The 82517-nt window shown below is 37.7% G+C and carries 78 protein-coding genes, 2 tRNA genes and 1 other annotated feature; of the genes, 16 read left to right on the top strand and 64 right to left on the bottom strand.

What is annotated here, in order from left to right:
* Positions 1-197, top strand: a 197-nt coding sequence (locus ACEN36_RS08400; RefSeq protein ID WP_407126355.1) for a transposase domain-containing protein, incomplete at its 5' end; no start/stop codon positions are given.
* Between the two features lie 234 nt (positions 198-431).
* Here ACEN36_RS08400 and clpX read toward each other — a convergent pair.
* The 20 genes from clpX to ACEN36_RS08300 all read right to left on the bottom strand — a co-directional run bounded on the left by clpX (position 432) and on the right by ACEN36_RS08300 (position 18465).
* Positions 432-1685, bottom strand: a complete 1254-nt coding sequence (gene clpX / locus ACEN36_RS08395; RefSeq protein WP_407097227.1) for an ATP-dependent Clp protease ATP-binding subunit ClpX — start codon at positions 1683-1685, stop codon at positions 432-434.
* 244 nt (positions 1686-1929) lie between these two features.
* Positions 1930-3210, bottom strand: coding sequence for a trigger factor (gene tig / locus ACEN36_RS08390; RefSeq protein ID WP_407097208.1), 1281 nt, complete (start codon positions 3208-3210; stop codon positions 1930-1932).
* Positions 3211-3373: 163 nt separating this feature from the next.
* The gene (locus ACEN36_RS08385; RefSeq protein ID WP_407097207.1) at positions 3374-4336 is read right to left on the bottom strand and encodes a hydrolase; all 963 of its coding nucleotides are present in this window, start codon (positions 4334-4336) and stop codon (positions 3374-3376) included.
* A gap of 222 nt (positions 4337-4558) precedes the next feature.
* Positions 4559-5341 (bottom strand): acetyl-CoA carboxylase carboxyltransferase subunit alpha, encoded by a 783-nt coding sequence (locus ACEN36_RS08380; protein ID WP_407097206.1) that lies wholly within the window; start codon positions 5339-5341, stop codon positions 4559-4561.
* A gap of 40 nt (positions 5342-5381) precedes the next feature.
* Positions 5382-6233, bottom strand: a complete 852-nt coding sequence (accD, locus tag ACEN36_RS08375; RefSeq protein WP_407097205.1) for an acetyl-CoA carboxylase, carboxyltransferase subunit beta — start codon at positions 6231-6233, stop codon at positions 5382-5384.
* Positions 6234-6274: 41 nt separating this feature from the next.
* On the bottom strand, positions 6275-7642 hold the full coding sequence (locus ACEN36_RS08370; RefSeq protein ID WP_407097204.1) for an acetyl-CoA carboxylase biotin carboxylase subunit: 1368 nt from the start codon (positions 7640-7642) through the stop codon (positions 6275-6277).
* Positions 7643-7646: 4 nt separating this feature from the next.
* Positions 7647-8069 (bottom strand): 3-hydroxyacyl-ACP dehydratase FabZ, encoded by a 423-nt coding sequence (gene fabZ / locus ACEN36_RS08365; RefSeq protein ID WP_204211168.1) that lies wholly within the window; start codon positions 8067-8069, stop codon positions 7647-7649.
* A 55-nt stretch (positions 8070-8124) separates the two neighbouring features.
* Positions 8125-8601, bottom strand: coding sequence for an acetyl-CoA carboxylase biotin carboxyl carrier protein (gene accB / locus ACEN36_RS08360; protein WP_407097203.1), 477 nt, complete (start codon positions 8599-8601; stop codon positions 8125-8127).
* On the bottom strand, positions 8602-9840 hold the full coding sequence (fabF, locus tag ACEN36_RS08355) for a beta-ketoacyl-ACP synthase II (protein ID WP_407097202.1): 1239 nt from the start codon (positions 9838-9840) through the stop codon (positions 8602-8604).
* Positions 9841-9861: 21 nt separating this feature from the next.
* Positions 9862-10599: a 3-oxoacyl-[acyl-carrier-protein] reductase gene (gene fabG / locus ACEN36_RS08350; RefSeq protein WP_407097201.1), complete on the bottom strand. Its 738-nt coding sequence runs from the start codon at positions 10597-10599 to the stop codon at positions 9862-9864.
* A gap of 31 nt (positions 10600-10630) precedes the next feature.
* Positions 10631-11560, bottom strand: coding sequence for an ACP S-malonyltransferase (gene fabD, locus ACEN36_RS08345; protein WP_407126354.1), 930 nt, complete (start codon positions 11558-11560; stop codon positions 10631-10633).
* A gap of 100 nt (positions 11561-11660) precedes the next feature.
* Positions 11661-12620 carry an enoyl-[acyl-carrier-protein] reductase FabK gene (gene fabK, locus ACEN36_RS08340; protein WP_407097199.1) on the bottom strand — a complete coding sequence of 320 codons (960 nt, stop codon included), beginning with the start codon at positions 12618-12620 and terminating at the stop codon, positions 11661-11663.
* A gap of 30 nt (positions 12621-12650) precedes the next feature.
* Positions 12651-12881, bottom strand: coding sequence for an acyl carrier protein (locus ACEN36_RS08335; RefSeq protein WP_407097198.1), 231 nt, complete (start codon positions 12879-12881; stop codon positions 12651-12653).
* Positions 12882-12914: 33 nt separating this feature from the next.
* The gene (locus tag ACEN36_RS08330; protein WP_407097197.1) at positions 12915-13892 is read right to left on the bottom strand and encodes a beta-ketoacyl-ACP synthase III; all 978 of its coding nucleotides are present in this window, start codon (positions 13890-13892) and stop codon (positions 12915-12917) included.
* 18 nt (positions 13893-13910) lie between these two features.
* A complete protein-coding gene (locus ACEN36_RS08325; RefSeq protein ID WP_407097196.1) occupies positions 13911-14360 on the bottom strand; it encodes a MarR family winged helix-turn-helix transcriptional regulator in 450 nt (149 codons plus the stop codon).
* A gap of 280 nt (positions 14361-14640) precedes the next feature.
* Positions 14641-14973 carry a DUF2187 family protein gene (locus tag ACEN36_RS08320; protein ID WP_407097195.1) on the bottom strand — a complete coding sequence of 111 codons (333 nt, stop codon included), beginning with the start codon at positions 14971-14973 and terminating at the stop codon, positions 14641-14643.
* A 230-nt stretch (positions 14974-15203) separates the two neighbouring features.
* Complete coding sequence (locus ACEN36_RS08315) at positions 15204-15812, bottom strand: alpha/beta hydrolase (protein WP_407097194.1); 609 nt, start codon at positions 15810-15812, stop codon at positions 15204-15206.
* A gap of 578 nt (positions 15813-16390) precedes the next feature.
* Positions 16391-16840: a MarR family winged helix-turn-helix transcriptional regulator gene (locus ACEN36_RS08310; protein WP_407097193.1), complete on the bottom strand. Its 450-nt coding sequence runs from the start codon at positions 16838-16840 to the stop codon at positions 16391-16393.
* 308 nt (positions 16841-17148) lie between these two features.
* Positions 17149-17826: a CBS domain-containing protein gene (locus tag ACEN36_RS08305; protein WP_407097192.1), complete on the bottom strand. Its 678-nt coding sequence runs from the start codon at positions 17824-17826 to the stop codon at positions 17149-17151.
* Between the two features lie 42 nt (positions 17827-17868).
* The gene (locus tag ACEN36_RS08300) at positions 17869-18465 is read right to left on the bottom strand and encodes a TVP38/TMEM64 family protein (protein ID WP_407097191.1); all 597 of its coding nucleotides are present in this window, start codon (positions 18463-18465) and stop codon (positions 17869-17871) included.
* A 262-nt stretch (positions 18466-18727) separates the two neighbouring features.
* On the opposite strand from ACEN36_RS08300, the gene ACEN36_RS08295 reads away from it, so the two are divergent.
* On the top strand, positions 18728-19375 hold the full coding sequence (locus ACEN36_RS08295; RefSeq protein ID WP_407126353.1) for a PepSY domain-containing protein: 648 nt from the start codon (positions 18728-18730) through the stop codon (positions 19373-19375).
* Positions 19376-19431: 56 nt separating this feature from the next.
* Here the strand turns inward: ACEN36_RS08295 and ACEN36_RS08290 are convergent, their stop codons facing one another.
* Positions 19432-19992, bottom strand: a complete 561-nt coding sequence (locus tag ACEN36_RS08290; RefSeq protein WP_407126352.1) for a CDP-alcohol phosphatidyltransferase family protein — start codon at positions 19990-19992, stop codon at positions 19432-19434.
* 172 nt (positions 19993-20164) lie between these two features.
* Positions 20165-20839 (bottom strand): hypothetical protein, encoded by a 675-nt coding sequence (locus ACEN36_RS08285; protein WP_407097188.1) that lies wholly within the window; start codon positions 20837-20839, stop codon positions 20165-20167.
* A gap of 185 nt (positions 20840-21024) precedes the next feature.
* Here ACEN36_RS08285 and ACEN36_RS08280 point away from each other — a divergent pair.
* A tRNA-Ser gene (locus tag ACEN36_RS08280) sits at positions 21025-21114 on the top strand.
* Between the two features lie 101 nt (positions 21115-21215).
* Here ACEN36_RS08280 and ACEN36_RS08275 read toward each other — a convergent pair.
* Together ACEN36_RS08275 and ACEN36_RS08270 are read right to left on the bottom strand one after the other, a co-directional pair.
* Positions 21216-22160, bottom strand: a complete 945-nt coding sequence (locus tag ACEN36_RS08275; RefSeq protein WP_407097187.1) for a DUF975 family protein — start codon at positions 22158-22160, stop codon at positions 21216-21218.
* Positions 22161-22472: 312 nt separating this feature from the next.
* A complete protein-coding gene (locus ACEN36_RS08270) occupies positions 22473-23249 on the bottom strand; it encodes a general stress protein (protein ID WP_407097186.1) in 777 nt (258 codons plus the stop codon).
* Between the two features lie 269 nt (positions 23250-23518).
* On the opposite strand from ACEN36_RS08270, the gene ACEN36_RS08265 reads away from it, so the two are divergent.
* Positions 23519-23592: transfer RNA gene (locus ACEN36_RS08265), tRNA-Arg, on the top strand.
* A 165-nt stretch (positions 23593-23757) separates the two neighbouring features.
* Here the strand turns inward: ACEN36_RS08265 and ACEN36_RS08260 are convergent.
* Positions 23758-24741: a diguanylate cyclase domain-containing protein gene (locus ACEN36_RS08260; RefSeq protein WP_407097185.1), complete on the bottom strand. Its 984-nt coding sequence runs from the start codon at positions 24739-24741 to the stop codon at positions 23758-23760.
* Between the two features lie 201 nt (positions 24742-24942).
* Here ACEN36_RS08260 and ACEN36_RS08255 point away from each other — a divergent pair, with 201 nt between their 5' ends.
* On the top strand, positions 24943-25326 hold the full coding sequence (locus ACEN36_RS08255; RefSeq protein WP_407097184.1) for a PH domain-containing protein: 384 nt from the start codon (positions 24943-24945) through the stop codon (positions 25324-25326).
* Positions 25327-25396: 70 nt separating this feature from the next.
* On the opposite strand, the gene glnA (ACEN36_RS08250) is transcribed toward ACEN36_RS08255, so the two are convergent.
* The 14 genes from glnA (ACEN36_RS08250) to ACEN36_RS08185 form a co-directional block, all read right to left on the bottom strand.
* Positions 25397-26737, bottom strand: a complete 1341-nt coding sequence (gene glnA, locus ACEN36_RS08250; protein WP_407097183.1) for a type I glutamate--ammonia ligase — start codon at positions 26735-26737, stop codon at positions 25397-25399.
* Positions 26738-26782: 45 nt separating this feature from the next.
* Positions 26783-27175 carry a MerR family transcriptional regulator gene (locus ACEN36_RS08245; protein ID WP_407097182.1) on the bottom strand — a complete coding sequence of 131 codons (393 nt, stop codon included), beginning with the start codon at positions 27173-27175 and terminating at the stop codon, positions 26783-26785.
* A gap of 597 nt (positions 27176-27772) precedes the next feature.
* On the bottom strand, positions 27773-29104 hold the full coding sequence (glnA, locus tag ACEN36_RS08240) for a type I glutamate--ammonia ligase (protein WP_407097636.1): 1332 nt from the start codon (positions 29102-29104) through the stop codon (positions 27773-27775).
* Between the two features lie 169 nt (positions 29105-29273).
* Positions 29274-30539 (bottom strand): aminotransferase class I/II-fold pyridoxal phosphate-dependent enzyme, encoded by a 1266-nt coding sequence (locus ACEN36_RS08235; protein WP_407097635.1) that lies wholly within the window; start codon positions 30537-30539, stop codon positions 29274-29276.
* The gene (gene hflX, locus ACEN36_RS08230) at positions 30536-31783 is read right to left on the bottom strand and encodes a GTPase HflX (protein ID WP_407097634.1); all 1248 of its coding nucleotides are present in this window, start codon (positions 31781-31783) and stop codon (positions 30536-30538) included. Before hflX ends, ACEN36_RS08235 begins: the two co-directional genes overlap by 4 nt.
* Positions 31784-31822: 39 nt before the next feature.
* The gene (miaA, locus tag ACEN36_RS08225; RefSeq protein WP_407097633.1) at positions 31823-32755 is read right to left on the bottom strand and encodes a tRNA (adenosine(37)-N6)-dimethylallyltransferase MiaA; all 933 of its coding nucleotides are present in this window, start codon (positions 32753-32755) and stop codon (positions 31823-31825) included.
* Positions 32756-33244: 489 nt separating this feature from the next.
* Entirely contained in the window at positions 33245-33643 is a 399-nt protein-coding gene (locus ACEN36_RS08220) for a rhodanese-like domain-containing protein (RefSeq protein ID WP_407097632.1), read from the bottom strand.
* Between the two features lie 105 nt (positions 33644-33748).
* On the bottom strand, positions 33749-34843 hold the full coding sequence (locus ACEN36_RS08215) for a hypothetical protein (protein WP_407097631.1): 1095 nt from the start codon (positions 34841-34843) through the stop codon (positions 33749-33751).
* Between the two features lie 192 nt (positions 34844-35035).
* Positions 35036-36004 carry an ROK family glucokinase gene (locus ACEN36_RS08210; RefSeq protein WP_407126351.1) on the bottom strand — a complete coding sequence of 323 codons (969 nt, stop codon included), beginning with the start codon at positions 36002-36004 and terminating at the stop codon, positions 35036-35038.
* 19 nt (positions 36005-36023) lie between these two features.
* Positions 36024-36251, bottom strand: a complete 228-nt coding sequence (locus tag ACEN36_RS08205) for a YqgQ family protein (protein WP_407097629.1) — start codon at positions 36249-36251, stop codon at positions 36024-36026.
* Positions 36252-36253: 2 nt separating this feature from the next.
* Positions 36254-36955: a rhomboid family intramembrane serine protease gene (locus ACEN36_RS08200; RefSeq protein ID WP_407097628.1), complete on the bottom strand. Its 702-nt coding sequence runs from the start codon at positions 36953-36955 to the stop codon at positions 36254-36256.
* Positions 36956-37052: 97 nt separating this feature from the next.
* Positions 37053-37637, bottom strand: coding sequence for a 5-formyltetrahydrofolate cyclo-ligase (locus ACEN36_RS08195; RefSeq protein ID WP_407126350.1), 585 nt, complete (start codon positions 37635-37637; stop codon positions 37053-37055).
* A 255-nt stretch (positions 37638-37892) separates the two neighbouring features.
* Positions 37893-38042 (bottom strand): 50S ribosomal protein L33, encoded by a 150-nt coding sequence (rpmG, locus tag ACEN36_RS08190; protein ID WP_204211082.1) that lies wholly within the window; start codon positions 38040-38042, stop codon positions 37893-37895.
* A 122-nt stretch (positions 38043-38164) separates the two neighbouring features.
* A complete protein-coding gene (locus ACEN36_RS08185; RefSeq protein ID WP_407126349.1) occupies positions 38165-39811 on the bottom strand; it encodes a glycoside hydrolase family 13 protein in 1647 nt (548 codons plus the stop codon).
* 188 nt (positions 39812-39999) lie between these two features.
* Between ACEN36_RS08185 and ACEN36_RS08180 the strand changes: the two genes are divergently transcribed.
* Both ACEN36_RS08180 and ACEN36_RS08175 read left to right on the top strand, forming a co-directional pair.
* On the top strand, positions 40000-40350 hold the full coding sequence (locus ACEN36_RS08180; RefSeq protein WP_407101826.1) for a hypothetical protein: 351 nt from the start codon (positions 40000-40002) through the stop codon (positions 40348-40350).
* Positions 40351-40371: 21 nt separating this feature from the next.
* Positions 40372-40899: a hypothetical protein gene (locus ACEN36_RS08175; protein ID WP_407097624.1), complete on the top strand. Its 528-nt coding sequence runs from the start codon at positions 40372-40374 to the stop codon at positions 40897-40899.
* 75 nt (positions 40900-40974) lie between these two features.
* Here the strand turns inward: ACEN36_RS08175 and ACEN36_RS08170 are convergent, their stop codons facing one another.
* A complete protein-coding gene (locus ACEN36_RS08170; protein WP_407126348.1) occupies positions 40975-43071 on the bottom strand; it encodes a peptidoglycan D,D-transpeptidase FtsI family protein in 2097 nt (698 codons plus the stop codon).
* A 203-nt stretch (positions 43072-43274) separates the two neighbouring features.
* Between ACEN36_RS08170 and ACEN36_RS08165 the strand changes: the two genes are divergently transcribed.
* Positions 43275-46034 (top strand): YfhO family protein, encoded by a 2760-nt coding sequence (locus ACEN36_RS08165; protein WP_407126347.1) that lies wholly within the window; start codon positions 43275-43277, stop codon positions 46032-46034.
* Positions 46035-46097: 63 nt separating this feature from the next.
* Here ACEN36_RS08165 and ACEN36_RS08160 read toward each other — a convergent pair whose 3' ends face one another.
* Positions 46098-46706 (bottom strand): superoxide dismutase, encoded by a 609-nt coding sequence (locus tag ACEN36_RS08160; protein WP_407097384.1) that lies wholly within the window; start codon positions 46704-46706, stop codon positions 46098-46100.
* A 961-nt stretch (positions 46707-47667) separates the two neighbouring features.
* On the opposite strand from ACEN36_RS08160, the gene ACEN36_RS08155 reads away from it, so the two are divergent.
* Positions 47668-48450, top strand: coding sequence for a DUF1189 domain-containing protein (locus ACEN36_RS08155; RefSeq protein WP_407101927.1), 783 nt, complete (start codon positions 47668-47670; stop codon positions 48448-48450).
* Positions 48451-49120: 670 nt separating this feature from the next.
* On the opposite strand, the gene ACEN36_RS08150 is transcribed toward ACEN36_RS08155, so the two are convergent.
* Both ACEN36_RS08150 and ACEN36_RS08145 read right to left on the bottom strand, forming a co-directional pair.
* Positions 49121-50446 (bottom strand): DEAD/DEAH box helicase, encoded by a 1326-nt coding sequence (locus ACEN36_RS08150; protein ID WP_407097385.1) that lies wholly within the window; start codon positions 50444-50446, stop codon positions 49121-49123.
* A 221-nt stretch (positions 50447-50667) separates the two neighbouring features.
* Entirely contained in the window at positions 50668-50973 is a 306-nt protein-coding gene (locus ACEN36_RS08145; protein WP_407126346.1) for a hypothetical protein, read from the bottom strand.
* 402 nt (positions 50974-51375) lie between these two features.
* On the opposite strand from ACEN36_RS08145, the gene zwf reads away from it, so the two are divergent.
* Positions 51376-52884, top strand: coding sequence for a glucose-6-phosphate dehydrogenase (gene zwf / locus ACEN36_RS08140; RefSeq protein WP_407126345.1), 1509 nt, complete (start codon positions 51376-51378; stop codon positions 52882-52884).
* A 126-nt stretch (positions 52885-53010) separates the two neighbouring features.
* On the opposite strand, the gene proS is transcribed toward zwf, so the two are convergent.
* The 4 genes from proS to ACEN36_RS08120 form a co-directional block, all read right to left on the bottom strand.
* Positions 53011-54450 carry a proline--tRNA ligase gene (gene proS / locus ACEN36_RS08135; RefSeq protein WP_407097388.1) on the bottom strand — a complete coding sequence of 480 codons (1440 nt, stop codon included), beginning with the start codon at positions 54448-54450 and terminating at the stop codon, positions 53011-53013.
* A gap of 713 nt (positions 54451-55163) precedes the next feature.
* Positions 55164-56033, bottom strand: coding sequence for an aldo/keto reductase (locus tag ACEN36_RS08130; RefSeq protein ID WP_407097389.1), 870 nt, complete (start codon positions 56031-56033; stop codon positions 55164-55166).
* A gap of 29 nt (positions 56034-56062) precedes the next feature.
* The gene (locus tag ACEN36_RS08125) at positions 56063-57598 is read right to left on the bottom strand and encodes a phosphomannomutase/phosphoglucomutase (RefSeq protein ID WP_407097390.1); all 1536 of its coding nucleotides are present in this window, start codon (positions 57596-57598) and stop codon (positions 56063-56065) included.
* A gap of 55 nt (positions 57599-57653) precedes the next feature.
* Complete coding sequence (locus ACEN36_RS08120) at positions 57654-58109, bottom strand: arginine repressor (protein ID WP_407101815.1); 456 nt, start codon at positions 58107-58109, stop codon at positions 57654-57656.
* A 173-nt stretch (positions 58110-58282) separates the two neighbouring features.
* Positions 58283-58507 (top strand) — a binding site (T-box leader).
* A gap of 150 nt (positions 58508-58657) precedes the next feature.
* Between ACEN36_RS08120 and argS the strand changes: the two genes are divergently transcribed.
* Positions 58658-60352 carry an arginine--tRNA ligase gene (gene argS, locus ACEN36_RS08115; RefSeq protein ID WP_407097392.1) on the top strand — a complete coding sequence of 565 codons (1695 nt, stop codon included), beginning with the start codon at positions 58658-58660 and terminating at the stop codon, positions 60350-60352.
* A 36-nt stretch (positions 60353-60388) separates the two neighbouring features.
* Here the strand turns inward: argS and yidD are convergent, their stop codons facing one another.
* The 7 genes from yidD to ACEN36_RS08080 form a co-directional block, all read right to left on the bottom strand.
* The gene (gene yidD, locus ACEN36_RS08110) at positions 60389-60640 is read right to left on the bottom strand and encodes a membrane protein insertion efficiency factor YidD (RefSeq protein WP_407097393.1); all 252 of its coding nucleotides are present in this window, start codon (positions 60638-60640) and stop codon (positions 60389-60391) included.
* A gap of 77 nt (positions 60641-60717) precedes the next feature.
* Positions 60718-62463 (bottom strand): ABC transporter ATP-binding protein, encoded by a 1746-nt coding sequence (locus ACEN36_RS08105; protein WP_407126344.1) that lies wholly within the window; start codon positions 62461-62463, stop codon positions 60718-60720.
* Complete coding sequence (locus ACEN36_RS08100; protein WP_407097395.1) at positions 62460-64127, bottom strand: ABC transporter ATP-binding protein; 1668 nt, start codon at positions 64125-64127, stop codon at positions 62460-62462. Before ACEN36_RS08100 ends, ACEN36_RS08105 begins: the two co-directional genes overlap by 4 nt.
* 422 nt (positions 64128-64549) lie before the next feature.
* Positions 64550-65059: a tRNA (uridine(34)/cytosine(34)/5-carboxymethylaminomethyluridine(34)-2'-O)-methyltransferase TrmL gene (gene trmL / locus ACEN36_RS08095; protein WP_407097396.1), complete on the bottom strand. Its 510-nt coding sequence runs from the start codon at positions 65057-65059 to the stop codon at positions 64550-64552.
* A 25-nt stretch (positions 65060-65084) separates the two neighbouring features.
* Entirely contained in the window at positions 65085-66245 is a 1161-nt protein-coding gene (gene queG / locus ACEN36_RS08090) for a tRNA epoxyqueuosine(34) reductase QueG (protein ID WP_407126343.1), read from the bottom strand.
* A gap of 519 nt (positions 66246-66764) precedes the next feature.
* On the bottom strand, positions 66765-67616 hold the full coding sequence (locus ACEN36_RS08085; RefSeq protein ID WP_407126342.1) for a putative RNA methyltransferase: 852 nt from the start codon (positions 67614-67616) through the stop codon (positions 66765-66767).
* 33 nt (positions 67617-67649) lie between these two features.
* Complete coding sequence (locus ACEN36_RS08080) at positions 67650-68540, bottom strand: NAD-dependent dehydratase (protein ID WP_407097399.1); 891 nt, start codon at positions 68538-68540, stop codon at positions 67650-67652.
* A gap of 181 nt (positions 68541-68721) precedes the next feature.
* Here ACEN36_RS08080 and ACEN36_RS08075 point away from each other — a divergent pair, with 181 nt between their 5' ends.
* Positions 68722-69159 (top strand): DUF2188 domain-containing protein, encoded by a 438-nt coding sequence (locus ACEN36_RS08075; protein ID WP_407126341.1) that lies wholly within the window; start codon positions 68722-68724, stop codon positions 69157-69159.
* Positions 69160-69256: 97 nt separating this feature from the next.
* Here the strand turns inward: ACEN36_RS08075 and ACEN36_RS08070 are convergent, their stop codons facing one another.
* Positions 69257-69823: a YtxH domain-containing protein gene (locus ACEN36_RS08070; RefSeq protein ID WP_407097401.1), complete on the bottom strand. Its 567-nt coding sequence runs from the start codon at positions 69821-69823 to the stop codon at positions 69257-69259.
* A 90-nt stretch (positions 69824-69913) separates the two neighbouring features.
* On the bottom strand, positions 69914-71191 hold the full coding sequence (locus tag ACEN36_RS08065; protein WP_407126340.1) for an aminotransferase class I/II-fold pyridoxal phosphate-dependent enzyme: 1278 nt from the start codon (positions 71189-71191) through the stop codon (positions 69914-69916).
* Between the two features lie 257 nt (positions 71192-71448).
* Here ACEN36_RS08065 and ACEN36_RS08060 point away from each other — a divergent pair, with 257 nt between their 5' ends.
* The 4 genes from ACEN36_RS08060 (at position 71449) to ACEN36_RS08045 (ending at position 75400) form a co-directional block, all read left to right on the top strand.
* Positions 71449-72786, top strand: coding sequence for an ABC transporter substrate-binding protein (locus ACEN36_RS08060; RefSeq protein WP_407097403.1), 1338 nt, complete (start codon positions 71449-71451; stop codon positions 72784-72786).
* A 205-nt stretch (positions 72787-72991) separates the two neighbouring features.
* A complete protein-coding gene (locus ACEN36_RS08055; RefSeq protein ID WP_407097413.1) occupies positions 72992-73816 on the top strand; it encodes a carbohydrate ABC transporter permease in 825 nt (274 codons plus the stop codon).
* Positions 73817-73977: 161 nt separating this feature from the next.
* The gene (locus ACEN36_RS08050) at positions 73978-74724 is read left to right on the top strand and encodes a carbohydrate ABC transporter permease (protein WP_407097414.1); all 747 of its coding nucleotides are present in this window, start codon (positions 73978-73980) and stop codon (positions 74722-74724) included.
* Between the two features lie 43 nt (positions 74725-74767).
* Positions 74768-75400: a YesL family protein gene (locus ACEN36_RS08045; RefSeq protein ID WP_407097404.1), complete on the top strand. Its 633-nt coding sequence runs from the start codon at positions 74768-74770 to the stop codon at positions 75398-75400.
* A 62-nt stretch (positions 75401-75462) separates the two neighbouring features.
* On the opposite strand, the gene ACEN36_RS08040 is transcribed toward ACEN36_RS08045, so the two are convergent.
* From ACEN36_RS08040 to ACEN36_RS08005, 8 genes are all read right to left on the bottom strand, one after another.
* Entirely contained in the window at positions 75463-75621 is a 159-nt protein-coding gene (locus ACEN36_RS08040; protein ID WP_407097405.1) for an OadG-related small transporter subunit, read from the bottom strand.
* A gap of 40 nt (positions 75622-75661) precedes the next feature.
* Entirely contained in the window at positions 75662-76732 is a 1071-nt protein-coding gene (locus ACEN36_RS08035) for a sodium ion-translocating decarboxylase subunit beta (protein ID WP_407126356.1), read from the bottom strand.
* Positions 76733-76828: 96 nt separating this feature from the next.
* Positions 76829-77959, bottom strand: a complete 1131-nt coding sequence (locus tag ACEN36_RS08030) for a sodium ion-translocating decarboxylase subunit beta (protein ID WP_407097406.1) — start codon at positions 77957-77959, stop codon at positions 76829-76831.
* 17 nt (positions 77960-77976) lie between these two features.
* Positions 77977-78339 (bottom strand): biotin/lipoyl-containing protein, encoded by a 363-nt coding sequence (locus tag ACEN36_RS08025; protein WP_407097407.1) that lies wholly within the window; start codon positions 78337-78339, stop codon positions 77977-77979.
* A gap of 15 nt (positions 78340-78354) precedes the next feature.
* A complete protein-coding gene (locus ACEN36_RS08020) occupies positions 78355-78618 on the bottom strand; it encodes an OadG family protein (RefSeq protein ID WP_407097408.1) in 264 nt (87 codons plus the stop codon).
* A gap of 15 nt (positions 78619-78633) precedes the next feature.
* Complete coding sequence (locus ACEN36_RS08015) at positions 78634-80055, bottom strand: oxaloacetate decarboxylase subunit alpha (RefSeq protein ID WP_407097409.1); 1422 nt, start codon at positions 80053-80055, stop codon at positions 78634-78636.
* Between the two features lie 111 nt (positions 80056-80166).
* Positions 80167-81813, bottom strand: coding sequence for a phosphoenolpyruvate carboxykinase (ATP) (locus tag ACEN36_RS08010; RefSeq protein ID WP_407097410.1), 1647 nt, complete (start codon positions 81811-81813; stop codon positions 80167-80169).
* Positions 81814-82071: 258 nt separating this feature from the next.
* Positions 82072-82260, bottom strand: coding sequence for a hypothetical protein (locus ACEN36_RS08005; protein ID WP_407097411.1), 189 nt, complete (start codon positions 82258-82260; stop codon positions 82072-82074).
* Between the last annotated feature and the right edge of the window lie 257 nt (positions 82261-82517).

Here is an 82517-nt window from a genome sequence, read left to right as displayed (position 1 = left end):
GGGGCGGAAAAGCGAATGCCATCTATCTTAGTTTGGTTGAAACCTGCAAAGCAAACAAGATCGATTTTAGGCAATATCTAGAAAAGCTGATTACGGAACTTCCTGGTTTGGATTTGATCCAAAATCCAAATCTTATCAGAGACTATCTCCCATGGTCTGAGAAAATCGTTCAATCCTGCCAACCTTTAAAAATATAGACCAAAAAGCCTGATTTCAAAATTGAAAGTAAATCAGGCTCTTTGTCGTGTCTTCCTTTTTTTCTGCAGCGTCCATTATAACGGGCTTACCTTCTTCTTACACTAAACCTATTAGAAATACAGTTCTTTACCAGCGTTAGAAGATGATGAGCCATAAAGAATAAAGCAAAAAAACTACAGAAGATCAGCCTTTTTACCGGTTGATCTTCTGTAGTAACAGGTTTAATTAAACTATTAAACGACTTTTTTGCCTTCATTATTATAGAAAATGGCTTCAGTGGTACCTGCGACCGCTTCTTTCGTGATCACACATTTAGATACTTCTGGGCGACTTGGTAAATCAAACATAATTTCCAACATCAAGTTTTCGATAATCGAACGCAAACCACGAGCTCCAGTGTTTCTCTCGATAGCTTGTTTGGCAATTTCGCGTAAAGCATCTTCTTCGAATTCCAATTCTACGTTATCTAATTCCATCAATTTTTTGTATTGTTTTACCAAAGCATTCTTCGGCTCAGTTAAAATATGGATCAAATCATCTTCTGTTAATTTTTCCAGAGCAGCCATAATTGGCAAACGTCCAATAAATTCAGGAATCAATCCGAATTTCAATAGGTCTTCTGGAATAATTTGCTGCATTACAGATTTAGATTCGTCGATTTTTTTCTTCGATGAACCAGAACCAAAACCGATCACTTTTTCTCCTAAGCGGTTTTTAACGATCGTATCGATTCCATCAAAGGCCCCGCCAACAATGAACAGAATATTCGTTGTATCTAATTGAATAAATTCTTGTTGTGGGTGTTTTCTTCCGCCTTGAGGAGGAATACTGGCAACCGTACCTTCTAAGATTTTGAGTAAAGCTTGCTGTACGCCTTCACCTGATACATCACGAGTAATCGATACATTTTCACTCTTACGAGCAATTTTATCGATTTCATCAATATAAATAATCCCTTTTTCAGCACGTTCAACATCAAAGTCAGCTGATTGCAATAATTTCAAGAGAATGTTCTCAACATCTTCCCCAACGTAACCCGCTTCTGTAAGGCTGGTTGCATCTGCAATCGCAAATGGAACGTTTAGAATACGCGCTAGAGTTTGAGCAAGGAATGTTTTCCCAGAACCAGTTGGTCCGATCAAAGAGATGTTGCTTTTTTGCAGTTCAATTCCATCTTCTTCTTTTTCACCCATATGATTCACACGCTTGTAGTGATTGTACACCGCAACAGACAAGGATTTCTTAGCCTGTTCTTGACCAATCACGTATTCATTTAAAATTTGTTGAATTTCTTGAGGTTTTGGTACTTCTAAGAATTCACCATAACCTACTTCACTAAATTCTTCATCTATGATTTCTTTGCATAAGTCGATACATTCGTTACAGATGTAAACACCAGGACCGGCAACGATTTTCTTCACTTGATCTTGTGTTTTTCCACAGAATGAACAACTTACGACTCCACTTGTTTCTTCATCATTAAACATGTTCCCATACACCTCAATTCTGTTTCCTGTTTCAATCATTGACACCACCTCTACAGTAGCACAATGTTCAAACTTTTTAAATAATAGCATAAAAAAAGGGATAATGCTACTCATGGTGATCTTCATTGAGTAAGAAAGGGACCAGACCAAAAAACCTATGGCCCAGTCCCTATACATACCAAGAGTATACCTCTTAAAACTGTTCTAACTGACGTGCTTCATCAAAACAGCACTTGATATAGAATTATTTTTCTACTGCAGAAGAAGTGATTAAATCAATAGCTTTTTTCAATGAAATGTCGTGTTTCAACATATCAGGAGTCAAAGCATTTCTTACAGCATCCACTTCCATACCGTATTCTTCAGAAAGATTTTTGATTTCTTCTTCAACTTCTTCATCAGAAGGCTCAAAGTTTTCTTTTTCAACAATAGCTTCTAATACTAAGTTTGTTTTCGTTCTGAATTCTGCATCAGTTTCCATTTGTTTGTGCAAGTCTTGTTCTGTAGTACCAGTGATTTGGTAGTACATTTCAGGAGATACACCTTGTTGTTGCATGTTGTTTAAGAAGGATTCCATTTGACGGTGAACTTCGTCATGTACCATTGAATGTGGAATTTCTTCGATTGTTGCATTTTCTACTGCTTGACGAATAGCTGCATCTTCAACAGCTTCTTCAGCTGAAGCTGTTTTAGCTTCTGTTAATTGTTTTTTCACTTTTTCTTTTAATTCGTCAAGAGTTTCAACATCTTCGTCTACATCTTTAGCGAATTCATCATCTAATTCAGGAAGTTCTTTTGCTTTAACTTCGTGAACTTTAACGTTAAATACTGCTTTTTGACCTTTCAAGTCTTCAGCTTGGTAGTCTTCTGGGAAAGTTACGTTAACTTCCACTTCATCTTCAGCTTTTTTACCAACTAATTGGTCTTCGAATCCTGGAATAAATGAGTTTGAACCTAATTCAAGTGAGAAGTTTTCGCCTTTTCCACCTTCAAAAGCTTCGCCGTCCTTAAATCCTTCAAAATCGATCACAACAGTATCGCCATTTTCAGCTGCTTCTTCTTTTAAAACTAATTCAGCTTGAGCGCTGCGTTTGCTTTCTAAGTTTTGAACTACATCTTCGTCAGTTACTTCACGGTCTTGTTTTGGAACTTCAAGACCTTTATAATCACCAAGTTCAACTTCTGGTTTTACAGTGATTTTAGCTTCAATTTCCCAAGCTTTTCCAGTTTCCATGCTTTTCACATCGATTTGTGGTTGGTCAACTGGTTCAACGCCTGTTTCTGCTAAAGCAGCTTCATAAGCGTCTGGTAAGACAGCGTTCAATGCATCTTCATATAACGCTTCTTCCCCATACATTTTGTTAAATACTTTACGAGGAACTTTCCCTTTACGGAAACCTGGTACTGATAACGTACCTTTAACTTTGTTAAAAGCTGTATCGATTCCTTGTGTTATTTGTTCTTGTGAAATTTCAAATGATAGAACACCATCATTTTTTCCTGTTTTTTCCCATTTTGCAGTCATGTAAATTACCCTCCGAAATATTCTATTTTCATAGTCTTTTGAAGACTTGCATACTTTTTCATATTACACTACTTATGCGGTTTTGTAAATAAAAATTGCTTTTGAATCCCTGACAAATAAGAAATTTTTCTCTGTAATAGACGTTCTTTGATCTATAGACAGCTTAAGATAACATCTGTTCAATTTCTAAATTCAATCGATTGATCCAATCAGCCATTTTTTGAATTTCCTTATCATCTTCAGACTCATTTTTAGATTCTATGTCGTACCGTCTAAAGCTCAAGGAAATCCATTCGTCAGCATCGGTAATCACTTCTTCAATATAAGGATGCAGCAATAAAAAATACAAATTCATTTCTTGAAGCAAAGCGTGATACAACGAGGGATTATCATCTTCAAACTTTTCTTTTAATCCTTCAATGACAGCTTCAACGACTCTTTCATCTTCTAATGAAGTTAATTTTGCAGGAGTGACCAATCTTCTTTGCTCAAACCAATACAATTCAAATTCTTCGTCTACTTGATGATCAATTAAGATTTCCAGCACCGTACTTTTTACGATTTCATTGACAAAAGGGTTCCTTAAAATGCTTCTTGCTCCTAATGCATACCACTCTTTGTCCATTTCTTTCATGTCTTTGACCAAAGCGGCTTGGTGCTCAAAAGATTTATCCCCCATTGCTAATATCTCTTTCAACAATTCTTGATTGTGTTTCTTTTTCTCTTGCTGTTGTTTGTTTTTTTCGTGCTCCAAAGCAATTTTAGTAGCTTTCCACATTTCTTTCGTCGATGTGCTCAGATTGTGTTGTGCTGTTTTCTTTTGGATAATTCGCTCAGCTTCAACGAACAACTGATTTTTGATTAAAAGTGTAGTGTATAAACTATACAAACTTTCTTCATTTTCATAAAGTTCTTTTTTATCATCTGCGATCTCTTTTGCAGTTTCATAGTCTTCCAGTTGATACAGTGCTGATACATACATGGCATTCACACTTGGTTCTTGACGAATAGCGTATGCTTCTTTAAAAAAACGACAAGCTTCTTCTATATTGCCTACTTGAAACATTTTGACAGCTTTTTTTAGATACAGCTCATAATTATTTGGAAAATCGATCCGTTCTCCCATGGTTCACCTTCTTTGCACCATTTTGCTTGCGCTAGCAAAAGTTTTTTTAGCTTCCTCAATTTTAGAGAGCAGCTGGTTGATTATTCACACCAGCAACTTTGCTGCAACGTATGTTTTCAGTTTAACACACCACACGAAGTTCTGTGAATAAAATCCTTGCTGCACGAAAAAACTTATCTTTCTACTATAAAATAGAAAGATAAGTTTTTTTGTCTAGTTATTTTAAAACGCTCTAAATTTTTTATACCGTTCATTAACTAATTCTGTAGCTGTTTTCTTGGACGCAACAGATAAAAAGTCGGCTATCTCTGTTTTTAAGGTAGCGAGAATTTGTTCTTGGGCCAGACGCTCACCTTCGATAGATTCAGAAATAATTTTGTCTATCACAGACAAATCCATTAAGTCATCTGGTGTCAGCTTCATTACTTCTGCTGCTTCCTTAGCTCGTGAAGCATCTTTCCAAAGAATAGACGAAAATCCTTCAGGCGATAATACAGAATACATTGAATTCTCCATCATCCATACTTCATTTCCCATAGCCAAAGCTAAAGCTCCGCCACTTCCACCTTCTCCAAGAATAATCGAAAGAATAGGAACTTTTAATTGACTCATTTCGAGAAGATTTCGTGCAATAGCTTCTCCTTGACCTCTATCTTCTGCCTCAACGCCACAATAAGCTCCGGCAGTATTCACAAAATTGATGACAGGACGGTTGAATTTTTCTGCTTGTTTCATCAAACGCAATGATTTTCGATAGCCTTCAGGATGAGGAGAACCAAAATTGCGACGAATATTTTCTTTGAGTTCGTGTTCTTTTTGGTTTCCGATCACCGTAACTGCTGTACCATTTAAAGTAGCAATTCCGCCAACGATAGCTTTATCATCACGAAATAAACGATCACCGTGTAATTCTATAAAATCTTCAAAAATTTCTGATACGATATCCAGCGTGTTTAAACGGGATATTTTTCGCGCGCGTTCTACGATTTCAATGGCTTTTTCCATTTAGGGCACCTTCTTTGTCAACGCTGTTTAAAAAGCTGTTTTATTCATGTAATTTAAGTATTGATCCCAACATTTGTTTCAATTCGCTTCTTGGGACGATTTGGTCGATAAATCCATTTTCCATAACCGATTCAGCTAACTGAAAATCATCAGGCAATTTTTCTTTAATGGTTTGTTCGATCACACGTTTCCCAGCAAATCCAACTAATGCTCTAGGTTCAGATAAAATAATGTCTCCTTGCATAGCAAAACTAGCTGTTACGCCGCCTGTGGTAGGGTCTGTCAACACAGTGATATACAGAAGACCGGCTTCGCTATGTCGCGCAATAGCTCCGCTTATTTTAGCCATCTGCATTAAAGAAATAATCCCTTCTTGCATTCTGGCACCACCAGAAGCAGTAAAAATAATCACAGGCAATTTTTCTTCTGTAGCTCGTTCAACTGCACGCGTAATTTTCTCTCCGACGATGTGACCCATACTTCCCATCATAAACGTCGAATCCATTACGCAGATGACTGTATGATGGCTATTTATTGCAGCTTTACCCGTGACAACTGCTTCATTCGAGCCGGACTTATTTTGTGCTTGTTGCCATTTATCTTCGTATCCGGGAAATTCTAACGGATTTGACTGCTCCATCACTTTATCCCATTCCTCAAAGCTGCCTTCATCGGCAATCAATTGAATCCGCTCGGTTGCACAAATTCTAAATGAATATCCGCATTCTGGACAGATTTTATCATGACCTAAATCTTTGGTATAAATTGATTTATGACACTGAGGACATTTGGTAAACATTCCGTCTGGTACAACGGGAATCGCTGTATCTTCGGTTTGTGTTCGATCCACATGAATGGGAATGTACACTCGTTTCTTCTTAAACAGTTTCAATTTATCACCTCTGTAAAAAGTTCTTACTTTCTTCGATTTAATTAATCAATACGAGGCACCCAATTTTTAAGAAAATCCGTTTCTAAATAACTAGTGTCGTATTCTCCACTAATAAAAGTGGCATCATTTAATAAATCTTCCTGAAAGAATTGATTGGTTATGATTCCTTCTATAACAAGTTCACCTAATGCACGTTTCATTTTAGCTATGGCTTCCGGACGATCCGCACCTTTAGTGATGATTTTTGCAATCATCGCATCATAATAAGGAGGGATTTCAGCACCTTGGTACATGGCGCTTTCCACCCGCAAACCGAGCCCGCCTGAAGGAACTAGTAAATAGTTTAATGTTCCAGGGGAAGGAGCAAAATTAAACGCTGGATTTTCAGCATTGATACGACACTCGATCGTATGTCCTGTTAGTCTAACATCTTCTTGTTTCAAAGACAATTCTTGACCAGAAGCAATTAAAATTTGCTGTTTGACAATATCTACTTCAGTCGCCATTTCCGTAACGGGATGTTCTACTTGTATACGGGTATTCATTTCCATAAAGTAATAGTTGCTATCTACATCTAACAAAAATTCAATCGTTCCCGCATTTTGATAATGTACATATTTAGCTGCTTTTACAGCAGTTTCTCCTAGCAACTGTCTTTGTTCTTCATCGATCGCTACAGAAGGAGATTCTTCGATAACTTTTTGATTTTTACGTTGTAAAGAACAATCACGTTCTCCAAGATGGATCACATTCCCATGATTATCCGCCAGAATTTGAACTTCTATATGACGCGCATGTTCAATGATTTTTTCCATATACATATCATCATTTCCAAAAGCAGCTTTTGCTTCAGATTTAGCGTTCACATAAGCAGTTTCTAGTTCTTCTTCATTCGCTACACGACGCATCCCTTTACCGCCACCGCCAGCACTGGCTTTCAGCATCACAGGATACCCAAGACTTTTAGCTGCAGTTTTAGCTTCATCCATAGAATGAATGAATCCTTCACTACCTGGAATAACAGGTACACCAGCTTCGATCATTAGTTCTCTGGCATTTGCTTTATCTCCCATTTGATGAATGGTTATCGGTTTTGGACCAATAAAAACAATATTCATTTCTTCACACATAGTCGCGAACGTACTGTTCTCAGATAAGAATCCAAAACCAGGATGAATCGCTTGAGCGTTTGTGACTACTGCTGCACTTAATATAGATTGCATATCCAAATACGAATCGGTTGCTTTTGCAGGTCCAATACAAATAGCTTCGTCTGCTAATTGCATGTGTAAAGCGTCTCGATCTGCTTCGGAATAGACGGCGACTGTTTTAATCCCCAGTTCTTGACACGCACGTATCACACGTACGGCAATTTCGCCTCTATTTGCAATAAGAATTTTATTTAACATAGGCTTAACGTCCGATAATAAATGTCAATTCGACTTCGCAGACTTTTTTCCCGTCAACGTAAGCGACACCTTTACCGATTCCTGCATAATCTTTTAATTTCACGATGTCTACATGTAACATCAACTGGTCGCCTGGTTGAACTTTTTTACGGAATTTAACTTTGTTCATTCCACCTAAATAAGCTGTTTGTCCTTTAAATCTGTCTAGTGACAATAGAGGAATCGATCCAGCTTGAGCCAATGCTTCTAAGATGTAAACTCCAGGCAATACAGGCTCGCCAGGGAAATGCCCTTGGAAAACTTCTTCATTGATGGTGACATTTTTTAATGCTACCACATGTTCACCAGGTGTCATTTCTTCCACACGGTCGATAAAGTAAATTGGGAAACGATTGGGGATTAATTTTTGGATCTCTGCTATATTCATTTTAGTCATTTCTAAAATTCCTCCTTAAATAATGTAAAAAGCGGTTAAATCAGCCCTAATCAACTCTGAATAACGCTTGGTTGTATTCTACAACTTGACTGTCTTCAATCAGAATTTCAGTAATCGTTCCATCTACTTCACTCTTGATTTCATTCATTACTTTCATAGCTTCTACAATACAAAGTGTTTCGCCAACTTTTACAGTATCTCCTACTTTTTTAAACTCAGGTTTTCCTGGTTCTGGAGATAAATAAACCACTCCTACAATCGGAGATAAAATCTCTTCCCCTGCGGCAGCCGGAGTGCTTTCCGTTTCCCTCACAGTGACGGATTGATAGCTGCTTTCGTTGTTGTAAGCTGTTTCGTTTACAACAGGGCTAATTGTTTCAATTTTTGTGTCTTTAGTCATTGATTGAGAAGTAGCAGAATTTTTGCTCATTTGAACGGTTACGTTGTCCATTTGCAATTGAAATTCTTTTAGAGAAGACTGATCAACCAAATGCAGCAACTCTTTTACTTGGTTAAAGTCCATCTATTTTCCCTCCCATTTTTTAAATAAGGTTACGGCATTGTGTCCACCAAAACCTAATGAATTGTTTAGAGCGTATTGAATCTCTTTTGCTCTACCTTCATTTGGAATGTAGTCTAAATCACATTCTTCATCCGCTACTTGTAAACCGATGGTTGGAGGAAGGAAGCCTTCTTGTAAAGCTTTCACACAAGCTACTGCTTCGATACCACCAGCAGCACCCAATAAGTGACCCGTCATACTCTTAGTACTTGAGATAGCTACTTGCTCAGCTGCATCCCCTAAAGCGTATTTAATGGCTTTCGATTCTGATGAATCATTGGCTTGAGTACTTGTTCCATGAGCGTTGATGTATCCGATATCCGCTGGTTGAATATTTGCTTCATCCATAGCTAATTTCATCGCTCTACCTGCTCCGCTGCCATCTGGTGATGGAGCTGTCATGTGATAACCATCTCCGGTTGCACCATATCCAACGATTTCTGCATAAATAGTAGCACCGCGTTCAATAGCATGGTCAAGACTTTCCAACATCAATACGCCGGCGCCTTCACCCATAACAAAACCATGACGCTCTTTGTCAAATGGAATCGACGCACGATCAGGATCAGTACTAGTTGATAGAGCATTCAATGCTGCAAAACCAGAGATTCCGATTTCATTTACCGTTCCTTCTGCACCGCCAGCAATAATAATATCTGAATAACCATGTTTGATATTACGGAAAGCTTCTCCGATAGAGTTGTTTCCTGATGCACATGCTGTAACGATAGACGTATTGATTCCACGTGCACCAATGGCAATGGAAATATTTCCAGCTACCATGTTTCCAATTGCTAAAGGTACGAACAATGGAGCAACGCGTTGTGGACCTTTAGTGTGCATTTTAATGATTTGCTGTTCCATAGCGTTCAATCCGCCAATACCAGAACCTACAATGACTCCAAAACGATCCATGTCTGTTTTTTCTACATCAATACCGCTCATTTCAACAGCTTGAACAGCAGCTGCAACCCCATATTGTGAGAATTCATCCATACGTTTAGCAACTTTACGGTCCATATAATTTTTTGGATCAAAATCTTTTAATTCTCCAGCAACTGAGATCCCAGTTTCGCTAGCATCAAATTTAGTGATTTCTTTAATTCCGTTCTTTCCTGCTTTTAAGCCTTCCCAAAAGGTTTCAGCTGAGTTACCCAATGGAGTAACTGCACCCATACTTGTAATGACTACACGATTCATTTGTGTTCGTCCTCCTTATTATTAACCGTTCATGACCATTCCACCGTCAACATTGATGACTTGGCCTGTAATATAGCGGTTTTCGCTTAAAAAGACTGCTAATCTGGCTACATCTTCCACGTTTCCAAAACGTTTCAATGGAATTTGACCAACAGCTTGTTCTTTCATTTTATCTGACAATACATCTGTCATTTCTGTTTCAATAAAACCTGGAGCAATCGCATTAACAGTGATTCCTCTAGCTGCTAATTCTCGTGCTGCTGATTTAGTTAAACCCACAACACCAGCTTTACTGGCTGCATAGTTGGCTTGGCCAACGTTTCCTACTAAGCCCACAACACTGGACATATTAATAATTGTGCCGCTTTTTTGTTTCAGCATCACTTTTGAAGCATGACGAATCGTATTGAATGTCCCTTTTAAATTGATATTGATGGCTTGGTCAAAATCCTCTTCTGCCATTCTCATCAACAACATATCTTTTGTGATACCGGCATTGTTCACAAGCACGTCTACACTACCAAAAACTTCTTTCGTTTCTTCAATCAACTTTTGAGCAAAATCAAAGTCGCTTACATCGCCTAAGATTGTATGCGTTTTAGCTCCTAAACTTTCCAATTCATTCAACAAACTTTCTGCTATCGGCTTCCGACCGTTCAAAACGATGTTTGCGCCAGTTTTCGCAAATTCTACAGCAATAGCTTTTCCAATTCCTCTAGAACTTCCAGTTACAATAACAGTTTGATTTTTTAGATTCATATCCTCATCCTTTTTCTGCTATCTTCATGTTTTACGCAAGTTTTTGCAGCGTTTTTTCAAGCGATTTTATGTTTTCAACATTCATGATTTGTACTGTTTTATCGATTTTTTTGATAAAACTGCTTAATGTTTTACCTGGACCGATTTCAATAAAGGTATCTACACCCATATCGATCATTTTTTGTATGCTATCTTCCCAATAGACTGGAGACATCACTTGTTTGACCATTAATTCTTGAATAGCTTCAGCGTCTTCAATGGGTTTAACAGTGGTATTACTGATAATGGGAATACTAGGATTCATTATCTTGACCGTTTTGATTTCTTCTTTTAATTGTCTAGCTGCTGGTTCCAATAGACTGGTATGAAAAGGTCCACTGACTGTCAGCGGCACTACACGTTTAGCTCCAGCTTCCGACAATCGCTTGCTCGCTATTTCAACAGACTCTTTTAATCCTGCAATAGCAATTTGTCCAGGCATATTGTAATTTGCTGGAGAGACAACCCCATATTCCTCAGCAGCTTCTTGGCAAATTTGTTCAATAATCAAGCGGTCTAATCCCATAACAGCAGCCATCGCACCTTCTCCAAGTGGAACTGCCTCAGTCATGTATTGGCCTCTTTTTTTCACTAATTGAAGAGCCTCCGGGAACGACAATACTCCTGCTTTCACAAATGCACTGTATTCTCCTAAGCTCAGACCAGCGACTACATCAGGTTGTAGTCCTTTTTCGGTCAATAAAGCATCAATGGCCATACTGACGGTTAAAATAGCCGGCTGTGTATACATCGTTTGATTTAATAGATCATTTTCTTCAAAACAAAGAGACTGCATATCTAATTGCAATGCTTCACTTGCTTGTTGGAAAATATCTTTTACGCTGTCATACTCTTCGTAAAGTTCTTTTCCCATACCTGCATATTGAGCACCTTGACCACTATATACAAATGCTGTTTTCATCAGTTTCACTTCCTAAAAAAAGAACTAGAAAACTATCGGAAGCAAAAAGAACTTCTTTTAGCTTTCTAGCTAATATAATGTGGCTGGTTGTTGTAAGAGTCTATGCCTCTAACGAACTAGCTTGTTTACGAATAATATCTTGGTATTCAGTCATTAATTCTTGAATGATTTCATGACAACTTTGTTCTTTTTTCACTAAACCGGCACTTTGACCAGACATGAATGAACCAGTGTCTTTATCTCCATCAATAACCGCTCTTTTCAATGCGCCTTTCCCCATTGCTTCTAAACGATCGAAATCTGGATTTTCATCACTCGTGATCTCTTTTTCTACTTTTAAGTATTGACGAGTCAATTTATTACGCAACACACGAACAGGATGTCCGGTAATTTGTCCTGTAATAACCGTGTCAATATCTTTTGCTTTGATAATAGCGTCTTTGAAATTTTGATGAACGGTACTTTCATTCGCCACAACAAAACGAGTTCCTAACTGTGCAGCTGAAGCTCCCAACATAAACACGGCTGCAACACCACGGCCGTCAGCAATACCTCCAGCAGCAATAACAGGAATGTTTACCGCATCTACAACCTGAGGCACTAAGTTCATCGTAGTTGTTTTCCCGATGTGTCCCCCAGCTTCCATTCCTTCACAAATAATGGCATCTGCGCCTTCATTTTCCATACGTCGCGCTAAAGCAACTGAAGCCACTACTGGAATAACTACTGTACCGACTGCTTTGAATTGAGCCATATACCGACCAGGAGAACCTGCTCCTGTAGTTACCACTTTTATGCCTTCTTCACAAACTACTTTGACAACATCTTCTACATATGGTGAAAGGAGTAATACGTTAATCCCGAAAGGTTTGTCGGTTAAAGCTTTTGTTTCATGAATCAATTCACGAACTGTTTCTCCTGTCGCATGTCCACACGCCAGAATCCCTAACCCTCCAGCATTTGATACAGCACTTACAAGACTAGGATTCGCTACCCAAGACATCGCACCTTGAATGATTGGGTATTTTATTCCAAGTTTTTTTATTAAATCTGTCTGCATACAGATATTTCCTTCTTTCTATATGTAGAATTATTTTTTCGCGATTTCAGCTTCTACAAAGTTTACGATATCTTGTACGGTGTTCAATCCTTCTTCTGATTCAATTTTAATATCAAATTCGTCTTCGATATCATTGATGATTTGGAATAAGTCTAAACTATCTGCTTCTAAATCTTCACGGAAGTTGGTAGTTAATTGTACTTCTTCCTCGTCTTTATCTAATTGGTCCATAATAATTTCTTGAATTTTTGAAAATGTCATTGTTGTTTCCTCCATTAATGTATAATATATTTTTTATAGTTGGATGAGCATGGATCCCCATGTCAATCCCCCTCCAAAACCTGTTAACACAATCTTTTCGTTGCTTCCCAAAACCAATTTCTTTTCAGCAACCAATTCATGTAAGAGCAGCGGGATACTTGCTGCTGATGTATTCCCATATTTGCTGATGTTGACAGCAAACAACTCTGGTGAAATTTTTAATTTTTTTGCGATAGCTTTTAAGATCCGCTCATTCGCTTGGTGAGCCACTATACATTCTACATCCTCGAAGGGAGTATTGGTGTCGCTTAACAGCTTTTGAATGCTTTGTGGAACGCTGCGTATAGCAAAATCAAAAATGCTTCTGCCTTCCATTTGTAATGAATACTGATGCTCAGCTTTTTGCGAACTCCATTTTTCAGAAAGAGACAAGGTTCCTGCAGTAAGCGCGTTTCCGCGGCTTCCATCAGCATGAATGTCTTCTCCTAAAACAAACGATTCGCCTGGAGTATGTTTTAATAACACACCGCCAGCTCCATCACCAAAAAGAACAGCAGTACTTCGATCATTCCAGTCGATAATCTTCGACATGACTTCTCCGCCCAGAACTAAACCGTAACGGTAACTGCCTGACTGCATCAACTTATCGGCTATCGATAAAGCATATACAAACCCTGAACAAGCAGCGTTGACGTCAAACGACATGATTGAATGAGCACCTATTTTATCTTGCACTAGGCTGGCTGTAGAAGGACTCAAGTAGTCAGGAGTCATTGTTGCAACAACAATGAAATCCACTTCTTCAGCTTGTACACCTGCATTTGATAAAATATGCTGAGCGGCTTTGGCACATAAATCTGACGTATTTTCAGTTTCGCTGATATGACGTTCTTTAATACCTGTGCGGCTTGTTATCCATTCATCAGAGGTCTCTAAAAATGTTTCTAACTGTTCATTGGAAATAATTCTTTCTGGTACGTAACTTCCTGTACCGACTATTTTAGTTCCCATTCCATTCAACTCTGTTCTCTATAAAGAATTTTTTGTGCGATCTAGGAATAGATGTAAGTTTCTCAAACCTTTTACTAAAATTTCTGCTTCTTCGTCGCTTAAATCACTAAGCGTTTCTTTGACCATGTCACGATGAAATTTATCGTGCAGGCGGTAGAGCAGACGTCCTTTTTTAGTCAGTCCAAGTTTTACCACTCGTCTATCTTCTTCGCTTCTAATACGTTCGACATACCCTTTTTTCACTAAATTGTTTATTGATACAGTTAGTGTACCTACAGTTACATAGGTTCTCTTAGCTACTTCTGTGGTGGTGTTTTCTCCGTACATTCCAATGGCTTCGATTGTGTGCATCTCTTTAATAGATAAATCATTAAATCTACTGCCTTTTAAAGCATTTTCTTCAATAATTAAGACTTCATTGAATATCTTAACTAAATAAGGATTTATCTCATTGACAATTTTATCCACATCTCTCCTCCCATCTGATGAATATCCAAAACAGAATTTAGTTTGAACATCAAATTGTTTGACAATCAAAATACTAATTCATTTTAGTTTGACTGTCAATAAAAATTCGCAACTTTTTTTGACAAGAACTCAAAACAAGCTATATATCAGCATTTTAAGAGAAACTATTTTGAAACCCAAAGTAACGTAGAACCTGAAAAATATCTCTTTTACTATTTTTTCTAAAAAAACAAAAAAAGCTGGATCTGATTTAAGATCCAACTTCTTAACGTGTATTTTTTTAGAGAACAGTTTGTTCAATATCTTTAAAATTAACAATAGTTCTATCTTCCATTAAATCTTTCATTTTTTCAGAAGATAAGTCCCAGGAGATATCTACAACAGCACTATTTTTCAATAGTTTTGTAATGACACCTGCCATTTTTTCATCGCGGAAAGTAAAAATAATTTTATCTCCCACATCTGGTTTAAAAGACAACTTAATCTCTTCAATCATCTCAACAGCTTCATTATAGGGTACTCCTAGAAGAGTTGCAATTCTCGAATTGCTTGCTCCTTTTCTAAGTTCCACTTCAACTAACGATTGAATCTCTTTGGTAATTTTATTACCCATTTAATCCCCTCATTTCTTCAACTCTACAAAGAATGTAACTTAAAAAAATAATCTTTTACTCTCAAACTCCTCTTTCATTATAACACAATTATAATTTTTCGCAAAATAACTAACGTTTCTTTAATTTTCCTTTATTTTTAGTCCAGAAAACAGAAAAACTACGACTAAAAAGTTTTACCTTTTCCATCATAGTTATAGAAGGGACAAAAAATTTATACACTGTACCTTTTTTAAGAGAAGTTTTTAATATACCATTGAGCAGCAGCAACCACTTCTTTTTGAGTCAAAGAATGTCCATGCTGTCCCCAGTCAATTTCCACTGTGGAACCAGCTTCTTCAAGAAGGTGTTTTAAGTCTTTGCTTTCTTGAGGAGCACAAATCGGATCATTTTCTCCAGCCCCAATAAAGACTGGGACTTGGTTTAAATTAGGCAGATCCATTCCTCTAAGTGGAACCATTGGGTGGTGAAGAATTGCACCTTTTAACACATCTTGGTAATGGAATAGTAAGCTTCCAGCGATATTTGCCCCATTTGAATAACCTATCGCTACGACATTGTCTCGATCAAAGCCATATTTTTTGGCGGCTTCATCAATAAAATCTGCTAGATTTTTCGTTTCTTCTTTTAAATTTTCAATATCGAAAACACCTTCAGCTAATCGTTTAAAATAACGTGGCATTCCATTCTCAACTATATTTCCACGTACACTCAATACTGATGCTTCTGCATCGACCATCTCTGCTAGCGGCAGTAAATCATTTTCCGTTCCACCCGTTCCATGCAACAATAGTAACGTTGGTTTTGTTGGATTAGTGCCTTCTTTAAATAAATGTTTCATCAACCTCAACCTCTCTGATTTAGTTTGGTTTAATTTCTCTTATTTCTATTGGAGTCAGCAATAGCTCCGCGCTCTCAGTAATAGAGAACGCTAAAGTAATTGGGGTCCTTCACTTCTGTCGGATAAAAATCTTTAATTGCCACTCCAGCTGTCACACCATAAAACGTATACGGATTTTCTTTTCCGTCTGTTCTGGCTACTAATTCTAACTGCAGGTCGGGAGGATCTTGGAAGTTAAATAATCTTCTCTAAAACAAGCAGATTTTTCAACGGGTATACCAAAAGAAAGCACTCATTATTCCTATAAGGGCAGTGATCTTTCTGGAACCACATAAAATGTGACACCAGTTTGGCCGTCTCCAATTGTTCCTTGACGAGCATTTCCAAAGGAACAAACGTCATGATCGTACCTGGTTGACCTTTTTCATTTTCAAAATATAAATGATAGATACCTGGATCATCAAAATCCACCTTTTTTAATGTGTCGAAACCCAAGTACAAAACCTTAAAAATCAACGTTTTATTGGGAATTCCCAAAGTTTGTTTCTCAGTTCCTGTTCCCCTAGCCGTTATACAGATTATTTATTTTTTGTACTTTGCTCTGCTGCAGTCAAGCCAACTTTTTTTACTAACGGGATCAGCGTTTCTATTTCTTCACTAGATAATACAGAAAACAATTCTGTAATCATTTTTTCATGAAGAGGGAAAGCTTCTTCCATGAAGGATTTACCTTTATCTGTTATGTGCGCGAAAATAACTCTGCGGTCGGTCGCACACGGTTTCCTTTCGATATGTCCTTTTTGCTCTAATTTATCAATGACATACGTCATACTGCTGCTGGAAAGCAGTATTTTTTTTCCAATGTTTTGGATCTTTTGTTCTCCTTTAGCATAAAGCAACTCTAAAACTGCAAATTCCGTGGGGTTTAACCCATACTTCACCATGTCTTGTTTCATCACATCTTGCAGGCTTTGAGACGCTCGCAACATCACTGTTAGCGCTTTTAAAGAATCTTCATTTTTCGCCATTAAAAAAACTCCTTCCATGTATACATCGCTTATTATATATATCAAAATAATTTATCTTCAATTCGAGATAAACATACCATAGATTTTTCTGCCCGTCAAACAAATCGCTGGGAAGCTTTTAGTCTACAAAAGAGTGATCCATGCCTTTTACATCTATAAATGATCAAAAAAAAGCTGTGATAGAAATATCGCAACCTTTAGTTCTAGTTCTATTTAAATGTCATTATCTTTCTGTACGCAAGAGCTTTAAAGCTCTTGACCAACTCAGTATACATAACATAAAACAGAACAGATTTTTTTGAATTCTTCTATAAATCAGAAGGCGTAATAATCCCCATAGGACTCTCAGTTTTTTTACCGTTTTCAGTAATCAGCAAAGCATCGATTTTCCGATCCTTTTTTAACAGTTCTGCAGCTACATCGATACTCATATCTTTTCGTACGAATAAATAATTGTTGCTTTTAGAGTCTTCTCTCAAGATTTCTTCTGTTGTAACTTGTTTTAAATCCACTACAGCGGACTTTAAATGATTGGCTAACCAGTACGTAATGCCATTTTCTGTCAACAAACCAATCAAATCTCCTTTTTGATAGACAGGAAAATGAGTGATCTGTTTATTTTTAATGGTTTCCAATACGGTAAGAAATAAGTCCTCAGCTTGGAAATGAACCACATCTCGTTTAAAAGCAGGATAAACTTTTGGCGGGCTTTTGATTACAGATTCAATCAATTCGATCCTATCTACAACTTTATCCGTAGGTACAGCTAAGTAACGGCTTGTCTCCAGTTTTTTATGCACTAACACATTTCTTAGATCGGCAAAAATTTGCAAATCATTCTTATATTCTTTGACTCCGCTATTGCGGTATTCATTTTCATCTAGCAAATGATAAAAAGGTTTTTTGTGTGCTTTTTCATTGCTCATAAAACTCAAATGATTGTGAATGCGGTTAAAACTAGCTAAAAATCGTTCTGCATTATCCACTTTCTCATCCTTTCTTTGATTTTCTTACGATCCAAAAGAACTTTAGAAAATATTCAACCAGTTCACTATCGTAGTCCATCCCAGGCTGTACAATATAATTGGAATCGGCTTTCCAAGAATAATAATCACAGCAAATTTTTTCCAAGACATTGTTGTTAATCCAGCTAAATAACACAACGCGTCATCAGGTGCTATAGGACCAAAAATACCGATAGCAAAAATGCGATCAAACATTTTACCATCATTTAACCATTTGGAATACTTGTTGAACACTCTCTTGCTTAGCATCTTTTCTACTAATGGCTGGCCATAACGTTTAGAAATCAAAAATGCTCCAAAAGAACCTATACAAATCCCAATATAATTGTACACGATTCCCCATACCGGACCAAATAAGATCACTCCAGCCACACATGTAACGGCTGCTGGAAGAATAGGCAACACGACTTGTAAAAACTGAATAAAAATAAATACCAATATAGCTTGTGCCCCGTAACTTTCAACATATTGAATCAAACTCTCTCTCGAGTCGAAAACGTCATTGCTGTAACCAAGATAAAGAAAAAAAACAGTCATCACCAATCCCGCCAGTGTCAGCAAATCAAACCAATTGAAGCGGAACTTTTTTACGTATTTCATATCTAAACCCCAATTTCTATATCCATTCTTAATTTCCCTACAATGATTGTACGATAATTATTTGATGTATGCACTCCTTCTTTCGTTGTATTTTTCCTTCTTCTGTCAAAAATACTTTGAGCAGATGAATGTTAGCCATTATTTTTTCTTGTTATACTGCAGGTATAAGTAAGAAATTTCGCTATGTATCCTCTTTTTATTTTTTTATAAACAGATGCCACTTAGCGAATTAGCTGAAAAACAAAAAGAAAGGAAGATCAAAATGACAAACAAAAGAAAACTAGCCTTTTTAGCTTTAATTAGTACAGGGATTTTAGGGGCTTGCGGAACGGACTCCTCAACGGATACCGGTTCAGAGGAACAGAGCAGTTCTGCTCAAGAAAGCTCAATGAGCAGCCCATCAGAAGACATGAGTTCAGAATCATCTGAATCAGAAACTACTGGCGACTCTTCTTCTAGTAGCTCAGAATCTGCTCAAGGAATTCATGAACAGGAATTTGATATCAGTTTAGATGATGCCATCCAAATTTATAACGAAACCCATCCTAATTCTTCTATTGAATCCATTGAATTTGATGATGACGATGGAAAATACGAATATGACTTTAATGGGTTTGATGAGTCTGCTGAATATGAATTGAGCATTGATGCTTCTACAGGAGAAGCCATCGATAGAGATACTGACAATAATGATGATGACAACAATGATGCTTTGAACTTAGACAACATCGTTTCTCCTCAAGAAGCTATGACAACTGCTATGGAAGAAGTCGGCTCTGGATATGTGGATAGTTGGCATTTAGATACCGAAAACGGCTCAACCGTTTATGAGATCAGTATTGAGAATACTCAAGATGATGACGATGTTATTATTAATGCTGAAACAGGAGCATTCATGCACAGAGATTAAACCATTTAACGACACACAAAAAAGCTGGTCTAGGCCAGCTTTTTCTGTACTTTTATTTAGTTGTTTGATTGATACATATACACAAAAATTTTTGTGTACAACATGAACGACAACAATAAAAAGAATCCCGTGATCAACATTAATCCATTAGCAATAGCATCACTGATCATTGGAAAAGCCACCATTATCGTCATGCACGTATAAAATACCGCTGTTGACACTTTTCCATACCACAAAGCACCGTCTAATTTTTTGTTTTTCTTGATCAAAACAATATTCCAAAAGAGCATGGACAGTTCTTTCACTAAAAATAAAATCACGATGATCCACATATACTGAAAACGAACCATTAAACAAAACAGAATCGCCGCTTGTGTTACTTTATCTGCTACCGGATCCAACAACTTTCCGATATCCGTAATTTGATTGAATTTTCGAGCAATAATGCCATCCACTAAATCTGTGATTCCAGAAAAAAGGATGATGAGGCCCGCAATTCTATAATCTTGGATACTGTCAGCATTTACATAAAATGAAACAAATACCGGTACCAGAATTAACCGAATAATAGAAAGTATATTGGGGATCGTGAAAATCTCTTTTCCCTTATGTGCCATTCTCTCTCCTCCACTAATCTTTTACTGTTTTATCCTTATGTAGGACACTTATCTTTTTTATCATACCATTTGATAAAGCTTTTTACATCACTTTTCATCTTGAAAAAATATCCTGTGACACAAAAAAAGAACCTGAAAGTAATCTCTCAGGATCCAGACTGTATCATTAAAATTATCTTTCATCGTATTCAAATGAATCGATTGAATAAGTAACATTTTCTAGATCACTCACACTAAAGAATGCTTCTTGACTGTCCATTGGAATTTTGAAATACGCTGGCATTGTAGTATCTGTTTCCAGAATCCCAAAATCATCTTCAGATAAAACAAATGGAGCGCTATCTAATATAACTTCCCCATCAACAGTACTCATGCTGACAGTTAAGTTAATATTTGTCATTGCCATATCTGTCCGGTTCACTATAATGAACACCGCTTTAACATTATCTTGGCCTTGCTCCCCTAAAAATAGACCTGTGAAATGAATAGCCACATCATTATCAATACCTAATTCTTCCGTTTGGGACATTCTGGTTTGGATTTCTTGGAGCAATGGATCACTTTCTAATGTATAGCCTTGATCGATCTCAGACTTTTGAGGAACTAACGGGAATTCTGAAGTGGCTACTTCTCCGCCAGTACTCTCAGACTCACTTGAACTTGCTTCTGAAGAAGCTGCTGAAGATGATGCTGAACTCTCTTCTACACTTGATTCAGAAGTTTCTGCACTCGATTCAACACTAGACTCTGAAGATTCGCTTACTTGTGACTCTTCCGTAGTACCTCCCATTAAATCGCAACCCGCTAACAAAGCAGCAACTCCCAGTAACGTTACCAATTTTTTCATATTCTTCTCCTCCTAAGTTTTTGCCCCTTTCCAGATAAGTGATTATCAATTAAGAAACATAAGGTGTTTTACTTCTACAATTCTATTATACCTTAGAAGAGATAGTGTTCAAAATGAAATACTCAATTTGGTTATTGTCATCCTAAAAAAACAGGTTTATACTAAAGAAAGTGGCCAATAACAATGGAAGATTACCCAAGTTCGGCTGAAGGGGACGGTCTCGAAAATCGTTAGGCGAATTTATTCGTGCAAGGGTTCAAATCCCTTATCTTCCATACAAAAAAGGCTGCTGGCCTATAATTTACAGACTTCTTCGGTCTGGTGTTAGCGTTTAGGCCTGCAGTCTTTTTTTATTTTGTACAGTTAGTATTGAACACTAGAACCTATCTTGGTTATTTTCTGAATCATCAAAATCATCGGATTCATCATATGGATCGATGTAGTCAGTAGAATAACTAGAATTCTCTTCATATTCCACTTCATCCATTTCCATCTCTGGGAAACCCACTAAATCACGGTAAAAAACTTGATTAGCTGTTTTTCTATAAGGTTCAACATAAAGCGACAGAATGAGGATCACTAAAATGAACGCCAGGACTACAAAAATCATTCCAAAGAAGAATCCCCAGAATTCATTTGGTGCATATGTGCTGGCATATTCGAATTGGTAGCTGATCGTATTGATACTGCCGAAAATAAACGCTAAAAATAGAATAACGGGTATTAAGTACCATAAAATAAATGAAAATTGCAGTTTAAAATAGTCCCATTTTCTACCTTCCATGATTTCTTTACTGCGTTGAATCGCACCCATGATATCCAAATTTGGATCGTCTTTGTAGACATTAAACGATTGACTGTAACTATAAGATTTAATGATTCCTGGTATGATCAGCAATAAACTCCACAAGATAATAAATAAATTAGTTACTACTGAGATCCCTAAAACTTTAAAAAATCGATTGGTTTTTAAGGACTGAAACATCGCTTCTACAGTTAATTTTTCCCCGTCAACCATATCTAGTAAAGACCAGTCATAACCGACTGCGAAGACAGCCGTAATAAAGCTGACTACTATAGTCACCAATGAAGAAAGAATCGTTTCTCTTGTACTTGCAGCTATCATATCCGAGGTAACCAGTGCTGGATCTTGTGAAAATGTTGATGTTAAGCTCTCAAAGCTGCCCGCTCCTACGAGACCCAATAACACCTCACTGATAATGGAAGTTAAAATAGTCATAATCACTAAGTTTAATATCGCTATTTTCCAATTTCCTGAAAGCCTTGCTTTGGCTTCTTTCTTTAGTTCTCTTGTTCTCATACATACTCCTCCACTCTTTCCCTACATTTTTCTGGTGGGCTACGCTCATTATACCAAATAAAGAGAATTCTTTAAGAATAATTCAAAAGAATTCTCTTTTATTTTTTATGAAGTATTGACAACAAATCCATGACTATAAGTTACTTTTTTTTCTTTGGTCTCAAGAAATAAATCAAAGACAGCAGCAACGAAAAATACACTCCGACATACCCTAAAGCAAAATAGGTGATGATTCTCAGCATTGATCTCACCAACTTTCTTTTAAAGCAACGTCCTCTCGTTTAACAGACTCAACAGCTCGTATGATGTCTACTATCTTCTCTTCTCATCATCTGGACCTTCTCCTTGTATATTAGGACTGTTCGAATCTAAAGGTTCTATACCTTGCGGTGGAATTTTAGGGTCAATTCCAAATCCTGGTATAGTCGGATCAGTTGGCTCATCTGTTAAAGGTTGATTGTTCAATTCTTGATTAACTTGGGTAACCTCATGATCTTCAACGTACTGAGTTTCTTCGTCTGCATTTCTATTTCTCTCCTTAGACGTGTAAGTGAATTTATCTTGTACATCTGTTGTCCCGCTATCTGAAGTACGTATATCATTGGAATTTCTTGAACTGAAATCAGCATCGACTCCTGTTCCAGGTAAAATCGGGTTGATTCCACCCGGGGTTTCGTTAAAATCTCCTGTCTCTCCACCAGTCATACTAGTATTTTCAGAGGATTGAGCAGTCTCGCTTTCTCTTCCCATAGTAAAGCTCGTGCTTTCTTCAACCAATATGACATAGCCATTGTTTTTGACCACTTCATTGTATTGATTTCTCAAATGCTCCTCTAATTCATATTTTCCTAAAGGATTTTCTGCATCACTATCACTAAAACTTTCTTTTATTTTATCTAGCATTCCTTTATCTTCTTCTTTAGCTACTGTATCTATTTTAGCATCAGTGATATCTTTTAGTTGTTCTTCATTTTCTTTTTTAGTCATGACCGTGATGTCTTTTTCTTTGTACCCCAATTCTACCAAGTCATTTATTTTTTCTACTGTTTCTTCTGCTGATAAAAAACTATCAATTACTTTATAGCTCATATTTTTTCCTCCTCTTATTCCTATCTTCTAGGAATTGCATCTCTTTCAAGATAATCGTATCAAATCAGTAACCCCTTTCCAACTATTTAGCCTAGGGAAGTATCCATTTTGCGCTTTCCTACGAAGATGTTTGATCGCTTTAGCTTTATTTTCAGTAATGGTAAAAAAGGATATAACTTTTTTTACATATTTATGAGTTTTCTGTTGACTTTTTATTCATTTGGGCCTATAATAAATCTTGTCGCTGGTTAAACAACGACAAACAAAATGTCTCAGTAGCTCAGCAGGATAGAGCATTCGCCTTCTAAGCGAACGGTCGGGAGTTCGAATCTCTCCTGAGACGCTAAAAATATCTAATGTATAAATGTATTTATATCGTTAGTACAAAACTAAGACACTCTCTTCGGAGAGTGTTTTTTTATTTTGTCTTTATTTCTGGTCAACAGACAAAAGCATTCTTTCCGATAAAGAATGCTTTTAATCGAATCATTATTATAGAAGAAAATAGTTATCCCACGACTTGATTTCCCCCGTTATTATCAGCAGCCACCATTTTTTTAGAGGCTCTTTGAATCAGTTCGCTAATAGTTTCAATGGGATTATATGTAGAGATACCTGCACTGACACTCACATTTCTCGGCACATCAAACAATGTTTCAAAAACAGCTTGACGGATCGTCTCTGCGGTGTCATGAGTTTCTTTTTTAGTGGTGTTTTCCAGCAATATGAGAAAGACGGATTCTCGGTATCTTCCAGCAATATGTTTGTCTTGTATAACTGTCTGAATGATTTTACCTGCTGTCTTCAGCACTTCTTCACTCAACATAATACCGAAATCCTCTTCAAATCTGGCATAATGATCTATTTTTAAGAAAACAATCGACAGCGGTTCATTTTTCGCTTTGGCTTTGCTGGCGCATTTGGCCAACTCAACTGTGATAGCTGATCGTGAATACAAAGACGTTAATGAATCGGTTTTTAAACGATCGGATAGATGTTTATTTTTCGATTCTAATTGTTCTCTGTCTACTTCTTCTTCAGTCACATCAAATACAATTCCAGAGAGGAAAAGGGGCTCGCCTTTTTCATTTCGTTCCGTCACTTTCCCACGGTCTTGATATACTTTCCATGAACCATCTTTAGCTTGGATACGATACTTCACTTCCCACACAGGAATTTTCCCCGCAAGATGGTCTCTCATCTTTTGCATGACTTCTTCTTTGTCTTCTGGATGCAGTTTGTCTGTAAAAAACTGAAAGGTCACTTTCTCCGGTAAATCTTCTTTTCCATACCCAATCGCTTCTGCTTTCAATGGATTGAACGTCACTTCATTCACTGTAAAATCCCAGAACCATTGTCCCAAGTTTCCAGTCCAGCCAAATTCTAAACGCTCTGATTTTTGAAATGTCTGCAACAATTCTTTATTTAATCGCGTTAAAGACACTATTTTGGTTACCAATTCTTCTTTTGAATACTCTTCGTATTCTTGCATTTTATCAACTCCTTTTGTAGAACTTGAGCGGAAACTTAAAAACCCTTTATTTAAGTAAGTTTACTATACTTTAGCTTCCCCTTCAATAAGTCTTCAAAAAACTTCTTTCTTTCTATAAATAGCGTCTCTGCTTTCACTTCTTTCTACTCTTTTGATATACTGGTTGAAATGAGTATTTATTAACTAAAGGAGTGTATATACATGGGATTACTTGGCGGAATGATGGGAAATGCAAGCAATATCAGCGCAGAAGAGGCACGTAAAAAGTTAGGCAGTGTTGTTTTAGACTCAGAAGAAATCGATTTAGCTTTCAAATTAGTGCGGGATACGATTGTTTTCACGAATAAACGATTGATTGTTATAGATAAGCAAGGAATGACAGGGAAAAAAACGACTTTCCAATCATTACCTTATAAATCGATCAGCCGGTTCACCGTTGAAACTTCAGGGCATTTCGATTTAGATGCCGAATTAAAAATCTATATTTCAAGTGGTGCAGAACCAGCTGTAAACTTGCAATTTACAAAAGATAAACATATTGAAGCCATTCAACAAGCCTTAGCTTTAGCTGTTTTAGGCGCTTAATTGTTCACAATAAAAAGGCACAACTGATCGCTGTAAACGATCAATTGTGCCTTTTTGATTAAACAAAAGCTTAATACAATTTCAAGTATTGTTCTCTTTCCCATTGTGAAACTTGGATACGGAAAGCATCCCATTCTACTTTTTTCGCTTCTACAAAGTTATTGTAGATATGTTCTCCTAAGCCATCTTTGATGATTTCATCTTTTGACAATGCTTTAACAGCGTCCAATAAAGTTGAAGGCAAGTCATAGATTCCATTAGCTTGGCGGTCTTCTTCATCCATTGCATAAATATTGCGGTCGATAGGTGCCGGCAATTCTAAGTTATTTTTAATCCCGTCAAGTCCAGCTTTCAGCAAAGCAGCCATCGCTAAGTAGGGGTTTGCGCTCGGATCTACACTGCGTACTTCAATACGTGTAGACATGCCGCGTGATCCTGGTATACGGATCAATGGTGAACGATTACGACCACTCCATGCAATATACACTGGAGCTTCATAACCGGGAACTAGACGTTTGTACGAGTTGACTGTTGGGTTGCAGATCGCTGTAAACGCATGTGCGTGAGCTAAAGTCCCCGCAATAAATCCACGAGCTGTATCGCTTAACTCCATATCTCCTTTGCTATCATAAAATGCATTGCCTTCTTTAGTAAAGAGAGATAAATTAAAGTGCATACCTGATCCATTGACACCAAATAAAGGTTTCGGCATAAATGTTGCGTGCAAACCATGTTGACGCGCAACTGTTTTGACCACTAATTTAAAGGTTTGAATATTGTCGCACGCTTCTACTGCGTTGGCGTATTTCCAATCAATCTCATGTTGTCCAGGAGCTACTTCATGATGACTAGCTTCAATTTCAAAACCTAGTTCTTCTAATTGCAATACGATATCGCGACGGCAGTTTTCTCCTAGATCAACAGGAGCTAAGTCAAAGTAACCACCATGATCATTCAATTCCAAAGTTGGTTCATTTTTATCATCTAATTTGAACAAGAAGAACTCCGGTTCCGGTCCTAAGTTAAATTCAGTAAACCCTAGTTCTTCCATTTCCATCAACACACGTTTTAAATTCGCACGCGGGTCCCCTAAAAATGGAGTGCCGTCCGGATTATAAATATCACAAATCAAACGTGCCACTTTTCCTTTGCCTTTCCCGACCTCCCAAGGGAAAATCAGCCAAGTATCCGTATCTGGGTGTAAGTACATATCACTTTCTTCGATCCGCACAAAACCTTCGATAGAAGAACCATCAAACATCATTTTATTGTCTAACACTTTCTCCAATTGACTAATGGGCACTTCAACGTTCTTTATGGTTCCTAAAATATCGGTAAACATTAATCGGAGGAATCGTACATCCTCATCTTTTGCAGCTTGTTCAATAAATTCTTGGGTAAATTTTGCCATTACTGTTTCTCTCCTTTATAAATCAGACTTTTTTATGTAAAGCTATTAATGTTTAAAACGTTGTTGATTCAGTTTATTTTTATCTTTGGGAGACATTCCACTAATAGATAAAAACTCAGAATACAAAATTCTTCTAACATCATCATCTGTTAAATTCTTTTCATATGATTTGGTTTTTTCATTATTTTCGAGCTCTTTCAATTCATAAATCCTTTTAATACCTGCCATGTTGATTCCATCAGCTAAATAATCTTTAATCTCAAGGAGCACATCAATATCATTCAGAGAATACATTCTTCGATTGCCTTCATTCCGTTCAGGATAAATCAACTCTTGTTCTTCATAATAACGAATCTGTCGTGCCGTTAAATCCGTCAGTTTCATAACTGTACCAATTGGAAATACAGACATAGATCTTCGCAATTCTTTTTCTCTCATTTTTGTCCTCCTCTCAATTACTTTTACAGATTACCAGTTCATATCGTGCATGTCAATCTATTTTTTACAAAATGTTAGGTTTTCTAACATAGATTTACGAACTTAAACATTTTAAAAGGGTTCTTCATTCCGAATATCAAAACAAATTTTCAGGTATACCACTTTTTATAAAGGAGTGAAAACAGATCCACTTTCTCGCTGCAATAAAGACTACTATTCGCCTGACTGGTTCTATGAGACTGAAAAGTTATGTTCAATATAAAGCCTCATAAAAAAATTACTACCTTTAACTGTTGAAACTGCTCTCTTGACTCATACAATTAATCATCATCAGACTTTGAGAATCTATTTTGACCGGCTTAAGTTTAAATCAGACAAAAAAAGACCGAGACACTTTCGCGGTCCCAGTCTTTTAGATTCTGCAATATTTGACGTTAGTAAATAAAAATAGTTTCCTTTTTAAGGCTAAACCTTTTAGAAACTCATCCTTAGAAATATCCTCCGGTCTATAAGGTTTTCCATAAGCAGTTCCATAGGTCGGAGGAAATTTCTTTACCAACGCCAGAAGATAAAAAATCATCTTTTATACATCGTAATTTATTTTTTAAAGTATTTTTGTTGTTCCCATGGAGATACTTGTTCATTGTATTCTACCCATTCTTGTGTGCGAATGGTAATGAAGTTGTTATACATATGATCGCCCATAGCTTCTTTCATGAGGTCATCTTTTCTCAAGTAATTGACCGCTTCATATAATGTCGCTGGCAAACGCTCAATGTCTTGTTCCCCCAGTTCTGAAGATGTCATTTGATAAATGTTCTTTTCAACCGGATCTGCTACAACTTTACTTTCTTGAATCCCGCTTAATCCAGCTTTTAACAATACCGCTAAAGCAAGATACGGATTTGCGCTTGGATCTACACTGCGTAATTCAACACGAGTAGACATCCCTCTAGAAGTTGGCACGCGCACTAGCGGCGAACGGTTGCTGGCACTCCATGCAATATGCACAGGTGCTTCAAACCCTGGTGTTAAACGTTTGTATGAATTGACTGTTGGGTTGCAAATCGCTGTATAAGATTTAGCGTGTTTCAACAGACCGGCTATGAATTCGTGAGCTGTTTTGCTTAATCCCATAACATCTTCTTCGTCATAAAAAGCATTTCCTTCTTCATTGAATAAAGACATGTTGAAATGCATACCTGATCCATGAACCCCATTGATCGGTTTCGGCATAAACGAAGCATGCAATCCATGTTTGCGGGCAATTGTTTTTACCACTAGTTTAAAAGTTTGAATGTTGTCACAAGCTTCTACGGCATCTGCATATTTCCAATCGATCTCATGTTGCCCAGGAGCAGCTTCATGGTGGCTGGCTTCAATTTCAAAGCCTAATTCCTCTAGTTGCAACACAATATCCCGACGACAGTTTTCACCTAAATCAGTAGGCGCTAAATCAAAATACCCACCATGGTCGTTTAATCGCTGCGACGGTTCTCCGTTTTCGTCTAATTTAAACAAGAAAAACTCCGGCTCTGGCCCTAAATTAAATTCTGTAAAGCCCTCACTTTCCATTTCTTCTAAGACTCGTTTTAAATTTGAACGAGGATCTCCGGCAAATGGGGTCCCATCTGGATTGTATACATCACAAATCAACCGTGCGATTTTTCCGTATTCTGTATCCCACGGGAAAATGAGCCAAGTCGATAAATCTGGTCGTAATTGCATGTCACTCTCTTCAACTGCTACGAAGCCATCGATTGAGGAACCATCAAACATCATTTTATTGTCTAGTACCTTATCGAGTTGACTGATGGGAACTTCTACATTTTTTATGACCCCATCTATATCCGTAAACATCAAACGTAAGAATCGTACATTTTCTGACTGTGCAATTTCCTTGATTTCTTGCTTTGTATGATTTTTCATTGTTTTGTAACTAAACTCCTCTTAATTTTTTTAGTCCTTAAATTGTGTCTCCCACAATTTCTCCTTACTAAACGTAACACAAAATCACTGGACTTGTCATGGAATAACCCCTAAGGAACACAGCAAAAAGCCTGACCATAAACTATCTGCTATGATCAGGCTCACTAAATTAAGGGGTTTTTGTTTCAAAATACAACTCTGATACGGCAGCTGTTACAGCTAGTTTGACATGTTCATATGTCAAACCACCTTGGACATACAACGTATAAGGTGCGCGGATCGGACCATCAGCTGTCAGTTCAATACTTGACCCTTGAACGAATGTTCCAGCTGCCATAATCACATCATCTTCATATCCCGGCATATAGGCTCCAATTGGGGTTACATGTGCATTGATTGGAGAATATTTTTGGATCGTTTGCGCAAATTGAACCATCTTCTTTTCATCATTCAATGAAATCATTTGGATCAAGTCGGTGCGTTTTTCATCCCATCTTGGTATAGAAGAGACTCCGCAAGTTTCCAATAAAGCAGCTGTATAAACAGCACCTTTTAAAGCTTCTCCCACAATGTGAGGAGCCATAAAGAAACCTTGATACATTTCCGGTAAGCTGTACAGAGAAGCCCCAGCTTCACGACCGATACCTGGAGAAGTCAAACGGTAACCACATGCTTCTACTAGATCCAAGCGACCAACGATGTACCCGCCGATTTTAGCTAACCCTCCACCCGGGTTTTTGATCAATGAACCTGCCATCAAATCAGCGCCAACTTCTATCGGCTCTCTTTCTTCCACAAATTCTCCATAACAATTATCCACAAAAATAATGACTTCAGGATTGACGCTTCTGACAAATTGGATCATTTCTTCAATTTTCTCAATCGTAAAGGAAGGACGGCTAGCATAGCCGCGAGACCGTTGAATCGCTACAACTTTCGTTTTAGCCGTCATTTTTTCTTTGACCATTTCAAAGTCTACACTGCCGTCTTCTAACAGAGCTACTGAATCATACCCCATTTGATATTCTTTAAAAGAGCCGACTGCATTTCCGGTCACTCCGACAACTTCCAATAACGTATCATACGGCTGCCCTGTGATGTACAACAAATCATCTCCAGGACGCATGATTCCAAATAACGCTGTAGTAATCGCATGGGTTCCTGAAATCAATTGCGGACGGACTAGCCCTGCTTCAGCTTTAAACACGTCTGCGTACACTTCTTCTAATGTATCGCGGCCAAAATCATCGTATCCATAACCGGTAGAAGGGTTAAAATGCTGATCAGAGACATGTTTTTCTCGAAAACTGTCCAGCACTTTCTTTTGATTGATCAAGGCGTTTTCGTGAATTTGATCCACCATCGGCTGGATTTTCTTCTCTACCTCAGTAATTCGTTGTTGCAATTCTGATGTATATTGTTTATTCCAACTCATTCTTTCTCCGATTCTCCAATCCATCTAGACGTCGCTTTAGCATAACCTTTTACGACATAAACATTTTTTTCTTCATCGTATACTTGTGTCGCTATTTGTGTTTCTTGTTTCAACTGAATCAATAAATCTCCTTCAGCTACAGGTACTTCTATCCGATACGGTTCCATGATTTCTTCTACTTTGTCCATTAATTGAGTCAACAGCAATTCGATATCTTGATCATTTTTAGCAGACATCACAATGTTCGGGAAATAATCTGGATAAAACGGTCCTTCAATCAAATCACTTTTATTATAGATCGTTAAAAGCGGAAGGTGGTCCATTTTTAAATCCATCAATAAATTCATTACGGTACGTTCATGTTCCAACATGTTTTCTGCTGACGCATCCACGACATGCAGCAATAAATCGACACCTCTTGTTTCTTCAAGAGTAGATTGAAAAGCTTCAATCAATTGTGTTGGCAAGTCTTGAATAAATCCTACTGTATCGGTTATCGTGACATTTAGTCCGCTTGGCAATTTCAACTGCCGTGTCAGCGGGTCCAGCGTAGCAAACAATTTATTCTCTTCATACGTTTCAGCATGGGTCAACTTATTGAGTAATGTTGACTTGCCGGCATTGGTGTACCCCATTAATCCAATCTGAAAAATATTGCTTTCTTTTCGCTGTTTACGTGTCAGTTCACGGTGTTTTTCTGTTTTGAACAATTCTTTGCGAATATCGTTTATTTGATCGCGAATGTGGCGACGATCCGTTTCCAACTTAGTTTCACCAGGTCCTCTGGTTCCGATTCCACCGCCAAGCCTCGATAAGTTTACCCCTTGACCAGCCAGTCTTGGCAATAGATATTGCAATTGAGCCAATTCAACTTGCAGCTTTCCTTCTTTGCTTTTGGCGTGCATCGCAAAGATATCCAAGATCAATTGCACCCGGTCGATTACTTTTACTTCGACCACATCTTGAATATTTCTCGTTTGTCCTGGAGTCAGTTCATGGTTAAAAACGACCGTATCGGCTTCCAGCTCTTCTACTAATAGTCCTAATTCTTCTATTTTCCCTTTGCCCAAATAAGTTCGTGAATCTGCTCGCGCTCTTTTTTGAGTCAAATGACCGACCACTATCCCTTGAGCCGTTTCTGTCAATTGTTCCAATTCTTTTAGGGAATAATCAAATCCAAAATCTGTTTCTGTCGTTTGGACTCCTACTAGTATGACTCGTTCTGCTTTAGCTTGTGTCTCCATAAAATCACCCCTTCATCATTTCATCCGGCATTTAAATCACTAGTTAAAAAACGCCTCAACTTCTGCCAACACTTGTTTCTCATCTGTTGGATGCTCTACCAGATTCCACCAACTGACATTATCCATGCGATTCCTGAACCAAGTCAGTTGTCTTTTAGCATATCGTCTAGAATTTTGTTTGATTTGTTCAATGACCTCTGATTTAGTTTCTTCTCCTTTAAAGTAAGAGAACCATTCTTTATAGCCAATTCCTTTGGCCGCTTGCGTATCTTCCAGACCTTGTTCGACTAACTGATACGCTTCTTTTTCTAGACCAGCAGCAAGCATTTGATCCACGCGTAAATTGATTCGGTCATACAATACAGAACGTGCCGTGTCTAATCCGATTATTTCAGCATCGTAAATCGATTCTTTTTGCTGACGTTCATTTTGGTAAGAAGAAAATGGTTCTCCGGTGACGTGAAATACTTCCAATGCTCTGATCACTCTTCTGCGATTATTGTGGTGTATTTTCTGAGCTGCCTCTGGATCGATCTTTTTCAACTCTTCCCACAAAAAAAGATTTCCTTTTTCCTCTGCTATAGCTTCTTTTTCATTTCTGAATACTGGATCTGTCTGACCTTCTCCACCATAACTGACATCATACAGCAGCGATTCAATGTACAAACCCGTCCCGCCTACAATAATCGGGATTTTCCCTTTGGCAGTGATTTGTTTAATCAACTCTTTGGCTCTTTTTTGAAACACTGTCACCGTGTAATTGCCCCATGGTTCTATTTCATCAATTAAATAATGGGGAATCCCCTCCATTTCTTCAGAGGTTACTTTAGCTGTTCCGATATCCAAACCTTTATAGATTTGCATAGAATCCCCGCTGATGATTTCACCATTCATTTTTTTGGCTATTTCGATACTCAAACTCGTTTTCCCAACTGCTGTCGGTCCAACAATAACAAGTATTTTGGTTTTCATGAGTAATACAACACTCCTTTTGCTACCAATACTCCCTTTACTCAAGAAAACAACTAAAAAGTCAGTGAAGATAACGCCTTTACTTTTAGAATCCTTGATGCTGGATCAGAATATGGTTCCTTCTATTATCTTGGTAATTATACCATATATTACGCTATTCCTCTCCTATCAAACCTAATTCAGTCTTTCTATCTTTACAAAAAATCTGTTCGTATAACACAAACACGACCTCAGTAGCAGAATTCTTCAAAAGGTTCACTCAGGAGGCGCTTAGATTGATTCTAAAATGTAGGCTTCTTAGTTGGATTGAATAAGCTGCGTTGGCAGACATGCGCAAAAAAGCAGCTCATACTAACATAAAAACTACCCGGACTGTTTGGAAAAAGCCCAAACTATTCGGATAGTTTTATGTACGATGAGCTGGATGCTCTGCTCAGCGCTCTTTTTTTAGACGAGTTGTGTATGAGCAAAACGCCATGTTTTACTCTATTATCTAGCTTTCCGTTTGATTTTGCCTGTCCATTTTTTGTAGCCGCCTTTTAATGTGTAAAGGTCTGTGTATCCGGCTTTACGTAATTTTAAGGCTGCACGTCTGCTGATAGTTTGATTTTCATCGTAAAGGTAGATGGGTTGATCCTTACGAAAATCAGTGATGCGTTGTTTTAACATAGAGTATGGAACATTGCGTGCTCCAAGAATATGTCCTGCATCAAAATCGTCTTTTTCACGAACATCAACTAATTGCACTTTTCTTAATCTCTTGGTAAAATCTTCTTGCGGTAATTCCACGGCTGCATTTTTACGTCTAAAGTATTGTGCCAGTTCGTAAATACCCCAAATGATAATAACGCCCCATAATATATAATTGATAATTGTCGTTGTTTCCAAAATCTAGTGAACCCCTTTCTGTACATCCTTGTTCAAGTACTAATTTTACACAAGAATGCGCTAATTTACTAGAGGTTTTTTCTTGCTGTAAAGAGAATCCATGGATTAAAGGGAAATTAATTCATGGATTGTTTGATTTTCGATATCGATTAGCAGTTCGAAGTTCCAACCGTACAAGCAATACTGTCCATTTGCAGAAATTAAAATCGGTGCTTCTTCTGGCACTTCTACTATAGGTTCAATTTGGCCTTCTTCAAAATTCAATTCAGCAAAGATAAATTGACCTGGCTCCTCCTCAATGGAGACAGCCTTCTCTGCAAAAATACCATAAATAGAAGTGCCTCTTTCTGCTTGTGTTAAATAAGGGAATAAAATGCGATTATTCATAGTAACTTTCGGAGCCACCATAAAGCCTGCATCTACTAAAAATGGGTATTGATAAGTCAACATGATTTCTTGCTCGTTGAAATCTGATGGAGTGAACTTGATAAACGTATCTTCATGTAAAAAGAAATCAGATGCATAGGAATCCAACAACAAAACCTCGCCGTTTCGGATATCTCCCATGTATAACTTTCCGGTTTCCAAGGTAAAATCATCTTCATTATCGATAAATAAGTACAAGTTTTCAGAGTACCATTGCGGATTCAAAGAAGCTGACTCGACAGCGGTGTATTCATTGGTCTCAATGTTCCAATTGTAGACTGACGTATTATTGTCTCCTTCATAATAAGATACAAAAGCGACAGCTGGATTCTGTGCATTGACATTTATGTCTACAAAACCGTTGGAATTGATCGGCAATTCTTGGATTTGTTCCCCTGCGTAACTTAATACAATCAATGTCGACGCAGCATTTTTTACTTGCTGCACAATAATTTTTTCTTCACTAGCAATGACGTTCGAGGCTAAGATGAAAGAATCAGTTTCATACAGCAAGCTGAAAGAACCGGTAAAAATATTAAATGAGTAAAGCGAATCCCCATCTATATCTCCCGATTGAACAATAATTTCTTCTTCCGATTTCCAACCGATTATTTTACGGAATTCTTCTCTCGGTAAAGGAATCTGCTCGAAGACAACTTCCTCTTCTGTTTCATCACCTGTACTTGGTGTTGCATCCTTAAATTGACAAGCACTTAAAAATAAGGCGACAACTAGAAGTAAAACGACTATTTTACCAGTGGATAAACGTATCATACTCATCACCCTATTTTGGAATTTCAACTTCATTTCAATTCTGTCACTTTTTTTACGTTCTGATAACAATCTAAACTTATTATAACATAGACTACTACTGACCTCCTGCATAATGCCTGTAACCCAGCATAGTCTTACAAATGAAAAAGCACCACGGCCTTTTGCCTTGGTGCTTTTGCTGTCATTATTCTATTATTCCGCTACAGAAGCTTTTACCAGTGAACTAGCTCCGATAACACCTGCATCATTTCCTAAAATCGCTAAACGAATCTTTGTGGATCGACGAATAGTTGGAAATGTATATTTTTCAAAATAAGGTTGAATGGTTTCCGTTAAAATCTCTCCAGCTTTTGAAACGCCTCCGCCAAGAACGATCGTAGACGGATTTAAAATATTCGCCAAGTGAGAAGAAGCTAACCCTAAGTAGTAAGCTACTTTATCTACGACCATCAAAGCTAGCGGATCTTTTTCTTTCGCCAAATCAAAGACATCTTTTGCAGTGATCAATTGTCCGTCATCAATGATGTATTTTAGTCTGGAATCACCCGCAAAGCTATCTGAAAAGTCTCTCGCCAAATGAACGACACCTGTAGCGCTGGCAACAGTCTCTAAGCAGCCCGTTTTTCCACACGTGCAGGCATACCCGTTCGGGTCTACTGTAATATGGCCAACTTCACCTGCTGCTCCAATTGCTCCGTGAACCAATTTTTTCCCTACAATGATTCCGCCTCCGACGCCTGTACCAAGAGTCAGAAACACAACGTTTGGATCGCTTTCTCCTGCGCCTCTCCAAGCTTCGCCTAAAGCAGCTACATTTGCATCATTGTCTATAAAGAATGGAATTTGTGTTCCCGCTTCAATTTGCTCTCTGACAGGCTGTACTGTTTTCCAATTTAAATTATAGGCACCGATAACGGTTCCATTTACAGCATCAATTGTCCCCGGCGAACCCATTCCGATCCCTATAAAATCTTCTGGAGTCATGCCATACATGTGCAAGTGTTTATTGATGGCTTCAATAATAGAAGGAACGATTTTTGTACCTTCTTCAGAAATATCCGTCTCAATACTCCATTTTTGTTGGATTTCTCCTTCTTCTGTTAAAATAGCAAATTTAACCGTAGTACCGCCCAAGTCGATTCCAATAATTTTTTTTGACATATGTATTCCTCCATGTTGACTAGTTATTTTTTTGATCCATGTGTTCTTGTTCCCATTGGTGCTCTTTTTTTAAGATAACCATAGCCGAGACAAATACGTCTCGTTCAATTAAATGAGTTTGATAAATTTTCCTTAATTCGTCCATCATCAATTCAAGATCCCAGAGTCTTTCACCGACGTGGACAAAAATACCGTAGCGTTTCAGCAATTGCTGCACATCGTAAACACTTTTTAAGGAATGTTCCATCTCTAAAACACTCCTAAAGTGCGTACATAACCGATGATCAACAGCACTGCCAAAAGACCGGCAAAACTCGCACCATATAGCAAACGTTTCTTTTTCCATCTGGGTAATGGATTTTGTACACTAATAGCCGTTGACAATAAAAATCCTCCTGCAAGACCGCCTAAATGTCCTGCTAAATCTACAGAGGAATTGAAAAATCCGAAAACCAAATTAATGACAATCAAAGTTCCAAAATTCCGAGACATTTGTTGGATCGCCGGATTATTGGTGTATGTTCTGCCTAAAAATATCGTAGCTCCGAATAAACCGAACAAACTCGTACTGGCTCCTGCTGATACAGATAAGGCATTAAATGCAAAACTAGCTGCATTCCCTGCTATTCCGCTTAAAAGATAAATCATAGCGAAACGCCAGTGTCCCAATGTGTCCTCTAATTGGATACCCAGAAAATACAAAATAACCGAGTTCATCAGCAAGTGTACCCAACCAATATGCAGGAATATAGGAGTGACTAATCGCCACCATTGACCTGCCACCAGTAATGGATTAAACTTCGCCCCATATTGAACTAAAGTCAAGGTGTTGGTGCTTCCTCCGTCAAAAGTCATTAAGATAAATAACAGAATCTGAAGACCTAAAAAAGTATACGTGACGATTGGTTGCCTCAAATAGCGTTTTATTTTCATTTGAGTTTGGTAATTCATCTATTAAACTCCATTCTCACTTATATTTTTTACTCATTCGTCTTTTCAATTCTATATTATAGCACAAAGTAATCTTCACAAAATGCAAAATAATATTTTATTTTCCTGTTTGGAAATCTGCAGTTGAAATAACCTTATCTTCCATGACTAAAGCGTCCATCGGTATATCAAAGGGTTCAGGATCCCACAAATCAATTTGCTGTTCCTTTAATACCAACGCTATTTTAGTCCCTAAAAAATCTGCTAAAAACCGATCGTAATAACCCCCACCAAATCCTATCCGATAACCCTCTTTTGAAAATCCCAGTCCCGGAACAACCACTAAATCAATGGCATTTTTAGCAATAGGCTGTAATGCAGGATCCGGTTCAAGCAGTCCAAATGAAGAAATTTTCATCGGTGTATGTTCATTATATAAGACAAAATCCATGATCCGTTCTTTTTTTGCTCTCGGCATCACGATCTTTTTATTTGTTTTCCATGCTTCTTCCACTATAGGCAAAGTATTCAATTCGAACTCTTGAGCCATGGTCAAGGCAATGGTTGAAGCTTGCTGCCAATAGCGCGAACGAAAAAGATTGGCATAAATTTTTTCTTCTGCTGCTTTTTTTTCAATTCCGCTTAGTTTTTTTAACGTCCGGATTTTGTCTTTCCGAATCTCTTTTTTATTCACTGTTTCCACTTTCCCTTCTTAAAGTTGTGATAGAGGTCATTTACATACCCGTAAATTTAATTCCTTACTTCACACTCTTCTTCAGTATAGCAAAAAAGGAACCGGTATAAATCCCCCAGTTCCTTTTTTCTTTGTGATTTTTTGATTGTATTCCACTAATCGGCTCGTAAGACAATACGACCCTGCGGCTGTTTGAATAAATCAACCAGTCACAGGGACGTATTTATACGGCAAGCCATACGTATTCCACAGCATTTAACTAAATTATTTAGTTTCACGGTGTAGAGTTACGCGACGTTCGCGTGGGCAGTATTTTTTAAATTCAACACGGTCCGGATTGTTACGTTTGTTTTTCTTTGAGATGTAGTTACGTTCTTTACATTCAGTACATTCCATTGTGATGTTTACGCGCATGATTTTCCCTCCAAGCATTAAACAATATTTGAAGATAGTTATTTATCCAATCTTCCGACTTGATTATGATACCATTTTTTTATAGTAGATTCCAGTATTTTTTTATTCTTTGTAAAGTTTTTTTACTTTACATAAAGAGGAGAATCTAATTTAACGACAAATGTTTCGTAAGCATCCAATTGAAGTTGATTTAAATCATATCGTTTAACCGCACTATTACTGATGATGGGTTCCAATTCAGTTGTTTCCTCAGTAAACTGAAATTTGTTGACTTGCTCACTAAAATTCGCCACGACCAGCCATGTCTCTCCTTGGAAAGTTCTTGTATAAGCAAATAAAGATTCATCTTCTTCTGCCAACAATTGATAATCACCGTAAACCATAAGAGGATTTTCTTTTCTCAATTGAATCAATTTTTGGTAAGTATAAAAAATAGACTTTGGGTCAGCTAAAGCTTGTTTCACGTTGATCGACGGATAATTTGGATTTACCGGCAACCAAGGTTGTCCTGTCGTAAAACCTGCCTCTTTTGAATCTTCCCATTGAATTGGAGTGCGTGCATTATCTCTTCCTTTAGCATTGATAGAAGCCAAAACAGCTTCTTTGCTGTACCCTTCTGCCAAACGTTCATGATACATATTCTTTGTTTCTACATCATCTGCTTGGGAAATATCGGTCAGGGTAATATTTGTCATACCGATTTCTTCTCCTTGATAAATATAAGGAGTTCCTTTCATCATATGCAGCAAAATAGCAAACATTTTAGCACTCTCCACACGATGTTCCTGATCATTTCCCCATCTCGAAACGATTCTGGGCTGATCATGGTTGTTCCAAAAAAGACTATTCCAACCCTCATTTTGAAGCTCCACTTGCCATGTAGAAAGAACTTGTTTTAATTCCACAACAGACAGCGGTCTTAGATCCCATTTTGCTTTTCCCGGCTGTTGGTCGAGAGCCATATGCTCGAATTGAAACACCATAGATAATTCTTTGCGATCGGCACCAGAAAACAGTTTCGCTTGTTGAGGATTAGCTGAATTGGTTTCTCCAACCGTCATCACATCCTGTTTTCCAAACGTTTCACGATTCATTTCCTGCAAATATTCATGCAACTTAGGACCGTGAGCGGTGATCTCTTGGTCTGGCAGTTTACCGACCAACTCAATAACGTCCAACCGAAATCCGCCGATCCCTTTATCCAGCCAAAAATTCATCATGTCATAGATCTCATAACGCATGTCTTTATTTTCCCAATTTAAATCTGGTTGGCGTTTACTAAATAGATGCATAAAATATTGCTCGGTTTCTTCCTCATATTCCCACGCAGAACCGCTAAAAACAGAACCTAAACCGTTTGGAACATCTCCATTCACTGGATCTCTCCAAATATAATAATCGCGATAAGGATTTTCTTTGGATTTTTTTGCCTCAATAAACCAAGCATGTTCATCTGATGTATGATTGACAACCAGATCCATTACTAAACGAATATTTCTTTTTTTAGCTTCTGCTATCAGCAGTTCCATATCTTCCATTGTTCCAAATTCTGCCATGATAGCATAATAATCGCTGATATCATATCCATTATCATCATTAGGCGATTCATAAACTGGACTGAGCCAAATCACGTTAATCCCTAATTTTTCAAGATAATCCAATCGTTGAATGATTCCTTGAATGTCTCCTATCCCATCTCCATTGCTGTCTTGAAAACTTCTAGGATAGATTTGGTACACTACTGCATTTTTCCACCATTTTTTGTCCATAGTTAACTCCTTAAGTTTTTTGATAAGGCTTTCAAACGTAGTTTACCATATCTTTCAAACCGAGAGGACACCTTTTTTCAAAAGGTACAAAAAGCATGAAATTATATTAAGTTTTATTTACAACATAGGTTTTGTGCGCATATTGTGGTAAACTTTTTCTGGAAGTAAATTATAAAGAGGTGAAATAAATGGATTTATGGATTATTGTGATTGTTCTACTTGTTATTGCAATAGCTTTGATCGTTTGGTCTTTCTATAAACAAGACAATGGAGAAAAAGTGCAAGAAGAATTTGAAGAATTATCTTTGCAGTGGTTGCAAGAAATCGATCATTTGAAAAAAAGAGTCACTTTACTTGAATCAGAATTGAATATTCAATCGGAAGAATTGCCTTTATCTGATAAAGTACATGATGTATTAAGAAAACACATCATCACTTTGTATACACAAGGTGCTGCACCTGAAGACATTTCCAGCCAAACACGTTTATCTGAACAAACCGTTCAAACGGTCATAGACGATTATGTGTTAGAAGCCTAATCAATCAAGGAGGTACATAACATGAGTAAACCAGCATTACGATTCTTGTCGTTAGGTTTCTTGGTATCTGCACTCATTCTTGCAGGTTATCGTTCGTTCTTTTACGAATCCCAACCTGTTGATGCAACAGATGCTTCAACTGAGTTGACTCAAGAAGATGAAACGTATAAAGATAAGTATGAGAGTCTGCTTGCAGAAACTGAACTGGCAAAAATGGAAAGCGAATACGCTGAAGATGGACAAGATACTGAATCTACTGATGAAACAGCTGCTGAGGAAAGCTCTGAGAGTGAAACTGAAGAAGCAGACAGCAGCACAGAAGAATCTTCATCCGAAGCTGTGACAGCTACTGTTGTCATCAATAACGGCGATCCAAGCAGTATTGCAGCTCGTCAGTTGCAAGATCAAGGAATTATTGAAAATTCTGCTGATTTTGACAACTTTTTAGAAGAGAACAATTTGTCAAACCTAATTCGACCTGGTACTTTCACAATTGAAAGTGGTATGTCGTTCCAAGAAATCGCGGACATCTTATCCAGCGAAAATTAATTTTCCTGATATTAAAAGTTGTCAAAAAAAGGCCGGCCCATATCTTATGGACCAGCCTTTTTTGATGTCCTACACTTATTCTGCTCCTTCAGAAGAGTCCGTTGCATCTTCATCAGGGGTTGCTTCTTTGTACTCGCCTACTTTGAAATAAGCATCCATTACTTTTCGTGCAGCAATCGTATTTTCATAGTTTGTATTGTTGTTTGGTAGATTGGGCACAATGACAGCCACCGTAATTTCCGGATTATCATATGGCGCATATCCCACAAAGGTCTTATTCGTTACTGATTTTCCATTATAAAAAGCTTGGGCAGTCCCCGTTTTTCCTGCGGCCTCATACTCAGCACCTACAAAACGAGAACGTGCAGACCCATTCGCTCCGTGTACTACTTGGTAAAAGCCTTGATGCACTCGTTCCATCGCTTTAGGATCAACATTGACGGTGTTTAAAATCTCAGGTTCTAATTGTGTTTCGATTGTTCCTAAACCGCCATCTTCCCCTGTAGACCAAATTTCATCTACCAGTCTAAGCGCGATACGTGTGCCTCCGTTAGCAATTGTTGAAGCATACTGCAACAACTGAATTGGAGTATACGTATCGTACTGTCCAAAACCAAAGAACATTGCTAAACCAGCATTTGGATTAGGCCCAACATATCCAGTTGCTTCACCTGGTAAATCAATTCCTGTTTCTACACCTAAGCCAAATTGAGCAAAGTAATATCTTAGTTTAGTCATGACTTGGTTGACGTTTATCGGGAATGTTCCCTTGGAATTAAGCTGGTACTGACCGCCCATCCGTAAAACGACTTTTGCCATATAAACGTTTGAAGATTGTTCTAACGCGCCTATGTCATTTAATGCGACACTACCATTTCGGTTAAACACCGAGCTAATACTTTGAGTTTGCCCTGTTTTAAGTGGAGCATCGACAATTACATTATCATCAAAGGTCAACGCGCCATCCATATAGCCGGCTAATACAGTCGCACCCTTTACAGCAGATCCCATTGAATAACTTTGAGTAATATTTCCCAATGCATCATCTTCAATTTTGCCTGTTTCAGAATTGTATTTTTTACCGACTAAAGCTAAAATTTCTCCTGTTTGCGGATCAGAAGCAGCAATGTAAATTCTATCATTGTCCCCTTCTCGTTCGCCTAGTGATTCAACAGCAATTTGTTCTATCGTCTCTTGAAAATCCATATCTGTTGTCAGCACTAAATTATCGCCTTTTTCACCAGCGTACTGTTCAATCGTTTCAATGATATCTCCATTAGTGTTGGTTTGAGTTTCTGATTTAGATTTGGAACCGCTGAGAACTGATTCATATTGCTGTTCCAGCTGACTGTTTCCCACACGATCGTTTCGTGCATATCCTCTAGCCAAGTAAGTAGATAATTGACTTTCTGGTACTCCTTGTTCCTCTGTGGAAACTTCTCCAAGAATACTCTTCAGCATACCTTCTTGAGGATAATTTCGGATCCAATCTGTACCCGTATCTACACCTGGCAATGAACTTAAATGTTCACTGACTAAGGCGATTTCTTGATCTGTCACATTTTCATTTTTAATGTTGATCGTTGTTAAGGCATAAGCCCCATTCATTTTTTTAAAGATAGCTGCCGCTTCAGTTTCCACATCAGACATTTGAGCAATGTCTTCATCCGTTACTTTGGAAATTTGCGTTTGATAAAAATCAGAACCGCTTAGATCCAATTCTTTTTCTGATAATCTCTTATTGATTTTTTCCTCATTCAGAACTAACCAATAGTCTTGCAGATCACGAGGTGTAATATCGTATTCACTTTCGTTCTCTACTCTGACTTTAGAGGGCATATCGATAACAGCGGCTAAACCCAACGCTATCTTAGCCATATCTTCTGAAGAAACACCTTGTCCACGTGTATAGGTGATCGTTTGTACCGCTGTATTCCCTACCATTTTACGATGTTCAGCATCATATATTTCACCACGAGGCACATTTCCGGTTGCTAAAGTTGTCTCTGTTCGAGCAACTTCTGCTTCAAATTCTTCACCACTGACAATTTGCAAATAACCAAGTCTTAAAATAAGTAATGCGAAGCACACAAACACACCAGCAAATAGTATGTTAAGTCTTAAAGGAATATGCGACTTATTCTTCGTTTGTTTTTTTTGATTTGATTTCAAATGAACACCTTCCTATTTAAGTAGAACTTCGTATATTGTAACAGATTATCCGACCTTTAACCATAATCGCTAAAAAGTTTCCCATTTAACTTTATTTTTTTGAATTCCTATCAGTAAAAAAACTTTTTTCCTGAATCGATTATTTCTCCTGCTTGAATATGCTATTCTAGGAGTAAGCAATTTTTTACTTGAGGTGATCGATCATGAAAAAACGAATAAGACCATTTATTCAAAATCAATGGCCATTATTATTAGCTTTTGCAGTCCCTTTTTTGATTATGTCCGTCATTCATGCATTCAAAGGGGTATATCCATTTGGAAATGAAACTGTATTAACGATTGATTTGGGACAACAATATGTTGATTTTTTAGCTTATTATCGCACGACGCTGCTTGAAGATCCGTCAGCTTTCTTCTATTCCTTTTCGAAAGCCATCGGCGGGGATATGGTTGGATTGTGGGCTTATTATTTAGCTAGTCCATTTAATCTGATTTTCTTACTATTGCCGCAATCGCAAGTTGCATTAGGCGTTACAGTAGTCACTATGCTGAAATATGGTTTAGCCGGCTGGAGTTTCGCCTACCTATTAAAAAAAGAATTTGGTGGAGATGGTTTTAGTCTAGTAGCCTTTTCAATAAGTTATGCTCTAATGGGATACACGATTGTCAATCAATTCAACATTATGTGGTTAGATGGAATTATCTTCTTGCCGCTCATTATTTTAGGTTTGGAACGGCTGATCAAGCAGCAAAAAGGTGGTTTTTACACTGTTTTTTTAGCCATTTGCCTGATATCCAACTATTATATAGGGTATATGGTCTGCTTTTTCCTTGTTCTTTATTTTGTCTTCCGCTGTATCAGTATTGGATTTCCACATACCAGTAAACGAAAGGATAACGTTCTGTCATGTATCAAAACAAGTTTATTGTTCATTTGGCATTCCTTGTTAGCTGGCGGTCTTTCCGCTATCTTGTTGATTCCTACCCTTCATTCATTAATGGTAGGAAAAGCCAGTTATATAGAGTTGGATTTTAAATGGGAAACAGATTACTTTTTTCCTGAGATGGTCTCGAAATTTTTTGTTGGAGCCTTTAATTTTGACCAAATGCCTTCGGGATATCCAAACCTGTTTATAGGCAGTTTAGCTTTATTGTGCGTCTGCCTGTATTTCTTTAATCGGGCGTTTCCGTTACGAGAACGTGTTGCAGCTTTCGTACTAGTGACTTTCTTTATTTTCTCTATGAATGTAGATGCCATGAATAAGATCTGGCATGCTATGCAATACCCGAATTGGTATCCGTATCGCTTTTCGTTCGTGGTCTCTTTCTTCCTATTATTATTAGCTTTTCGTAGTTTTACTCATTTGAAAGGGGTCAATCCTTTAGCTACTTTTTTAACCATGGTCATTGCATCTGGAATAGGACTGTATGTCTATAATGGAGAATTTGACTTTCTCACTCCCATCCAAGTCATCATTACTATGTTGTTTACATTCTTGATTTTATTGCTGCTTATTTTGAAACCGCAACAGTATAAATGGTTGGGTTTCGTTTTATTTTTGGTAACGAGTATTGAAATGACGGTCAACGCCAGCATTTCTTTATCCAGGTTAAGTTATGTAGATCAAGACACGTTTTCTGTTTATCAGCAAAGCCAGCAGCAAGTGATCGATTGGATAGAAAACCAAGATGATGACTTATACCGGATCGAAAAGACTTTTGTGCGTACTAAAAATGACAGCTTCCAAGCCGGATTTAATGGCATTACGCATTTCAGTTCTACATTTGAAAGTGCTGTGCCCGACCTTTTCGGCCGTTTAGGAAATCCTGTCGGAGGTGGATTCCTGACCTATTCAAATGGAACACTTTTAACCGATGCTTTGTTTGGAGTGAAATACTACGCCAGTGAACGAAACGATCTGTATTGGAAAGACAATGAAGATATCCCTGCTTTGATAGAAACCGCGACGAAGCCATTAGAACAAAACAATTTTAGATACGATACTTTTCAAACAGCATTCTCTTTCCCATTCCGCTCGTCCTTAAATAAAGACAAGTATCATTTTACTTTGAAGCAGACTAAACCAGATTTAAAAGACTATCAAAAAATCGCCGCTACAAACCAAGTTGTGATTTACGAAAATCCTTATAGTCTGCCATTTGCATTCGGCAGCTCGAGCAATATCGAATCGGTATATTTACAGAAAAACCGGCCTATTCAAACACAAGAAGCTGTACTGAGTGCCTTAGCAGGAAGCAGCAACGCAACGACTTATTTCTTTCCTGAAGAGTTCTCAAGCACGATCTATCAAAATGTGCTGCTCTCTGGTTCTAGTTTTGAGCCAATTATTGAAAAAGACGACGAAGAGACTAAATCATCCGTTCAATTTCAATTTACTCCGAATACCAATGATGCTTATTATCTTACCGTAGGCTCTGCTATCGGAGATGAAGACGTCAACTTGTATTTAAATGGAGAACCATACGCATTCTATGATAGTTCAAATGAGACATTGATCCATAACTTAGCCAATGAAGATTATGGAAAGACGATAACATTTGAAATTGAACTGCTGGAAGATTCGATTTCTTTAGAAGATATTCAATTGTATCGCTTAGATACATCCGCCTTTGTTCACTCTATCGAATCCTTGCAAACTGGTGGAATGGAAGTTGATCATCATAGTCAGACAAACATCGAAGGTATTGTTACTATTCAAGACAATCAAGATTTCTTAATGACTTCAATTCCGTTCAGTGAAGGATGGTCTGTTTCTGTAGACGGTGTTCCGGTTCAGCCAGAAGAAGTGATTGATGGTTTACTAGGTATTCGGATCCAACCAGGAAAACACAAAGTTGTCTTTTCTTACCGTACTCCTTATCTATTTGAAGGCATCATTATTACTTTTATTGCAATCGTATTATTGCTAATCCCTTCTATCCTCAAAAAAATAAATATGTAACACAATAAAAAAACAAGCAATGGGATGCGAACATCTCATTGCTTGTTTTTTTATTTTACCGAGTTATTTTGCAGCGTCGTAACGTTTGCCTGCTTCTTCCCAGTTTACTACATTCCAGAATGCTTCAATGTATGCTGGACGTTTGTTTTGGTAGTTTAAGTAGTATGCATGTTCCCATACATCTAGTCCAATAATTGGAGTTTTACCTTCAGTTAATGGAGAATCTTGGTTTGGAGTTGAAACAACTTCAAGTTTCCCATTGTTTACTACTAGCCAACCCCAGCCTGATCCAAATTGACCAGCTGATGCTGCGGCAAATTCTTCTTTGAATTTATCGAAGCTTCCAAAAGTTGCTTCAATAGCATCCTTCAACGCTCCTGTTGGTTCACCGCCGCCATTTGGAGATAAAATTTCCCAGAAGAAGCTGTGGTTTGCGTGTCCGCCACCGTTATTACGTACAACTGTACGAATATCTTCAGGAACAGATTGTAGATCTGCAACTAATTCTTCGATCGTTTTGTCCGCTAATTCAGGGTGTTTTTCAAGAGCCCCATTAGTTTTCTCAACATAAGTTGCGTGATGCTTGTCGTGATGTAATTTCATTGTTTCTTCATCAATGTGTGGCGCTAAAGCATCGTATGCATAAGGTAATTCTGGTAATTCAAAAGCCATAGTGTCATTCCTCCATATAATAAAATAGTTGCTTACTATTAATAATCTAACACTTTTTATAACCGATTACAATTTAAAAGATGAATTTTGTGAATTTCTTTGTCACATCTTATAGATCATACAGTGTCCTTCCATTTATCCATCATGGGAGTTACTGTCAGTAATGTTACAGGTAAAATGGGCACTCATACGTTTTAACGCTTCAGCGCTTATGCAGTCTTTGTAGCGTAAAAGTTTTCAATCTGTTAAGATTCAAAACGATCCCCTGACGTTCGTCAGACAGCACTGATTCCGGATGAAAGTTCTTTACCAACACTATACAAAGATGGAACAGGCATTTTTTCGCCATCGAATAAAAATGCCTCTTTTTTAAACCAGTCTGGTTCTATTTCACGTCATACGTATGAAAAAATTTAAATAAAAAATAAGATTACGAATCCTCTCGTCTCTGGTATGCTAAAAGAAAAATGCGGAAGCGGGCGACATGAACGAGATTTTATATCTGTTGAATGAAGTGGAAGGCTTCTGTCTTCATTATGAGAAAGACCTGCTTTCTTTGCACTTCCCGAAATATTTAGACACGCTTTTTAAGCTGTGACTCGTTTGAGACCCGTGATATTTCTGAAGGAATAGGGGGGGGTTGTAGCCATGTAAAGGATGAAATGTGAATTACGGAGCGTTAGCGCTTCAGCGCTTACGATTCCGTTTGAAGCTTGAAAGTCTGGAGACTACAGGCTCCAGACGGTCCCATGGCTTTCACAAGCAAACCCGTCCATTCCGGAGGAAATTCCACCCCATAGAGCCGCCCCTACTTATTAAGAGAGCGTTTTAGAAAGAAGACTTTAATTTTTGGGAGAAAGTACTTTTCATGCGTATGACGTGGTTCTATTTCAAGTGCTATTGAGTTTAGTTTCATAAAAGATTACAATTACATAGAACATCAAGAATTTTTTAAGGAGGAATACTTATCCAGCTCTTTCAGTTATTTAAAGCATCTTTATCTCGTCCTGAACAATTGATCCAAGCAAAGAATTTAAAAACAGGAAAAATAATTTTGTATTTTATCTTTTTGTCTTTTATTTTGACGATTCCCAGTTGGGTTCAAACCAATCAGCTATTAACAGATTTTATTCAAGATGGACAAGAAGTTGCTCAAAACATACCCGATTTTGAAATAGAAAATAACCAAATCACCCCTGCAGAAGATGCAGAAAGCTTTATTTATCAAACCAATTCTATTATTTTCGCTTTTGATCCCAGTGGCAACATCACCTCATCAGACATTGATAAACGTGTTTCCGGCAATACTCTTGGAATCTCATTGCTAGAGGATGGACTTTATTTAAGCATTCCCTTATACCCTATCCAGTTTCCATATAGTCAACTAAATGGGATGGATCAGGATACTTTTAAAGACGTTATATTAGGATTGCAAACCGTTAATCCTTTCGTTTTAGGTATTACCTTTGTACTATTATGGGTCAGCTCTTTGATTTTAGCTTTGATCTATAATTTTTTGTACACTGTATTTGGAAATTTGATTGCCACTATCACGAGAAAGCCATTGCGTTTTAGTGAAACGTGGAAAGTGGTGTTAGTTGCTTCTACTCTTCCAACTATTTTATTTACCGTATTGAATCTATTTAATATTCATCCTTTATTCCAATTAGAAGTGCAACTGGGAGTGACGATTTATTTTTATTATTTGTCTATCAAATCTATTCCTAAAAAAGAAACTCTCTAATAGATTTTTATTATCTAGATCGGACGTGCAAAAGTCGCATCAAAGACTTTTACATGTCCTTTTTTGTAGTTCTATAAGAAGAAATCACTTTATTTCGTATCCTTCCATAAACCGCTTTTAGTCCTCTCCCATTTACTTTATTCCTATTGCTTCCTCCTTTTACTTGAAAAAAACTATGAATTTTTTGTTATTATTAATAAGTAAGCAAGTAACCACTTGCTATCATCTGTTGCAGTGCTCTCAAAAATACCACTTTGACAATCGTTGGACGCGTCAGTCCATTTCCACAGTTATTTCTGCTTTTCTGGCATATCTATCCATACTACTGGCTACATGAAGTCCACATAGCCAAGTACATCTAAGCGATCAACTTGACCGCTACTCTTACATTTAATCTATACATTAGTTTTCCAACCTTAAGGGAAACCCTCCAATCGAAAGCATCTTCTTATGCGAGTCCTGACTTAGTATAGAATATCTAGGATTGTTTACATTTTTTGCAAACACGAATCATTGAACCTTCTTGTATATTAGGAAGAGGAAAAATAACTTTTCCTCATTTCCTGCCCAACAATAGAATTTATTTTGATATACCCGTTTTTAATCGGATAATTGAAAAAGATCTCAAAAAAGAAGGCCATCTCTTTTTGAGACAGCCTCCTGCTTATACTTATGATTTTTTACCACGATTGCCTTCAATTCGGCGTTTTCGTTGGTTATTCTTTTTGATTTCACGACTGATTTTCTTTTTGTAACCTGGCTTGACGTTTTTCTTTTTCTTTTTCACATAACCGCGTAAAGATGGGCTTAATGTATCTTTAGCAGTGTTTTCACGTTTTTCTCGTCGTTGGCGGTCAAAAGTTTCTTTGATTTCACCTTTTGAAATTTTCTTCGGTTCAAATTTCACACCAATCTTTTCAATATCGTTCACCAAATTTTCTTCGCTTGGAGCATAAAGGGTAATGGCGATCCCTTTCATATTCTTTCTTCCCGTTCTTCCGACACGGTGAATAAAGAATTCTAAATCATTCGGGATCTCAGCATTGATGACGTGAGAAACTCCTTCGATATCGATGCCTCGAGAAGCTAAATCTGTCGCTACAACATATTGGTATTCCAGATTTTGGATTTGTCTCATCACGCGTTTACGCTCACGTGGAGGAATATCTCCGTGAATTGTAGCCACTTTTAGACCTCGCGATTTTAACTCATTAGCAATTTCTTCTACTTTAGCTTTTGTATTGGCAAATACGATTGCTAAATAAGGTTGTCCGATCGTCAGCAATTGATAAATGATATCCACACGTTCTCTTCCTTTAGTAGAGATCAACCAATTATCAATTGAATCAGAGATAACCGTCTTAGGTGCAATTTGTTCAAATAAAGGATTTTCCATATATTTCTTTAAGAAGGGTCTTAAAGATTCAGGAATAGTAGCTGAGAAGACCAGCATTTGCAAGTTATCTGGCATTTTGCCTGCAATTTTATCCACATCTTCTAAGAATCCCATATCTAAAGTCATGTCAGCCTCATCGACTACAAATGCAGTCGCAGTATGGACCAACAATCCATTGGCATTCACTAAATCTAGAATCCGTCCTGGAGTACCGATTGCAATATGAGGTTGTGTATTTTCTAATTTACTCAATTGGCGTTTTTTATCTGTCCCGCCGACAAAGTTTTGGACAATAACAGCTGGATTTGATTTTTCTGCCAATTGAACAGCTGCAAGATACAACTGTTCAGCAAGTTCACGACTAGGCGCAGTAACAACAACTTGGACTTCATTTTTAGCAGCATCGATTTTGTTCATCAATGGCAGCAAGAACGTATGCGTTTTTCCAGATCCGGTTTGAGATTGGCCAATAACACTTCTGCCTTTTTGGATAGCTGGAATCAATTTTTCTTGGACTTCTGTTGGTTCCTTAAAGCCCAATTCTTGGATCGATTCAATCAAAAAAGGTTGCAAATTAAATTTTTCAAATGGGTGTACCATTGTATCGCCTCTTTCTATCAATGTTATTTCTAGAATAACAACGTGGATGCTTTTTTTGGTTGTTCATTAGACTTTCCTACTTAACAAATTTACCACATTCATTCGTTTATATAGAATAATGAATTCTGAATTTTTCTATGACTCCGCATCTTGACTAGTATAACATAAAACCCGTCTTTTTCTAAGTATGAATTGTGCGTGTTCCTCCATTTTTTATTGGTTTAACGGAAACGAGTTCTAAATGCAACAAATAAACAGATCCCCGCAATCGCTATTATAATAAAGTACCCACAAAAAATGATCTCCATGGCTAACAAGTCATAGAATAAATAACCCATCAAAGTCCATGTGAATGTTATCACGCCTGTTACCATCATAAAGCGACCAATCAATTTCACTCTCTCTTCAGCATCTTCTTTCTTGAAAAGACTCATAGCATTCATTTTAAGTTGTCCTTTATTCAACAGCTTTCCGTCTACGAATAGCAGCCCACTAACCAATGCGAAAACTAAAAATAAATAGCCCACTTTTTCCCCACTCTCTATTTATAGATACTTTGATTATACGAACAAATTAAATTAAGTTAAACCAATAACCTTAGCTGAAATAATAAACGGCTTCTTTTCCTTTACTGATTAGAACTTGCACAAATTGTTTTTTTTGCCTTCGAATCATTATTCTTAAAAACGAAAGAAATTCGTTGCAACCGTTAACAAATTTAGGTTTTATTTGATTCCTATGTTAAAATAAAATGGCTATTACTATTTACTAAATGAGAAATTTATCGTAAACGCGGTATAACAAATCAACTTCTTTGAAAACGAATGATTGATTCTGCTCTCAGAAAAAAGTACAATTAATTGAAGCAAACTTAAGATAACAATACCTGTTCGTCTTAAAGGATTACTTGAAAGTGAGGTTTGGTTAGAGTGATTGAAGAAAAAAAAGCTCTATTTATCATTTTTGGCGGGACTGGAGATTTAGCCAATCGTAAATTATATCCCTCCCTCTATCGTTTATTTAAAAAAGGCTATTTGAAAGAGCATTTCGCTGTTATTGGAACAGCTAGAAGAGAATGGTCTGATGACTATTATCGGGAGATCATCATGAGTAAAATTGGAGATTTGGCAGAATCTGAGGAACATGCGAAAGAATTTGCAAGTCATTTTTATTACCAATCCCATAATGTACAAGACATCGAACATTATAAAACATTGCAGTCGCTTGCTGAACGTCTAGACGACACTTATCAATTAGACGGAAATCGGATGTTTTATTTAGCAATGTCCCCAGATTTCTTTGGAATCATCGCTGAAAACATTAAATCGCAACAATTGCTGACTGAAAAAGGATTCAATCGTTTGGTGATCGAGAAACCTTTTGGAAATAATTACGAAAGTGCCTTCGAACTCAATGATCACATTCGTGCTTCTTTCAATGAAGATCAAATTTATCGGATCGACCACTATCTAGGAAAAGAAATGGTTCAAAATATTTCGACTATCCGATACGGCAATCATTTGATCGAATCCATGTGGAACAATCGCTACATCAATAACATTCAGATCACTTTGAGCGAATCTTTAGGCGTTGAAGAACGCGGTGGTTACTATGATACCAGTGGAGCTCTAAGAGATATGGTTCAAAATCACATTCTTCAAATTGTAGCCTTGTTGGCAATGGAACCTCCAGCTGTCTTCCGTGATTATGAAATTCGACAAGAGAAAATCAAAGTTTTGCGTTCGCTTCGTTTGTATTCAGAAGAGGAAGTACGTGTAAACTTTGTTCGCGGTCAATATGGAAGAAGTACTGTCAACGGAGAAACTTTGACAGGATATTGTGAAGAGAAAAATGTGGCTGAAAATTCTCAAACAGAAACTTTCGTAGCTGGAAAATTGTTTATTGATAATTATAGATGGTCTGGTGTTCCACTATATATCCGTACTGGTAAACGTTTGGCTGAAAAAGGGACACAAATTGATATCGAATTCAAAAATGTTCCTCATCAATTATTCCAAACAGCCGATAATCAGCCGTTGCCTCCAAATATATTGTCTATTTTCATCTCTCCTACCGAGGGATTTGCATTGCAATTAAATGCTAAAAAAGTAGGCCCAGGAGTTCAACCTGAACCTATCCAATTGACTAGTTCTCATTCTGCAGAAACTACTGCGAACAGCCCTGAAGCCTATGAAAAATTGATCTTAGATTGTTTAAACGGCGATGCGACAAACTTTACGCATTGGGATGAAGTAGCAGCATCATGGGAATTTGTGGATAAGATTCGTACAGCTTGGGATACGTTTGATATGGAGTTCCCGAACTATCCAAGCGGCTCCATGGGTCCTATCGAAAGTAAACATTTATTGCAAAAAGACGGCTTTAATTGGCATTGGTCTCCTGTGTCTACGATGAAAGATACAGCAGAACAGGACTAAATAAAACCTTAATCTAAAAGAGATCAAAATTCACCTGTTATGTGGTGGATTCTGGTCTCTTTTGATTGTTATGATAAAAAAACATCTCTCAGCATTCGCTGATGAGATGTTTTTCTTTTTTATGGATCAATAAGCTCTTGCTAACCAAACGGTATGTTTAGCAGGTTTGCCAGATACGATACAAGTTTCTTTAACCACAGGTGGATTGAAAGGAATATTACGAGTTGTGAAGCCTGTTTCTTCTTTGATTTTAGCTTCCGTTTCCAATTCGCCATCCCAACCAGCTAAGACAAACCCTGGTACTTCTCCCGCAGTTTTTTTCTCTTCGATATGAGCTTTCAGCTCATCTAATGTATCGATCGTTGTATATTCATTTTCTTTGCGGTATTCACGAGCTGTTTCCAACAAGCGTGTTTGCATACTGTCAAGTGCTTCTGGTACGTAAGCCATGATATCATCTAAAGAAACGGCCTCTTTATCGCCTAGATCGCGCATTTTAACCATCACTTGATTATTTTCCATATCTCTAGGGCCAAATTCAATACGCATTGGCACACCTTTTAGTTCCCATTCATTGAATTTGAAACCTGGAGAGTTGTCTGTATCATCTAAAATGACACGGAAACCGTTCACTTTCAATTCGGTTTCTAATTCTCTTAAACGTTCCACGATCTCTGGTTTTTTCTTCCATGGACCAACAGGCAATAAGACGACTTGTTTAGCAGCCACTTTCGGCGGCAATACCAATCCTTGCTCGTCCCCATGAGTCATGATCAAAGCACCGATCAAACGTGTAGACACGCCCCATGATGTCGTATGAGCTAGTACATGTTGATTGTCTTTATTCAAAAATTTGATATCAAAAGCTTCAGCAAATTTCGTTCCCATATAGTGAGAAGTTCCTGCTTGAACCGCTTTTCCATCTTTCATCATAGCTTCAACAGAAAAAGTATCTACTGCCCCAGCAAAACGTTCAGAAGGTGTTTTTTGCCCTTCGTATACTGGTACAGCTAACAATCCTTCAATTACTTCTTTATAAATAGTCAGCATACGCATCGTGCGTTTGCGTGCATCTTCTTCGCTTTCGTGTGCTGTATGCCCTTCTTGCCATAAAAACTCAGAAGTGCGTAAAAATGGTAAAGTTTTCTTTTCCCAACGGAATACATTTGCCCATTGGTTGATCTGCATTGGTAAATCGCGGTAAGAGTTTACCCAATCACTAAAGGCTGTACCAATCATTGTTTCAGAAGTAGGACGCAAAGCTAAACGTTCTTCCAATTGTTCTCCTGCTGCTTCAGTTACCCATGGCAATTCCGGGCTGAACCCTTCAATATGATCTTTTTCTTTTGTAAAGAATGATTCAGGAATCAGCATTGGGAAGTAAGCATTACGGATACCTTCTTCTTTAAAACGTTTATTGAATTCCTCTTGGATGTGTTCCCACATTTCGTAGCTGTCCGGTTTGAACACGATACACCCACGAACTGGTGAATAATCCATTAAATCGGCTTGTTTGATTGTTTGGATATACCAAGCTGAAAAATCTTCTTTTTGTAAATTACTCATACTTTCTTCCTCCTATTTTAACGAACGATTTTGGCAAAAAAAATAAGCATACTCCATCCTCTAAAAAGGACGAAACATACTGTCTCCGCGGTACCACCTTAATTGGTCAGTTTCAGTTGACCCAACTCAATTTCTGATAACGGCAGAACTCCGGTCATATTTCTACAACGTATTGTCAGGAAGGTTCAATCAATCAGCGGGGGCTTTTCTTTCAGCAATCAAAAAGCTCTCTTTTACCCATCATTTATCTACTAACCCTAACGCACCTACATTGCTTATTCTAAGCTAACTTCTTTTAAAATACAAGGATTACTTTTTCAGAGGCGGCTTATGACGTGTGATGCTTTTACTTTTTTCAAAACTGCCTTATGGTTAAGGAACAGCTTTGTAGCTCATAATTCAGCCTGGTGGTTCAACCCAATTATTAGGTAGAACCATTATAGATCACTAATCGAACCGATAACTCCTGCGAATTGTTAAGTAGAGCCACTATAGCTGGCAATTCACACCGGTAAAGCAAGCCGATTATTAAGTAGAACCACTATAGTTCACAATCCGAACCGGTAAACCACTCCGATAGTTAAATAGTACCCAACCTTCCTTATCAACGACTTATGGAAACCACCACAAAAAGCTCTAGGCGCTAGGAATTATTTCCTAGCGCCTAGAGCTTTTTGTGTATTTAATTTGATCGACACAACACAGTCCAACTATTATTTAGCGTCTTCTGGACGGATAGAAGTTTCTTTCAATCTTTCTTGATCATCAGGATCGCTACCGTAGCGAACACCAGTATCTAAAGATTTCATTTGCTCCATCTCTTCAGCCGTTAAACTGAAATCAAATATTTCACTGTTTTCTTTGATGCGGTTAGCGTGTACAGATTTTGGAATAATCACTTCTCCTCTTTCTAAGTGCCAACGCAAGATGACTTGTGCAGGTGTTTTGCCGTATTTTGCAGCTAATTCCACAATGATCGGTTGATTGAACAAGTCAGTTTTTCCTTGACCTAATGGACCCCATGCTTCATGAATAATGCCGTTTTCTTTCATGTATTCGTGCAATTCATTTTGCGGGAACTCTGGGTGAGTCTCAATTTGATTGATCATTGGTTGCATCAATTCTTGTTTTTTCAATTCTTCTAAATGGTGAGTTTGGAAATTAGATACGCCGATGGCTTTGACTCTGCCTTCTTCGTACAATTCCACTAAAGCTTTCCAGGTTTCCACGTATTTAGGAGCAGCCCAGTGAATCAAATACAAGTCTAAATAGTCTGTATCTAAACGATCTAATGATTCTTGGAAAGCTGCTTTCGTTTCTTCGTAGCCTTGGTCGTAGTTCCACACTTTTGAAGTCAAGAAAATTTCTTCTCTGGTAATACCAGATTCTTTTAGTCCTCTAGCCAAGTATTCTTCATTTCCATAAATTTTGGCAGTATCAAAATGACGGTAGCCAACTTCGACAGCAGCTTTGACTGCTTCCACAAGTTCTTCTTCGTCCTTCATCAAAAATACGCCTAGACCTAATTTAGGAATTTCGACTCCGTTGTATAATGTAATACTTTCAGCTAATGGTTGAACCACATTAACACTCCCTTTTCTACCTTTTTTCTTTATAACTTAGAAGAATCTAGTCCTTCTTGTTGACTAAAGAACAGTTTAACATTTTCTCGCAATTGAGCAATCGAATCTGCTTGATCACTTTCAAAATATAAAACCAGCAACGGTTCATGCAGACTTAAGCGTAATAAAAACCAGCCTGTTCCATATGCACCAGATGTATTGACACGTACACCCTCTAAGTTGTTGTTTTCAATCTCCATATCCGGCTGATCAGTTATAAAGTTTTTAAATGCTTCAATAACTTCCTCGCCAGTTTGTTGGACTGTATCTGTAGTGATTTTAAAACGAACTTCATCTGTTTCAACAGGTTGTTTTAATGATTCAAATAAACTCGAGAACTCCTTGCCTTCTGCAGATAATTCAGCATCCGCAATCAAGATCTTAGCAATCAAGTAAGCTCCATCATCCAGGAAATAATTTTCTTTCAGTGCTGCATGACCACTCGTTTCGATCGCAACTGATGTGTGCACACCTTCTTGATTTAATTTGATGGCTTGATTGATGACATTGCGGTAACCCGTTAGGTGCCGATTTTGGTGTCCTCCAAGCTGTTCAATAAAGTCTTTCAAGTGTTCAGAAGTCGCTGAACTTGTCACGATAGTCGTTCCCGGATTCTCTTGGATCACGATTGCTGAAATTACCGCAATCAGATTGTTCCGATTCACCGTTTGTCCGTGGCGATCTACTAAAGCTGATCGATCTACATCCGTATCGAAAATAACTCCCATATCGGCATCATTGTCCAGCACGGCTTGTTTAATGCTTGCCATCGCTTGTTTGTTATCGGGGTTTGGAACATGATTGGGAAAATTGCCATCTGGTTCCAAGAATTGACTTCCTGAAATATCCGCTCCCAGCTTTTCCAATACTTCTGTGGCAAAAAAGCCGCCAGCTCCGTTTCCAGCATCCACAACAATGTGTTTTCCCTCTAAAGGAAGTTCAGGATTACGAGCTGTCGTGATGCCAGCTTGAATTTTTTGACGTAAATCAGCTGCATAATCTTCCAACAAATTTTTACGTTCAATGATGCCTTGATTATTCTCCCAAGTCACAGCATCCCAATTCGCGTTTTCCAACATAAAAGTAATGTCTTCGTGCTCTGCTCCTCCATCAGCTGTAAAAAATTTCAAGCCGTTGTATTCAAACGGCAAATGACTGGCAGTGATCATAATGGAAGCATCACAGGCATAATACTCATATTGAGTGGCCATAAAAAGTGCCGGTGTCGTTGATAATCCAACATCTACCACGTCGATACCTGCATTATTCAAGGCTTCGATCAGCACTTCTTTGATTCGGTTTCCAGATAAGCGGCTGTCTTGTCCGATAGCAACTCTTACAGGTTTCTCTAAATTATCCATTATCAATTGCTTTTTCTCTTTTAACCAACAAGCAAAACCAAAAGCTATGGATTCGATTGTTTGATCATGCAACGTAATGTCGTGTTCCGGTGTTTTGACCGCTATTCCACGTATATCAGAGCCATTTTGCAATTTTAGTAATTCATTTGCTGATTCACTAGCCAATTTAATTCCTCTTTTCTTTTAAAATGAGACTTCTAAACATATCCTATTTTTAATTTTACAGTTTAATAAATTGATTCAAATATTCATACATTTTTATCGCATTTTCTTCGTCTTTTGAAATCAATAGACAAGTATCGTTACCACCTACAGAAGCCACTATCTCAGGAAATTCGATCGCATCAATCAACGCCGCAGCGACGTGAGCATTTCCAGGTATAGTCACAATAATCGTGATGAATTGTACACGTTCTAGTTTTACCACGACATTGCCCAATGTTGATTGCAGACGCTCTTCTACAGACAAATTATTCGTTTGGTATAAAGTATATTTCATACCACCTTGAGGAGTCGAAGTTTTGATTAAATTCATTTCTTTGATATCTCTAGAGATAGTCGCTTGGGTTGCTTCTACTCCCTCCTCTTTTAAATAATGGAGCAATTCATCTTGGGTAGCAATATCGTGATTGGTGATAATCTGTTTGATTGCTAATTGACGATTCGTTTTTTTCATAGCCAAACCTCCATATGTAATTCGTTTCTTTGTCTCCCAGTATATCAAAAAAAGGTAGAAAGCGGTTAATAATTTAATTATTTTTACAATAATAATGAATAAACATTCTTTTTATTGAAAAACATTGGCATCTCGCCTGTTGTTTTGTTATAATAGGCTATACAAAATTGAATGAACAATCGTAGATGAAGAGAGTACTGCTTGAGGATGTTTTGAAGCGAGCTGGGTTGGTGAGAGCCAGTAATAAAAACTTGCAGGAAGCGCACTTCGGAGAGATGAGAACAGGGATCAGTATCACTAGTTCCATCCGGCTTATTCGGCCGTTACAGTGAATCAAGTGGTTGCGTCAATTTGACGTTGCAATAAGAGTGGTACCGCGGGGAATTCTCGTCTCTTTTTTAGTTTGATGTCATGAAAACTAAAAAAGGGCTATTTTTTTATGCAAAAAAACTGTTCTCCAGATGATTGGGTCTTTTCTACTGAGCATAATACATTCATAAATACAAAGACAAAATTTAAAAAACAAATTAACTAGAGGAGTTATGACAATGAATTACAAATTACAAGTGGCTCAAGCCTTGCATGAACAAGTTTCAGAAACATTGTCTGTTGAAGACATTCTTAACTTATTGGAAAAGCCAAAATCCGTTGAACATGGGGATGTAGCTTTCCCAGCTTTCTCACTAGCAAAAGCTTACCGTAAAGCACCACAACAAATTGCTGCCGATTTAGGAGAAAAAGTATCTTCCCCCATTGTTGAAAAAGTTGAAGTTGTCGGACCTTATTTGAACTTTTTCTTAAATAAAAAAACCGTTAGTGCCCACGTCTTACAAGAAATCTTAGAACAAAAAAATGCATACGGTGATATCAATATCGGACATGGAGAAAATGTTCCGATCGATATGTCTTCTCCTAATATTGCTAAACCTATTTCTTTAGGACACTTGCGTTCTACTGTAATCGGAAATGCTTTAGCACATATTGTTGAAAAAATGGGCTACCAACCTATCAAAATCAATCACTTAGGAGACTGGGGTACTCAATTTGGAAAATTGATCACTGCTTATAAATTATGGGGTACTGAGGAAGCGGTTAGAGAAAATCCGATTCAAGAGTTATTGAAACTGTATGTTCAATTCCATGAAGAAGCAGAAGAAAAACCTGAATTAGAAGACGATGGCCGTGAATGGTTCAAAAAATTAGAAGATGGTGACGAAGAAGCTACTGAATTATGGAAATGGTTCAAAGAAGAATCTTTAAAAGAATTCAATCGCATTTATGATAAACTAGAAATCACGTTTGATTCTTTCAATGGAGAAGCTTTCTACAATGACAAAATGCAAGAAGTTGTCGATTTATTAGAAGAAAAAAATATTTTGACCGTAGACAACGGAGCTACAATTGTGGATTTAGAAAAATACAATTTAAACCCAGCATTGATCAAAAAATCAGATGGTGCAACACTGTATATCACCCGTGATTTAGCTGCTGCTATTTATCGTAAACGTACGTATGATTTTGCTTTATCTCTATATGCAGTTGGAAATGAACAAAGCAATCATTTCAAACAATTAAAAGCTGTTCTGACTGAAATGGGTTATGACTGGGCTAATGATATGCACCATGTTCCATTTGGTCTGATCACAAAAGATGGTAAAAAATTGTCTACACGTAAAGGAAAAATCGTTCTTCTAGAAGAAGTATTGGATGAAGCCGTTGCCGTGGCCCTAAAACAAATCGAAGCGAAAAATCCTGATTTACCGAATAAAGAAGAAGTTGCCCGCCAAGTAGGTATCGGCGCTGTTGTCTTCCACGATTTGAAAAATGATCGTTTAAACAACTTTGACTTTACGATCGATGAAATCGTTCAATTTGAAGGAGAAACAGGCCCTTATGTACAATACTCTAGAGCTAGAGCTTTAAGTATCTTGCGTAAAGCAGGCGTTGATGAAGTTTCTGCTGCTGATTTCTACGCTTTAGATGATGCTTACAGTTGGGAAGTGATCAAACTGATCCAAGAATATCCTGAGACACTTCAACGTGCTTTTGGTAAGTTGGAACCATCTGTAATCGCTAAACACGCGATCCATTTGGCACAAGCCTTCAACAAATACTACGCCAACAGTCGTGTATTGACTGAAGATGCTGAAAAACCAGCCCGTTTAGCTTTGGTTCAAGCAGTCGCTATCTTATTGAAAGAAGATTTAAGAATATTAGGAGTACATTCTCCTGACCAAATGTAACAGCAAAAAAAACGAGGTTGAGTAGAAGGCAAACTTTTACTCAACCTCGTTTTTTTTATTGCGTCTAATGGAAAAATGTTCCGGGACTGGATCATACCCTCCTCTGACAAATGGATTACAGCGTAAAATTCTAAAGAAGCCCATAATTGATCCCTTGATCGCTCCATGTTTGCGAACCGCATCGATCGAATATTGCGAACAAGTTGGATGGTAGCGGCAACTGGGTGGAAAAAGAGGAGAAATCCCTTTTTGGTATCCTCTAATCAATAAAATAACAATTTTTTTCATTTATTCACCTACATCATATGATTCTCTTATTATAGAGCAACACCCTTACTTTTGTAAAGTAAGGGTGTTGCTCTGTTTTATTGACTTTTTTCTTTTTGTGAACGATACATTTCTGCATAGATTCCTTGTTTTTGAATCAATGACTCATGATCTCCCTGTTCTACAATTTGACCTTGATTCAGCACTAGAATTTGATCAGCATGTTGGATCGTCGACAAGCGATGGGCAATAATGAATGTTGTTCTTCCCTTTTTCAACACATCCATTGCATGTTGAATCATTTCCTCCGTTTCAGTATCGATACTCGAAGTTGCTTCATCTAAAATCAATATTTCAGGATCAAAGGCCAGCGCTCTCGCAAATGAGATTAATTGGCGTTGACCAGACGAAAGCGTACTGCCCTTATCCACTACGGGCTCATCAATTCCCATTGGCATATTATGCAGCAAGGTGTCTCCGCCAACTTCTTCGATTGCTTTGATCACCGCTTCACGACTGATCGAAGTTTCTCCCAACGTAACGTTTGAAGCGATCGTTCCCTTAAACAAATAAGGGTCCTGCAGCACGATCCCCATATGTCTGCGCAAACTTTTTCTAGAGACGGATGTGGTCGGCGTACCATCTATTGTGATCGTCCCCTTAGTCGGGTCATAAAAACGGAATAACAAATTCATGATCGAGCTTTTTCCTGAACCTGTATGGCCTACTAAAGCGACCGTTTGACCTTTTCTAGCTGTAAAATCGATATCTTTCAATACGTATTCTTCATCCTTATAAGCAAATGAAACTTGATCAAAGACAACTTCCCCTTCTTTAAAGTCTAATTCGTCTGTCTGGTCTTCTTCTGTTTTGACTAATTTCATTTCAAAAACTCGTTTCGCCGAAGCCATCGCAGTCTGCAAGTAAGCGTATTGGGTCACAATACCTTGAATGGGATTAAATAAACGAGTCGTGTAATCTACATAAACATACAATACTCCAACTGTTATCCCTAGTGCCGAACTAAAATAGGCGTTTCCAAAATACACTACCAACAAGAGCAAGGTAATATTTTTAATCACTTCCACAAAACTAAACGAGCCCATAGAATCCAATAACGTAAATTTCAAACTGTATTTATACCACTCTTCATTTACATCCGTAAATTCTTTTTCCATTTTGTCTTCTTGCTGATAAGCTTGAATGATCGACATCCCTTGAATGGATTCATTTAAGGTCCCATTGATCTCACTAACCAATGACCGGATTTTTGTAGTAAACGGTACAGCAAACTTTTGGTACACAACTGCCCACAATACAAAGAAAGGAACCAATAACAGCGTAATCAATCCAAAAGTAATGCTAATTTGCATCAAGGCAATATAGATCCCTACTAGATAAATCAAGTTGGTCAACACTTGTCCAACCACAACGACGTAAAATATCCGTAATTGCTCCGTATCATTTGTGATACGAGAAACCACTTTTCCAGCAGGCAAATTGTCAAAATAACGGATCGGCAGTTTTTGTACATGGGCAAATAAATCATTCCGCATATTTTTAACGATTTCATTTGCTCCGATAGTCAGCAGTAAGAAACTAAAGTACCGGGTTATCGCTGTTACAAGCGCCAGTCCTAAGAATACGGCTAAATAACGGATCAATAAATCGACAGCTAGCAGCGTCTGATTCGAAGGAGCAATTACATCATCAATGATTCGTTGAATAATCAAGGGACCTGCTAAATCAGCTCCTACAGCAACAATCATTAATAAGATCCCAATGGAAAAATGGAGTTTTTTCTGGAAGGAATAAACCACTAATTCTTTAATTGTATTTTTCATTTAGTGTCCTCCTCTTTTAATTGTTGTCTTTGGTATTGCGTTTGGTACCATCCTTCTTTGGCAATCAAATCAGCATGTGTACCTTCTTCAATAATTTTCCCATCTTCCAGCACAATGATCCAGTCTGCATGATGAATCGCTGATAGACGATGAGTGGTGATCAAGGTCGTTTTCCCTTTACGAACGTGTTGAATATTATCAATGATTTTTTGTTCTGTTTTCGCATCTACTGCAGATAACGAGTCATCTAAAATCAAGTACTCTGGATTTTTAATCAACGCACGCGCAATGGAAACACGTTGTTTTTGCCCACCTGAGATGGCAACGCCTCTTTCTCCAATCAATGTATCCAACCCTTCAGGCATTCTAGCTAGATCTTCTTCAAAATTGGCCAAACGAACTGCATCCATGATCTCGTCATCCGTTGCTCCTGGCTTGCCGAACTGAATATTTTCTCTTATTGAACGAGAAAACAGCGTATAATCCTGCGGGACATAACCGATCATTGGTTTCAACACGTCGCTTTTCAACTCTTGAATGGACTCAGATCCAACAGTGACCGCTCCATTTCCTGCAGGATATTGGAGCAGTAATTGACGGATAAAAGTCGTTTTCCCGCTCCCGGTTTTTCCTACAATCCCCAGAGTATTTCCTTGAGCGATTTTAGTTTTGACATTCGCCAAATTGGCAGACTCAGAAGAGGGATATTTAAAGGTGACTCCTGAATATTCGATATCTTGACTATCCAGTACAGCTTTGTATCCCTCTTGCTCCATATCATCACTGGATCCCAATACTTCTGCCACTCGTTTCATAGAAGCACTACCTTGCTGCACCAAGTTGATCAGTTCCCCGACTGCCTGAACTGGCCACACCAGCATACCTAAGTAGACTTGGAAAGAAATCAACTGTCCTAAAGTCAGTTCTCCATTTGAAACTAAAACAGCACCGTAACCAAATGCTACAATGTAACTGATTCCCATCAAGATCTTTACAATCGGAGAAAACAAGGCGTTGATTTGCGCTACAGAAATGTTTTTTTGCAGGACCTCTTCTGTTTTTTCCGCAAATTTTTGAGCCATAGCATCTTCTTGAACGTACGCACGCACGACTCGTACACCCTCTACGCCTTCCAAGACATCATCATTGATATCTGCAAAAGCTGTTTGAGAAGCTAAATATCGCTCATTCACTCGATCTCCAAGTATTTTCAACAGATACGCCATGATCGGCATAGTCAGCATAGACCAGATGGTCAATTTCCAAGACACCGAAACAAACATCATGACCAAGATAAATCCAAGAAAAACTGTCGAATCCATGGTTACCATAATTCCATAACCAGCCATTTCTGATATTGCATCTAAGTCATTGGTGGAACGGGCCATTAAATCTCCGGTACGATATTTTTCATAAAAGGTTGCTCTCATACGTAAAAAGTGTTTCATTAATCGTTCTCGTAGTTCTTTGGCCAATAAGTTTCTGCCTCCGAAAAATAGATATCCCCAAAATACTTCTGTTCCATAAGTAATTACGATCGATAGAACAAATAAAGCGATTTGGCTGATTAGTCTTTCAGTAGTTAATGTATTGCTGTAAATCTGGTCAATCACATTTCCAATGATATATGGTGGTATCAGCACTGCCGCATTTGAGAATAACATGGCAAATATCCCCCACCCATATCTCTTCTTATGCGTTTTAAAAAAAGGCCACAATTGTTTAACTAACTCTTTCATTCTCCCCCAACTTTCCACGCTCCTATCAAAAAAAGACAAAAAAATAGCACTAATCTATTAAAAAACAGATGAGTGCAGAATTTCCTTTACATTTACTCGTCGATTTTTGAATAGGAGGATAATCTTAATTTATGAATGTTTAAATCTGCTAAATAAATCATGATCGATTCCCTCCATTTCCTAAGTATAGTTTACAAGTCATATTGTAGCCCTTTCATTAAAAATACACAAGTCAAATTGACATATTTTATTCATCTTTTTCATTATTTTCTTAGAAGTTGATTTTGGACTATAAAAAAAGCCCACCTTGGAATAGAATGAACTTCTCCAAGATAAGCAAGTAAAGGTTAGTCTAGTTTGTCGTTAGCGTAATGGTGTTGCAATTCTAATCCAGAAAATTCTTGTTGCCGTAATACTTCATAAATCATAATGGCCGCTGTATTGGAGAGATTTAAAGAACGCACGTGTTCATCATTCATCGGTAATCGTACACACTTCTCTTCATTTTCACGCATGAATTCTTCCGGTAATCCTGTTGTTTCTTTCCCAAAAAGAAAATAGTAATCTTCCTCTGTATTGGTATAATCTACTTCGCTGTAAACGCGATTGGCAAATTTAGAGACTAAAAACAGCTGTCCGTCTTTAGAATATTCCATAAAGGCTTCCAAGTTTTTATGATAAGTAATGTTTACATCATTCCAATAATCTAATCCAGCTCGTTTTAAATGTTTATCATCCGTTTTAAATCCTAATGGCTCAATCAAATGTAAATGCGAGTTGGTTGCAGCACACGTACGGGCAATGTTTCCTGTATTTGCTGGAATCAGTGGTTCAAATAGTGCAATGTGATTTGTCATGTTTCTTTCTCTCTCTCCTATTAACTTACTTCAATTTTTTATTTCTGATGACTTCAATAGCTTGAGTAATCTCATAAACAGCTTCTTCATCCGTCTCTTTCTCCAAAGCTTCGTGTAGAAATTCGATCACCAGATCATCTCTTTTTGTGACTATTTTGGAAATAGACCAAGCTGCTGTCCCACGAATTACGGGACGAACATCTTCTTCGATGCAGCGCAACAGATCCGGCAAAGCAGTCCGATCACGCGAGTTTCCTAAGGCAATAATAACATTTCTCTGCAGCGGCTTCTTCCCTCTCCAGGAACCAGCCATTGAGCCAAATTGCTCTTTAAAGTCTTTGTTGCTGATTATCAGCAATGGTTTTAATTTGGGCATCACTTTTTCAGGATCGGGTTCCATTTCATCATGAAAATGAAAATCTTTTCCTCTATTATAAGGACAAACAATTTGGCAAATATCGCATCCGTAAATGACATGTCCGATTTTACGGCGGAATTGTTCGTCCATCATCCCTTTGGTTTGTGTCTGGTAAGAAAGGCATTGTTTAGCATTGATTCTTCCATCTCCCAGTAATGCTCCAGTAGGACAAGCAGTGACACAACGCATGCATTCCCCGCATCCAAAAGGAACAGGTTCGTCTGGCTCAAACTCTAGATTAGTGATGATTTCTCCCAAATACACATAGCTGCCGAATTCTTCTGTGATCAGCAAGCCATTTCGCCCAATAAACCCCACTCCCGCTCGTTGAGCTACGGCAACATCTACTAATTCGCCCGTGTCTACCATCGGCTTAAAAGTCACTTCTTTATCAGCGGTCACACGTATATAATCGATGAGGCGCTCCATACGATTCCGCAATATGTCATGGTAATCTTGCCCCCAAGAAGCGCGCGCAAATTCTCCACGTCGAACCCCTTTTTCTCTCTGCGGAGGCTCACTCATTTTTGTAGGATACGCTAAAGCAATGGAGATAATAGATTTTGGCTGATCAAAAATCAACTCTGGATAAACGCGTTCTTCAATGACTTTGTGTTCGAATCCAGAATGGTGCCCTTTTGCTTGTTGAGCTTTCAATCTTTCCTCTAGACCATCAAACGGTTCTGCTGTAGCAAACCCGATTTTATCAATGCCGATTCGTTTACTTTCCTCAATGATCCGCTTTTTTAATAAAGTCCCACTGGTCATCTCGATCCCAACCTTCATGTCGTCTTCATAATTTAAGAATGTAAGTTTATTTTATCATATTTACTCTGTCTAGTCTGTTACAATTCAATCCTGTCTTTTTAAACGGTTCCGCAATTTTTGACGTAAGTAAGTAACAGCTAACTATCTTATAAGCTAAATCAGATAGAACTTTAGTTGGGATATAGGTTGCTCATAGTATCCTAGATCATGGCTGAAGAATGACAGTAATGCGGTTGTCAACATCAAAAAACACTCAATTTAATGAAAATGCAAATTTGAACGACAAAAAAACGTATCGCTTCGGTGTCCAGCACTGCGAAACGATACGTTAGTAGAGCCTCTTGATCTCATTAACTTTTATCAACATCTGATGGGATTACTGATAAAAACGAATGAACCTGTTTGGCTTATAAATAACAATATAACACCATCATGATATGAATGCAAGGGAAATCTTTTAAATAGTTTTCTTGTCTCAACTAAAAATGACTTTTTTAGGAAATCGTTTGATTTGCTTGATTATCCTGGCATTTTACCCACTAATAAACAAACATGTATCGTAATTTCTTTCAGTGGATGAGCTACCGCATATTTTAAAGCTTCCTCACTTGCTCCCCAGCTCAAAGGGGTCATTTTCACCAAATCCTGATAGTTTTCCAGCGTCAGCGGAAAAGTATATCGAATGGTGTAAATCTGACTCTCCGGAAAGTGTTCTTGGAACTTTGCGACAACCAGTTCATTCGAATACGATTGCTTCTCTTCTCGATCTCGATAAAGCACGTTTCTTAGTTCTATTAAGTAATCTTTATCCGGAACAATTTTTAGAAGAGTTCCATTAGGCCGCAGCATTCTTTTGAATTCTTGATAATTCGAAGGAGAAAAAATGTTCAATAATGTATCAGTTTGTTTACTCGCAAATGGAGAATGAGCCAAATCAGCCACACACCAAAAAGCATCTGTAAAATGACTTCCCGCTAAAGCAATCGCATCTTTGGAGATATCGAATCCGATTTGCTTTCCTTCAAGCCCCAATGAAGACAGATAGTCTAATTGAGAACCTTCCCCAGATCCAATATCAATGGTTGTACCGTTTTTTTCTTCAATGTGCTCCATAATCTCGTCCAGCATAATGTTGAACAAACCCGCTTGAGCTATCCGAAAACGTGAAGACAGCATCTCCGTATCGTATTCATTAGAGACCCCTTTTGTTAAAAAATGAACCGTCCCTTTTTTAGAAATATTAAAGTTGTGGCCTTCTTCACACACCAGACTATTTCCATCTACCGATTGAAACGGCTCTTGACAAATAGGACATTGAAACAAATCAAGATTTTCTTTCAAGAATTTTTTTGCTTTTTCTATCTTTTTCAACTCTTTGAAACTCCTCACTAGACTAGTTAGACCTTAGTTATTTTCCTGTTTTAGTTCGGCAGTTAATTGGTATATCAACGGTTGCAGCCAACTTTTTAAATCCGGTACAGGATACCCTTCTTTTTCTAAACGCGTCACTTTCAAATAACAGTCTTCCTTCAGACTAAACGGCGATTGGTTTTCTTCATCAGAAGTGTATTCAATATTGGCTTGTTTTCCAGTGGCTTCTTCGATCCAATGCATCAACGTTTCCAGTTCAACGGTTTCATTTGAACTCGCATTGTAGACCCCTGTTTTTTGGTTTTCGATCAACCACATCATAACATTAGCTACTTCGCTTCCCTTAATGAAACTGATGCGCGCATCAGCACGATATAGACGGAAACTTTCTTCATTCATCATTCGACGAATATAATAGTGCAGACGCTCAGTATAATCATTCACATCTAAGACGATTGGAATCCTTAAAGCCGCAGTTGGAAAAGCTTCGTCTTCAAACAAGACTTTTTCTGCTTGACGTTTGCCTTCTCCATAAGTAACCTCTTTAGTTCTGTCCAAATCAAATAACCAAGGATCAAAATCTGTTTCACTGTATCCATCTTTGCTTCCTTTATAAACGGATAATGTGGAAGTGAATAAGTAATACCCTACTTTTCCACCCAGCTTTTCTTGAATGATTTGCGCATCTTCTTTTGTGAAACAAATATTGTCTAATACAATATCCCATTTTTTTTCGCAAATATCGTTCCATCCTTCATGTTCCGCATCAGAACGGTCCAGTACAACGTGTGCGACATTTTTGCCTTTTGGCACTTTATTGTTGCCTCTTGTAGCGAAAGTGACATGGTATCCTTTTGAAATCAGTTTATCTGCTGCTTTACGTCCAAAAAAACGCGTGCCTCCTAAAATAAGCACTTTTTTCATGCGCTTCACTCCTCGCGTGATTTTTTTATAAATCAACTGTACCATAAGTCCTATTTTTTTACATTAACAGAAAGTAGTTTTCCATAGTATTTTTTTGTTTTTATAAATCGTTTCATTTGCTGAGTGAGTTAAAGAGTGATACATTGTGAGGGAAATAGTTCAGATAGAAAGGATAGATACTATGCCATGGAATATGAACGATTTTCCAAATGCTTTTAAAAATTTTGACCCTTTATTGCGTAAAAAAGCCATAGATATCGGCAATGCTCTACTCGACAATGATTATCCAGAAGATAGAGCCATTCCTATTGCAATCTCACAAGCAAAAGAATGGTTGTCAGATGCTTCAAAAGATGAAAAAGAAGCCTACGAGAACGAAAAGAACCCAACCAAAACTGACAAACATGATACCTCCAGCTCCAATCCAGATTTATTGGACAATGATGTGGAAGTCTATTTTGAAGACGACACTTGGGTCGTGAAAACAGAAGATGCTAAGCGTCCAAGTGATACATTTGATAAAAAAGCAGATGCTGTAAAGCGCGCCAAAGAAATTGCAGAGAATAAGGATTCTTCCGTTATTCGCTATACAAAAGACGGAAAGAAACAAGATGAATGATTGAAATAACCCTTCTGAAATTCATGGAGTAAAGTGAATTTCAGAAGGGTTATTTTTTGTTGAGACTTTATGAGTTGTTTAATTTCTTTAAAGTACTTTATTCTTTAAAGGTATTTTCAATATCCAACTCTTCTTCAAAGGCTTCTTGATACAATTCATATTCTCTTTCGCCTTGTCTTTCTTCTTTGGCTTCGGTGATTTCTTGTTTCGATTGTTTAGCCAGCTCTCCAGAGTAGATTTTAACATTGTTTCCAACATCCGAAAGATCATTTTTCAATTCACCAGCAGTGATTTTCACATCTTGTGCTGCTGCTTTAAGATTGGCTTTTAACAAGTCTTTACTCATGGAGTTTTTATTTTTCAATCCCTTTAGATTTTCCTTTAAGATCGGACCATCTACTCTGGCTTGACTTGAAATTTTGTTGGAGGCTTCTTTAAAGCTAACAGATACACCTTTTGAAGCATCTTGAAGTACCGCTTTGACATCTTCGCTTTTATCTTTAGCAATATCAAAATAATCTTTTCCAGTTTCTTTCGTGCGATTTGCTTTCTCCATTAATTCTTCTTGTAACTCATCACCTGGTTTTGGTGCATATAACATAGCTGCTGTGTAGGCTGCTGCTCCTCCAATCAATGCTCCTAACCAAAACGTTCCTTTTGACATAGCTATCCACTCGCTTTCCTTAAATTCATAAATAACCTTTTTATTTCCTTTATCTCATTTATTTTAGCATGCTAAAAAGTATTTCACACTTTATTTGTTTGAGTCCAGTTCTTTTTCCAAACTAACCATTTCTACACACAAACAAATTGCCTTAACAGCGGCTTCTATTTCTTCCACTGAGATAGATGTTGGCGCTAAACGGATACTGTTATTTCGTGGGTTGACTCCATAAGGATAAGAGGCATTCGCTTCTGTTAAGCTCACTCCAATATCCGCTAATAACTCAACAATTCTGTCTGCACAGCCATCCATTGTCGTTAAATGCACAAAATACCCCCCATTTGGCTCGGTCCATTCCAACATCGTTGATTCTTCACCAAAGTAGTTTCCAAAAAGATTACTGATGCTGTCAAATTTTGGTTTCAATAGTTCAGCATGTTTTTCCATATGTTGCAGTAAATGCTTTTTATCTTTCAAGAATTTCACATGACGTTTCTGATTGACTTTATCAAATCCAATCGTCTGATCAGAAAGAACTTCTGTAACCCAATCAATATTTTCTTTACAAGCTCCCAAAGCTGCTACCCCGGCACCTGGAAAAGTAATTTTTGAAGTAGAGCAGAACATCCAAACTCTTTTTTCCGTTCCATATGATTTGCTGGTTTCTAATACATTTTGAACATGTTCTTTCTTTTCTTTAAGGTGGTGCACGACATAAGCATTGTCCCACATAATCACAAAATCTTGAGCAAGAGTTTTCATTTTAGCCAATCTGTCGACTACTTCGTTCGAGTAGGTCACTCCTGTAGGATTGCTGTAAGTAGGGATACACCAGATTCCTTTGATTGAAGCATCATTAGCTACTAGAATTTCCACTTGATCCATATCCGGTCCAGTTGAAGTCATTTCAATAGGAATCAATTCAAACCCTAATTTTTCTGTTGCATTGAAGTGTCGATCATAACCTGGACTTGGGCATAAAAATTTGACTACCTTTTCTTTAGCCCATGCTGAATTTTTATCTGACTGTCCTAAAAACATTTTGCTGGCTAAAACAGTATACATTAACTGCAAGCTCGAATTCCCTCCAACGATGACCTCATCAGCGGTAATTTCCAATACTTCTGAAAAAAATTGTTTCGCTTCAGGGATCCCTGTCAGTACACCATAATTACGAAAATCAGCTTCAGTTTCTTGATACAGATCTTCCGGCGTTAAAATGTTCAACATCGGTTCAGATAAGGCTAATTGATCTTTGCCAGGTACTCCCCTTTTCAGATTTAATTGAAAAGGTTTCTCTTTGAATCTATCGTATGTCTCTTTCAGCTCTTCTAAACGGTTAATTTTTTCTTCATTTGTTTGTCTCATCTTGTTTAGTCTCCTTAGCGGCATCATTCTTTTTGTCAATAGGTAAATTATAGCCAAAATAGTTGCGGAGGGGAAGAAATACCTGATTGAAGCAGTTTTTTTATTTTTATATCATTTAAGGCTATTTATTTGAATACTTCGAAACTATAGTATATCATCAAAATTGAAGAAGCACTCATTAATGTATGCCCTTACGTTAAGTGCCGACATTAATTCTGCTATTCCCATTATAACTTAGAAAGGTGAAGGTGGTAGCAATGATTAAAAGAAAGAAATTTTGGCTTTCTTTGACCCTTACAGCAGGAACTGCGCTTTTATTAGCAGCATGCGGAGGAGGAAATGAAGAAGCAAATAATTCCGAAGATACCGGAGCGGATGGAGATAAAGTTTCGATTGAATTCTGGTCCTTCTGGGGCTCTGGTTTACGCAGAGACGCTATTGAAGAAATTATTGAAGATTTTAATACATCACAAGACGAAATCGAGGTTGAGTACGTTTATCAACCATGGGGAGACATATGGACCAAATCACTAGCTTCTATTGCAGCTGGGGATCCACCTGATGTTATCGTTCAAGACATCAATTCAGTTCAACAACGTGCAGAAGCACAACAATCAACGAACCTTCAAGACTACATTAACCAAGAAGATGATATGGAATCTCTCTTCTATCCTCATTTATGGGAAACCGTATTCTATGAAGATAATGCCTATGCGTTGCCTTTTAATACAGATACCCAAGTGCTTTTTTACAATAAAGATGCTTTTGAGGAAGTAGGCTTAGATCCTGAGACTCCACCTGCTACATGGGAAGAATTAGAAGAATACGCTCGTGCTTTAGATGTACAAGACGGAGATTCATGGGAACGCATCGGATTTTACCCGCTTTGGAATGTAGGCGCAGATGTTTGGGCATTAAATGCGGATAATGGCGTAAGCTGGTTCGATGACGAAGGTAATGTGACCATTGATACACCTGAAAAAGTAGAAGCTCTTGAGTGGATCTTAGAATGGCAAGACTACTATGGTGCTGACACTATCAATTCATATGAAGCAGAATTCGGCTCAGGAGTTGCTGATCCATTCATTTCTGGATTAGTGGGTATTCGAGCTCAAAATATCAACTATTACACCAATTTACTTGAAAATGCACCTGAAGACTTTAACTTTGGTGTAGCACCTTTACCAGAACATGAAGAAGGCAGCGGAAATTGGTCATGGGGTGGCGGTTTCGTTCTAGAAATCCCATACGGAGCAGAAAATCCTGAAGCTTCTTATGAGTTTATGAAATACCTCACTTCAACAGAAGTTCAAGAAAAATTTGGTTTGAATAGTTTTGATATTATGGCAAACCAAGAAGCTAACACTAATCTGACAACTCATCCTGATTTAGATGAGGAAGGCCAAATGATTTATGAAATGGCTGACCGCAATTTAGAAAACACAGTGATCACTCCTGTTCCTTTGACTGCACCTGACTTTAGTTCTTTAGTGAATGGAGAAATTGATAATGTGATGCTGGGAAATAAATCACCTGAAGAAGCATTGGAAGCAGCTCAAGCTTCAGTTGAGAATCTCGTTGAACAAAACGAATAACGGTTTATTTCATCAGCAAAATGACTCAGCGGACAAGGTGACAGAGGCTATTCTTTGTCGCCTTGTTTTGTACTAAACGAAAGAGGTGAAAAAATTGGCTGCTATAACAGAAAAGCAAAAGAAAAAAAAGACTAAAAAACAAAAAAATGATGCTCTTTGGGGCCTCTTCTTTGTCTCTCCATTTATCATTGGTTTCGTTATTTTTATGTTGGGGCCAATGCTATTTTCTTTCTATGGAAGTTTTACTAACTACAATTTGACTTCCAAAATGGACTTTATCGGCTTTGATAATTTCAGAAGAATGTTTACACAAGATGAGCTTTTTTGGAAATCACTCTATAATACGGGGTATTACGTCTTGTTCAATGTTCCTTTGACAGCGATTGGGAGTGTTTTATTAGCCGTCTTATTAAATCAACGCGTGCGAGGAATCTCCATATTCAGAACTATTTTTTATTTACCCGCTATTTTATCTGGTGTGGCCGTCTATGTATTATGGATGCAGATGCTCTCTCCTACATCAGGTTTAATAAATACTATATTAGCTTGGGTCGGGATTCAAGGTCCTGCTTGGTTATTTGATCCCCAATGGACAAAACCGGCTCTGATCTTAATGAAACTGTGGAGTGTGGGAGGCGCAATGCTGCTGTATTTGGCGACTTTGCAAAACGTTCCAAACCAACTATACGAATCAGCAGAAATCGACGGAGCCAGTGCTTTTAAACGATTCCGTCACATTACTTTACCAATGATCACGCCCATTATTTTTTATGATGTAGTTACATCAACTATCGGAGCTTTCCAAATTTTCCAAGAAGCTTATGTCATGTCGGAAAGTGGCACGAATGGTCCAGCGAATTCCCTTCTCTTCTACAATTTACATATGTGGAACAAAGCTTTTGTGGCTTTTGACATGGGGTATGCAATGGCTATGTCTATGGTATTATTTGTTATCGTGTTGAGTTTAACATTTGTGAATTTAAAATTGGCTCCTCGTTGGGTACATTATGGAGGAGGTCGAAGTGAATGATTGAAAATGTTTCGAATACAAAAACTTCTGAACAAACTGAAAAAATTATTCCTAAAAAGCAGCACTTTAAGAGTCGGAAAAGACAACGTAATGCAAATAAATTCATTTCTTACATTCTTTTGATTGGGGTAAGTATTGTTCTATTAGCTCCACTCTTTTGGATGGTTTTTACTTCTTTAAAACCAATGGAAGAAATCGTGCGCTTCCCGCCAAGCTTCTTTCCGGAAACTTTACAATGGTCCAATTATACAGAAACCATTGCAGCCTTTCCGTTTTTCAAATATGCAAGGAACACTTTGCTCATCACGTTTTTTGTTGTGTTAGGTAATGTGGTGTCCAATTCATTTATCGCCTATGGTTTTGCTAAAATATCTTTCCCAGGGAAAAACATTTTATTTTCTCTAGTCTTAGCTACCATGATGATTCCAGGATTTGTTACCATGATTCCACAATACATTCTATTCACTCGAATCGGCTGGGTAGGAACTTATTTACCGTTGATCGTCCCGTCTTTCTTCGGTAGTGCCTTCAATATCTTCTTGATGCGTCAATTTTATTTATCGATCAATGATGAGTTGATTGAAGCCGCCCAGATTGATGGTGCAAATCATTTGTATATCTGGAGTCATTTAATGGTTCCTTTGACTAAACCAGCATTGATTACTATTGGGATCACATCCTTTAACGGAGCATGGAATGACTTTCTTGGACCATTGTTGTATATTCATGATGAAGAGATGTATACCTTACAAATCGGATTACAAACTTTCCAAAATCAATCGACTACCCAGTGGAATTATTTGATGGCTGGAGCTACTTTAGTCATGATCCCAACAGTCTTATTGTTCTTCTTCGCTCAGAAATACTTCATTCAAGGAATGGACTTGACTGGCGGAACAAAAGGATAAAAAAATGAAAATATACAGTAAATCGGTAGAAAGGACAACTCTGATGAAAAAATTCGACTTTACCAACGGAATTGTAGAAGGTACCGAATGGATATCCCGACTGGCTGTTTTGAACCTTGTATGGCTGTTGTTTTCACTGCCTTTAGTTACCGCAATTCCAGCCACAAATGCCTTGTTCCATATCTTGCATTTGTGGTCACAAGGCGAAACGTCTGTGCCTATTTTTAAAACTTTTCACCATTATTTTAAATCACATTTTTGGGAAGGATACAAAATTGGGCTGCCGGTTTTCGGAATATCTGCAATCCTATTCCTAGACAGTTGGTATTTAGCCAGCTTATCCTCTCCAGCAGCTTGGATACAAGTTTATAAGTACGTGATTTACGTCGCTTCTATTCTTTTTGGATTGACAGCTTTATTCTATTTCCCGTTAACCAAAAAGCTGACTACTTCTTTGCCAAAAAAATTTTTAACAGGGTTTGTTTTAATGGCTGGTCATCCGCTCATCAGCTTGGGACTATTCCTCATCTCTGGAGTATTGCTTTTTGTATTGTTGAGATGGCCAGCATTATTCTTTTTCTTTTCAGTAAGCGGTCTTGGCTGGATAGCCACAATAGCTGTAAAAACTACTTTCACTAAAACCCTGTTGAAAAAAATTCATTCTGTACAGAGCTAAATGAACAGTTAAAAAGGAACGTCAAGACAGTAAAGTTATTGTCCTGACGTTCCTTTTTTAATTTAGTTTTTTACTGAAGGGTTATCCCCTTTTGACGGAAATAATTTGATCAGCAAAATACTCGTCACGTACAAAATAAACAGGACAGCAAAAATTCCTAACATACCAATACCCATAAGTTCCAATCCTTTTTCTAAAGCTGTGTAATCTACATCAAACATTCTACCGCCTCCCTTCAAGAAAACGATCTTTACAACAAGGTCACATAAAGTAATTCAATACTAAGCCTCCAGCTACAACCGAGGCAATCTGCCCAGAAACATTCGCTCCAATTGCATACATCAATACGAAATTCTGATTGTCTTCAGTATGGGCCATTCGCTGGATTACTCGAGCTGACATAGGAAATGCAGAGATACCAGCAGCACCGATCATCGGATTGATTTTTTCTTTTCTGAATATATTCAGAAACTTGGCGAATAGAACCCCGCCGATGGTATCCATTACAAATGCCACCAGACCAAAAGCAATGATTAAAAGTGTACTAAGATTTAAAAACTGATCAGCCGTCATTTTTACTGAAATGGTCAATCCCAATAAAATACTGACCAGATTGACTAATTCATTTTGTGCGGACTGACTCAATCGATCCAATACACCGCATTCCCGCATCAAATTACCAAACATCAAAAAACCGACTAACGGCAATGAAGCTGGAGCGACAAAGCCCGCCACAAAAACAACACTAATTGGAAATAAAATTCTAGTTGATTTAGAAATCGTTTCTGCTTGGTAAGTCATCTTGATTTTCCGTTCTTTTTCTGTAGTGACCGCTTTGATGGCGATAGGCTGAATGATAGGCACTAAGGCCATGTAAGAATATGCTGCTACAGTAATGGGTCCCAATAAATGAGGCGCTAACTGATTGGTTACAAAAATGGATGTCGGACCATCTGCCGCTCCAATAATTCCGATAGAAGCAGCTTCTTGCAAATCAAATCCAAATATAATCGCTACTAAAATAGTAAAAAAGATCCCAAATTGAGCTGCTGCTCCAAATAAAAACATAAAAGGGTTCTTTAACAATGGTCCAAAATCGATCATTGCTCCGATACCGATAAAAATCAACAATGGAAACAACTCATTCGAAATCCCAAAATCAAAGAGAACATCTAAAATTCCTTCTTGAGTCTGTCCATTTATTTCTTGACTAATCAATCCAGAGCCGGGTATATTGACTAATACAGCGCCAAGCCCCATCGGAATAAGCAATGTTGGTTCATACTGCTTTTTGATACCCAAGTAAATCAACAAAGCTCCAATTCCCATCATAATGATTTGACCAGAAGTAACTGCTGATAATCCATTGATAAAAGCTTCCAAATAATCCCCTCCTGCCACCATACGCTATTATTCCTCATTTCTTCATTAACCAAAGAAAGATAACAACACACCTGCAGCTACTGCAGAACCAATGACACCTGCTACATTTGGCCCCATGGCGTGCATCAACAAGTAGTTGGAAGGATTGGCCTTTGCTCCCTCTTTTTGAACTACACGTGCAGCCATCGGAACGGCAGAGACGCCTGCTGCACCAATCATTGGGTTGATCTTTCCACCAGACAGCTTGCACATCAATTTCCCCATCAATACACCACCTGCTGTCCCTGCAGCAAATGCGATTAAGCCCAACAACACAACTTGTAAAGTCTCTATAGTGAGTAAAATATCCCCATTGGCTTTAGCTCCAACCGTTATCCCCAGCAGAATCGTGACAATATACATAAATGAATTTTGTAACGTTTCAGTAAGTTTTGGTACAACGTTGCTTTCTTTCACTAAATTTCCCAGCATCAGCATTCCGATTAGTGGAGCTGATGAAGGAACAACTAAAATAACAAATATCGTAGTTACAATAGGAAACAATATTTTTTCTGCTTTTGATACTGGACGCAACTGTTCCATTTTAATTTCTCGTTCTGCTTTAGTTGTTAAGGCTTGTATGATCGGTGGTTGGATAATAGGAACCAATGCCATATATGAATAGGCAGCTAACGCTATGATGGGTAATAAATGATCTGCTAATTGAGTAGTCAAATAAATTGCTGTCGGTCCATCTGCACCACCAATAATTCCAATAGATGAAGCTTCTTGAGGCGTCATTCCCAAAGCCAAAGCTCCGAAAAAAGCAATAAAAATCCCGACTTGTGCCGCTCCGCCTAACAACAAGGTCTTAGGATTTGCAATTAAAGGTCCAAAATCAATCGTTGAACCTAAACAGAGAAATATAAGTGGCGGATAAATTCCCAGCTCTGTTCCTTGATAGAGATAGTACAAGAGTCCTCCTGACGAACCAGCCTGAGGAGCCAACATGAGATTGGCTAAAGGCAAATTCACTAATAACATTCCAAAAGCTATCGGCAACAGCAGATAAGGTTCATACCCTTTTTTGATGGCTAAATATAGAAAAGCACAAGCCAATAGGATCATAATGACGTGTTTGTAACTCATATTGACCAGACCAGAAGTAGTGATGAGTTCATTTAGTGCCTCAAACATTCGCCTTCCTCCTCACCTCAAGAGATAACCATCAATGAGTCCCCAGATTCTACCGCCTGATTAGCTCGTATTTGGATACTTGAAACCACTCCATTGTTGGGAGCTACAATTTCATTTTCCATTTTCATGGCTTCTAAGATGCACAAGACTTCTCCCTTAGAGACTGTTTGTCCTTCGGCTACTTGAAGACGCAAAATAGTACCGGGCATTGGAGCAGAAATGGTATGACCATCAGTCTGAGTTGTATTATGATTCTGCTGCGGTGTTGATTGGATAGGTGCAGTGGGTTGTGCGAGCTGTTGGGAGTGAGTTTCAGTGTCGACTTCTTTCACAGATACTTGATAGACTTTTCCATTAACCGTAATTTCGTAATTTTTCATGTCATGATCCTCCATTTAACGAATTCTTTTTATCGACGTGATTTGATAATGCTTATTTTGCTGCTCTTCATTCGCTAAAATCAATGCCATCAAAGCCGCTGCTGTTCTCGTCTCTTCATCTTCCACTAGAGTCGTTGCAGCTTGTGATTTCTCTTTTTGTCTTTCTAAGACGATCCGAGATAAACTGATGACAAGCTGCAGCCCAATCAAAATGAGAAAAACAACTAACATACTAAGGACAGTGACCACTACTCCATCCATAACAGTGAAATTTCGCATACTACCCCTCTTTCCTTACATACTTGCTGAAATTCGTATCACCACATCTTCAGCTACAGATTGTACTGTTGGTTCGGAAACCATCATAGGTCTTTGATATTTCTTTTCTAAAAAAGCTTTGCCTACTTGTGGGAAAAGAGCATACGTTAAGACATCTTCATCTGATTTTGCCAACTCGCCCAGCTCTTTTTTCAACCGATCGAATTCTGGTTTGATATGATTTGCAGGACGGTCGGTCACTACAGGATCATCATGAATGATCGATTTCCTGAATTCTTCGCTTACCGGTACCGGAGTTTGCCCGTAAGAACCACGCAAATATTCTTTGATTTCATTTGGTACCATCTTATATCGTTCCACAGATAAAACATTGAATACGGCTTGAGTTCCGACCATTTGGCTCATAGGGGTTACAAGAGGCGGGAAACCTAAATCAGCACGTACACGAGGAACTTCTTTCAGTACCTCATCGTATTTATCCGTAGCATTAGCTTGCTTCAACTGAGATAACAGGTTAGACAACATCCCACCTGGAACTTGGTAAATCAGCGCTTTTGGATCTGATCCCATCATTTTCGGGTTCAACAATTCATTTGCCAAATATTTATCTCGAATAGGTTTAAAATAATCCGCGACTTCTTCTAACAGGTCAACATCTAGTTTAGTACGATTCTCCCCTTCATTTAAACAAATAGCCATTGTTTCTGTAGGTGGTTGACTAGTCCCTTCTGCGAATGGTGAAATAGCGGTATCGATCATATCCACTCCTACTTGGACTGCCATCAGATAGGTCATTTGAGATGTGCCGCTGGTAGCATGTGTATGCAGACTTAAAGGTACCGTGATGACCTCTTTTATTGCCTTAACTAAGTCTTTTGCTACATAAGGGGTCAGTATTCCAGCCATATCTTTAATGCAAATAGAGTCTGCACCCATATCTTCCATTTGTTTCGCTAAGTCAGCAAAATAAGGGATCGTATGCACATCACTGATCGTATAACAAATGGTCAATTGTGCATGCCCGCCATATTTTTTTACCGCTTTTAAGGAAGCTTCTAAATTTCGTACATCATTTAATGCATCAAAAATACGAAAAATATCGATTCCATTCTCCATCGCTTTTTCGACAAATTTGTCAACCACATCGTCTGCGTAATGACGATAGCCCAACAAATTTTGACCGCGCAGCAACATTTGCAACTTTGTATTCGGAGCTCGTTTGCGTATTTCTCTCAACCTATCCCAAGGATCTTCATTTAAAAAGCGAATGGCTGCATCAAATGTTGCTCCACCCCAGCATTCTAAAGAAAAGTATCCTACTCGGTCCATTTTTTCAATGATTGGCAACATATCTTCTGTGGACATTCGAGTAGCCATCAAACTTTGGTGAGCATCTCTAAGAACTGTTTCTGTCATTTCAATCGTTCGGCCTGGCATGTATCTTCCTCCCCACTCAAAAAATGGAAAAGCAATTCTTACAATAAGAATTGCTTTTCTTACGCAAATCAAGAATGAACTGTAAAGAACTCATTCTTATTTTACGCTTACTCAAAATTCTTCTATTAGATTTAATACAGCTTTCAAAGCTTCGTTAGGCAATACATTTAATGGATTTTTTTGATTTTGTTCATTGATAAATTCGCCACGCATTTTCATTCTTTCATCCACTAAAGCCGTATAAGACGAATTAGAGAAACCCGGTTCAAATCCGTTGACTACTAAATAACTGATATCTGAACAATTGCCAAAAGATTTGAATTCAGCTGTTCCCTCCACTATTTTTTCTACTGCTTCCAGAGTGACTTCTTTAGGTATTTTTTTATCTAAAAAGAAACCTGTGTTCAGAATGTAGCAATCGGTATTTTTTTTCTCAAACAGGTATTTAAAATTATTGTAATCATCGATCAACGGATAAACTCTAAAGGGATTAGCATAAGGCTCAATAACCAACTTGTTGATATCTACCCCTTTTTTCAAACGCTCAGCAGTCGTTCTCTTAGTAGCCAGAGTGGCTCCAAACGTCGTGGCCAACACTGGATCGGTTACTTTTAAGACTGGCGGCAGCGATTCATCTTTCATGATCCAGAAAATAGCATTGATCGGTTCATCAAATTTATCTACTCGATTTGGCGTAGAATAACGGGATTTCACTGTCCGCCCATTTCCGTTACGTAGATCTTCTGTCAACAGGACTTTTTTCCCCTCTTCATCTTGAGTGACTCCTACATTTTGTACACTGACAAAGTAATCTACTTCTGGATGATCAGCAGGATAATCTTGTGTTTTATCAAAATAAGACGGTTCTAAAGCGATGGAAGAGCCATTTTCCAAAGAAATGATAAAAGCATCATCATGCAATACTTCGATTCCATACTTATCATCATGCTTGGCATGAGTCAAGGTCGATTTACCTGAACCCGATAGTCCGAAAAATGCTGAAACGTAACTCTCGTTATTTTTAAGAGTAAATTTCTTCTGTCCGCCATGACAAGAGGCATAACCGACATTATGGGCAATATTCCATGCTAAAGTAAGTGTAGCTTTTTTTAATTCCCCAAAATAATTCATCCCAAGAATGATGGCACAATTGTGTTCAGGATCAAAATAGGCTAAACCTAATGGATAATCTGGATGATGCCAATAAGCATCTTGGTAAATCATGATATCTCCTTCATTGATTTCAACGGAAGATTGATACATCGTGTTGTATTCTTCATTGGTCACTTGGAAATTTAACAACCAAGAATACAAGTTATTTTCTTGTCCTTCTGGTACCGTTAAATGAGCTTTCACCATAAAATCAGAATCTAATCCTACATAAGCTGTTGTTTTGTATCTTAATTTTTGCGTACCATCATAAACGGCATCCATAACCAAAGATTTAATTTTTTTATCTTCTTCAGGATTTTCTCCTTGTATTCTTTTTGCTACAGCAGTTCTTCCTACAACATTGTTTCCATTTTCCACTAAAACTTTAGCGCTTTGAGGCAATCCTAGTTTTTCAGGAAATTTAACGTCCAAATCAGTCACAATCGTATTGACAGCATCATGTGCTAATCCATAGGCATCTTCAAGTGTAGTGACTAACTGAATATTATTGCTGTACATAGAAGTTTCGATAATAGAACGTAATGAAGAAAACAGGTGATTTGTTTTGCGAATTTCTGATTTTAAAAATCTTTCTTTCGTTGACAATGGCGACACTCCTCACAATTAATAGATTATTGGAACCATCTTTACCTATTGCTGCAACTTTTCAAAAACTTTTAAACCGACTATTTTCTCCCATCCTTTCTTTTCTTATTCAAACTTCTAAAAGTTGACCAGCAACACTTAAAAAATTTATAGTGACTCGATTACACTCTTATAATAACAGAAAAACACCTATTATTAAAGCGCTTACTTTACTTTAAATAAAAGAATTCATTCCTTTTTTGGAATGAATTCTTTACCTCAATGATGATCTTTATTCTTTTGGAATGGATGATTGCCTTTTTTAATCCTAGTTCCTACATATACTATATACAGTCCATAAGCAATAACCAAAACTGCAACTAATGGTTGGATAGCTATCGCAAAAATTCCCATGAGCACAATTAAACTTCCAACAATTATCTGCCATTTTCCTAAACGTTTATTCACGATCATCTCTCCTACTTGTTCTCTTACTTCTAGTATAACAAACTATTTATCCAAATGTTGTCGTTTAGGAATTAAATAAACTAATTCTATTGTCTCCATCGACTTATAGTTTGTTAAATCTGCTATAAACGTAAGCGCAAAATGAAACGGTATATAGATATAACAAATAACCCTTGCTACAATAGTTTTGTATTACAGTAAGGGTTATTTGCAGCTTTCTTGAACTTCTTTACTCCATGGTAATAGATTTTGAAGTA

This window comes from Desemzia sp. FAM 23989 (genome assembly GCF_045528345.1).
Lineage (GTDB): Bacteria > Bacillota > Bacilli > Lactobacillales > Carnobacteriaceae > Desemzia.
Note: the sequence above shows the minus strand (reverse complement) of the source record. Positions and strands in the feature narration are given on the sequence as shown.

Excerpts from the sequence above, each read along its gene's own strand:
- trmL (WP_407097396.1), bottom strand. The coding sequence starts at position 65,059 with ATGACAAATCACATTGCACTATTTGAACCACTGATTCCAGCAAATACA.
- ACEN36_RS08295 (WP_407126353.1), top strand. The coding sequence starts at position 18,728 with ATGACAAACAAAAGAAAACTAGCCTTTTTAGCTTTAATTAGTACAGGG.
- ACEN36_RS08210 (WP_407126351.1), bottom strand. The coding sequence starts at position 36,004 with ATGTCAAAAAAAATTATTGGAATCGACTTGGGCGGTACTACGGTTAAA.
- ACEN36_RS08270 (WP_407097186.1), bottom strand. The coding sequence starts at position 23,249 with ATGAGCTATAAAGTAATTGATAGTTTTTTATCAGCAGAAGAAACAGTA.
- miaA (WP_407097633.1), bottom strand. The coding sequence starts at position 32,755 with ATGAAAACCAAAATACTTGTTATTGTTGGACCGACAGCAGTTGGGAAA.
- ACEN36_RS08060 (WP_407097403.1), top strand. The coding sequence starts at position 71,449 with ATGATTAAAAGAAAGAAATTTTGGCTTTCTTTGACCCTTACAGCAGGA.
- ACEN36_RS08050 (WP_407097414.1), top strand. The coding sequence starts at position 73,978 with ATGGTTTTTACTTCTTTAAAACCAATGGAAGAAATCGTGCGCTTCCCG.
- ACEN36_RS08105 (WP_407126344.1), bottom strand. The coding sequence starts at position 62,463 with ATGAAAAATACAATTAAAGAATTAGTGGTTTATTCCTTCCAGAAAAAA.
- ACEN36_RS08380 (WP_407097206.1), bottom strand. The coding sequence starts at position 5,341 with ATGGAAAAAGCCATTGAAATCGTAGAACGCGCGCGAAAAATATCCCGT.
- fabZ (WP_204211168.1), bottom strand. The coding sequence starts at position 8,069 with ATGAATATAGCAGAGATCCAAAAATTAATCCCCAATCGTTTCCCAATT.
- fabD (WP_407126354.1), bottom strand. The coding sequence starts at position 11,560 with ATGAAAACAGCATTTGTATATAGTGGTCAAGGTGCTCAATATGCAGGT.
- ACEN36_RS08075 (WP_407126341.1), top strand. The coding sequence starts at position 68,722 with ATGCCATGGAATATGAACGATTTTCCAAATGCTTTTAAAAATTTTGAC.
- fabK (WP_407097199.1), bottom strand. The coding sequence starts at position 12,620 with ATGCAGACAGATTTAATAAAAAAACTTGGAATAAAATACCCAATCATT.
- ACEN36_RS08290 (WP_407126352.1), bottom strand. The coding sequence starts at position 19,992 with ATGGCACATAAGGGAAAAGAGATTTTCACGATCCCCAATATACTTTCT.
- ACEN36_RS08315 (WP_407097194.1), bottom strand. The coding sequence starts at position 15,812 with ATGAAACATTTATTTAAAGAAGGCACTAATCCAACAAAACCAACGTTA.
- ACEN36_RS08300 (WP_407097191.1), bottom strand. The coding sequence starts at position 18,465 with ATGAAATACGTAAAAAAGTTCCGCTTCAATTGGTTTGATTTGCTGACA.
- fabG (WP_407097201.1), bottom strand. The coding sequence starts at position 10,599 with ATGAATCTAAAAAATCAAACTGTTATTGTAACTGGAAGTTCTAGAGGA.
- ACEN36_RS08285 (WP_407097188.1), bottom strand. The coding sequence starts at position 20,839 with ATGAAAAAATTGGTAACGTTACTGGGAGTTGCTGCTTTGTTAGCGGGT.
- ACEN36_RS08120 (WP_407101815.1), bottom strand. The coding sequence starts at position 58,109 with ATGAAAAAAACGAATCGTCAATTAGCAATCAAACAGATTATCACCAAT.
- ACEN36_RS08100 (WP_407097395.1), bottom strand. The coding sequence starts at position 64,127 with ATGTTATTCTCAAATGCGGCAGTGCTGATACCACCATATATCATTGGA.
- ACEN36_RS08330 (WP_407097197.1), bottom strand. The coding sequence starts at position 13,892 with ATGGGAACTAAAATAGTCGGTACAGGAAGTTACGTACCAGAAAGAATT.
- queG (WP_407126343.1), bottom strand. The coding sequence starts at position 66,245 with ATGACCAGTGGGACTTTATTAAAAAAGCGGATCATTGAGGAAAGTAAA.
- clpX (WP_407097227.1), bottom strand. The coding sequence starts at position 1,685 with ATGTTTAATGATGAAGAAACAAGTGGAGTCGTAAGTTGTTCATTCTGT.
- ACEN36_RS08160 (WP_407097384.1), bottom strand. The coding sequence starts at position 46,706 with ATGGCTTTTGAATTACCAGAATTACCTTATGCATACGATGCTTTAGCG.
- ACEN36_RS08255 (WP_407097184.1), top strand. The coding sequence starts at position 24,943 with ATGGGATTACTTGGCGGAATGATGGGAAATGCAAGCAATATCAGCGCA.
- yidD (WP_407097393.1), bottom strand. The coding sequence starts at position 60,640 with ATGAAAAAAATTGTTATTTTATTGATTAGAGGATACCAAAAAGGGATT.
- tig (WP_407097208.1), bottom strand. The coding sequence starts at position 3,210 with ATGACTGCAAAATGGGAAAAAACAGGAAAAAATGATGGTGTTCTATCA.
- ACEN36_RS08070 (WP_407097401.1), bottom strand. The coding sequence starts at position 69,823 with ATGTCAAAAGGAACGTTTTGGTTAGGAGCATTGATTGGAGGAGCAGCA.
- ACEN36_RS08015 (WP_407097409.1), bottom strand. The coding sequence starts at position 80,055 with ATGCCAGGCCGAACGATTGAAATGACAGAAACAGTTCTTAGAGATGCT.
- proS (WP_407097388.1), bottom strand. The coding sequence starts at position 54,450 with ATGAGTAATTTACAAAAAGAAGATTTTTCAGCTTGGTATATCCAAACA.
- hflX (WP_407097634.1), bottom strand. The coding sequence starts at position 31,783 with ATGGAGACACAAGCTAAAGCAGAACGAGTCATACTAGTAGGAGTCCAA.
- ACEN36_RS08040 (WP_407097405.1), bottom strand. The coding sequence starts at position 75,621 with ATGTTTGATGTAGATTACACAGCTTTAGAAAAAGGATTGGAACTTATG.
- argS (WP_407097392.1), top strand. The coding sequence starts at position 58,658 with ATGAATTACAAATTACAAGTGGCTCAAGCCTTGCATGAACAAGTTTCA.
- ACEN36_RS08260 (WP_407097185.1), bottom strand. The coding sequence starts at position 24,741 with ATGCAAGAATACGAAGAGTATTCAAAAGAAGAATTGGTAACCAAAATA.
- ACEN36_RS08150 (WP_407097385.1), bottom strand. The coding sequence starts at position 50,446 with ATGGTACACCCATTTGAAAAATTTAATTTGCAACCTTTTTTGATTGAA.
- ACEN36_RS08175 (WP_407097624.1), top strand. The coding sequence starts at position 40,372 with ATGAGTAAACCAGCATTACGATTCTTGTCGTTAGGTTTCTTGGTATCT.
- ACEN36_RS08335 (WP_407097198.1), bottom strand. The coding sequence starts at position 12,881 with ATGACATTTTCAAAAATTCAAGAAATTATTATGGACCAATTAGATAAA.
- ACEN36_RS08205 (WP_407097629.1), bottom strand. The coding sequence starts at position 36,251 with ATGGAACATTCCTTAAAAAGTGTTTACGATGTGCAGCAATTGCTGAAA.
- ACEN36_RS08215 (WP_407097631.1), bottom strand. The coding sequence starts at position 34,843 with ATGATACGTTTATCCACTGGTAAAATAGTCGTTTTACTTCTAGTTGTC.
- ACEN36_RS08045 (WP_407097404.1), top strand. The coding sequence starts at position 74,768 with ATGAAAAAATTCGACTTTACCAACGGAATTGTAGAAGGTACCGAATGG.
- glnA (WP_407097636.1), bottom strand. The coding sequence starts at position 29,104 with ATGAAAAATCATACAAAGCAAGAAATCAAGGAAATTGCACAGTCAGAA.
- ACEN36_RS08065 (WP_407126340.1), bottom strand. The coding sequence starts at position 71,191 with ATGAGACAAACAAATGAAGAAAAAATTAACCGTTTAGAAGAGCTGAAA.
- ACEN36_RS08275 (WP_407097187.1), bottom strand. The coding sequence starts at position 22,160 with ATGAGAACAAGAGAACTAAAGAAAGAAGCCAAAGCAAGGCTTTCAGGA.
- ACEN36_RS08180 (WP_407101826.1), top strand. The coding sequence starts at position 40,000 with ATGGATTTATGGATTATTGTGATTGTTCTACTTGTTATTGCAATAGCT.
- ACEN36_RS08200 (WP_407097628.1), bottom strand. The coding sequence starts at position 36,955 with ATGAATTACCAAACTCAAATGAAAATAAAACGCTATTTGAGGCAACCA.
- ACEN36_RS08030 (WP_407097406.1), bottom strand. The coding sequence starts at position 77,959 with ATGTTTGAGGCACTAAATGAACTCATCACTACTTCTGGTCTGGTCAAT.
- ACEN36_RS08235 (WP_407097635.1), bottom strand. The coding sequence starts at position 30,539 with ATGAGTTGGAATAAACAATATACATCAGAATTGCAACAACGAATTACT.
- ACEN36_RS08055 (WP_407097413.1), top strand. The coding sequence starts at position 72,992 with ATGTTGGGGCCAATGCTATTTTCTTTCTATGGAAGTTTTACTAACTAC.
- ACEN36_RS08320 (WP_407097195.1), bottom strand. The coding sequence starts at position 14,973 with ATGGGTAATAAAATTACCAAAGAGATTCAATCGTTAGTTGAAGTGGAA.
- ACEN36_RS08020 (WP_407097408.1), bottom strand. The coding sequence starts at position 78,618 with ATGCGAAATTTCACTGTTATGGATGGAGTAGTGGTCACTGTCCTTAGT.
- ACEN36_RS08385 (WP_407097207.1), bottom strand. The coding sequence starts at position 4,336 with ATGGGAGAACGGATCGATTTTCCAAATAATTATGAGCTGTATCTAAAA.
- ACEN36_RS08310 (WP_407097193.1), bottom strand. The coding sequence starts at position 16,840 with ATGGCGAAAAATGAAGATTCTTTAAAAGCGCTAACAGTGATGTTGCGA.
- rpmG (WP_204211082.1), bottom strand. The coding sequence starts at position 38,042 with ATGCGCGTAAACATCACAATGGAATGTACTGAATGTAAAGAACGTAAC.
- ACEN36_RS08165 (WP_407126347.1), top strand. The coding sequence starts at position 43,275 with ATGAAAAAACGAATAAGACCATTTATTCAAAATCAATGGCCATTATTA.
- ACEN36_RS08245 (WP_407097182.1), bottom strand. The coding sequence starts at position 27,175 with ATGAGAGAAAAAGAATTGCGAAGATCTATGTCTGTATTTCCAATTGGT.
- accB (WP_407097203.1), bottom strand. The coding sequence starts at position 8,601 with ATGGACTTTAACCAAGTAAAAGAGTTGCTGCATTTGGTTGATCAGTCT.
- ACEN36_RS08185 (WP_407126349.1), bottom strand. The coding sequence starts at position 39,811 with ATGGACAAAAAATGGTGGAAAAATGCAGTAGTGTACCAAATCTATCCT.
- glnA (WP_407097183.1), bottom strand. The coding sequence starts at position 26,737 with ATGGCAAAATTTACCCAAGAATTTATTGAACAAGCTGCAAAAGATGAG.
- fabF (WP_407097202.1), bottom strand. The coding sequence starts at position 9,840 with ATGAATCGTGTAGTCATTACAAGTATGGGTGCAGTTACTCCATTGGGT.
- ACEN36_RS08025 (WP_407097407.1), bottom strand. The coding sequence starts at position 78,339 with ATGAAAAATTACGAAATTACGGTTAATGGAAAAGTCTATCAAGTATCT.
- ACEN36_RS08080 (WP_407097399.1), bottom strand. The coding sequence starts at position 68,540 with ATGAAAAAAGTGCTTATTTTAGGAGGCACGCGTTTTTTTGGACGTAAA.
- ACEN36_RS08370 (WP_407097204.1), bottom strand. The coding sequence starts at position 7,642 with ATGTTAAATAAAATTCTTATTGCAAATAGAGGCGAAATTGCCGTACGT.
- ACEN36_RS08035 (WP_407126356.1), bottom strand. The coding sequence starts at position 76,732 with ATGATGGGAATTGGAGCTTTGTTGATTTACTTGGGTATCAAAAAGCAG.